Below are 113,390 nucleotides of genomic sequence, written 5' to 3' on the forward strand. Positions count from 1 at the left end.
CGCGTGCGGTAGACGTGGCCGCTCACGGTCTGCGGCCACAGGCAGAACGTGCAGCGCGACTTGCAGCCCCGGCCCGTGTAGATCGACACGTACGGGTAGTTCAGGTAGCCGATGAAGTAATTCTCGATCTTCAGGTCGCGCTTGTAGATCGGCGCGACGAACGGCAGCGAGTCCATGTCCTCGAGCACCGGACGGCCTGGGTTGTGCTCGATCGAGCCGTCCTTCGCGCGCCACGAAATGCCCTTGACCTCGGCCAGCGGCATGCCTTCGGCGATTTCCTTGCAGGTGAAGTCGAATTCCTCGCGGCAGACGAAATCGACCGCCTCGGTGGCCGTGAGCGAATTATGCGGATCGACCTGCACCTTCGCGCCCACCAGACCGATGACGATCGACGGCTTGCGCTTCTTGAGGTCTTCGCAGAACAGCGCGTCGGTCGGGAACGACGGCGTGCTCGTGTGGATGATGACGAGGTCGTATGCGGCTGCAATCTTCAGCGTCTCTTCGACGGAGAGGCCGTCGGCCGGCGCGTCGAGCACGCGGCTGTCGGGCACGAGGGCCGCGGGCTGCGCGAGCCAGGTGGGATACCAGAACGAGCGGATCTCGCGCTTTGCCTGGTAGCGCGAGCCCGCGCCACCGTCGAAGCCGTCATACGACGGGGCCTGCAGAAACAGCGTTTTCATATTCCTCGATTGTCCGCGCAGTGTGGTGAAACCCGGTTAGCGATCGTGTGCGCCTCGTGGCTTGCACGGTCGGCGTCCAACGCCGCGCAATTCCTTCGAAACGCATTACGAAAAACATTCGATCGGCATTCCGGTTCGCATGTTTGTTATCGAATTGAAGGCATAAGCGCCACGGGTGAACCCTGAGATATTAAGCCGAAAATCTGATGCTGACCTTAAGCGCTTTCCCTTCTTCCGACGTATTGAAACATGCCAAACCTCCAGTGTGACGAATTGATATGACAGTTTTCATCGCACCGCGCCAATTGATGTCCGTTGTGATGACAATCGGTTACAAGCGAGGCACAACCCGCCCTCCGGCACCCAGAAATCGCGTCAATCGACCCAAGCGATGCAAGTCATGTGCCACTACGTGCGTGCGCCTTGCGTATTCCCCGGAAGAACTGACCGGCAGGTTTTCATCTGCTTTGCATCGTCTCCGCCATATCGGACAAGTTTTCGCTGATCGCCGACATCGCGTAAAAACGTCTCACAATCGGGTTACGATGCAGCAAACGGCGTGACTGCGGGTCCCCGCCGCGAATGTGCGAGCGGTGTGGCGCGGCCAACGCTGCCCGGCAGGTCAGGACGACTGGCCGGGATTTCATGCAGGCCAGGCACCCGTGGTGCGCTGCCTGCCCAACCAAGCGCCACCGTGAGCCGTCATTGTCCATGCGCATCCTCTTCGTCATCGGCAACCTGGGCGACTATCACGTCCCTCGCTATGAGGCTCTCGTCAGCGCGGCCTCCGGTCGCGGCCATCAGGTGGCGCTGCTCGAGGTCTTCGCGCGCTCGGGCGTCTACGGCTTCCCTCAGGAACGCCGCGCGGCATTCTTCGCGAACCGGCCGCGCATGGCGGAAACGCTGGTCGAGAACGGCGCCGACAGCGACGGCCTCGGCGCGCGCGACACCGCGCGCCTGATTGCGAAGGTGCGCAACTTCGAGCCCGACGTGGTCATCACGCTCGGCTATAACACCGGCTATTCGGCGGTGCTCTGTTTCCTCAGACATCTCACGCGGCGCTTCAAGCTCATCTACATGTCGGACTCGAAGGCCGACGACGGACTGCGCCAGCGCACCAAGGAGCGGCTCAAGCGTTTCATCGTGAGCCGCTTCGACGGCGCGCTCGTCGCGGGCGAGAAGCATCGCCGTTACGCGCAATCGCTTGGCATACCGAAGGAGAGATCCCGCATCGGTTTCGATGTGATCGACGTCGACTATTTCTCGGATCTCGCGCAGGCCGCGAGCGATAACCCCGAGGCCGTGCGATCCCGCTTCGGCCTGCCGCAGCGCTACGTGTTGTGCGTGAGCCGCTTCGTCGCGCGCAAGAACGTCGACGTGCTGATCGACGCCTACCGTAAATCCGGCGTGTACAACGAAAATATCGGCCTCGTTCTGGTAGGTCAGGGTCCGCTCGAAGCGCAATTGCGCGCGCGCATCGCGTCGCTCGGCCTCACGCCGCACGTGACGATACTCAACTCGCTCGCCAACCAGGAAATGCCGAATCTCTATGCGCTCGCGGAATTCGTCGTACTCGCGAGTGAATTCGATCAATGGGGCCTGTGCGTGAACGAAGCGTTCGCGGCCGGGTGTCCTGCCATCGTCACGCGCACCTGCGGCGTGGCTGGCGAAGTGGTGATCGACGGCGTGAACGGTTTCGTGGTCGAACCGCGCGACGTCTCGACCCTCGCGCAGCGTATCGGCGAGCTGGGCGGCGAGCCCGCGCTGCGCGAACGCTTCGCCGCCGGCGCGCAAAGCACGATCCGGCGCTGGACGCCCTTGCTCTTCGCCTCGAGCGCGCTGGAGCTTGCCGAGGTCACGACCCGCCGCGCAAGCGACCCCGCGCGGCACGAACTCGTTTAGCGCGCCATATAGCTCGCTACGCGACGCCCCGCCGCTCAGAGATGGGGGGCGAACACACGCCCGGGCGCGACCTTCCGCTTGAGCGTACGCATCAGCAAATAGACCGTGCCGTGGCGCTCGACGCCCAGCCGCTGCGTGAGCGTCGCGCCGAATCCGTTGAGGAAGCTGAATGTCGACGGGCTCGAAAAGCCGTCGAAGTCGAAGGTGAGCTTGCGCTCGAGCGAGCGGCCAATGCCGGTCCACAGCAGCAGGCTGATCGAGCCGCTGTGCGCGTCCTGCGCGCGCGACGAAAGCAGGTAATACATTGCCTGATGGTCCCAGACGAGGCCGACCGCCGCCACGAGCTTCCCGCCTTGCCCATAGGCGCCGAGCAGCATGCCGGCCTTGCGCTCGACGAACGCGTTGACGAGGTCGCGCATGACCGCATCCCCGTAAGCGTTGGTACGCGAACGCGCCGCGAGATTCGAGTCGTAGAACGCGATGAACTCGTCGGGCGCGATGTCCGGCACGACGGTCAGTTCACGGGAGGCGCTGCGGATCACGTTGCGCGTCTTGCTGTTCAGACACTTCCACGCTTCATCGGCCGTAGTATTCCGGTCGATGCGGAACGTATAGCGCGCCGACACCGTAAAGCCGTGCAGTGCGAACGCCAGGGCGTCGTCGATGCGCGGGTCGAGTACCTGAAAAAAGCTGTCGCAGTCGGGCAACTGTTCGATCAGCTTGCCGGTGACGTCGAGTTCATGATGCAGTTGGCGGGCCTCGCTGCCCGTCACGGACTTGATGACCGGCCCGAGCGTGCGCGTGAGCGGCGGCAGGTGCGAGACACGCCACAGCCGCGTACGCTGCATCGCGTACGGCATCTCGCCGATGACCTCGTCGTTCTGCGTCACCACCGCAAGCTTCCAGTCGCCTTGCGTGGCGATGTCGAGCCACCAGCGTTCATGAAAGATCGAAGGCGCCGCGCGTACCGGCACCGGCGTAGCAGAAGCAGCCGGTGCCTCGAGAACGGGCAACGTCCGGTCGTTTATGGTCGTCATCGATCACCGGTATATTCTGACTGCAAGCGCCGCGGGATCACACATGCGCTCCACCTCCCCCAGCACTCATGCTCCTCAATGACTTCTCGTCGATATGGCAACGGCATGTACTCAATATGACAGTGCACGCGGCGGGTCGTTTTGTCCCTCCTGGGTCTTGCAAGACTACGCGCAAGACGGCGCTTCGGGCGCTTCTGTTTTCGTTTCCGGGGTCACCTGCTCGCGCCGCGATGGCTTGCAAAGCCCCATGGCGGCGAACTGCCATTTCGTACATCGCCTTCAGTCTACGAATAGCCAACTGCCCGTTTACGCCAAAACCAAGACGCATGCGGATAGGTTATCTCCCTGGTCGATTTTCGTCCGCTCATACTGCTCGATTTCGCAATGCAGCAATGCACACACCTGCTGAACGTTTGCACACCGATCACCTAATGAGAACGATTCGCGATCAGGTAATTTAGTTAGGAATGCATTCGACCGGATCAATCCTGCCCTTCATCGCTCAAGCCAATGGTTGTGTCGTCATCGCTCGCGTGAGCCCATGCATGGGACGGCGCACCGCCACGTCGAACGGGTTCGTTTGCGGCCCGATGGTCTCGGCCTGCCGCTTGAGCAGTTCCACTATCGTCGGCAACCGGTCCTCCGTGAGACGCGCAGCCAGCGTGCCCACGCTCAATGCGCCCACGGCACAACCGTTCTGGTCCAGAATCGGCACGGCCACGCCCGCCATGCCTTCGAGCACGCCGGTATTGCGCCCCGCGTAGCCGAGCTTGCGCACGCGCTCGATCTCCGTGCGCAAATACACCTCGTCCAGCACGCCGTAGCTGCGCAAACGCGGCACGTTGAAACGAATGATTTCCTCACGCTCGGCCTCGGGCTGGAACGCGAGGATGGCAAGACTGCCCTGACCCACGCCCAGCGCGACGCGCCCGCCGATATCTCCCGTGAACGAGCGGATCGGAAACGGACCTTCGCACATGTCGAGACAAACCGCGTCGAAGCTGCTCTTCACGAGCAGGAAAATAGTATCGCCAAGGCTTGCGCACAGGCGCAGCAACGCGGGCCGGCATAGCGTGCGCATGCCGCTCGGATTGCCCGCCTGCGCCGCGAGCGCAAAAAAATCGACGCTTAGCCGATAGCGCTTCGTGCCTTCGTCCTGCTCGACCACGCCTTCGGCGATCAGCCCCTGCAGCAGCCGATGCACAGTGGCCTGGGTCAGGCCCACGGCCTTGGCGAGCGCGGTCACGCGGCTGCCTTCCGCCTGACTTGCCCCCAGTGCGCGGATCACCGCGAATGCGCGCTGCAATACGCCCGCGCCGCGGGCATCGTCGGCCGGCGTTCCACTTTTCTCTTCCCCTGCCGTCATATCGACCTCGATTTATTCCATTCAGCGGAATAGTTGCCGAAAACTCGTACGAATTGGCGTGCTGCCCGAAAGGTTCGACCGCCACACGTCGCCGTGCCTGTTGCCGGCTCATTCAGGGATTTCCCGCAGTTCACGGGATGAAATATCCCCTGCACTGGGCCGCTCACGTATTCCATTAAATGGAATATAAATCATATTTCTATCGTTTGATGGAATTTTAAATTGACGACCAAAAATTTGGCTAGCTACAGTCGACTCAACGCCCTGCACCGCAATTCGCTCAACGGGTGCCGACGCAACCCAAGCACTGGAAGGCCACACCATGTCGTTCCTCACCCTGACCGATGTATCGAAATCGTTTGGCGACCTGCAGGCGGTCGCTGGCGTCAATTTGTCGGTGGAAAAAGGCGAGTTCGTCTCACTGCTCGGCCCCTCGGGCTGCGGGAAAACCACGACGCTGCAGATGATCGCCGGCTTCGTGGAAACCACGCGCGGACGCATCACGCTCGACGGGCGCGACATCACGCACATGGCGCCGAACAAGCGCGGCCTCGGCATCGTGTTCCAGAGCTATGCGCTCTTTCCGCACATGAGCGTGGAGCAGAACGTAAGCTTCGGCCTCGAGATGCGCGGCGTGGACAAAGCCGAGCGCCGCGATCGCATTCGCGAGGCGCTCGCGCTCGTGCGCCTCGACGCCTACACGCAGCGCTTTCCGCGCGAGCTGTCGGGCGGCCAGCGCCAGCGCGTGGCGATTGCGCGCGCCATTGTGATCGCGCCGCCCGTGCTGCTGCTCGACGAGCCGATGTCCAATCTCGACGCCAAGCTGCGCGAAGACATGCAGTTCGAACTGCGCGCCATTCAGCGCAAGATCGGCACGACCACGCTGATGGTCACGCACGACCAGTCCGAAGCGCTGTCGATCAGCGACCGCGTGGTCGTGATGGAAAGCGGCCGCATCACCCAGGTCGACACGCCTTATCGCGCGTATGAGCGGCCCGAGAACGACTTCGTCTCGAAGTTCATCGGCAAGGCCAACATGCTCGCTGGCCGCATCGTCGCGCGCGAGGGCGACACGATCCGCGTGGATCTCGGCCACGATCTCGCGGAAACGGGCTCGACGGCACAACTGCCCGAACGCGGCCGCGCGGTGGGGGTGGGCGACGCGATCACGCTATGCATCCGCCCCGAAAAGCTCAAGCTGTGCGCGAGCGGCTCGGGCCGGCTTGCCGGGCGCGTGACGAGCCGCTTCTTCCTCGGCAGCCAGTGGCTCTACCGGCTCGACAGCCGCGCGGGCGAAATGCTCGTGTGCTGCCAGAACGAGGGCAATGAGCCGCTTGCCGAAGGCGACCAGGTGGGCATCGACTGGCATAGCGACGCGATCCGCTTCATCCACCAGGAGGGCGCCCGTGTCTAGCACGCTCCGCGCTTCGCAGCCTGCCCCGCGCGCCACGGTGCGCGCCGGCTGGCAGGCTTACGTGCCGCTCTGGTTCATGAGCGCGCCCGCGCTGCTGCTGTTCGCCGCGCTCGTGCTCGTGCCGCTCGCCATGACCTTCGCGCTCACGTTCTACCGCTTCGATCCGATGAGCGGCCCCATCGCCGCATTCGATCTGCACAACTACGTAGAAGTGCTGGGCTCGTCGTACTTTCACACGATCTTCCTGCGCACCTTCGGCATTGCCGCGCTCACCACGCTGCTGTGCGTCGTGATCGGCACGCCCGAGGCTTACATCCTCTCGCGCATGCGCGACCCGTGGCGCTCGCTCTTCCTGCTCGCGATCCTCGCGCCGCTGCTGGTTTCCGTGGTAGTGCGCGCGTTCGGCTGGAGCATGCTGCTCAACATGAACGGTCTCGTGAACCAGTTCTTCGGCCTGTTCGGCGCGGGGCCCTTCAAGCTCGAATACACGACCTTCGCGATCGTCATCGCGCTCGTGCATGTGATGCTGCCGTTCATGGTGATTCCGGTGTGGACCGCGCTGCAAAGGCTCGATCCGCAAACCGAGAACGCGGCGCTGTCGCTCATGGCGTCGCCGTTCACCACCCTGCGCCGTATCGTGCTGCCGCAGCTCGTGCCGGGCATTCTCTCGGGCAGCCTCATGGTGTTCGGCCTGTCGGCGAGCGCCTTCGCGATTCCGGGCCTGCTGGGCGGCCGGCGCCTGAAGGTGGCGGCCACCGCCGTGTACGACCAGTTCCTCAGCTCGATGAACTGGCCGCTCGGCGCGACCATCGCCGTGCTGCTGCTGGTCGCCAATCTCGTGGTGATGCTCACCTACTACCGCGTGCTCGAACGGCGCTACGCGCGCAGCATGGGCTAAGGACACAACATCATGCGCAAAAACGGACCGCTCGCCCTCACGTTCCATAGCTTCGTCATTCTGTTCGTGCTGGCGCCGCTCGTCATCGTCATCCTCGTGGCCTTCACGCCCGACGAAACCTTGACGCTCCCCACGCACGGCCTCTCGCTGCGCTGGTTCCGCGCCATTCTCGACTACCCGGACTTCATCACCGCGTTCTTCAACAGCCTCAAGCTCGCGTTCGCCTCGGCCACGCTCTCGCTCGTCATCGCGTTGCCCGCGGGACTCGCTATCGGCCGTGCGCGTTTTCCGGGCCGCGGCTTTCTCAACGCGCTGCTGCTTTCGCCGCTCGTGATCCCGGGGCTCGTGCTGGGCATCGCGCTGCTGCGCTTCTTCGCGCTGATCGGCGCGACCGGCTCGTTCGCGTGGCTGATCCTCGCACACATGATCATCATCACGCCGTTCGTCATGCGGCTCGTGCTCGCCTCAGTGAGCGGCCTCGACCGCAGCATCGAGCATGCCGCCGCGTCGCTCGGCGCGAACGCGTGGACCACCTTTCGCCGCATCACGCTGCCAATGATCGTGCCCGGCATCACGGGCGGCTGGCTGCTCGCGTTCATCAACAGCTTCGATGAACTGACGATGTCGATCTTCGTGACCTCGCCGCAAACCGTCACGCTGCCCGTGCGCATGTACATGTACGCGACCGAGTCGATCGACCCGATGATGGCTTCCGTTTCCGCACTCGTCATTTTCATCACGGCGGGCGCGATGCTCCTGCTCGACCGCGTGTACGGGCTCAACCGCATTCTGATCGGGCAGCACTGAACGCCGCCCGCCTCTTTCGATTCCTGCTGCCGCGCCACCGACCTTCCATGAGCACCGTCACGCCGCTTCCCCTTGCCCAGTTCGTCCGCGTTGCCGAGACCGCGCGCGCGAGCGTTTCCTTCGTTTTAGACGGCGTCGAAGTCAAGGCGCTCGCGGGCGATACGCTGCTCACCGCGATCCTCACGCACCAGCGGCACGTGCGCCGCAGCGAGTTCAGCACGGAACCGCGCGCGGGCTTCTGCCTGATCGGCGCTTGCCAGGACTGCTGGGTGCGCAGCGAAGACGGCACGCGCCTGCGCGCCTGCTCCACGCCGCTGCGCGAAGGCATGCGTGTGCTGACGCGAATCGCTTCGGATACCGAATCTTATGACGGAGATGCGCGATGAGCGCGGCCAGGCCTGATCGCATCGTCATCGTCGGCGCGGGACCGGCCGGCGTGCGCGCCGCGCAAACACTCGTGGCCGCCGGACTGCGCCCCACTGTGATCGACGAAAACGCGCGCTGGGGCGGCCAGATCTATCGCCAGCCTGCTGACGGTTCGGGCTTCTCGCGCACGAAAACCGCGCTCTACGGCTTCGAGGCGAAGAAAGCCGATGCGATCCATCGCGCCATGGCCGAACTGCTCCCGAAGATCGACTATCGACCCGACACGCTGGCCTGGTCGTGCGAGCCGGGCCGCCTCGACACCTTGCGCGAGGGCCGCGAAGCGAGCGTGCCCTGGTCGCATCTGATCATCGCGAGCGGTGCGACCGACCGCATCGTGCCGCTGCCCGGCTGGACGCTGCCAGGCGCTTATACACTCGGCGGCGCGCAGGTCGCGCTGAAGGCGCAGGGCTGCGCAATTGGCCGGCGCACCGTGTTCGCCGGCACCGGGCCGCTGCTCTATCTCGTCGCTTACCAGTATGCAAAAGCGGGCGCGCAAGTGGCCGCCGTGCTCGATACGAGCCCGTTTGCGCGCCAGGCCGCCGCCGCGCCGAAACTGCTCAACCAGCCGGCCACCTTCGCCAAGGGCGTGTATTACGTCGCGTGGCTCAAGGCGCATGGCGTGCGCATGGTGCATGGCGTCTCGCTCGAAGCCATCGAAGGCGACGCGGGGGTGCAATACGTCCGCTGGCGCGCGGCCGACGCTAAGGAGCACGCCATTGCCTGCGATGCGGTCGGCCTCGGCTACGGCTTGCGGCCCGAAACCCAGCTCGCCGATCTCGCGGGCTGCCGCTTCGCCTTCGACGCCCTCAACCGCTGCTGGCTGCCCGAACGCGATGCGGCGGGCCGCAGCTCCGCGCGGGGCGTCTATCTGGCCGGCGACGGCGCGGGTATCGCGGGCGCCGATGCCGCCGAACTCGCGGGTCGCCGCGCCGCACTCGCGGTGCTCGAAGACGTGGGCATCGACGCGCCACAGCACGATGCCCATTTGCCTGATGCGGCAACGATCGAGAAGCGTCTCGCGCGCATTACGCGCTTTCGCGTGGGCATCGAGCAGGCGTTCGCACCGCCTGCCAACTGCGCCGCCAGCTGGCCCGACGACCTGACCATCTGCCGCTGCGAGGAAGTCGACGCGGGCACGCTGCGTAGCTGCATTCGCAACGGTTTCGCCACCGAGGTCAACCGCCTGAAGGCGCTCACGCGTATCGGCATGGGGCGCTGCCAGGGGCGCATGTGCGGCGAATCCGCGATGGCGCTGCTGAGCGCGGAGACCGGCAAGCCGCTGCACGAGGTGGGCCGCTTGCGTAGCCAGGCGCCCATCAAGCCGATACCCATTTCACCGATGCTGTTCGACGACGGCGTGGAGGTCATCGAAGAGGAAGCCCACGATGAGTGACACGCGCCATTTCCAGGTCGTGATAGCGGGCGGCGGGCTCGTCGGCGCATCGGCGGCGCTCGCGCTCGCGCGCAAGGGCGTGAGCGTCGGCTTGTTCGAGCGGCGCTTTTGCGGCGCGCAGGCAAGCGGCGTGAACTACGGCGGCGTGCGCACCCACGGCCGCAGCGCCGAGCAACTGCCGCTTGCGGTGCGCGCCCGGCGCGTGTGGAACCGCTTGCCCGAGCTGATCGGCAGCGACGGCGAATTCGTCGTGTCGGGGCACTTGCGCCTCGCGCGCCGCGACAGCGATCTCGAGGCGCTCCACGCATGGTCCGCCATGGCGCGCGATTTCGGCGTGGAGTCGCTGGTCATGAGCGGCGAAGCGTTTCGCCGCCGCTACCCGTGGCTCGGCAAGGCCGCGATTGGCGGGGCGCTCTGCGCGAGCGACGGCCAGGCGAATCCGCGTCTCGTCTCGCCCGGTTTCGCGGCGGCGGCGCGGCGCGCGGGCGCGCACGTGCAGGAGCAGACCGCGCTCGGCGACCTGAGCTTCGACGGCCGGCGTTTCCAGATGCGCGCGGGCAACGAGCGCATCAGCGCCGACTGGCTCATCAACTCGTCGGGCGCCTGGGCCAATACGGTGGCGGGCGCGTTCGGCGAAACCGTGCCGATGAAGCCGATCTACCCGAACATGTGGGTGACCGAGCCGCTGCCGCGCTTTATCCAGCACAACCTGGGCGTGTATGGCGGCGGCGTCTACGCGCGCCAGGTCGAGCGCGGCAACTGCGTGATCGGCGGCGGACGCGGGCACGGCGACGGCGAATACGCGCAGCCTTCCACCGCCACCACGCGCGCCGTCATGCGCGACGCCTGCGCGCTGGTGCCCGGCCTGCGCGACGCACTGCTCATCCGCACGTGGAGCGGCGTGGAAGGCGAAACGCCGGACAGCAACCCGATCATCGGTTTCAGCAATACCACGCCGCGCCTGCTCCATGCGTTCGGCTTTTCCGGCGGCGGCTTCTTGCTGGCGCCGGGCGTGGGCGAAGTCCTCGCCGAACTCGTCACAGAAGGCGCGACGAGCACGCCCATCGAAGCGTTTGCTATCGGCCGCTTCACGCAGTCTTCCGTTCATGCCGCTCTCCCAATCAAATAAGGAGTCCCCACGATGAAACTCACACGCACCCTGGCCTCGCTAGCCGCACTCGTCGCCTTCGGCATCTCGCCTGGCGCCTGGTCGCAAACGAAGACGATCTACATCGGCATGAACGGCGGCCCGATGGAGAAGGCCTACACGAGCCAGGTCCTGCCCGACTTCGAGAAGGCCAACAACGTGAAGGTGGTGGTCGTACCGGGCACGTCCTCCGACGTGCTCGCGAAGCTCCTCGCCAACCGCAACAGCCCGCAGATGCATGTCGCCTTTCTCGACGACGGCGTGATGGCGCGCGCCGTGAGCATGGGCGTGTGCGAGAAGCTCGACGATGCGCCGGTGCTCAAGGAACTGTATCCGTTCGCGCGCATGAAAGGCGACGTCGGCGCGGGCGTCCAGCTCGGCATGACGGGCATCGGCTACAACACGAAGGTGTTCGCGGATAAAGGCTGGGCGCCGCCCACTTCGTGGCTCGATTTCGCCAATCCGAAATACAAGGGCAAGGTGGTGTTCCAGTCGGCTTCGAGCAGCACCTTCGGTCTGCATGGCTTTCTCGCCATCAACCGCCTGATGGGCGGCAGCGAGAACAATGTCGAGCCGGGCTTCACGAAATGGGCGAGCACGGTGGGGCCGAACGTCGTCGAATATATTCCGAATTCGGCCAAGCTCTCGGAGATGATCCAGACCGGCGAGGCCGGCATCTTCCCGCTCACGCCCACCGCAGTGGGCGACCTGAAGGACAAGGGCTTGCCCGTGGCGTACGCCAACCCGAAGGAAGGCGCGGTGCTGCTGCTCGTGGACCTGTGCGTGGTGAAGAACAATCCCGACCCGCAACTCGCGCAAAAGCTCGCGCAGTTCCTGCTTTCGGCGCCTGCGCAAAGCAAGGCGGCCGCCGCCGGCAAGCAGATTCCGACCAACCAGAACGCCACCATGCCGCCCGACATGCAAAAGAGCCTGGGCAATCTCGACCAGCTCGTGAAGAAGGTGACAGTGGTGGACTGGGACGTGATCAACGAGCACCGTGCGCAGTGGGATTCGCGCTGGAACCGGCAGATCGAGCAGTGATGGTTTGACACGGGCCTGTTCACGCCGAAAACAGGCCCCGGCGGGCAACAGCGAGGGCGGCGGGCGCGGCGCGTCCTGTATCATCCACGGGTTGTCGAACCGCCCGCTCGCCCATGCGCTCCACCCTCGATTCTTCGTTTCGCCTTGCCGTTTTCGCCCGGGCGCCGCGCGCCCGCTTCCTCGCCCTGGCGCTAGCCGCCGTGTGCGTGCTGCCGGGATGTGCAACCGGGCCGGCCTCGCAAAGTCAGGCCGCGCAAGCGCTCCCGCCCGATACGGTCACGCTCTTCCCGATCGGGCACTACGACCAGAACGTCGACCATTGGATCGATCCGGCCAGCGCCGATTACGACAAGCCCTTCCTCTCGCCCGACGTCCAGCGCGCGCAATTCGATGCGCTCATCGCGCGCTATTTCGGTGCGGGTCCGAACGATCCCTCGCCGTGGAATCGCGCGTTTGTCGAGCAGCGCGTGTATCGCGATGGCGGCAGCGACATTGCCGCGCTGCAGACGCGCCGCCTCGCCGACTTCGACAACACCGGCAAGGCGCCGCGCCGCGTTGGCTACGGCATGAATTTCCGGCCGCACACGAAGGCGTGGATCGACGCCATCGAGCGCAACGCCAACGTCAACCAGTTCGAACAGGCCAGCGGCTTCGACGCCACGCGTCGCGCCATCGCCACAACGGCGCTGTACGTGCGCGAACTGCCCACCATCGATCCGTCGTTCTATTCACATCGCATCGCGGGCGAAGGCTATCCCTTCGACAACCTGCAGGTGAGCGCCGTGCGGCCCGGCACGCCGCTTTACGTGCTCGGCACGAGTGCCGACGGCGCCTGGCGCTACGTGCAGACGCCGGACGTGCAGGGCTGGGTGCGCAGCGACGGCGTGGCGAGCGTCGACGACACCTTCGTTTCGACGTGGCGCGCGGCGGCGCACCAGTCGCTCGGCGTCGTGGTCGTGGCCTCCGCGGCGCTGCGCGACAGCGGCGGCGTGTTCCGCTTCGACGCGCCCGCCGGCACGCTGCTGCCGCTTCGGCCCGCTTCGGGCGCCAACCCGGGCGTAGTGCTCGTGCCCGCCCGCGACGTAGACGGCCGCGCGGCGATCCGCTCGGCGGCGCTCGATGCGAACGCCATCGTGCCCGCGCCGCTCGCGGCCACGCCGCGCCATCTCGCGCAGTTGATGAAGGCGCTGATCGGGCGCCCCTACGGCTGGGGCAACACGAACTTCGACAACGACTGCTCGGCCGAACTGCAGAGCATTTTCGCGGCGTTCGGCGTGTGGCTGCCGCGCCATTCGTCCACCCAAATGAACGCCGGGGCGATGACCGATCTTTCGGCGTCCACGCCCGCGCAACGCCTCGACTGGCTCGTGCAGCACGGCGCGCCCATGCGCACGCTCATCTATATAGGCGGCCATGTGATGCTCTACCTCGGCAACACGGAGCGCGACGGCAAGACGGTGCCGCTCGTCTATCAGGACGTGTGGGGCCTGCGGCCCGCCGACAACAGCCGCCGCGCCGTGATCGGCGGCTCGGTCGTCTTCCCCTTGCTGCTCGCCTACCCCGAAGACCCGAACCTCGAATCGCTCGCAGGCACGCAGGTGTTCCAGGTCAGCATTCTGGGCGCGCCCGCGGGGAGTGCGCCGCCGGCGCAGGATGAGGAGAATCCGGCGGGGTGACTTATGCACCGGATGCAACAAACTGATGCGCAAATGTGATCGTTTCTCCCAGGGTGACAAATTCCGCACGGTCGTACAAAAATAGCCTCCATCGAACGTAGCATTCCGTCAACGTTGCACACCTCTCGTCAGGGGAGAAGCGATCGGTGAACGCGCATTCAATCCGGCTCATGCCTTGCCGCAGGCCCACGATGACCACGCGCTCGTCCACGCTGCTCCTGCGCACGCGAGAGGACCCCGGCCGCCGCGCCAGACCGCAGGACTACACACAGTACTCCGCGTAGGACTCCGAGCAGTACTCCCAGCATTCCGTTTCGTGCGGTTCCGCGAGGAACCCCGGCCCCCTTTTGCCCGAAGCTTTTTCTGCGGCTTTGCCTGGAGCATTGCCTGAAGCGTGTGCAATACCCTGTCACATCGATCTCAATCCATAAATAACACTAAGGATGACGAAATGTTACAACGCGACAACCTCGGCATGAAATGGCTGGTCCGCTGCCTCGCGGCGGCCGGTTTGATGGGCACAGCGGGTGTCGCGAGCGCACAGAGCAGCGTCACCCTGTATGGCATCGTCGACGGGTCGATTCTCTACACGAGCCATACGATGAATACGCAGACGGGCCAGAACGCCGGTCACCAGTTCTCCTTCACGGACAGCGGCATGTCCGGCTCGAACTTCGGCATGCGCGGCGCCGAGGACCTGGGCGGCGGGATGCGCGCCGTATTCGCACTCGAAAGCGGCATTAGCATCGCGAACGGCCAGTTCGGCAATTCCAACGGCAACTTCTTCGGGCGTCAGGCGTGGGTCGGCATGGAAAGCCCCTACGGCACGGTCAAGGCCGGTCTGCAGTACTCACCGTTTTTCCTCTCGCTCTACCAGACGGACCCGCGCGGCATGTCGTATTTCGGCAGCGGCCTCGTGAGCTACGTGAACAACGTGTACGTGACCGGCCTCTTCAACAGCAACGCGCTTACGTATACGTCGCCGGAAATCGCCGGCATCCAGGCGATGGGTATGTTCGCCATGGGCGGCGCAGCGGGCAACTTCCAGGCGGGACGCCAGTATTCGGCGAGCCTGCGCTACCACATCGCAGGCTTCACGCTCACAGGCGCGCTGTATAGCGGCAACGCCGGAGGCAGCGCTGCCGCCACGCCGGTGCCGAGCACCGTGGAGTTCGTGGGCCGCACGATCGGCGCGAGCTATCGCTTCCCGAACTCGCTCACGATCTCCGCTTCCTATGCGCTGTACAAGGTTTCGCAGTCGTTCAACAACAGCGTCTACTCCGGCGGACTCAGCTATATGATCACGCCCTACCTCGACGTCGACGCGGGCGTCTGGTACACGCGCGACGGCAACGACGGCAGCAACCACTCGCTGCTGGCGTCGAGCGGTTTGCAGTTTTTCCTCTCCAAGCGCACGACGCTCTATGGCCAGGTCGGCTACGTGAACAACCATGGGCGCATGGACACGGGCTTGTCGATCAACAACGCGCTCTTCGAAGTCTCCGGCTCGACGGTAGGCGCGAGCGTCGGCATCCGGCATCTGTTCTGATACGCGCAGGTGTTCCGCGGCGCTCGCATAACGCGACGCGGAACACGCGCTCGGGCTAGCTGCGGCTCAGCGAGTTTCGCGCCATGCGCACACGTCGCCTCGCGCAAGCTCGCGCACGCCCAGCACGAACTGCGCCCCTTCGGGGGCCGGCGCCTGCGCACGTTGCTCGCCAAAGTTGAAGGCAAAGCACAGTCCACCACGTCGGCTCACGCGCAAGCCTTCCGGCAAGCGCTGTGTTGCGAGGCCCGCGCCGCGCGCGGCTTCGTCGAGCATGGCGAGATGCAGCTCGCGCGTGAACCACGCAGCGGCGTAGCGCACGCGGCCATGTGAGAGCAATGCAGGCCAGCCGTCTTCGAATTGCGCCTGAACGCACGTGGCGCCGTTGGCGCGCACGTGATCGCGCCAATGCAATGCCTCGCCCTGTACGCCGGCTATCGTGACCGCTGGCGCGAGCGTGGGCCGCAGCGATTCGGCCTCGAGCACCTGCAGGGGCAGCACGCGCTGCAACGCGTCGGGCGGCAGATCGCCGGGAATGGCGAAGTGCGCGGTCTTCGAGCCGCTGCGCGGCCCGAACACCCACAGGCCGTCGCTGCGCTCGATCTGAGCGACGAAGGCGTCGTCGATCACGGCCAGCGACGGCACCACTACGAGCCGGTACGCCGAAAGATCCGCGTGCCGCGAAACGATTTCGACATCGAGGCCGAGTTCGCGCAGCGCGCTGTAGTAGTCGAACGCGAGCGTTTGATAGTCGAAGCTCGCGCCGTGGCGCTGGATCTCAAACATCCACTGCGTTTCGTAATCGAACACGAGCGCCACCTGGGCACGCCCCGCCGGCGCGAGCGTGCGCAACACGTCGCTCGCCGCGATCTCGCGCGCGGCCTGCTCCACCTCGCGGCCGCCCGGAGACAGCTCGTTATTCGGCAGATTGAGGCCCGAATGCATCTGCTCCTGCGCATACGGGCACTGCCGCCAGCGGAAGTACGAAACGAGTTCGGCGCCGTGCGCGAACGCTTCGTAGGCCCACAGGCGCACCATGCCCGGCGCGGGCACCGGGTTCCACGGCGCCCAGTTCACCGGCCCCGCCTGCTGCTCCATCACCCAGAAGCGTCCGCCGCCGATCGTGCGGTAACGGTCGTGGTCGAACGACGAGACGTCGGGGTGCGCGGTGCGTGCGTAGCGAGCCTTTTGCGCTTCCGGCAACCCGATCACTTCGGTGCGCGCGATCGGATAGCTGTCCCACGTCGCCACGTCGATGGCCTTGTCCGCTGCGAACCGGTAGTGGTCGAAGGTCGTGAAAAAGCCCATGAAGTTGTGCAACACGTCGGCGTTCGGCGCATGGCGGCGCAGCACGTCCGCCTGCTCGCGGTGAAAGCTCGCGACTTCGTCCGACATGTAGCGGCGAAAGTCCAGATGATGTGCCGGGTTGGCGTCGGTCGGCGTGCGCACGGGCAGCCCCACCGCTTCGAACGACGGGTACTCCATGCTCCAGAACACGTTGCCCCAGGCCTCGTTGAGCGCTTCGATCGTGTCGTAGCGCTTCGCGAGCCACGCCTGGAAGCGGCGCTGCGCGGCGCTCGACCAGCTCGGCACGGTGTCGTGGCAGCCCAGCTCGTTGTCGGTCTGCCAGGCGACCACGGCTGGATGCGCGCCGTAGCGCTGCGCCATCGCCTCCGTGATGCGTACGCAATGCGCGCGATAGGCCTCGCTCGCAATGTCGTAGTGGCGGCGCGAGCCGTAGTTCCAGGGCGTGCCGTCGGCGCGCACGGGCAGCATATCGGGCGTCGCGTCGACGAGCCACTTCGGCGGCGAGGCCGTGGGCGTGCCGAGCACGATCTTCAGGCCGCGGGCCGCGAGCGTTTCGATCGCGTCGTCGAGCCATGCCCACTCATAAACGCCCGCGCGCGGCTCCATGCGGCTCCAGGCGAATTCGCCAATGCGCACGTGCGTAATGCCGAGTTCGGCCATGCGGCGCGCGTCGTCGGCCCACATCGCGGGCGGCCATTGTTCGGGGTAGTAGCAGACACCGATTTGCATGAGTGACAATCCGCCTCGGAATAACGTCAGTAATACGAATGAGATAAAAAAGGGCCTTCGGCTGCGGCCGGGCTCGATCAGCCCTTGCTCGCGCCGAAGGTAAGCCCCGCGACAAAGTGTTTCTGCATGGCGAAGAACATCAGCACCGAAGGCAGCGCCGCAAGCACCGAGCCCGCCGCCACGAGGTTCCACGCCGTGGTCCACTGCCCCTTGAGCGCGGCCACGCCCACCGTGATCGGCGCGGCGTCGTCGCCCTGGGTGAGACACAGCGCCCAGAAGTAGTCGTTCCAGACGAACGTGAACACGAGAATGCCGAGCGCGGCGAGCGCCGGCCGCACGAGCGGCATGACGATGCGCCAGTAAACGGCCCATTCGCTCGCGCCTTCCACGCGCGCGGCCTCGATCAGCTCGAACGGCAGTTGCTTGATGAAATTGCGCAGGAACAGCGTGCAGAATCCGGTCTGGAACGACACGTGAAAGATGATGAGCGCCCACACGGTGTTGTAGAGCCCCACGCGCAGCGCCATGTCGCGCACCGGGATCATGAGGATCTGGATCGGCACGAAGTTGCCTGCGACGAAGGCGAACAACACCGCCGTGTTGCCGCGAAACCGATACGTAGAGAGCGCGAAGCCCGCCATCGAAGCCAGCGCGATAGCGCCGATCACCGAAGGCACCGTGATCAGCACGCTGTTCGCGAAGTAATGGAGCATGGGCGTTTGCGTGAGCGCCGCGCCGTAGTTTTCCAGCAGGGCGAAGTGCTTCGGCCAGCCCCAGTAGTCGCCCTGCTGCAATTCCTCGGTAGACCGGATCGACGTGACGAGCACGGCGAGCATGGGCAGCAGCCAGATGACGAGCGCAATGGGCAACGAGATCTTGTAGAGCGCGCGATTCGCGGGTTTCCAGCGATCGACGGGAACCGGATACATGGGCAGCGACTCCGAGGGCATCGACGAAAAATCGACAGGTAATTCAGCGTTCTTCGCGCAGCATGCGGCGCAAGTGGAACACGATATAGACGAGCATGATGGCGAACAGCACGACGGCGATCGCCGCCGAATAGCCTTCGCGGTAATACTTGATCGCCTGGTCGTACATGAAGTACGCGAGCACGGTGGAGCTGTCGAACGGGCCGCCGCCGCTCATCACGGCGATCAGGTCGAAGCTGCGCAGCGCGCCGATCACCGTGAGCACGATGGCCATGAACGTGGCCGGGCGAAGCTGCGGGAGCACCACGTGCCAGAACAGCCGCCAGCCCTTCGCACCTTCCATGCGCGCGGCTTCCACGATCTCCGGGTTGATGCCCGTGAGGCCCGTGAGATACAGGATCATGCAGAACGGCGTTTGCGGCCAGAGCGCGGCGAAGATGATGCCGAACGTCACGAGCTTCGGGTCGCCCAGCACGGGTATGCCATGCCCGACGATCATCTTGAGCAGCCCGAAGGTCGGATCGTAGAACCACGAGAACACGAGACCGACCACCACGCCAGAGAGCACGAACGGCGCGAAGAACAGCGACTTTACGGCACGTATGCCGCGCACGTGCTGGTTCAGATACAGCGCGAACAGGAGGCCGACCGGCGGCGCCAGCAGGAACAGCACGAGCCACAGCAGATTGTTCTTGAGCGCGGTATAGAACGTGTCGGAATGGAACAGCTCGACATAGTTGGCGAGACCGACGAACGTCTTCGCGCTCATGCCGTCCCAGTCGTAAAAACTGAGCGTGATACTGCTGATAATCGGGTAAATCACGCAGAGCGTGAAGAGCACGCAGCCCGGCAGCAGGAAATACAACGCGGCGCGATTCTGCTGCCGCCGCACGGTAGAGACGCGACGCTGCCGCGCGGCCCCAATGGGGCGCGCCAGGGTATCGGACATGGTGAAGCCTCGTCGGGGTTCGAGGAATGCGCGGCCGGCAGCGCGAAGCGCGCCGGCCACGCGGCGGCGTTACTTCTTGTAGATGCGTTGACGCGTCGTTTCGAGGCGCGCGAGCAGCATGTCGATCTGCGACGGATCGCTGTAGAACTGCTGCATGGCCTTCATGCCTTCGTCGGCCATTTCCTTCTGCATGTCGCGGTCGTAGAACTGTGCGATGCCGCCACTCGTGTTCGCGAGCGTCTGAAAGCCCACCTTGGAGATGGGATCGTCAGGCTCGGCCGCCTTGTTGTTCGACGGCAGCTGGCCCCAGCCGCGCGCCAGTTGGGCATTGATCTCCGGCGTTTCCATGAAGGCCAGCAGGCGGCGTGCGTCGGCCTTGTTCTTCGCCTTCGCCGGAATCAGCAAGACGTTGACGGGGCCATCTTCCGCCATAGGCACGTTCGCGTCGATCACCGGGAAGCGGAAAAATCCCACGTTTTGCTTCATGTTCGCCGGGAAGCTGGCCGAGAAGAACGTGCCCATCAGCATCATCGCCGCCTTGCCGCTCACGAGCACCGGCGCGATCGAATCCACGTCGTAGGACAGCGCGTTTTCCATGAAGCAGTGGTTGTCCATCAACGACTTCCACGTCGTGAACACCTTCTTCACACGCGGGTCCGTATAGGGAACCTTGCCGGCCATCAGCTGCTGGTGGAACTCGTTGCCGTTGATGCGCAGGTCCAGATAGTCGAACCAGGCGGCCAGCGTCCAGCTGTCGCGCGCGGCAACCGCAATGGGCTGCACGCCGATGGCATTGAGCTTCTTGCAGGCGGCGACCAGGTCGTCCAGCGTCTTCGGTTCGGACTTGATGCCCGCCTTCTCGAACAGGTCCTTGCGGTAGAAGAAACCATAGGCGTCATAGCCGAGCGGCGCGGCATACTGCTTGCCGTTCCACGTCGACGCGCCCTTGACCGAAGCGTACTGGTCGTTCCAGCCGTCCTTCGCCCAGTCCGCCGAGAGGTCTTCGAGCAGGCCGCGCTGCGCGTAGTAGGCCATGCGCTCGCCGTCGTGCCACGAGACCACATCGGGCGGATCCGTCGCGAGCCAGCCGCCGATCTGCACCTTATAGGCTTCCTCATCGATATAGGAGACCTTCAGGTCCACGTCGGGATTCGCCTTCTTGAACTTGTCGAACGCGTCCTGCCAGGTCGAGCGCTGGTTGGCGCGCGCCGAAACGTTGACGTTGAGTGTGCCGGCGTCGGCGGCCGCGCTTGCAAACGTTGTAGCCGCAACGACTGCGATGGCCGCCGATGCGCGAGCCAGCGTACCGAATACCGTTGAACGATAAGCGAACATCTGTTGTCTCCTGCTTTGCCTTTGTAAGCTGACGACGCTCCCGCCGCCAGGCCCGGTGACCCGCTCTACCGGCGGGGTATAACGAAATCAGGCCAGCGCCGGCGCACGCGCCACCGCAAGCCGCTGCAACGCGACACCTTCGGCGTCGAACAGGTGACAGGCCTGCGGCGGCACATGCAAGCGTATGCGCTCGCCCACGCCAATGGGCGAATCGGCGGGCGCTTTCGCGACGAGCGTGCCCGCCGCGTGATCCGCGTGCAGATAACTATGCTCGCCCAGACGTTCGGCCAGTACCGTTGCGCACGCAATCGACTGATCGTCGCCGTCGAGACGCAAATGCTCGGGCCGCACGCCCAACGTAACCGGTTGACCCCGTTGCAAGCCACTGCCGTTCACACAGGCAAGCAGCGTCTGCCCGCCTTCGAGCGTGACGCGCACGCCCTCTTCATCCACCGAGTTGACAGTCGCGTCGATGAAGTTCATGCGCGGCGAGCCGATGAACCCGGCCACGAAGCGCGACTTCGGGTGGTGATAGAGATCGAGCGGCGCGCCGCTTTGCGCCACGCTGCCGTAACGCTCCATGTCGGCGCCTGCGTGCAGCAGCACGATGCGGTCGGCGAGCGTCATCGCCTCGACCTGGTCGTGCGTGACATACACGACGCTGGCATCCGTGAAACGCTGGTGCAGGCGCGCGATCTCGATGCGCGTATGGCTGCGCAACGCGGCGTCGAGATTGGACAGCGGCTCGTCGAACAGGAACACGCCGGGCTCGCGCACGATGGCGCGGCCGATGGCGACGCGCTGCCGCTGCCCGCCCGACAACGCCTTGGGATGCCGGTCGAGCAGCGCCTCCAGTTGCAGGCTGCCCGCCGCGTCGCGCACGCGCCGCTCGATCTCGGCTTTCGGCACCTTCGCGATCTTCAGGCCGAACGCGATGTTGTCGAACACCGTCATGTGCGGAAAGAGCGCGTAGCTCTGGAACACCATCGCCACGCCGCGCTCGGCGGCGGGCACGTCCGTCACCACGCGCGAACCGATGCGCAGTTCGCCTTCGCTTAACTCCTCGAGGCCCGCGATCATGCGCAGCAGCGTGGACTTGCCGCAGCCGGAAGGCCCGAGGAACACGCAAAACTCGTGATGCCCGATGTCGAGATCGACGCGCCGCACCACCGGCGGGTGATCGCCGTAGCGTTTGCCGACGCCCGAGAGCTGTATCGTCGCCATGTTCTCGCCTCGAAATTTAAGCGCTTAAATTTTTACGCAGAAAACTTCCCGCAGCCCTTGCGCAGCGTGCATTTAACCGCTTAAATTCGAATCCGGCATAATCGCGCATTCGTTGTCTCCGTTGATGTTGTGGGAGAAAAGTAGCAAACCCGGCCGCAGCATTGCAACATCTGAATCATCTTCCCTGAATGTGGGAAAGGTCCGACATGGTCACCTTGTCAGAAGTCGCGCGGCGTGCACGCGTCACGGCGGCTACCGTTTCGAACGTGCTGCGCAACCGCGAGAAGGTTCGCCCCGAGACGGCCGAGCGCGTGCTGCAGGCCATCGCCGAGCTGGGCTACCGGCCCAACCTCAATGCGCGCGCGCTCGCGCAGGGGCGCTCGTCCACGCTCGCGCTCATGCTCTCGAACATCTCCAACCCGTTCTATCCCGAGTTCGTGCTCGCGGCCGAGCGTGCCGCGCGCAAGGCGGGCCACTTCCTCATGGTCTGCAACACCGACGACGACGCGCAAATCGGCCGCGCCTACCTGAACCAGATCGCGGGCACCTTCGCGGACGGCGTGCTCGTGATGAACACCGACATCGCCATGAACGAACTGTGCATCTCGGCCATGCACAACGGCCCGATTCTGCTGGCGATGTGGGAGCACCCCGAGAATCCGCCCGTGCTGCCATGCGTGGCCGTGGACTTCGCGCGTGCGGGCGCGCTCGCGGCGCAGCATCTGCTTGAATTGGGACACCGAAATATCGCCATGCTGATCGGCGACGGCTGCGGCGGCCTCCAGGATGCCCGTTCGGAAGGATTCCGAACGGCCTTGCGCGAAGGCGGCGTGGACCCGGCGAACGTGGCGCAGATGCAGGTGCGCGACTCGATCGACTCCGGCTACGCGGCCTGCCAGCAATTGCTCGCGCAACACCCGCGCGTGAGCGCGATCTTCGCGACCAACGACCTGCTCGCGATCGGCGCGATCCAGGCGCTGGTCAGCATGGGCCGCGCCGTGCCCGGCGATGTATCCGTGATCGGCATCACCGACATTCAGCTCGCCCATCAGATGCGCCCCGCCCTCACCACGGTCGCGATCCAGACCGAGGCCGTGGCCGAGCTATCGATCCGCAGCCTGATCCGGCTGATCGACGAACCGGACCAGCAGCCGCCCATGGTGCTCGGGCCGCCGCCCGAGCTCGTCACACGCATGTCCACGGGGCCGCGCAAGCGGCGCGCTCGGGCCTGACCCTGCGCGCGCCGGGCCTCGCTCGACAGGTGCGGGCGAAGCGCCGACAATGAATGCCCTTTACGGCGCCCCGTCCCGATCGGCGGGACCGGGCGCGCACACGTTCGCGCGCCGCGGCGCGCACGGGGCACTACATGCAGGACACAAACGCAAGCCATCGACATTTCGACACGCTCATCGTCGGTGCCGGTTCGATGGGCATGGCGGCCGGCTACTATCTGAGCCGCCTCGGCAACAAGGTGCTGCTGCTCGACGCCGGCGATCCGCCTCACGATCAGGGTGCGCATCACGGCGCGACCCGCCTCATTCGCCACGCCTATGGCGAAGGCGCCGCCTACGTGCCGCTCGCCTTGCGCGCCCGGCAGCTTTGGGAAGACCTCGAGCAGCAAACGCAGACTGCCCTTTTCGTGCGCACGGGCGTCGTCAATATCGGCTCGCCCGACGACGCCTACATGCGCGAGGTGCAGGCGAGCGCCGCCAGCCACGGCATCCCACTGGAAACGCTCGATGCCGCCACTGCCGGCAAGCGCTGGCCCGCGTGGCGGCTGCGGCCGGAGCAAATCGCAAACTTCGAACCCGGCGCGGGCGTGCTCTATTGCGAGCGAGCGATCAGCACCTACCGCCAGTTCGCGACCGCGCTCGGCGCAACGCTGGGCACGAATACGCGCGTCACGCGCATCGAGTGCCATGGGCGGGAGAGCGTCAACGTCTGGACCGACAGGAACGAAAAGTTCACCGCGCGCGACCTGATCGTGTGCGCCGGTAAATCGACTCGCGATCTGCTCGCGCCGCTGGGCCTCGAGATTCCGGTCACGCGCGTGCGCAAGAGTTTCGCGTGGTTCGTGGGCGAGCCCGGCCTCTTTGCGCCGGAGCGCTTCCCGGGCTTTTTCGTCGCCTCGGAAGTGGGCGGCTATTACGGGTTTCCCGATCTCGACGGCAGCGGCCTGAAGCTGGGCCGCCACGACACCGGCGAGCCCCTCGCGGCGGACGCACCACTGGCGCCATTCGGCGCCGAGCCGAGCGATCTCGGCGATCTGCAAGCCTTCCTGGAACGCTACTTGCCGGGCGCGGGCAAGCTGCGCGTGGGCCGCGCCTGCGAATACGACATGACGCCGGACGAGCATTTCATCATCGACCGCGTGCCCACCTGCCCGAATGTGCACATCGCGACCGGCTTTTCCGGGCATGGTTTCAAGTTCGCCAGCGCGATCGGCGAGGCACTGGCCGAGCGGATCACCCAGGGCGAAAGCCGTATCGACCTCGCGATGTTCGCGCGCAAGCGTTTTGCATGACGCGACGGCTTAAGCCTAGTTCGCGGGAATCGTCACGACCGGCGCCTTGCTGCTCGTATCGGCCTCCGCGAGCGCCATGAGGTTTTGCAGGACCGTGAACGCGTATTTCGAGTCGAAGTCGGCGCGTTCGACCCAATACGCCGTGCCTTCGTAGTCGATCGCGACATAGGCGTCCGCCGGCGCTTTCGGCCCCTGGTGCACGATGATGATCGGCCGCGTTTCGCCCCCAATCAGCCCGACGGTCGGTTTCGTCGCGCCGCTCTGCACCTGGGCGTCCGGCACCTGCACCTGCGCGCCGATATTCGTGAGGATGCCGAGCACCGAGCGCGTCACCATGGGAATACGATTGCCGCCCTGAGCCGAGGGCCCGTAGACGATCTCGTAAGTACGCGTGTCCGCCGCGAGATGGAGCAGTTCGCGCACGCGCGCCAGGTCCGCCGAAACTTGCGGCGACTGCGCGCTGTTCGTCGCGCCGAGCGCGAGATACACCGTGTTCTTGCCGTTCTCGCTGCGCGACTCCACGTTCAGCTCGCCGGCCAGTTGCAGGCGCCGCAGCGCCTGCAACAACTGGAAGAAACCCGCCGAGCCCGCGCTGCCCTCTCCGCCCAGCGCGCTGCCGTTCTGCAGCCCGCCGATCGATTGCGCGCCGATACGCAGCAGCAGATCGACCGGCATGCCGCCTTCGGCGAGCGGCATCATGAGTTCCGGCGCGAGCGGACGGATGTACGCGGAGGCGAAGGCTTCGCCCGTGGTCGGCGAGAACGTGAAGGTCGGGCGATTCGACCAGGATACGCTGCCGGTCGCGAGCGCATAGTTCGGCTGCGAGCCCGAACCGACATTGCCGGTCGCGCCCGCCGTCGAATCGAATTGATACGCGGCGATGATCGAACTCACCGAGAGAAAGGCGGGCGCGTCGCCGTAACGCAACCCGATCACCGCCGCGAGTATTCCGCGCTTTTTTGCATCGCCGAGCGCTCTTGCGTAATCGACCTGATCGGCGCGCAAGCGCGTCGGGCCGAGATGCACACACGCCGTGCCCAGCAAGGCCGAGCATGAAACCGCCAGAATCGTCGCTTTTGAAATCATCGGAAGCCTGCGCGCCGGGCCGCGCAAAGAGAGTGGGTCCGCGCGCACAGGTAGCAAGCGTTGTGCCCCGATATTTCAGAAGCGCAAGCGTGACCCTTCCGGCGATGACACCCTCAACTGCGCGGCACGCACGATTGCGCCCGCGCCAGCAGCACTTCGCGGTCGCGCGCGTTTTGCGTGAGCGCGGCCGCGCGCTCGAATTCCGCGCGCGCTTCGGCATGGCGCGCCAGCTTTTCCAGCAGATCGCCGCGCGCGGCCGGCAGCCACGGATAGTGGCGCAGCGAGGGTTCCGCGCACAGCGCATCGACGAGATCGAGCGCCGCTTGCGGCCCCTGCGCCATGCCCACCGCCACGGCACGATTCAGGCGCACGACGGGCGAGTCGTCGAGTTTGAGCAGCGCGTCATAGATCGAGACGATCTGCGCCCAGTCGGTCGCCACCGCGCTCGGTGCGCGCGCATGGCAAGCCGCCAGCGCCGCCTGCAACGCGTACGGCCCTGGCGCACCGGCGCAGGCCGCGCCGCGCGCGATCGCGGCAAGCCCGCGCCGAATCAGGAGCGCGTCCCAGCGGCTACGGTCCTGGTCGGCGAGCAGCACGGCGCGCCCGGCCCGGTCCACGCGCGCGGGCAGGCGCGAAGCCTGCAGTTCCATCAACGCAACGAGGCCGTGCGCCTCGCCCTCGAGCGGAACGAGTTCCGCCAGCATGCGGCCAAGCCGCAGCGCTTCTTCGCACAGCGCGGGCCGTGTCCAGTCCGGGCCCGCCGTGGCTGCATAGCCCTCGTTGAAGATCAGATAAATCACTTCGAACACCGAAGCAAGTCGCGGCTCGAGGTCGGCCAGGCGCGGCACTTCGAACGGGACCTTCGCGGCCGCGAGCGTGCGCTTGGCCCGCACGATGCGCTGCGCGACGGTTGCCTCGGGCACGAGAAACGCGCGCGCGATCTCCGCCGTGGTGAGGCCGCCGAGCAGACGCAGCGTGAGCGCGGCGCGTCCTTCCTTCGGCAGCACGGGGTGGCACGCCACGAACACGAGCCGCAGCAAATCGTCGCCGATCTCGTCCTCGCGCGCGGCGTCGAGCGCCTCCACGAAGTCGGGCGCGAAGTGCGCCTCGAGCGCTTCGAGGTCGGCGCCCATCGCCTCGTGCGCGCGGGCATGCGAGGCCGCGCGACGCAGCCGGTCGAGCGCGCGATGTTTCGCGGCGGTCATGAGCCACGCTCCGGGGTTCTCGGGAATGCCGCTCGCGGGCCAGCTTTCCAGCGCGGCGACGAACGCGTCCTGCGCGATTTCCTCGGCCACGCCCACGTCGCGCACGATGCGCGCGGCGTGGGCGATCACCTTCGCCGACTCGATGCGCCACACGGCCTCGACCGCGCGGCGCGTCGCCGTGAATGGGTCGTGAGGGTCGCGCGCTTGCGTCACGAACCGTGCGCGCCCTTTTCGACCGCCGCCGGCGACATGTACATCAGCTCCCAGATGTGGCCGTCGGGGTCTTCGAAGCTGCGTCCGTACATCTCGGTGCCGCACTCCATCGGCGGGCGCTTCGAGGTGCCGCCCGCCGCGAGCGCCTTTTCGACGAGCCCGTCGACTTCCTCGCGCGACACGCACGAGAGGCAGGTCAGCACCTCGGTGCTTTCGCGGGCGTCCACGAGCGCCTTGTCGGTGAAGCCGCGCATGAAATCCGTGGTGAGCAGCATGGCGTACATGTTCTCGCCCAGCACCATGCAGGCGGCCTTGTCATTGGTGAATTTCGGGTCGAACTTGAAGCCGAGCTGGCCGAAGAAGTCCATCGAGCCCTTGAGATCGCGCACGCCCAGATTGACGAAGATGTGCTTATGCATGATTGGAGCCTCACTGTGATCGGGTAAATGTTCAGGATGCCTTACGCTCTTCCTGGAGCTGTCGAAAACTCTCGACGCCCTCGCACTGCGGAAGTTCGTCGAGTTCATAGAGCTGCCGCACTTCGACCTCGCCTTCGGCGTGCTTGCCGAACGGCGATGGGAACCGGCGCGCCCATTCGAGCGCTTCGTCGCGCGAGCGGACCTGGATCAGCGTATAGCCGGCAATCAGCTCCTTCGTTTCGGCGAACGGGCCGTCGACGATCGTGGGCTTGCCGTTGGTGTAGTGCACGCGAAAGCCGCGCGAGCTGGGCTGCAGGCCCGAGGCGTCGAGCAGCACGCCGGCCTTCGCCAGTTCCTCGTGATAGCGGGCCATCTCGGCGAATATTTCCACGTCGTCGGGCGGCTCGCCCGCTTCGGTCAACGCGTTGGCGCGCACCATGATCATGAATCGCATTGTCTTCTCCTGAATGTGACGTTCGGGTGTTCGAAGCAAGCGGCACCCGTGGGTGCGCTCATGAACACGACGCGCGGGGCGCACGGAAATCGACAACGGCCAGCGATATTTTTTACGGGCCTGGGGAAACTACCTGGAGAGGCGCCGCCTCAACGGAAACACGGACCGGTTTCGCGCACTTCGACGCTCGCCCATTGCGCCGCGGGACAGCGCTGCGCGATGGCGAGCGCTTCGTCGCGCGTAGCGCAATCGACGAGGAAAAAGCCGCCGATCATCTCCTTCGCCTCGGCGAACGGGCCGTCGACGATGCTCGTGCGCCCTTCGCGCACCTGCACGCGTGCGCCGCTGGTGTCGGCGGTGAGCGCGTGCGCGTCGATCAGCTTGCCCTCGGCGGCGAGTTCGTCGGCGAACTCGACCATGCGCGCGTAGAGCGCCTCGCCTTCGGATGGCGCGCGCGTGTCGCGCTGGCCGCGCGGCTCGGCGATGAGCAGCATGAATGGCATGAGCGTGTCCTCTCAGTCAGCCTGCGATCCTGAAAGGCAAGAGTCTATTCCAGAAAAACCGTGGCGCGTCGGGGCCGCGCGCGCTTGCGGGCGCTCAGGCGTAGCGCGCGAGGAAGAGATCGGCGGACGACTCGGCGACCTGGCGCTGCTGCGCGTCGTCGAGCGGGGACTGGCCCATCGCGACCTGCGGCCAGAAGGCGAACGCCTTCACGATGCCGTGCAGTTGCTGCGAGGCAAATGCCGGGTCGGTCGTTTTCAGACGGCCATCGGCGGCGGCGGCGCGCACCCAGACTGTGACGTCCTCTTCGCGCTCGCCGATGCGGGCCACCATGTCGCGCGCGCGTTCGGGCGAGTGGATGCCCGCCGAGATCGCCACGCGCGCGAGCTTGAAAAACGCTTCGTCGCTCAGGAGCCGCAACTTGCGCATTAGCAGCTCGACGAGTTGCGCGCGCAGCGGCTCGCCGGCGCGGTAGGACGGCGCGTCGGCGGTCGCGCTCGCGTCCCAGAGCTGGCACAGGATCGACGCGAACAGCGCCTCCTTGCTCGGGAAATGGTTGTAGACCGTGCGCTTCGAGACGCTCGCGCGCGCCGCAATACGGTCCATGCTCGTGGCGTCGAAGCCGGAAGCCAGAAATTCGTCGATGGCCGCCGCGACGATGGCGGCGCGCTTGCGGTCGGTCAGGCGCTGAGGGGTGGCTGGGGTGCAATCCATTTCAGAATCTTACACCAGACAGTTTACTTTTCGCCAGAATAAACTACACTGTGCAGTCTACTTCCTGTTTCCAAAGGCAGCCGCCGACATGACCTCGCCTTTCGCATCGCTGAGCCGTACCTTGGGCCTGAGCGCCGCACAACGCGGCCGCGAGCTATCGCATACCTCGCCGCAACACGACGGCGAGCGCTTTCGCAACGTGCGTTCGCGCCCGGCCGAGGGCCTCGGCAAGACGCTGAAGATCATGTGGAACATGATCTTCCACAAGCCGGGCGGCACCATACCCGCGGGCGCGCTGCCCGTTCAGGCGCTCACGCGCGAACAGCTCGAGGCCGCGCCCGACCGCAGCGTGTACCGGCTCGGCCATTCCACGCTGCTCTTCAAGCTGCGCGGCCAGTTCTGGCTCACCGACCCGGTGTTCGCCGAGCGCGCTTCGCCGTTCCAGAACCTCGGGCCGAGGCGCTTTCACGCGCCGCCCATCGCGCTTGCCGATCTGCCGCCGTTGCGCGGCGTGATCCTCTCGCACGACCATTACGACCACCTCGACCGCGAAACCGTGCTCGCGCTCGCCGCCACGACAGGTGTGTTCCTCACGCCGCTTGGCGTGGGCGACCGCTTGATCGAATGGGGCATCGACGGTGCGAAGGTGCGCCAGTTCGACTGGTGGCAAGGCGCGAACGTCGAGGGCGTCGAGTTCACCGCCACCCCCGCGCAGCATTTCTCGGGGCGCAGCCTGTTCGACGGCAACAGCACGCTGTGGGCTTCGTGGGTGATCGCCGACGCCGACCTGCGCGTGTTCTTCAGCGGCGACACCGGCTACTTCGACGGCTTTCGCACGATCGGCGAGCGGCTTGGCCCGTTCGACGCGACTTTCATCGAGACCGGCGCTTACGACCCGCAATGGCCCTACGTCCACATGCAGCCCGAGGAAACGGTGCAGGCGCACGTGGATTTGCGCGGCGAGTGGCTCGTGCCGATTCACAACGGCACGTTCGATCTCGCGATGCATCGCTGGCAGGACCCGTTCGAGCGCGTGACCGGCCTCGCGCTCGCACGCGGCGTGACGCTCGCCACGCCGCGCATGGGCGAGCGGCTCGATCTGGTCGAGCCGCATCGCGGGGAGCGCTGGTGGCGCGAGGTAGCGGAAAGCGCGGAAAGCACCAGGCGGCCACGCGCGGCGCGCCGATGGTTCGCTTGCCGCGATGCGAGCGAAGCGCAGTCGTAATACCCAGTCCCACGCCGTCTCCCTCTACGCCCCGCGCGCCACATCAGCGCGCGCGGGCACGCCAACTGCTCGCTCCCCGCTTCTTCCCCTTCGCGGTAAAAGTCTCCTAAGCTTTTGCATCAGGGCCCGCATCGTGCCGGGATCCTTCGTCGCGCCCCATTACCCTTAACGGGATTTCCCCAGGCTGACAGCCTCCGATTTCTGGCATTAAATAAATCAACTTGATTTATTTAGTCGGCCACGCAGTTCATCCCGCGCCGACCTCTTCAGTTTTGCAATGGACCGGAGGAGACACGTGAGAAGTCCGCATGTCGGTCAGGGCAGCAATTCCGCCAACGTCCGCCGCTTCAACGAACGCCTGCTGCTGCAGGCGCTGCGTCGCGCGGGCGAGGCGTCGAAGGCCGATCTCGCGCGTCTCGCGAATCTCACGAGCACCGCGGTGGGCACCATCATCACCTCGCTCACGGCCAATGGCCTGATCGAGGTGAGCGGGCGGCGCGACGGCCAGCGCGGCCAGCCCGCCTCGCTCCTGCGCCTCTCGCCGCGCGGCGCGTTCGCCATCGGCGTGCGGCTCGACCGGACCAACATCGAAACCGTGCTCGTGGATTTCGCGGGCCAGATGATCGGGCGCCGCTCGCGCGACATGCTGCTGCCGCAACCCTCGGTCGCGCAGGAGATCGTGCAGCGCGACATCGCCGAGCTATTAGGCCTCCTCACGACCGAGGAACGCAGCCGCCTCGCCGGCATCGGCGTGGCGCAGCCGTACAACCTCGGCAGCTGGCTGCGCGAACTGGGCCTGCCGGCCGACACCTTCCGCGTGTGGAACGACGTGGATTTCGCGGGCGAACTCGCGCGCGCCACGGCGCTGCCTGTGTTCAGCGAGAACGACGGCAATGCCGCCGCCATCGCCGAGATCTTCTACGGCTGCGGGCGCCAGCGCGACGACTTCCTCTACCTGTTTCTCGGCCCGGCGATCGGCGGCGGCATCGCCATCGACGGCGACTGCGTGCGCGGCCTCACCGGCAACGCGGGCGATTTCGCGGTGATGCCCGTGCCGCCCAGCCGCCTGCCCTCGGCGCACAAGCCGCCCGGCCAGTGGGACATCCTGCTGTCGCGCGCGTCGCTCATCGCGCTGCGCCGCCATCTGCAGTATTGCGGCGAGACGATCGACAGCCGCGCCGATCTGGAAGCGTGCATCGCGCGCGGCCACCCCGGCGTGCAGGAATGGCTCGACGACTGCATCGATGCGCTCGCCCCCGCGCTGCGCTCGGCGTTCTGCGTGCTCGATGTGCCCGCCGTGGTGCTCGACGCCGACGTGGACGCCGGCCTCATCGACACGCTCATGCAGCGCCTGCGCCTCGCGGTTGCAGCCACCGCGCCCGAGGCGCGCGGCACGCCCGCCCTGGTGCGCGGCACCTTCGGTCCCGATGCGGGGGCGCTCGGCGCGGCCACGCTCCCCATGTTCTTCAACTTTTCGCCACGCGCGGGCATCCTCATGGGTGCTGGCGCACAAACTTACGCTCAAGCGCAGGAGGAGAGCCATGTCGCCCTCTGAGTCCACGCCGCCGCTGCTGGAAATGCGGGGCATCACCAAGACCTTCCCCGGCGTGCGCGCACTCGACAACGTGCGCCTCACCGTCTACCCCGGCGAGGTCCACTCGCTCATGGGCGAGAACGGCGCGGGCAAGTCCACGCTGATGAAGATTCTCTCGGGCGCCTACCAGGCCGACCCCGGCGGCGAGATTCTCATCGAGGGCAAGCCGGTCGTGATCGACGGGCCACATGCGTCGCGCGAGCTGGGCGTGGCCGTGATCTATCAGGAACTGAGCCTCGCGCCCAATCTCTCCGTTGCGGAGAACATTCATGCGGGCCGCGAACTGCGCAAGGGCGGCCGCCGCTTCGGCACGGTCGACCGCCGCGCCATGGAGCGCGGCTGCGAAGACGTGCTCAAGCGCCTCGGCGCAAGCTTCGGGCCCACTACGCTGGTCGGCTCGCTTTCCATCGCCGAGCGCCAGCTCGTGGAAATCGCACGCGCCGTGCATAGCGACGCGCGCATCATCGTGATGGACGAACCGACCACGCCGCTCTCGTCGCGCGAAACGGAGCGTCTTTTCAAGCTCATCAACCAGCTGCGCGACGAAGGGCTTGCGATCATCTACATCAGCCACCGCATGGCCGAGGTGTACGAGCTTTCGGACCGCGTGTCCGTGCTGCGCGACGGCAGCTACGTGGGCACGCTCATGCGCGACGCGCTCAACGCGGAAAGCCTCGTGAGCATGATGGTGGGCCGCGACATTTCGGGCTTCTACAAAAAGGCGCACGCACCGTACGATCCGGGCAAGGTCGTGCTCACCGTGCGCGATGTGGCTGACGACAAGCGCGTACGCGGCTGCAGCCTCGACCTGCACGCGGGCGAAGTGCTCGGCATTGCCGGCCTCGTGGGCGCGGGCCGCACCGAGCTTGCGCGCCTCATCTTCGGCGCGGAGCCGCGCGTGCGCGGCGAGATCGCCATCGACGGCAAGACGCTCAACGTGCACACGCCGCGCGACGCGATCAACGCGGGCCTCGTCTACCTGACCGAAGACCGCAAGCATCAGGGCCTCTTTCTCGACATGAGCGTGCGCGACAACATCAACGTCGCCGTGGCCGGGCGCGACGCGCGCATGGGCGTGCTCGACCTCGCGCGCGGCGGCGAGCGTGCGAAGGAAGCCATCCGCTCGCTCTCCATTCGCGTGCCGAACGCGCGCGTGAACGTGGGCGCGCTCTCGGGCGGCAATCAGCAGAAGGTGCTGCTCTCGCGTCTGCTCGAAACGAAGCCGCGCGTGCTGATTCTCGACGAGCCCACGCGCGGCGTCGATATCGGCGCGAAGTCGGAGATCTACCGCATCATCAACGACCTCGCCAAAACCGGCGTGGGCATCATCGTGATTTCGAGCGAGTTGCCCGAGATCATCGGCGTGGCCGACCGCGTGCTCGTCATGCGCGAAGGCATGTTCGCCGGCGAGCTTGGCGGCTATACGGCCAAACCCATCGGCCAGGAGGCGATCATCGAACTCGCCACCGGCTCGCAGCAACCGCTCGACGAAGCCGCTTGACCTTCACCGCATACGCAAGAAACGTCCCTCAGGAGTACGACATGAAAAGCATTCTTCCCCGGCACGGTGTCGCGGCCTCGCCCACACAGCCCGCGCAAGGCGCTCAACCCGCACGCAGCGTCGCGGTCGACGGTCATCGCCAGCGCATGAAGTCGCTCGTGCGCACTGCCGGCATGCTGCCGGTGCTGGTGCTGCTGTGTATCGGCTTCGGTCTGCTCACCGATGGCTTCTTCACGCTGGAGAATCTTTCGATCGTCACGCAGCAGGCGTCGATCAACATCGTGCTCGCCGCCGGGATGACCTTCGTGATTCTCACGGGCGGCATCGACCTCTCGGTGGGCTCGGTGCTGGCCGCCGCCGCCATGGCCGCCATGATCGGCTCGAACATCGTGGGCTGGGGCTGGCTCGGCGTGCCCATGGCGCTCGCGGTGGGCCTCGGCTTCGGCCTCATCAACGGCGCGCTCATCGCGCTCCTGCGCCTGCCGCCGTTCATCGTCACGCTCGGCTCGCTCACGGCGGTGCGCGGCATTGCGCGCCTCATGGGCCACGACACGACGATCTTCAACCCGCAGCTGTCGTTTGCGTTCATCGGCAACGGCACGGTGCTCGGCGTGCCCTGGCTCGTGATCATCGCGCTCGTGGTGGTGGCCGGCTCGTGGTTCGTGCTGCGCCGTACCGTGCTCGGCCTGCGCATCTACTCGGTGGGCGGCAACCCGGAAGCGGCGCGCCTCTCGGGCATCAAGGTGTGGGGCATCGAGATGTTCGTCTATGCCGTGTCGGGCCTGCTCGCGGGTCTCGGCGCGGTGATGTCGGCGGCCCGTCTCTACGCAGCCAACGGCCTGCAGCTAGGCCAGTCCTACGAACTCGACGCGATCGCCGCGGTGATTCTGGGCGGCACGAGCTTCGTGGGCGGCGTGGGCTCGATCATCGGCACGCTGATCGGTGCGCTCATCATCGCCGTCCTGACCAATGGCCTCGTGCTGCTCGGCGTCTCGGACATCTGGCAGTACATCATCAAGGGCCTCGTGATCGTCGGCGCCGTGGCGCTCGACCGCTACCGCCAGCGCGGCTCGGCCCGCACGTAAGCGGCACCGGATACAGCATCAGCCAGAAACAGGCGCGAGCGCAGGCGGTCCTGCTGCGCTCGCCCGGAAAGCACCCAATCAGGACCCCTCAGGAGACAACCTCATGTTCAAGAAGAAAGCCGTTCTCGCCGCTGCCGCCCTCACGTTCGGCTTCGCACTGCAAGGCGCGCATGCCGCCGACAAGCAGCTCAAGTCGATCGGCATTACCGTGGGTTCGCTCGGCAATCCGTACTTCGTGACGATCGTGCAGGGTGCGGAAGCGAAGGCCAAACAAATCAACCCGAACGCGAAGGTCACGGCCGTTTCCGCCGACTACGACCTCAACAAGCAGTTCACGCAGATCGACAACTTCATTTCGGCGCACGTGGACATGATCCTCCTGAACGCGACCGATCCGAAGGCGATCTTGCCGGCGGTGAAGAAGGCGCAGGCGGCCGGTATCGTGGTGATGGCCGTGGACGTGGCCGCCGCGGGCGCCGACGCCACCGTGCAGACCGACAACGTGAAAGCCGGCGCGATTTCGTGCGAGTACCTCGCGAAGAAGATCAACAACACCGGCAACGTGATCATCCAGAACGGGCCGCAGGTCTCGGCCGTGATCGACCGCGTGAACGGCTGCAAGCAGGTGCTCGCCAAGACGCCCGGCATCAAGATCCTCTCCGACGATCAGGACGCCAAGGGCTCGCGCGAAGGCGGCATGAACGTGATGCAGGGCTACCTCACGCGCTTCCCGAAGATTGCCGGCGTGTTCGCCATCAACGATCCGCAGGCCATCGGCAGCGACCTTGCCGCGAAGCAGCTGCATCGCAGCAACATCGTGATTACGTCGGTGGACGGCGCGCCCGATATCGAAACGGCGCTCAAGAGCGATACGCTGGTGCAGGCCTCGGCAAGCCAGGACCCGTGGAAGATGGCGCAAACGGCCGTGCAGGTGGGCTACGAGATCATGAACGGCAAGAAGCCCGCCAACCCGATGATCGAAATGACGCCGCAACTCGTCACGCGCGACAACGTGGCCAGCTACAAGGGCTGGTCGTCGCAGCACTGAGCGTCTGGCGTTGCATGAGCATGGGGCGTCCCTGCTCGCGCAATTATGCGAGCACGGCGTCCTTCGTCACCACGCGGCGCGGAATGATTTTCAGGTCGTAGAACGTGTCCGCGATCTTCTGCTGCTGCGCGATCACGGCGGCGTCGATAGGCCGGTATTCATGCGCGTAGTGCGTGAGGCCGGTCTGGATCGTCGCCGCGTCGAGGCCCTGGATCGGTGAGAGTTTCGCGGCCGCGGCCGCCGTGTTGGCGCGCACCCATTGCCCCGTCTTGCCGAGTTCGTCCAGCGCGATCGCCAACGCGTCCTTGCGGTTTTGCGCGAATTCGCGCTGGCTCAGGAAGAACTGATGATGGCTCGCCACGCCGCTGGCGTCGGCAAGCAGGCGTGCGCCGTCCTGCGATTCGACGGCCGCCAGGAACGGGTCCCAGATCGCCCACGCGTCGATGGCGCCGCTTTGCAGCGCCGCGCGCGCGTCGGCGGGCGCCAGATACACCGGCTGCACGTCGCCGATCGAAAGGCCCTGCTTTTGCAGTAGCGCGACCAGAAACCAGTGCACGTCCGAGCCGCGATTCAGGCCGATCTTCTTGCCCTTCAGTCCTGCCACGTCATGGATCGGCGAGGTTTTCGCCACTACCACGCCTTCCGCGTGCGGCGTGGGCAACTCATACGCCGTATAGACGAAATCGGCGCCCGCGGCCTGGGCAAACACGGGCGGCGCCTCGCCCACATAGCCGAAGTCGATCGCGCCCACGTTCAGGCCTTCGAGCAATTGCGGGCCGGCCGGGAACTCGGTCCACGACACCTTGATGCCGAGCGGCGCGAGGCGCGTTTCGAGCGTGCCGTTGGCCTTGAGAAGCACGAGCGTACTCGCGGCCTTCTGATAGCCGATGCGGAACTGGTCGGGTTGATACTTCGCGAACGCGGTGGCGGGCAGCGCCGCGCCGGCGAGCGTCGCGCCCAGCGTGGCGAGGAAGTGGCGGCGGATATAGGGCCGGGGCGGCGTGGGGCGAGTCATCTTCAGCGCTTCCGTGTTGGCATGGGGCTGCACCCACACGGCGCAGCCATCGAAGCGTTGATGCTACCGGGCCGCACGCGTTCGCAGAACCGATGTTTCGCGCTAAGCAAATCACGCCGGCAGGAATAAGCGGGCGGGCTTCGCGTGTGCCCTATGTGCCTGCCGTCATGTGCGGATTGGGCGACATACGCGCCCCGTTCACGCGATACCAGCGCACGAATGCCTCCGACGGCATGGGCCTCGCGTAGAAAAAGCCCTGGATATAGGTGACGCCGCGCGCGCACAGATAGTCGCGCTGCACCTGCGTTTCCACCCCCTCCGCCACGAGCCGCGCGCCAAGGCTATGCGCGAGATCGATAATGGCGTCGAGCACGGCCGCCTTGCTGCCTTGCGCGTCGATGGTCAGCACGAAGCCGCGATCGATCTTCAGGATATCGAACGGAAATTTCTCGAGATACGAGAGCGAGCAATATCCCATGCCAAAGTCGTCGATGGCGACCTTCACGCCCTCGCGCCGCAAGGTCACCAGATTGCTGCGCGCCTGCTCGGTATTGCGCACCAGCGTGCGCTCGGTGATCTCCAGCGCGATCGTCGCGCCGTGCGGCGCCACGGCCGCGCGCAGCGCCTGCACGTCGCTCACGAGCTGTACGCCCGACAGATGCTCGGGCGCGAAGTTGACGCCGAGGTGAAAGCCCGGTGCGACGTCCCACGTGGCGACGTCGCGCTCGATGAGCTTCAGCAGGTGCTGCGTGAGCGGCACGATCACGTGCTCTTCTTCGGCCACCTGAATGAACTCGTCCGGACGGATCGCGCCGGTGCCTGGCCGCACCCAGCGCAGCAACGCCTCCACGCCTTCGCAGCGCCCCGTCTCGACGCCGTAGAGCGGCTGGTATTCGACATGGAATTCGTTCGCGCGGATGGCCCGCAGCAGTTGTTCGCGGCGCGACTGCCCGCTTTGCTGCAAGCGGCGCACGAGCCAGACGAGCCACGCGGAGAAGGCCACCGCCCACGGCATATAGCGCAGCAGCAGGCCACGCCAGGTTTCCAGAATGTGCTCGGGCCGCCCGTAGATCTTCAGATCGATCGTGGCGCCCGACATGCGCTTTTGCACATCGACCAGCAACGGCGCGCCGCGCACGTTCACGAGCGCCATGGCTTCGCGCAATACGGTGCCCTCGCCCACCCTCAGCTCGGCCTGGCGAAACACCGTGAGCGGCGCCGCGCCATGCAGCAGGTCCAGCAGATACTGCACGTCCACCACGGCCACGACCGCGCGCCCCGCTTCGCCCGCGACGCCAACCAGCAGCGAGGGACGGTTGCGCACCATCGGCGTGTCGTTGACGATCAGGAGCCATTCGTTCTCCGAGGCCGGCACGCTACCTTTGAGCCAGCCGCCATTGGGAACCGCCTGTTGCCGGTACGCGGACGAACAGTCGATGCGGCCGTCGTAGAGGATGTTGAGCGTACGCACATAGGGCACGGTGGCGGCCTTGCGCGTGAGAGACGGCGAGAGCGTCTCGCACGCTTCGTTCGCACGCGGCGCGAACGAGCGCGCCGCGCTCTGCGCCGTCTCGACGATCGAAACGACCTGCCCGACGATGAACGCGGAAGCGAGGCTCGCCTCGCGCTGCGCGATGCGCTCGGCCTCGTAACGCCCGAGCACCAAACACAGCAGGATCGGAATCAGCGCCACGACCAGCAGCACGAGCAAACGCGAGGCTCGCGAGCGGACCGCGCCGGGGATGGGCGAGACTTCGAGCAAGGCGTCCTCCGCACCAGGGCCGTCAGGGAGGGCGGCTACGGTATGACGCCAACATACACCAACGCGCCAGCAGCGGGCGCGCGCGGTGCCCGGCGCACGAAAACGTCAGCTAACGTACGCGCCCATCATGCGCATTCGATGCGGTTGCGGCCGCCCTTTTTCGCGCGGTAGAGCGCGAAGTCGCTGCGCGTGAGCGCGGCTTCGGCGCTCACGTCGGCGGCACTCATGAGCGTGATGCCGATACTCACGGTCAGCGCCACCACATCGCCCTCCACGCCGAGCGGATGCGCCGCGAAGCGCTCCTGAATGCGCTGCGCGACGCTTTGCGCGCCTTCGAGGTCGGCGGCTGCCAGCAGAATCGCAAACTCCTCGCCGCCGATGCGCCCGGCCATGTCGCCCGCGCGCAGCTGCGTGCGCAGGATCTCGGCGAAATGGCGCAGCACCTCGTCGCCGATCGCGTGGCCCCAGCGGTCGTTGATCGACTTGAAGTGGTCGAGGTCGCACATCATAACGGCCGCGCCGGTGCCGCCATGGCGCACATGCGCGAGTTGCGCCTCGACACGCGCCATGAAATGACGGCGGTTGGCCAGGCGCGTGAGGCCGTCGGTGCTCGCGAATTCCTGCAGCTCCGCTTCGATGCGCTTGCGCTCGGTGACGTCCGTGATGAAGCCATGCCAGACCGTCGTGCCGTCGGCGAGCCGCTGCGGCCTCGCATCGCCCTGGCGCCAGCGCAGGCCCTGCTGCGGCAACTGCACGCGAAACTCCAGATGCCACGGCGTGAGATTCGCGGCGGAGTGCTCGAACGAGGCGCGCCACGCGTCGAGATCGTCGGGATGAATCAGCGCGTCGATGCACGCCGTGTCGTGCGCGGCCTGCTCGGGCGTGAGTTCGTAGATTTCCGCAATGCCCGCGCTCGCATAGGAGAAAAACGCGCGCCCGCCCGCCAACTGGCGGCGCTGGAACACGAGGCCCGGCACCTCGTTCGTGAGGTTCGTGATGAGCGCCGCGCTCTCGCGCAAACGCTCGGCCATCTCGCGCATCGAGGAGATGTCCGTGGTCGTGCCGATCATGCGCAGCGCGCGCCCGTGCGCGTCGCGGCTCATGACCTTGCCGCGGCTGCAGATCCACTTGTAGCGGCCGTCCTTGCAGCGAATGCGATGCTCGACCTCGTAGGTGGGCGTGCGGCCTTCGAAATGCGCCTGCATCGCGGCCTTCACGTAGTCGCGGTCCTCAGGATGCAACCGCAGGTAGCTGTCTTCGATGCGGCTCGTCAGCTCGTGATCCGCGTAGCCGAGTATCGCCTTCCAGCCCACCGAATAGCGGATCTCGCCTGTCGCTACGTCGCGGTCCCAGATGCCCGTGCCGCTGCCCGCGATCGCGTGCGCGAGCAGGCGTTCGCGCTCGCGCAGCGCTTCGAGTTCGGCATGCAGCGTGGGTTCGTCAGCGGTGGAAACCGCGCGGTCGCGGTGCGTGGCCAGCGCCGCCACCACCCGCGCAAAGTCGCCGAGGCTCGCGCGCCCGGCGGCATCCAGCTCGCGCGGCGAGGGGTCGATCAGGCAGAGGCTGCCCACGTGCTCGCCCTGCGCGCCGTACAAGGGCCACGCAGCCACGAAACGAAGCGGCTTGCTTGCGTGTGCAAGCACGTTACGCCAGGCGGGATCTGCAGAGATATCGGGCACGATGAGCGGCTCACGCGCCGCGCCGGCGCCGCAACCATGCGCCAGCGCGCGCAGCGCCTCGTGGAGCGTTTCGTCCACGCCGGCACCCAGCCCGCGCTCGGCGGGCGCCTCGCCGGGCACCACGCAGGCCGCCGCCACGCCGAAATGCGCCGCGACGAGCCGCAACAGGCCGTCGAGCAACGGCGCCGCCGTGGCGTGCCCGGCGGCGAGCGAAAACGCATGATCGTGCGAGCGCAACGGTCCGCCCGGCTCCCGCACCCCGGCGCACCCGGCTTCGGTGGCGGGCGGCACGGCCTCGGGCATCGACGAGGGGACGGTCATGGCATGCGCTCAAACAGGAATTTCAAGCGCCTAGTATATAGCGCGCGCCGGGCAGTCCGGCGGCTGCCCCGCAAGCCTCAGGTGTCGCCGCGCCGGCGGAACACCCACCAGCCCAGCAGCGCCGTGAAGGTCGCGACCAGCACCACCATGAGCCAGAAGCCGTGGTGGTTTTCCGCGAGCGGAATGCCGCCCACGTTCATGCCGAAGAAGCCCGCGACGATGTTGATCGGCAGCGCGAGCACGGTGACGAGCGTGAGCGTGAAGAGCGTGCGGTTGTTCTGCTCTTCGAGCCGCGCGGCAATTTCTTCCTGCAGGAGCTTGATGCGCTCGACGAGTCCGGCCATGTCGCCCAGCACGAGCGAGAACTCTTCGGTCGCCTCGCGCAGGTCCTGCATGTCGGGTGTCTGGAGCCAGCGCGGCGGCCGCGCGAGCAGACGGAAAATCGAGCCCGGCTCCGGCGCGAGCATGCGTTGCAGGCGCACCAGGATGCGCCGCATGGCCGCGAGTTCATGGCGGCTCGCATTGCGGCGCGAGGCGAGAAACTGGTCCTCGGCGCGATCGACGTCGACGCTCGTGCGGCGCACGATCTCCACCATCAGGTCGGCCTGGTCGCGCATCAAGTGGATGAGCAGCTCGGCCGGCGAGCGGAACGTCTCGCCGTTGCGCACGTAGCCGCGCAGACGGTCGATCGAGCGCAGCGGCTTCAGGCGCGCCGTGACGAGAATGCGCTCGTGCGTGTACGACCAGAGTGTCGCGATCTGCGAGGGCGTGAGTTCGAAATCGAACATCACGTCGTTGACCACGGCGAACAGGCCGTTGTCCACGTGTTCGATACGCGTGGAGTGCGAGCCTTCCACGAGCATTTCGAAGAAGGCGTCGGGCACGTCGAGATGCGCGCGCATCCACGGTTGCGCCGCGGCGTGGGCGAGATTGAAGTGCAGCCAGTAAAACGTGTCGTCGCGCGCGGCCTGCGGCTCGCCGCTCTCGTGCGTACGGCGCAGCGCCTCGAGGACGTCGTCGCACGTGACGGGCTGCCCAGGCTGGCCGGGCGTGAAGCGAAAACCGCAAATGAGGCCCGACAGGTCGGCGCCATACGTTGCGACGGACGAAGCGAAATCCATGGTCGTCATGGCCGGTTGATCGGCGCACAGCATGCCATACGCGTGCTTTTACAGGCAAGCACGCGAATCGATGCGCCGACACGCGCGGGTCATGTGCCCATGTTAGGCAACGCCGGGCAAGCCGAGCTGGGTGCGGCCGAGCGGCGTGAGATCGGCCACACCGGCCCGGTCCGCCAGATCGGCTTCGATATGCTCGGCGGGAAAGTCGGGAGGACTGCGGCCTTCGAGAAAGCTCGGCAGCTGGCGCTGCAAATAGGCGTCGTTCTTCGCGCAACCCGGCGTGGCCGGGATGTACATCACGTTGCTGTAGCCGCTGCCGCGGTGCTCGTCTTCCACGGAGTGAATCACGTCGCAGTGCCAGAATACGGTGTCGCCGGCTTGCATCTGAGGAATCGATATCAACGCATCGATCAGCGGCGCATGCCACTCGGCACTGATCGGCAGCCCGCGGCCCGGCTGGGCGCCGCACAGGTCGTCCTCGGCCACGTCGTCCTGCAGCGCGCGCAAGAGGACGTACGCCATGGCGTTGGCGATGGGCACGATCTGCAGCGTGCCGTCGCCGGGGCCCTGCGGCGTAAGCGCGGTCCAGCCCTGGAAGGTGCGGAACATCGAAGAGGCGATGCGCGAGGGAATCTCGCTCGCGTGCGTGCGGTACGCGCCGTCGAACGGGTCGTAGCGCCGCCAGTCGCCCGAGAACACGTGGCGATAGACCTGGCGGAAATTCTCGTCGACCCAGCGCTCGACCGCGCCGCCGTCGCAATGCGCGGCGAGGCCGGGCGCGGCCGTTCCCGGCGGCCGGCGCCGCAGACGGTCGGCGTAGACGGGTACGACATCAGGATCGAAATGCACGCGCCCCTCGCTTTCGTGGCGCCACAGGCGGTTGAGGAAGACCCGCGCCGCCGTCAGTTCGGCGGACTCGCGCGCCTGCACCTGCGGGCGGGACCAGTAGAGGCCATAGATCAACGGGCGGCTCGCCTGCGGCGGGAGGGCATTGCGCTGCGCCGCGCGTTGGGCGGCACGCGCGTCGAGATCGTTGCGCGCCACGTAATCGGCAATTTCGGCGTCCCAGCGCGCGGCCTGCTCCGGCTCGAACACGCGGCGGATCACGCAGGCGCCGCGCGCTTTCACGAGTGCGATCGCCTCGGGGCTCACGCGCTGCGCCTGAATGTCGGCGAACGCGATCTCCGGAATCACGGCCTCGCCCGCCTCGCGCAGCCGGGCGATGTGCCGCGCTTCTTCGCCAATGGCCTGCGCGACCTCCTCGAACACTTCGCGATAGTTCGGCAGTTGCGCGCGCAACATGCGCTTGGCCTGCCGGATCGCGGCCGGGACATCGTCGATTTGAAGTGCCGCCATGCGTGTCTCCATCGGGGTTGAATGCCGTCGTTTGATGGCAAGCATACGCCTCAATGGTGCTCGTCTGGCGTTAGCCGTTTGGCATCTCTCTCCTCGGGCCTTCAAATTTTCAACAGGTAAACTTGCAAGTTTAGCTGTTTATCTTCATGATGCGATGACGTACCCCAGCCGAATCCGCGTGGATCGCCATGTCTGCCAAAACCCCTGAACCCGCCGTCATCGACCTCATGCAGGCGATCGGCATGCTCGTGCGGCGCACGCGCAACGAGTCTGATGCGGGCGCCCTCTCGATGACCGAGTCCGTCGTCATGTCGCGGCTCGCCAACGACGGCCCCGCCACGATTGCCGCGCTCGCGCGCGCCGAAGGCATGCGGCCCCAGTCGATGGGCGCCACCGTCGCGGCGCTCGAGCAAATGGCCCTCGTCACGCGTACGCCGCATGCGACCGACGGCCGTCAGTTGCTCATCGAACTGACGCAAAAGGGCAGGCAACTGCGCAAGCAGACCCGCGACGCGAAACAACTGTGGCTCTCGCAGGCCATCGCGGAGCTCGACGAAGACGAGCGCGCCACGCTTTTCAAGGCGGGCGACATCATGAGAAGGCTGGCTGAACGATGAGCGGCACGCGTGAACGCAGCGCTCCCGACAACCGGATTCCCCGGTCCGTCTGGAAGGTCGCCGTGGTCGTCTCCATCGGCTCGTTCATGGCGCAGATGGACTCGACGCTCGTGAACGTTTCCCTCTCCGCCATCGGCCATGCGCTCCGCTCGCCCGTTGCCACGACGCAGTGGATCATGAGCGGCTACCTGCTGGCCATGGCACTCATGCTTCCGCTCAACGGCTGGCTGGTGGATCGCGTCGGTGCGAAGCGGCTCTATCTCTTCGCCTTCTCGACCTTCACGCTCGCCTCCGTGCTGTGCGGCGCGGCGCAAACCATGGAGGAACTGATCGGCGCGCGCATTGTTCAGGGCCTGGTGGCCGGGCTGCTCGCGCCCATGGCGCAGATGATGATCGGGCGCGTCGCCGGCAAGAACATGGAGCGCGTGATGGGCTACGCCACGCTGCCCATCCTGCTCGGGCCGATCCTCGGCCCGGTGCTTGCCGGCGCCGTGCTGGCGCGGGCGGCGTGGCCCTGGCTCTTCTTGATCAACGTGCCGGTCGGCATTCTCGGCGTCACGCTCGCCGCGCTCCTGCTCGCGCCCGACGCCGCCCAACCGCAAAAGCGCCGCTTCGATTTCGCGGGCTTCGCCTTGATCTCACCCGGGCTCGCCGCGCTCGTCTTCGGATTCCAGAGTGCCATGCACGCCGAAGGCGCGGAGTTTCTGCTCGCCGGCGCCGCGCTGCTCGCGGGATTCGTGTGGCATTCGGTGCGCCGGCCAACGACAGCGCTGATCGACGTGCGCCTCTTTGCGGACCGGATGTTCGCGGTTCCCGCCGTCACGCAATTCTTCGCCAACGGCATCATGTACGGACGGCAGCTGGCCGTTCCGCTCTACCTAATAGCGGGCTGCGGCCTGAGCGCCGCGCACGCGGGCTGGCTGCTCGCGGCGACGGGCGCGGGCATGATGGCTTCGTTCGCCTGCATGGGCTTTCTCACCGAGCGGCTGGGCTGCCGCGCGCTCGCGGCAGGCGGCGCGTTGCTGGCGCTCGTCTCCACGCTGCCGTTCCTGTGGATGACCGGCCATGCGTTCTCCACGGGCCTCGCGTTGGCCAGCCTCTTTATCGCGGGCGTGGGTCAGGGAACCATTAGCATTCCTTCGATTTCCGCCGCGTATGCCCGCATGCCGAAGGCACGGCTTCCGGTGGCGAACACCGCGTTGAATATCGCGCAGCGAATTGGCGGCCCGGTCGCAACCACGCTCATCTCCATCGCCGTTTCCCTGGCAGTGCCGAGTTCTTCCGCTGCCGAACCGCGGCAATTCCTGCTGGCGTTCGCGGCGCTCTGCGGGCTGCATCTCCTGTGCTTCGCGGCGGCCATGCTGCTCCCGGCGAGAGTGCGCCGCGCAAACGAGCGCTGACGCCCCGCTCACACCATGTCATCTGCCGCGCTTCGGCGCTGCCGCCGGAAGAACTGCCACATCATCGCCATCGCGTCGGGGCCCCGGTCCGAATGAAACGCTTCGCGCGGATCGCCGCCGCTCCATGCATGCCCGATCCCGCGAACGACACACACCCGCACGACGAGTCTGCCCGACTTGACATAGTCGGTGTACGCCACCGCGTCGCGGCTATAGGTCCGGATCTCGCCGACGCGCAATTCGCCCTGCGCGTCGAGCAGCCGGTTGACGCGCGCGAACTGCATGCCGAGCTGCACGCCGTTGCGCTGCGCCACGACCGCGTCGATCTCGCCTTGCACGATGAAGGCCGGCACACCGGGATGGGCGGCGACGTCGAGAGCGGCATCGACCAGATGCACCGGGTCTTCGCGGCTGCCGTGGCGCATGACGCTCATCGCGCTCATCGTCGAACTGGCCGCACCGAAAACCGGCCCGGAGTGCAGGCCCACGGCCGCGAAGCGCCACGGATGGCGCATCGCGAGCACGGACGCGAGACCCGCTCCCGCCGAGATGCCCGCGAGGTACACGCGCTCGCGATCGAATCCGTGCTCGCGCACGATGGCATCGACGAGCGAGGTGACCGCTGGCGCCTCCGACTGCGCATGATCGCCGTGCCAGTGCCAGCATCGCTGTGCGTGCGCCGTTTTCGCCTGCTCGGGAAGCAGCACGGCGAAGCCTGCGCGATCCGCCAGCCGGCAAACCCGCGTGCCCGCGGCGAACGACTCCGCCGTCTGCTTGCAGCCGTGCAGCATGACCACGAGCGGCAGGCCCGTGGCCATGGCCGCGCCGGTGGGCAAATAGAGCGCATACGCGAGATGGTTGACGAGATGCCCGGCCCTGGGAGGCGCGGAATGATAGGAGCGGACCCACCTGCCGGCCGTGCCCGCCGGCTGCGCACGCCCTACGTGCGCCTTCGCGGCGCGCCTCGCCGGTTTGGCTACCGGCCTCGCGACCTGCGTGGCCTTGGCGGGCGCCGTTTTGCGTGCGGCGGCCTTTTTCTTCGGTCGCGGTGCGCTCATGCGGGTGAGCAGTTCGAGACCTTTGAGCCAGACGCTGGTCTTTTTCCTGGGCATGAGCAATGGCAACAAGGCGTTTTGTTCACGTCACGCCAGGCGGCACACGGCGGACAGCGCGAATACAGCGATCACAACGATCGAGCCGCTGCGAGTTCGACCATCATAACGGTCCTGACCTCGCGCTGAATTTTGCGTGACCGCACGCCCTCCGCGTCACACGGGTTGCGGCGCTATAATTTCGGCGACCGTTGCCGCGGTAACCATTCGAACACCGGTAAAAGATCGACTCAATCGCGCTGAAACCGGAAAGAAAGGCCGCACGAGACGATAGCCGAACTGTTCGGCATTACCCGCTTTCCGTCATCCCCGTGACCGCTTCCACGCCAAACGCCTCACCGCGCCCCACGCTGTTCGGACTCTTTCTGATCTTCAGCCGCATCGGCATGACGAGCTTCGGCGGCGGTTTGAGCGGCTGGCTGTTGCGCGAATTCGTCCAGGATCGCAACTGGATCAGCGAAGAGGACTTTCTCAACGGACTCGCCATCTCGCAGGCGCTGCCCGGCATCAACGTGAAGAACATGGCGATCTGGATCGGGCACCGGCTGCTGGGCTGGCGTGGCGCCGCCGTGGCCGTAACGGGCATCGTCGTGCCGCCCGCGTGCCTGATCGTCGTGATTGGCAGCGTCGTTGGCGCGCTCCTCTTCCATCCGCTCACGCAGATTCTGATCGCCGGCGCCGCCGCGGCGGCCACGGGATTGTCGCTGTCGATGGGCGTCGTCACCGCACGGCGCGTGCGGCGGCAAGTGCTGCCGCTGCTGCTCATGGCGGCGACCTTTCTTGCGATCGGCATTCTGCGTTTGTCGCTGGTGTGGGTCGTTGTGACAGGCGGCGCCGTGAGCGTGCTCTACGAATACGTGGCGATCCGCCGGGGTGCACGATGAATGCACGCCTGCTCGGTCAGCTAGCCGCCATTTTCGCGCCACTTTCACTCGTGACGATCGGCGGCGGCCAGGCGATCGTCGCCGAGATTCAGCGCCAGGTCGTGGAAGTGCATCCGTGGATGACGCATTCGCAATTCGCCGCCGACTTCGCGATTTCGCGCATGGCGCCGGGCCCGGGTTCGCTGCTCGTCACGTTGATCGGCTGGCAGGTTGCCGGGTTCTGGGGCGCACTCGTGGCGACCGCCGCGCTCTTGCTGCCAACCGCTATCCTCATCTATGGCATCACGCATATCTGGGGCCGCTATCAGGGCGCGGCGTGGCAGTTGGCGCTCGAGCGCGGCCTGCGCCCCATCGCGGCCGGCATGATGCTCGCGGCGGGCTGGGTGCTGCTCAAGTCGCTCAATGGCGGCCTGCCCGCGAAGGCCATTGCCGTCGTGTCGCTTTGCGTGCTGCTCAGAACGCGGGTCAGTCCGCTCGCTCTTCTGCTGGCCGGCGCGCTCGCGCTCTTTGGCGTCAGCCTGATCGGCACGGGCCTGCCGCATTGGCTCCAGGTGCAGCTCTCGTACAAAAAACTCCCCGCGGCGACAACTCCACGGGAATAACAGCCCACCCGCGGCGGTATACCCATTGCAGTCTCCGTTGATTCGACCGTGCTCCAGCCGGTCGCCGAACCATGCTATTTAATCAGGAGTTCGAAATGATCATCCGCCGCCCGCTTTTCGCCTTGCTCGTCGTGACGGCTTGCATCGGCGCCGTATCCACCGCGTCCGCGCAGGGACTCACGCGTGCCCAGGTGCGCGAACAGTTGATCGAAGCGCAGGCCAACGGTTCGCAATTCGTGACCGATAGCTCGTATCCCGACGTGAGCCCCATCTCCGCGCAGCAGGTCGCGCGTGCGAAGGCACAGCATCAACAGCAGGAACCCAGCGGCATGGGCGCGCCCATGCAGGGCACGAGCGACGCCGGCGCGCCGCACACGACGTGTGTCGGGCCGGTGAGCTTCTGCAACCTGTATTCGGGTAGCTGAAAGCGATCGCCGGATCCCGCTAGCCACCCTCGCCACCGCCGAACGCCCCGCTCGCGACGAGCGGGGCATCTCGCGCGCCTTGTCGGCGCCGCCCCTTCCTTCCGTGAGCGTCCTGGCCAGCCGCAAAGTCAGCCATGCGTCATCTTCGATGCGCCGCGCATTCACCGTGACGCCTGCGTGCGGAATTGCGTGCGCTACAGGACAAACCCTGCCCCCCAATTGTCTTGTGGCGTGACTACACTATGGTCGTCGGCACTCGTTTGCTATCCGCGTTCGCATGCCGCCCGCCAGCACGATGACCACTGGGAGGTGTGCTGTGCTCCGCCTGATCTTCGCCCGCACTTCGCGCCCTGCGGCGGCGCTTGCCCTCGCGCTTGCCAGCGCTTTCTGTTACGAGGCGAACGCCGCAACGCCGCCTCCGGCCTCCACCAAGCCGCCCGCCAACAAAAGCGCCGCCAACAAAGCCGCCGTCGACAAGGCCGCTAGCGACAAGGCGGCTGGCGACAAAGCCGCCGCGCCGAAGGCCACCGCCGAAGCAACCGCGCCGGCGGCCGTGGCCACACCCGACTTCTTCTCGCTCGCCGAGCGCTACGGCCCAGCCGTCGTGCACGTGATCGCGCGCAGCGCCGACGACCCGTCCGCGCCGCCCGAGCAGGAGGCCATCGACGACGCCGATCCTTTCTTCGCATTCTTCCGCCGCGCGCCGAAGCCGGCGTCCGACGCCGAAGCCAGCGGGCCGCGCGTGATGACGGGCGCGGGCTCCGGCTTCATCGTCAGTCCCGATGGCGTCGTGCTCACCACGGCGCATATCGTCGACAACGCCGAGCAGGTGACCGTGCGGCTCACGGACAAGCGAGAGTTCAAGGCGGAGGTCGTCGCTGTCGATCCGCAAAGCGACGTTGCCGTGCTGCAGATCGACGGCCACGATCTGCCGTTCGTGAAGCTCGCCGACACGGCGAAGGTGCAGGCCGGCGAACCTGTGCTGTCGATCGGGTCGCCGGACAGCTACCAGAACACCGTGACGACGGGCATCCTCAGCGCGACGTCGCGCATGCTGCCCGACGGCAAGCCGTTCCCGTTCCTGCAGACCGACGTCGCGGTCAACCCCGACAACTCCGGTGGCCCGATCTTCAATCGCGCGGGCGAGGTGATCGGCATCGGCGTGCAGATTTACGCGGACGGCGGCCGCTACCAGGGCCTGACCTTCGCGATTCCGATCGACGCCGCCAACCAGTTCCGCGCCCAGTTGCAGGCGCGCAAGACGGCGCCCGCCGGCAGCGCCAATGCGGCGAATGCAGCAAGCGCGGGCAGTGGCGGCACGATCCGCACGTTCGGCATGCAGGTCGAGGACGTGAGCCCCGGGCTTGCGGCGGCGCTCGGCTTGCCGCATGCGGGCGGCGCGCTCGTGGACGCCGTCGATCCTGGCTCGCCCATCGGCAAAGCGGGCATCCGGACCGGCGACGTGATCGTGCAGGTCGGCACCAAACCCGTCGACCGGGCCGCGACGCTCGCCGCCGCGCTCGCGGCCGTGCCGCCGGCCACGCCCGCGTCGCTGAAGGTGATCCGCAATCGCCAGCCCGCGGTGGCCGGCTTCTCGAACACGGCGTTCGAGGCGAAGGCGGCGGATGCGCCTGCGGCGGCGACGGGAGCGGCAGGCGCCGCAGGGGCGACTGCGGCACAGGCAACCGAAGCCGCGCAGGCGGCGGAGAAGACCGACGCGCCAGTCGCGCCCGCCGTAGCGGATGCGGTGGGCAAGGCGCCACCGTCTGACGTGCACGCCGTCAAAACGGTGATGACGGACCCGAACGCGCAGCCCGCCGCCGCGGCAGCACAGGGCCCGCGCCATGCCGCCGACCGCCTCGGTCTGATCGCACATGCGCTGAGCGCCGAGGAAAAGCGCTCGACCGGGTTGCCGCTTGGTTTGATGGTGGAAGCCTCGACGGGACCCGCTGCGAGCGCGGGCGTGCGGGCTGGCGATGTCGTGCTGTCGCTCGACGACACGCTGGTCGAATCGCAGGAGGAAGCCGTCGCGCTAGAAGCGAAGGCGACGAAGAGTATGTCGCTGCTGATTCAGCGGAATAGTGCGCGGAGCTTTGTTGCGGTGAAGATCAGGTGATGGGCGCTGCGCGCGGTTCCTGGTGCTTTGGCTTTTTCTTGTTTTCGCGTCGGTACGCGGGCGTTGCCCCTGTGCGGGGCGGCACCCCCTTTCTTTGCCGCGGCAAAGAAAGGAGGCAAAGAAAGCCGCTCAAACCGCTAGCGCCTGCCACGGTCCACATCGCGCCGTTGATGGTGAATGGCTCCGGAGCGTCTGTCACCTCGCACCACCATAGTTAGTGACAAGGCGCTCATTCATCCCGCTGCTCGCTTCGCGCGCTGCGGTTGGGGCTGCAAGGGAAACCAGGCGGCACGCCTGAGCATCCGCGAGATCTCATGTGCCCGCCGGTTTTTGGCTATGCCCTTCGGCGGGCGGAGCGCCGCCGGAAGGATGACTGCCTTGTCACTAACTTTGAAGGTGCGGGGTGACAGACGCTCCGGAGCCATTCACCGTTAGCGGCGCGATGTGAACCGTGGCAGGCGCTAGCGGTTTGAGCGGCTTTCTTTGCCTCCTTTCTTTGCCGCGGCAAAGAAAGGAGGTGCCGCCCCGCACAGGGGCAACGCCCGCGTACCGACGCGAACACAAGGAAAGCCCAAACCGGCCAGGAACAACGAAAAAACCCAACCCCTCACCGCGGCGTCAGCTGCGCATAAACATCATGCGCAAGCTGCAGCAGCGCCTTGCGATCGATCCCACCCGAAAGCGCATACCCAAAGTCGCCATCCACCCAGTAAAACACATTCACAGGCCCATCCTGATAAAGCTTGAACGCGGTAGTGTTGGCGCTCGTCTTGCGGTGCGAGATACACAGCGTCACGCGCTCGCCGCGCGCGTTGTGATACATGAACTGCGCGACTTCGCCGCCGTCGTCGGCCGGCAACAACCGCCCACCCGAAAGCTCGAACCCACTCTTCGAGAGCATCGGCGCGCGCACGTTGGTGCCGAGCCGGTTGGCGAGCCACTTCACGAAGTCCTGCTCCTGGCTGTCGTCCATCGTGTCGGGCCGCCCCACCGTCGGCATGTAGACCACATGCGCGAGCGCCGCTTGCTGCGCGAAGCGCATGGTGCTGTCCACGCTCACCGCACGCAGCTCGCCGCCGCCGGCCACACCTGCGGGCGCACCCGTGCCGCCCATGCCGTAGTGCATGCCCCACCCGATTCCCACGCCCAGCACCAGCGCCGCCGCGAGACCCGCGAAGCGCGGCCAGTTCGCCGCCGGGCGCGTGTTCCGCACAGCTTGCGCCTCGGGGTCACGGGCGGCCACGCGCAGGCGCGCGGGCAGCGGCTCGTTGAGCACGCGGTCGTAACGTTCGTGCAGCAGGTTGTTGAGCGAGAAGAAGTCGCTCGCGCGCGCGGCAAGCTCGGGGTTGCGCTCGAGCTCCCGCTCCACATCGGCGCGGCGCGCCTCGGAAAGCGTGCCGTCCACGTAGGCGTGAATCTCGTCTTGCGTGACTGGATTTTGTTGTTCGCTCATCGCACCACCTTGAGATTCGCACGCGGGACGGAACCGGCCATGAGCGCCCGCAAGCGCTCACGCCCCCTCGACAGACGCGACATGACCGTGCCGATCGGTATGTCGAGCGCCAATGCGACATCGGCGTAACTCATCTCCTCCAGTCCTACCAGAAGCACCACCTCGCGCTGCTCCACGGGCAGGCGCTGCAGCGCAAAGTCCAGATCGCGTACTTCGAGCGCGCCCGTCTGCGTGGCGGGCACGGCGTAGTCGGTCTCGGGCACGCTGTCGTCGTCGACGGAAACGTGCGCGCCACGTGCCGCCGACTTGCGCACCTGGTTCACGAACAGGTTGTGCATGATCGTGAAAAGCCAGGCGCGCAGGTCGGTGCCCGAACGAAACAACTCCGTGCGCGCGATGGCGCGCTCGAGCGTGTCCTGCACGAGGTCGTCGGCGAGCTCGCGGTTGTTGATCAGCGCGCGCGCGTAGCGTCGCAGGCGCGGCACGTGTTCTATCAGCTCGTCACGGATGTCCATGTTTCATCCTGAATTGCCGCAAGGGTCATTGCGCGGTTTGCCTCGTCGGGCGGGTTCACGATCCTTCGCCTTCGCGCGCCGGCTGCGTGGCGAGCGTCGCGAGGTCCGCCGCGCGCATCAAGCCGCGCGTTTGGGCGTTGCCCGCGAGCACCCAGCGCGTGCCGCTCTCGCGCCACATCAGGAGCCGCAGCGGACCCGCGCGGTGTGCGCTCCACTGCGGCGCCGCGCCGGCGAGCCAGGCGCGGCTCGCGAGCAGCACCACGCGCTCGCCCTGGTTGTTTTCGTAGACATAGCGCTGCGCGCTCGCGAACGGGCCAACCCGCACCTCGCCGCCGCCGAGAAAATGCAGGCCCGCCGCGCCGAAATCGAACGGCGCACGCGCCGCGCCCGCTTCCAGCGCCTCCGGCTGCGCGTTTTCGGCTTCCATCAGCGCCATCACCGCGGCGTTGTTCAGCACTTGCTGCGACGGCTCGGTCACGCCGACCCACGCCACTGCGGCGCCCGCCATCGCCACCGCAGCCGCGAGAGCGATAGCGTAGCGCACCACCCGGCCGCTTCGGGCTGGAGCGGTGCGCGAGTGCGCCGTCTGCGTGGCCGGCGCCGGGTAAGCGTCGCGGATCTGGGCGTTCAGGCGCCGGTAGAACAGGATGCGATGCCATTCGCCGGGCTTGCCCGCGAGGTAGTGCCGCACGTGCGCCGCCCGCGCGCCGGCGAGCGTGCCGTCGCTGTAGGCCTGGATATCGGCTTCGGAAATCGGCGGCTCGTCGAGCGGCCCGCGAAACTTCATGATTGTGGATCGATGCTGATTGGGTGGCGATGCGGGGGCTAACACGCCGCGGGCGCGGATTATTCCGCCTGGCGGCGAAATTCCCCTTTTGCGCGGCGCTCGAGCGATTTTGCGCCATGCGGGCGGCCAATTCATCGCATCCGCATAAAAAAACGCCACATTACCCGCACTGAATAATATTTGAATTATTTCCTTAAAAGCGCATGCGAGCATCACGCCCAACTGCCGCGCACCCTGCTGCAGGTTCGTGATTGATGGGAATTCAAGTGAAAAATGCTGCTCGCCTCATTGCCTTGTCGGTAGCGCTGCAAGGTCTCGCCATTCAACCCTGCGTCGCGCAAAGCACGCTCAACTACACCACGTCCTGGATCGGCAACAGCTTCGGTTTCGGCGACGGCAAGTGGATGCAGCAAGACGTACAGGCCATCGCCGTCGCGCCCGACGGCACCGTCTACGCGAACGCGCCCTGGGACGAAAGCGGCAGCGAGATCGGCGTCTACCGCGGCGGCGACAAGCTCGCCGTGGCCGGCAACACGCACGGCTGGGGCAACGCGGGCGGCGACGCCATCGCGGCGAACAGCACCTACGTGTACGCCGCGATGTCGATTGGCAACCAGAGCAACGGGCTCGTGGGCGCGGACTATCCGCCCGCCAACCAGACCTGGTTCGGCGTGACGCGCCGGCTGCGCTCGAACGTGGCGCAGGGCGCGCCGTTCGCGAGCGGCATCGGCAACAGCGCGAACGCGACGAAAAACAGCTTCCTGCGCGTGCTCGCCGCGCCGGGCAGCAGCGACGGCGCCGTGCGCGGCCTCGCCGCCACCGAAGCCGAGTTGTACGTTGCCGATACCGCGGACAATCGTATCGTGGTCTACGACGCACAAACCATGCGTCAACTGCGTTCTTTCACCGTGCCCACGCCGGGCCGCATTGCGCTAGCCACTGACAGTACGCTCTGGGTGATCCAGGGCACGCAGGACGCGAACGGCCCGAGCATCGGTCACTACCGCAAGGACGGCACCGCGCTCAACGATGCGCCCGTGCTGCCCGCGGGCACCGTGCCCACCGACCTCGCCTTCGCGCCTTCGGGCCAGCTCTCGATTGCCGACAACGGCCCCTCGCAGCAGATTCTGCTCTACGCCCGCACGTCGAGCGGCCAGATGGCGGCGGCAGGCACACTGGGCACGCGCCAGGGCATCTTCCACGTCGTGGAGGGCACGCCCGGCGACTGGCGCTTCAACGGCATCACCAGCATCGGCTACGACCAGGCGGGCAACCTGTACGTCGCGCAGAACGGCCAGGGGCCGCGGCCGTACGGCACCGCGCTAGTAGGCCAGGGAGCGGTGCTCGAAAGCTACGCGATGGGCACGCGCACGCTGGGCTGGCGCCTCGATGGCCTGACCTTCGTCGATGCCGCCGCCTTCGACCCCGCCAACACCGCCAACGTCTTCACCGGCTCGAAGCGCTTCACGCTCGACTACCGCCAGGCGCCCGGCAAGCAATGGACCTATGCGGGCTTCACGCTCAACCGCTTCGCCTATCCCGACGATCCCGCGCTGCACTCCACGCGCGGCGTGCGCGGCTCGCCCATGGTGCGCCGCTTCAATGGCCAGCTATTCCTCTATACGCTCGACCAGTACGCGCACTACCTGAACATCTACCGCTTCTCACCCGCAACGGATGGCGAAGTCGCGATTCCCTCGGGCCTGCTCGCCCAGAATCCGATGCCGGGCACCTGGCCCGCCGGCCAGCCGACCTACGGCGAGTGGATGTGGCGCGACGCGAACGGCGACGGCCACGTGGACGCGAGCGAGATCGCCTCGAACCCCTCGACGGGCGCGACCGTCGGCAACGGCTACTGGTGGGTGGACACGCCCGGCAACGTGTGGCTCGCCACGCCCCTTTCGGGGATTCGCGAGATGCCGATGCAAGGGCTCGACGCGCAGGGCAATCCGCAGTACACCTATGCATCGTCGAAGATGTTCCCGATGCCGGCGCCGTTCAACCGCATCGCGCGGATCGTCTACGTGGCCGAAACCGACACGATGTACATCACCGGCTTCACCGCGAACATTCCGTGGGATGCGTCGCACTGGAAGGAAGCCGGGCCCGTGCTCGCGCGTTACGACAACTGGTCGAGCGGTTCGCCCACGCTCACGTGGCAGGCGTCGTTGCCCTGGAACACGGGCAGCAGCCCGCAGGTGACGACAGTGGGGATCGCCGTGGCCGGCAACTATGTGTTCATCGCGGAGCTATACACGCAGAAGATCGACGTGTACGACGCGCGCAGCGGCCAGATCGTCGGTTCGATGACACCCGGTGCGGACGTGGGCAATACGAGCGGTTGGGTGGACATCTATATGGGCATGAGCGCCGCGCAGCGCGATAACGGCGACTACGTGGTGCTCGTGGAGGACGACGCGCGCGCCAAGATCCTGATGTACGACTGGACGCCGGGCTGAGGCGCTTCGCGCCTTTACGACCGCCCCGACACGTGCGTGGAAAACGCCACGCGATTGCGGCCGTCGCGCTTCGCGCGGTAGAGCGCGGCGTCGGCTTCCTCGATCAGCGCCGTTTCCGCGAGCCCCGGCGCGGGCGTGAGCGTCGCCACACCAATGCTGATCGTGAGGTGCTCGCTCACGGCGGAGCCCACGTGCGGCAACGCGAGCCCCACCACGTCGCGGCGCATTTTCTCGGCGAGCAGCCGCGCGCCCGCGCTGCCCGTGCCCGGCAGCACGACGGCGAACTCTTCGCCGCCGAAGCGCGCCACGAGGTCGCGCGGCTGACGTATCTCGCGGCGGATCGTCGTCGCCACCGAGCGCAGCACGTTGTCGCCTGCCACGTGGCCGTAGGTGTCGTTGTAGGGCTTGAAGTAGTCCACGTCGATCATCAGCAGCGACACTTCGGTGCGCTCGCGCTCCGCCCGCTTCCACTCGGCGTTCAGGAACTCGTCCAGATAGCGCCGGTTCGAGAGGCCGGTCAGGCCGTCCGAATGCGTGAGGCGGCGCAGTTCGAGGTTCGCGCGGAGCAGTTCCTGCTGCGAGCGGCGCAGCGCGCGATAGGCCTCGTCGCGCTGAAGCATGTTTACGTAGGATCGCGAATGATATTTCACGCGCGCGATCAGCTCGACGCTGTCCGGCAGCTTGACGAGGTAATCGTTGGCCCCCGAGGCGAACGCCGCGCTCTTGATAGCGGGCTCTTCCTTGGTGGAGAGCACGATGATCGGCACGTCGCGCGTCGCTTCGCTCGCGCGGTAGGCGCGCACGAGCGTGAGGCCGTCGGTGCCCGGCATCACGAGGTCCTGCAGGATCACGGTCGGGCGCACTTCCTCGGCCGTGCGCACGGCCTGGTCGGGATGCGCGCAATAGTGGAAGTCGATCTCGCGCTCGCTCGCGAGCGCCCGGCGCACGGCCTCCGCCACGATCGCCTGGTCGTCCACCAGTAGCACCATCATCGGCATGTCGGCGGCGGGCAGCGTTTGCTCCAGCGCGCTGCGCACGGCCTCCAGCGCGACGTCGAGCGAAGCATCGTCGGCGCTGGTGGGGTCGAGACCCGCGTCGAGGCCGACGTCTGGCCCGATGCCGTCGGCAACGTTTGCGCTGGTTGGAAGAGTGGACTTCTCGGTCATGATATCGGTCGCGTCTCGTGATGGCTGGCGTCTAGCCGCCAGGTTGATGCGGTAGTTTCACCCGGCTCGCAAGCTCGGGGGCGATGGCGCCAAGCGGCAGGATCGTGCGCGCGGCGAAGAGCGCCGCCGCCGCCTTGGGCATGCCGTATACGGCGCTAGTCGCCTCGTCCTGGGCGATGGTGTGCCAGCCCTTGGCGCGCATCGCCTTCAGGCCGATGGCGCCGTCGCGCCCCATGCCCGTGAGCAGCACGCCGATCGCCTCGCCCGTCCAGCGCTCGACGAGGCTGTGAAAGAACGTATCGACGGAGGGACGGTAGGGTGTGTCGGCCGGCTCGCGAGTGTAAGCCAGCTTGCCGCCCGCTGTCATGCGCAGATGATCGTTGGTCGCGGCGAGCAGCACGCAGCCCGGCTCGGGCTGCTCGCCTTCGAGCGCGATGCGCACCGTGAGCGGCGTCTGGCCGTCGAGCCAGGCGGCCATGCCCGCGGCGAACGACTGGTCCACGTGCTGCACGATCACGATGCCCGCGCCGAAACCGGCGGGCAGCGCACCGAGCACGGTGGCAAGCGCGCTGGGTCCGCCCGCCGAGGCGCCGATCGCGATGAGCGGCGCTTTCGCCATGCCGGAAGCGGTGAACGCCGGCGCGCGCGCGGCGAGATCGAGCGCGCCCGAAACGCGCCCGATCTGCTCGATCTTCGCGAGCAACAGGTCCATGGTGCGGCGCGTATCGGGCCCCGCGAGCGTGGGCGTATCGACGGCATCGAGCGCGCCCGCGCCCATCGCCTCGTACACGCGCCAGGCGTTCGCGCCCACGCTGCTCGTGACGATCAGGATCGGGCACGGCGAGCGCGCCATGATCTGCCGCGTGGCCTCCACGCCGTCGACCTTCGGCATCACGAGATCCATGAGGATCACGTCGGGCACCTGCGCCGCGCAGAACTGCACCGCATCCTCGCCGTTCGCGGCGACCCACACCACGCGATGGCCGGGCCGCGTCGCAATGGCCTGACGCAGCGCCTCGACTGCTAGCGGCATGTCGTTGGCGATACCGATTTTCATCCCGCCGCCTCTCCGATCAGGTCGTTCACCGCGTCAAGCAGCGCTTCGTCGTGGAAGCTGCCCTTGGTCAGATAGTAGTCGGCGCCCGCGTCGAGGCCGCGCCGCCGGTCATCTTCGCGATCCTTGTACGAGACGATCATCACCGGCACGTTGCGATGCATCGCGTCGCCCTTGATCATCGTGACGAGTTCGATGCCGTCCATGCGCGGCATGTCGACGTCGGTGATGACGAGGTCGAAGTGCGCGTTGCGCAAGGTGCTCCAGCCGTCCATGCCGTCCACCGCCACCGTGACGTCGTAGCCGCGTTTTTCGAGCAGCTTGCGCTCCAGCTCCCGCACCGTCAAGGAGTCCTCGACAACGAGAATGCGCTTGCGTGCGCGCGCCCCATCGTGCGCGCCGCCGCGCGCCACGCCCGCGAGCTGCCCGTCGCGCACGAGACGCGCAACCGACGTCACGATGTCCTCCACGTCGACGATCAGCGCGACCTCGCCGTCGTCGAGCAGCGCCGCCGCGGAAACGTTGCGCACCTTGCCCAGACGCGCGTCGAGCGGCTGCACGGCGAGCGTGCGCTCGCCCGCGAAGCGGTCCACGGCCACGCCATAGAGGCCCGCCTCGCTGCCCACCAGCACGACGTTCAGATCTTCCGTGGTCGCGGCTTCGGCACCGGCGCCGAGCAGTTGGCGCGCCGTCACGAGCCCCACGGGCCGCCCTTCGAAGGCAATGTGCTGCTGGCCTTCGAGCATCTCGATCGTGCTGCGCGGCACGCTGAGCGCGCGGCGCACGTGCGCGAGCGGGAACGCATAGGCTTCGCCCGCGACCTCGACGATCAGGCTGCGCACCACCGAGAGCGTGAGCGGCAACTGCAGCACGAAGCGCGTGCCCTGCCCCGTCGCGCTCTCGATGCGCACCGTGCCGCGCACGGCCTTCGCGAAGTTCTGCACGGCGTCGAGGCCGACGCCGCGGCCCGACACGTCGGTGACAGTATCGCGCAGCGAGAAGCCCGGCAGCAGCAGGAAGTCGAACAGCTCGGCGTCGGACATCGCGGCAACGGCCTGGGGCTGCGCGAGCGAGCGCGCGACGATGTTCGCGCGCAGTGCGTCCAGATCGATGCCCGCGCCGTCGTCGGCCACGGCGATGAGCAGTTTGCCGGCGCTATGACGCGCTTCGAGCGTGAGGCTTGCCTCTTCCGCCTTGCCCGCGCGCCGTCTTGTTTCGGGGTCCTCGATACCGTGGTCGAGCGCGTTGCGCAGCAGGTGGCCGAGCGGCGCGTCGAGCATTTCGAGGATGTCGCGGTCCACTTGCGTCGACTCGCCGGCAATCGCGAAGCGCACGCGCTTGCCGAGCGAGCGCGCAAGGTCGCGCACCACGCGCGGATAAGTGTGCGCCGTGTCGCCGAATGGCCGCATGCGGCATTGCAGGGCCTCCTCGTAGAGGCGCTGCGCGAGTTGCGTGCCGCGCCGGTCGATGCGATCGACGTCGTCGAATCGTTCGGATAGCTGACGATCGAGCGACGCAACCGCATTGCGGATATCGGCGAGCGCGGCGCGAGCGTCGACGTCGAGTGCAGCTCCGTGGCGTTCCTGGAACTGGCCCAGCGCCGCGAGCACGTTGCCCTGCGCGCGGCGCGTGCGCAAGAGCCCCTCCGCGAACGGCCGCATGCGGCGCGACTCCACCAGCGATTCGCCCGCGAAGCCGAGCAGGCGGTCGAGCGTGCCGGCGCGCACGCGCAGCATGCGCCCGGCGTCGGCTGAACGGGATGGCGAGGGTTGCGCCAGCGGCGCGGGTTCGACGTCGTCGGTCGCCGCCGCCTCGCGCTCCGGCTCGGGCAGACGCAATGACGCCGCCAGCGCGGCGAGGTCGTCGGTTTCGGGTGTGGTCCCGGGCGCGCTCGCGGCGGCGTTGTCCGCGCCGGGCGGCGCTCCGCCCTGCAGGCGCGCCACGAACGCCTCGACCGCCTCGTGCGCAAGCGGCGCCGCCGCGGCATCGCCTGCCGCGCTCAGCAAGTCGATGCCGACGAGCAGTGCATCGATGCGCGCCGCGTCGATGCGCAGCTCGCCGCGCTGCGCGGCCACGAAGCAGTCCTCCATCGCGCTCGCCACCTCGACCGCCTCCGGCAGTCCGACGATACGCGCCGCGCCCTTGAGCGAGTGCGTCGCGCGCATGCAGGCTTCGAGCGTGGCGGCATCCGCGGGCGCGGACTCCAGCGCGAGCAGGCCCGCGGAAAGCGTGCGCGTCTGCGCCGCCGCCTCCTCATGGAAGAGGTCGAGCAGCGAGCGGCGGCTCAGTTCGTCGTCGCTCATCGCAAACTCCTTGCAAGCGCATCGAATAGCACCTCGGCGTCGAGCACGCCCACCGAACGCCCGCGCCAGTGCGTCACGCCGCGCACGTGCCGCCCGGCCGACTGCGCGAGCGTGGCGGGCGCAGGCAGGAGCGCGTCGGCGCCGAAGCTCGCCACGCCCTCCACGGCATCGACGGGAAACGCCGTCGTCGCGCCTGCCCATTCGGTCACGAGCAGGCGCGGCGTGGCGGCGCGCGACGGTGCGCCGAGCGCCGCGGCATCGATGCGCAGCAGCGCGGCCAGCGATACCGCGAGCGTGAGCACGCCGCGCACGTTCACGACGCCCAGCACGGCGACGCTGCGCCGGTGCGGCAGCGTGTGGATGGCGCGCGCCTCGTGCACCTGGCGCAGCGCGGTAGCGGGCAGCGCGAGCCACTCGCCGCCTACGCGAAACACGAGCGAGCCTTCGTGGCGCGTCTGCGTGCCCGCAGACTCAGGCGCGCGTTCGAGCGCAAGCGCAGCTGGCGCAAGCGGCGCGGGACGGTCGAGCATGCGCGCCGCCGCTTCTTCGAACACCGGGCAATTGAGGCAGCGCACGCACGTTTCGAGGCGCGGGCACGAGTTGTCACCCAGCGTGCCGATGACTTTCCAGCAGTGCTCGGGCAGCGGCGCCGCCGGCGCGAGGTCCTGCGCACGGTCTTGCTCAAGTTCGCGCTCAGGCATGCGGGCCTCCTGCGTCCGGTTCGCCGCGCTGCGCTGCGCGCTGCGCACGGCGCATCAGCCGGCGCGCGCCTTCGGCATCGCCCTGCACTTCGAGCAGGGCCGCCAGATGCGTGAGCGCTTCGTAGTGCGTGGGCTCCAGATAGATGGCCTTGCGATAGTGCGCGAGTGCCTCGACGGCGCGGCCCTGCGCATCGGCGATCAGGCCTAGCAGGTACCAGGTCCCCGCGTTCTGCGCCAACGCCTGCGCCGCTTGCGCGGCGAGGCGTTCGGCCTCGTCGAGCGCGCCGGCGTCGGCGAGGCGCCGCGCGTCGGCGAGCGCGGCTTCGGGCGTGGCACCGGTGGGCTGCCCGTGCGCCGCACGGGCGCTCACCACGGCGGCCGCGCGCGGAGCCGGCGCGCCGTGCAAGGGCCGCAGCGAGAGCCGCGGCGGCGCTGGCCCGCGTGCCGCCGCGGCCACGGGCGCGTCCAGCGGCGCGAACACCGGCGCGCTGCCGAATGCGGGCGCCGCTGCCGTGGCGGCCATCACCGGTAGCGGCGTGAGCGCAGGCGGCACGGCGGCCGCCGGGCTCGCCGGATGTTGATGATCCGCCGTCGCCCCGGGTTCCGGCGCGCGAAAACCGAACGCGAGCGGAATATAGGCGGACACCATCTCATGACGCATCATCAGCCCGGTTTCCGCCGGTCCGACGAAGATCATGCCGCCCGCCGTGAGGCGCGCACGCAGCAAGTCGATGGCGCGGTCCTGCGAGGCGCGGTCGAAATAGATCAGCACGTTGCGGCAGAAAATGAAGTCGTAGCGCACCGGGTGCGGTGCGAGCCATTCGAACAGGTTCGCGCGCTCGAAGGTCACGGCGCGGCGCACCGTCGCGGCGATACGCCATCCGTCCGGCGCCGCCTCGAAATAGCGCTCGCGAAACGCGAGGCCGTCGCCGCGAAACGCATTGCGGCCGTACACGCCGCGCGCGGCCGCCGCAATCGACTGGCCGCTGATGTCGATCGCGTCGATGGCGAACTGCCCGTGCGCGAGGCCCGCGTCGAGCAGCGCCATGGCCGCCGAGTACGGCTCCTCGCCGCTCGAGCACGGCGCGCTCAGCACGCGCAGCACGTCGCCCGGCTGCGCGGCCAGCCGCTTCGCGCCGAGGCGCGCGAGCGCGGCGAAGGCCTCGCGCTCGCGAAAGAACCAGGTCTCGGGCACGACGAGCGCGTCGATCAGCGCCTGGCGCTCGGCAGCCGTGGTCGTGAGACGCTGCCAGTAGGCTTCGCGCGCCCATTCGGGCAGCGCGGCGCCGCTCATCCACGCCTTGCGCGTGACGGCCGGATGCAGATCGGCGTGGACCTCGAGCGTCACCGCGGCCCGTGCGCCCACCGCGCGAGCGAGCGCGTTGGCGCCCAGCGATTCGGCGTCGATGCCGGTTTCGTCGACCAGCCAGGCGGCGAAGCGCGGGTCGGCCTGTCTCATGGCGCGCCTTGCCACGAAGGCGGATCGGGAAAGAGCCGCGCGCGCACGCGCGCGTCGAGCAGCTGGGCGACTTTCACCCACTGCACGAAACCGCGCTCGTCGCGCGCGACGGGGCCGAGCCAGCGTGCCTCGGGCGTGGCGATGCCGCCTTCGGCAAAGCGCTCGGGGGCAATCGACTGCGTGCGCGTCGCGCTTTCGAGCAGCAGCGCGAGGCGGCGCGGCTTCGCATGAGCGGCAACCGCGCCGGCGTCATCGTCACGGTCATACACGAGCACGAGCCGCGTGGACATGAGCGTGCGTGCGGGCCGCCCTAGCGCGAGCATCGGCAGATCGACCACGGGCACGGGCGCGCCCTCGTAGTCGATCACGCCGGCGATATACGCGGGCGTGCCCGGAAACGCGCGCACGGGCGCGAGCGGCAGCACGTGCGCGATCTCGCGGGCATCAAGCGCGTAACGCTCGCCGTCCAGTTCGAACACCAGGAAGAGCATCGCCGTTCCCGCGTCACGCCTCGATCCTGAACCGCGACACGCCGGTGCGCAGTTCGTTGGCGACGAGCGTGAGATTGTCGATGGCCTGCGACGACTGGCGCAGCGACTCCGCCGTCTGCTGGGCGGCCTCGGAAAGCTGCGTGAGCGCCTGGGTGATCTGCTCGGCGCTGGTGGCCTGCGCCTGCATGCCGTCGTTCACGACCTGGAAGCGCGGCGCGAGCGTCTGCACCGCGCCGATGATCTGCGAAAGCTGCGCGCCCACTGCCTGCACGTCGTGCATGCCGCGCCGCACTTCTTCCGCGAACTTGTCCATGCCCATCACGCCGGCTGACACCGCCGACTGGATCTCTTTCACGGTCTGCTCGATGTCGTAGGTCGCCACGGCCGTCTGGTCGGCGAGGCGGCGGATTTCGGTCGCGACCACGGAGAAGCCGCGCCCGTACTCGCCCGCCTTCTCCGCTTCGATCGCCGCGTTCAGCGAAAGCAGATTGGTCTGGTCGGCCACCTTCGTGATCGTCGCCACGACCTGATTGATGCTCACGGCCTTCTCGTTGAGGATGGCGAGCTTGGCGTTCACCGAACCCGCCGCTTCCATCACGCTGCGCATCGTGTCTTCCATGTGCGTGAGGCCGCTCTGGCTCGTGCTGGCGAGCCCGGCCGACTGCTCGGCCACCGTCGCCACCTCGCTCATGGTGCGCACGAGGTCGCGCGCCGTGGCGAAAATCTCGCGCGAGGTCGCGCCGATCTCGGTCGTGGTGGCCGCCGTCTCGCTCGCGGTGGCCTGCTGCTCCTTCGACGTCGCGGCCACTTCGGCCACCGAGGTCGTGACCTGCAGCGACGACTTCTGCGCCTGGGCGACGAGGCTGGCCAGTTCGTCGCTCATGCGGTTGAAGCCGTCTTCGAGCACACCGAATTCGTCGCTGCGGTTCAGCGCGAGGCGCTGCGACAGGTTACCGGTGCGCATGGAGTCGTGCACCTCCACGAGGCGCGCCATCGGCACCGTGATCGCGCGATAGAGCGCGTAACCCGTGGCGAGCGCGGCGAGCAGCACGACGCCCAGCGCCGTGGCGAGCGTGATCTCCGTGCCCGTGACCGAGTTGCGGATGGTCTGCGCGGACTCGTCGGCCTGCTGACGGTTTTCGTCGACGAGCGCGTTGGCCGTGGCGAGCACCTCCTGCCAGGCCGGGCCGATCTGCGCGAACGCGGCCTGCGCGGCCGGGCGCGAGGCGGGCAACTGGCTCGCTACCACCTTGGCCAGCGGCAGATAGCGCGCGTAGGCGTCGCGAAAGCGCTGGAAGCGCTCGCGGTCGTCGCTGCGGAAAAGCGTGCGTTCGTACTGCCGTGTGGTCTCCTCGACCTGCGCCACGGCCGCGGGCAGGCCCGACAGGTCGCGGGCCGCGCTGTCCGCATCGGCATCGACGAAGGCCGCGCGCTCGACGAGGCTATAGGTCTGGTTGGCCGCCGCGCGCAGCGACGTCGCGTAGAACAGGCCCGGCACCGAATCGCTCGTGAGGCTCATCGCCTCGCTGTCGATCGCGCGCAGGCGGTCCCACGAGACCGCAGCCATCGCGAGCATCAGTACGAAAAGCAAGCCAAAGCTGAGGACGATGCGTGTGCCGAGGGTATAGCGACCCTGAGTCTGTCGAGGCAGGCCGGCTTGGCCGGAACGGGGCATGGCGGTGCTCATTGCGCTAAAGACTCTCCGGTGGCGTGGACCGGCGCGCCCGCCCTGCCGGCGAGGCGGGGCGCGGCTGCGCAGGGCGAGGCCGCGCGCGGCGGCCTTGACCGCCGTAGTGTAATGCGTTTGCGCACTTTTATGGGACAAGCGATGCTAGCTGACAGCCACGCAGGACGGGGCTCACCGGACTTTTGGAGATAAATCTGCGGAGTTCGCCGGGGCCTTTTGGCAGCCCTGCGCGGCGCCGTGCGGGGAGGCGAGCCCGCCGCGGCCAATGCGTCCCGCATCGGCGGGCGCCCTGGAAAAACCCGGGGCGGCCGCGGTGCCGGGGCCGCCTTACTTCTTGACGAAGCGCAGCGTGGCGTCGACGACCATCTCGCGATGGCGCGCGCGCAGGCGCGGATGCGAGGGGTCGCGCCCGAACGCGGCGCCGAAGGTGTGCCGGTTGCCCACGCGGTGAAAGCACATCGAGCTGATGAGCAGGTGCAGGTCGATGGGATCGATGTCGTCGCGGAACGCGCCGCTTGCCACGCCGCGCGCGAGCAGGTCTTCGATCGTGCGGATCGCGCTGGCGTTGCGGCTGCGGAAGGTTTTCAGGCGCTCGATGTACTTCGCGCCGTGAATGTTCTCGATCGTCACGAGGCGCACGAAGTCGCGGTGGCGGTCGTGATAGTCGAAGGTGAATTCGACGAGCCGCCGCAGGCCTTCGGTGGGATCCAGTTCGCCGATGTGCAGGTCCAGTTCGAGCGCGCGGATGTCGCCGTAGACCTTGTCGAGCACCGCTTCGTACAGCCCTTCCTTGCTGCCGAAGTAGTAATACAGCATGCGCTTGGTGGTGTTCGTACGCTCGGCGATCGCGTCTACACGCGCGCCTGCGAGACCCATGGCCGAGAATTCGGCCGTCGCCACTTCGAGGATATTGCGCTTGGTCTGCTCGGGATCGTACTTGCGCCGGCTTTCGGATTGAGCATCGTTGCGTTCGGCCGAAGCCGCCGGTCTTGCCATGTTTTTTGTGGCCCGCAGCAGGGATGGGATGCGGGGGATTCTAGCATGGGGGATGGGGCGCTAAAGCGCCGGGGCTTGGGGTTGCTTTGGCCTTTCCTTTGGGTTTGCTTTGGCCTTTCCTTGTGTTCGCGTCGGTACGCGGGCGTTGCCCCTGTGCGGGGCGGCACCTACTTTTCTTTGCCAGCGGCAAAGAAAAGTAGGCAAAAGAAAGCCGCTCAAACCGCTAGCGCCTGCCACGGTTCACCTCTGGCCGTCCCTGCCAGTGGCTCCGGAGCGTCTGTCACCTCGCACCTTCAACGTTAGTGACAAGGCGCTCATTCATCCCGCTGCTCGCTACGCGCGCTGCGGTTGGGTCTTCAGGGGAAACCGGGTGGCATGCCTGAGCATTCGCGAGAACTCATGTGCCCCGCCGGTTTTTGGTTATGCCCTTCGGTGCGCGGAGCGCCGCCGGAAGTATGAGCGCCTTGTCACTCCGTTTGTGGGCGAGAGGTGACAGACGCTCCGGAGCCATTCACCATCAACGGCGCGATGTGAACCGTGGCAGGCGCTAGCGGTTTAAGCGGCTTTCTTTTGCCTACTTTTCTTTGCCGCTGGCAAAGAAAAGTAGGTGCCGCCCCGCACAGGGGCAACGCCTGCATACCGCCGCGAAAACAAGGAACCGCCAAAGACCCGGAACCAGCGACTCAAAGCTCGATGCGCTTGATATCACCCACGATGAAGATGTACGACGCCGCGCCGATCAGCGCGATCACGCCGATGAACACGAGCGCCCAGACGAACGACCCCGTTGCCCCGACGATCAACCCCACGACCAGCGGCGTGATGATGCCCGCGAGATTGGCCGCCAGGTTGAAGATGCCGCCCGTGAGACCGAGCATGCCGGCCGGCGCGATATCCGACACGAGCGTCCAGCCGAGCGCGGCCATCCCTTGCGCGAAGAACGCCACCGAAAGGATCGCGATCACGGCCACGTTGCTATCTACGAAGTTCGCGAGAATGATCGTCGAGGCGAGCAGCAGACCGGCGATGATCGGCAGCTTGCGCGCCACGTTGGCCGAGATGCCGCGGCGCAGCATCCAGTCGGAGAACGTACCGCCGAACATCACGCCGATCGACGCAGCAATGAACGGCATGATCGCGAAGAAGCCGATCTTGAGCCAGCCCATGTGGCGCTCGGTGGCGAGGTAGGTCGGGAACCATGTGAGGAAGAACACGAGCGTGGAGTTGCCAGCAAACTGCCCGAGGCAGATGCCCGCGAGCTGACGGCGGCGCACCAGCTTGCCGGCCATGCGCCAGTCGAAGCCCTGTTTTTTCGGTTGCCCGGCAGCGGCTTGCGTGTCGGCCTTGCGCTCGTGGCGCGCCAGACCACCGCCTGCCTCGATGTAGTCGAGTTCGGCGCGGTTGGCCGCGGGGTGCTCGTGCGGCTCGCGATACAGGAACCACCACACGAGGCCGAACACGATGCCCACGCCGCCCACCACGTAGAACAGCGAGCGCCAGCCGTAGGCGCCCATCAGCGCGAAGAGGAACGGGCTGAAGAACGCGAGGCCGATGTACTCGCCCACCGTATAGGTGCCCGTGGCGAACGCGCGCTCGCTTTGCGGGAACCACGTGGCGACCACGCGGCTATTGGTCGGGAAGCAAGGCGACTCCGCGGCGCCCAGACCCAGGCGGCAAGCGAACAGCGCGCCCACGCCGCTGATGAAGCCCTGTGCGAGCGTACACATCGACCAGAGCGTCATCGAAAGCCAGTAGGTGAACTTGCTGCCGAAGCGGTCGAGGAACACGCCGCCCGGAATCTGCGCGACGACGTAGCTCCACGAGAACGCCGAGAACACGAGGCCCATGAGCGCCGCGTTGATGCCCAGTTCCTTGGTGAGCTGCGGCGCTGCGATGCCGAGCACGGTGCGATCGAGGTAATTGATCATCGTGCCGACGGCCAGCAGGCCGAGGATGCGATAGCGCGCTTTCGAGCGGCGCATCGCGCCCTCGGCGGGCGCGGCTGCGGAAAGGTTCGGCGCGTCGCCGCGCCCCGTGGATACGGGTGGTGCCATGTCTTCGTCTCCGATTTGTCGACGGGAGTTGGCGCTTCAGCGCTTACTCCCGCCGCGCGCTGTCGTTGTTATTCGCCGGCGCTGGCAACATTCGCCGCCAGCATGGATTGCAGATGCGCATACATGCGTTCCGCGTCGGGCTCGACACCCGTGAACAGCCGGAACGCATCCACTGCCTGGTACACCGCCATGCCGCCGCCGCTCAGCGTGCGGCAGCCGCGCGCCTCGGCCGCTTCGAGCAGCGCGGTACGGATCGGGAAATACACGATGTCCGCCACCCACAGCCGCTCGTGCAGATACTCCGCAGGGAGCGGCATGCCGGGCAACTTCGCCATGCCGGTGGGCGTGGCGTGGATGAGGCCGGTGGCGTGCTGGAGCACGTCGCGCAGATCGCCGCCCGCGCTCACGCGCGCCGCCGGGAACCGCGCCTGCAATTCGCCGGCGAGCGACTCGGCGCGTGAGGCGTCCACGTCGAACAGCGTGAGCGCCTGGGCGCCCATCTGCAGCGCCGCGTGTGCGACCGCCGCGCCCGCGCCGCCCGCGCCCAGCTGCACCACCGCTTGGAGCGAGACGTCGGGCAGGCCGCGCTGGAACGCGCGCGCGAAACCCGACCAGTCGGTGTTGTGGCCGATGCGCTTGCCGTCGCGGAACAACACCGTGTTCACGGCGCCGAGCGCGCGAGCGTCGTCGGACAGTTCGTCGAGCAGTTCGATCACGGCCTGCTTGCACGGATAGGTGATGTTCAAACCGTCGAAACCCATGCGCTCGGCTGCCAGCAACAGATCGGGCAGCGCGGCGGGCGTGAGCTTCAGCGCTTCGAGGTCGATGCGCCGGTACACATAATTGAAGCCGAGTTCGCGGCCTTCCTGCTCCTGCATCGCGGGCGTGAGCGAGCCGCCGATGCCCGAGCCGATCAGGCCGCAGAGAAACGAGTTGGCGGTTGCGCGCGCGCCCAGCGCATTCGTTTTGGCGTTGGTCTGACCGCTCATTTCGTCACCTTCCTGGCGAGCAGCGTGGCCATGCGCTCCAGCGCGAGCACATACCCTTGCGTGCCGCAGCCGACGATGATGGCCTCTGCAATGGGCGAAACGAAGGAATGGTGCCGGAACGCCTCGCGCTTGTGCACGTTCGAGATATGGACCTCGATCACGGGCTTCGCGATGGCGGAAAGCGCATCGGCGATCGCCACCGACGTATGGGTATACGCAGCCGGATTGATGACGACGCCGTCCACGCGCGTACGCGCCTCATGCAGCCAGTCGATCAGCTGATGCTCGGCGTTCGACTGGCGAAAATCGATCTCGAGCCCAAGACGCCCCGCCGCTTCGCGGCACAGGTTGGCAACGTCATCTAACGTTTCAGCGCCGTAGATCGCGGGCTCCCGCGTTCCCAGCAGATTCAGGTTCGGCCCGTTCAGGACCAGCACCGAAGGCATTCCCATTACACACACTCCAGAACAGCTTGACGACCGGCACGGCGCATGCTCAAGAATCGTTGCATGTTCACCGCATGACCGCCAGTGTGCCGCGAAGCGGTGCACCGGTCACCTGGGGTTTGCCAGAATTTGTACTAACTAGTTAGTTTGGCGTATCCTTCGGACACTCCAGCGGCAAGTGTGTCTGCGGTGCGCCAGTTAGTTAAACGCCCGCCCCATGCCGCCGCACCGGACCCTTGTTCAACACCGAAGTCGCCGTCTGCACGCTCGCCATGCCCATGTCCAAGCCGCTCCACACCCCCTCTCGCGCGCTGCGCCGCTCGATCGCCACGGTGTCGATCAGCGGCACGCTCGCCGAAAAGCTCGCCGCGATCCGCGCCGCGGGCTTCGACGCCGTCGAGATCTTCGAGAACGATCTGCTCTATTTCGAAGGCTCGCCCGCCGACGTGCGCCGCATGGCTGGCGATCTCGGCCTCGATATCGTGCTGTACCAGCCGTTCCGCGATTTCGAGGGCGTCGCGCCCGAGCGCCTCGCGCGCAACATCGAACGCGTGAAGCGCAAGTTCGACGTGATGCATCAACTGGGCACGGACCGTTTGCTGGTGTGCAGCAATGTCTCGCCCGACACGATCTGCGACGACGGCCTCGCCGCCGAACAGCTTGGCGCGCTCGCGCAAGCCGCCGGAGAAGCGGGCGTGACGATCTGTTATGAGGCGCTTGCATGGGGGCGCCACGTACGCACCTACGGCCACGCGTGGCGGCTCGTCAACACCGTCGATCACGCGAACCTGACGCTCGCGCTGGACAGCTTCCACACGCTCTCGCTCGACGACACGCCCGACGGCATTGCCGCGATTCCGGGTGCGCGCATCGGTTTCGTACAGATCGCGGATGCACCGAGAATGCAGATGGACGTGCTCGAATGGAGCCGGCACTATCGTTGCTTCCCGGGCCAGGGCGACTTCGCGCTCGCGGATTTCACGGCGCAGGTGGTGAAAAGCGGCTACACGGGCCCGCTCTCGCTCGAAATCTTCAACGACGGCTTTCGCGGCGCGCCGCCCGCCGCCACCGCCGCCGACGGCCACCGCTCGCTCTTGCTGCTGGAATCGCTCACGCGCGAAACCCTGCAGGCGGAGCATGTCGATGCGAGCGCGCTCTACCACCCGAGCGCCGCGCCCGCGAACGCGCAGTGGCAATTCCTCGAGTTCGCCGTGGACGACACCGCGCGCGCGCATGTGGCGAACTGGCTCGAAAAGCTGCATTTCCGCCGCGCGGGCCAGCATCGTTCGAAGGACGTCACGCTCTATCAGCACGGCTCGGCCGCCATCGTGCTCAACGCCGAGCCCGACTCGTTCGCCGGCGCGTTTTTCCAGCGCCATGGGCTCTCGCTCTGCGCCTCGGCGTTTCGCGTGGACGATGCGCGCCTTGCACTCGAACGCGCGGCGGGCTTTGGCTACCAGCCGTTCTCGGGCCGCGTGGGTCCAAACGAGCGCGTGGTACCCGCCGTCCAGGGGCCGGACGGCAGTCTTAACTATTTCGTTAACGAGGAGCCGGGCCAGCCCACCCTCTTCGAAGCCGATTTCGCGCTCACGGATATCGACGGCCCGGTCGAAGTGGGACCGATCGCGGGCATCGATCACGTGAGCCTTTCACTGCCCGCCGGCTCGTTCGATTCGTGGGTGCTGTTCCTGAAGTCGGCGTTCGGGCTCGAAGCGACGCCCGCCGTGCTGCTGCCCGACCCGTACGGCCTCGTGCGCAGCCGCGCGCTCATGAGCCGCGACCGGGGGTTGCGCGTCGTGCTCAACGCCTCGGTGGACCAGCACACGGCCGCGGCAGAGACCGTGCGCGCCTACCACGGCACGGGCCTGAACCACGTGGCGTTCAACACCGGTGACATCTTCCGCGCCGTGACCGAATTCGAGGCGGCGGGCGTGCCGCTCCTGCGCGTACCCGTGAACTATTACGACGATCTCGACGCGCGCCATGCCCTCGACCCCGAGTTTCTCGACGCGCTGCGCAACCACAACCTGCTCTACGACCGCGACGAGCGCGGCGGCGAGTTCCTGCACGCCTACACGGAGACGCTCGACCAGCGCTTCTTCCTGGAGATCGTGGAGCGGCGCGGCGGCTACGACGGCTACGGCGCGCCCAACGCCGCCGTGCGCCTCGCGGCCCAGGCGCGCCAGCGCGCACTTGCCACACAAGACGCGCGCAACCCGCAGGATTGATTCAAACGCAGTCACCGTAGTCACTTCGCGCAGCAGTACGCACGCCGCATCGACCTGAAAATCAGGCGGCGTAGCAAAGAAAAATATAAGCAGTCCAAATCTCACCCGGAGACACACAACGATGAAGAAAGCAGGCCTTGGTTTTGGCACGTTCCTCGCCACCAGCGCGGCCCTCGTGGCCAGCCCCGCGTTCGCGCAAAGCAGCGTCACGCTTTACGGCGCCGTCGACGACGCCATTACCTACGTCAACAACCAGAACGGCCACTCGAACGTCTATCTGCGCCAGGGCAACCTGTATGCGTCCAAGTTCGGCTTGCAGGGCAAGGAAGATCTCGGCGGCGGCACGTTCGCGATCTTCGACCTGCAGAACGGCTTCGACCTCAACTCGGGCGCGCTGTCGTCGAGCGGACTGATCTTCAATCGCCAGGCCTACGTGGGCCTGCAGAACCAGAACCTGGGCACGTTCACGGCGGGCCGCCAGTACACGCCGTATTACCTGTTCGTCGGGCCGCTCACGGGAAGCTCGTGGCTCACGGGCGCAACCGGCGCGCACCCCGGCGATATCGACGGTCTCGACACGACCGTACGCATCAACAATTCAGCCACCTACACCTCGCCGATCTTTTACGGCGTGCAGGCCAGCGCCATGTACGCGCTCGGCGGCATTGCGGGCAGCACCGGCAAGGGCCAGACGTGGAGCGCCGCGCTGCGCTATTCCGCCGGCCCGGTGAGCCTCGCCGCGGCCATCCTGCGCATGGACAACGCGCAGTTGACGAGCGGATTCGACAGCTCCTCCACCGGCAGCTTCGGCAAGTCCTCGCTGAACACGGGCTATGTCTCGGCGAACGCGGTCCAGCACATCGCGGCTGGCGGCAACTACACGATCGGCAACCTGGTCCTCGGCGCGTCGTATTCGAACGTTCAGTACATTGCGGGCGGCAAGTCGATCTTCCACGACACGGCCATCTTCAACACCTGGGCGGCGCTCGCCGTGTACCGCTTCACGCCGGCCTTCGACGTGGGCGGCGGCTTCGCCTATACGCTGGCCTCGAAGGCCAACGGCATCACGAGCGCAGCGCGTTATCAGCAGTACTCGCTCAAGGAGTCGTACCACCTCTCGAAGCGCACCACGCTTTATGCGCTGCAGGCCTACCAGCACGCGGGCGGCCAGACGCTCGGCGCGAACGGCGCGGGCAACATCGTCAACGCGAGCCCGGCCGTGGGCGACTCGCAGAACTCGACGCCCTCGTCCACGCGCTCGCAGTTCGTCGGCATGGCCGGTATCGCGCTGTTGTTCTGATCGTTGTGCCGATGCACCGCCGGGGGTCGCCTGCACGGCCCCCGGTTTCGCCTGCAGCCCCTCGACGCAGCGGCACGGCGCTGAGTACACTCGCGGGTATCGCCTAAACGAACCCGCGCGACTCCGCGAACTCACCGTGCCGCCCCCCGTTCCCGCCATCAGCCCACGCCTGCGCAGCAGGCTTCGCACGCTCGCCAAGACCCAGCCCAAGGCGGTCCAGCGCACCTACGACACGCTGCTCTCGCTCGAAGGCTATAGCGCGCTCTCGGCGGCGGCGCGCAAGGACATCTTCTCGTCGATCGCGTTTTCCGCGAACCTGTGGTTCCAGTGCCTGCTCGACGGCACGCCGCCTACCGCCGAAGTCATGGACCAGACCGCGGCGTTCGCGCGCCGCCGCGTGCACCAGAACGTGCCGCTGCGCTCGCTGTTGCGCGCCTTTCGCCTCGGCGCGCGCGAGTTGTGGCGCACCTGCACGGAGCTTGCCGAGGCCGACCCGGCGCTCGCGCACGAACTGCTATTCGATATTTCGCCTTATCTGCTCGATTACTTCGATGCGATGGCCGAGCACATCGCAGAGGCCTATCTCGACGAGCAGCACCAGCAGGCGCGCTGGCGCGGCTCGCTGCTGCAGCAGCTCTACGACCTCGTGTTCCATGCCCCCGACGACGCCGCACGTTTTCGCGAGACCGTCGAGGCGCTCGGCCTCGACGCCACGCTGCCGCGCATTGCGCTCGCCGTCGATCTGGACTTGCGCGACCACGCGCCTTCGGTGCGCGAGGACGCGCTCGACCGATTCGCACTCAGCGCCGCGCGGCACTTCGAACTGAAGCCCGACGCGCTCGTGCGTGCGTGGCACCGCGAGCGGCTGGTGTTCTGGCTGCCGTGCGTGCGGGGCGATTCGATGACGCGCAACGATCAGCGCGTGGCCGAGCATGCGGCCGCGCTCGCGCGCGCCGAGCCGCGTGTGCGCAGCATCGGCATCGGGCTCATGAACGAAGGGGCGCGCGGCTGGGCGGCCTCGGTGGAAGAGGCGCTCAAGGCGGTGGACTTTGCGCCGCGTGGCAGCCGCGCGGATGAAGGTGAAGAGAACAGCAACGCCGGGCGCGTGCACCGCTTTTCATCGATCGCCATCGAGGAGAGTGTACGCAGCAGCGCCAACGTGCTGCGCTATCTCGTCTCGCTCGCCGAGCAACTGGCGACAGAGGCGGACCTGCTCGCCACGCTCGAAGCGTGGTTCGCCAGTGGGCAGCGCCGGCGCCAGACGGCTGAAACGTTAGGGGTGCATCCGAATACGCTCGACTACCGGCTCGAGCGCATCGAGACGCTGCTGGGCGCGAAGCTCACCGACGCGCACTGGATCGCGCGGCTCGATATCGCGCTCAAGCTGCGTGGGGCGACGCAGGGTGCCCAGAGCGATGGCAAGAAGATGGAGAAGAAGGGACGCCTCGGGGTGAAGAAGGCGAAGAGCGCGTCGCCGCGCTGAATGCCGCGGTGCGCGCCCCCTCCCGCGCTTCACCCCGCGTCGCGCAATTCACGCCGCAAGATCTTGCCCACCGTCGACTTCGGCAGCGCCTCGACGAAGCTCACCACGCGCGGCACCTTGTACGCCGCGAGTTGCGCCCGGCAATGTGCGATCACGGCTTCCTCGCTCAGCGCCGCCTCACGCGCGGGCACCACGAACACGCGCACGGCCTCGCCGCTTCGTTCGTCGGCCACGCCCACGCACGCGCATTCGGCCACGCCCGGCAGCGCGGTCACGACCGCCTCGATTTCATTCGGATACACGTTGAAGCCCGAAACGAGGATCATGTCCTTCGAGCGATCGACAATGCGCAGGAAGCCGCGCGCGTCGAACACGCCCACGTCGCCGGTGCGAAAGTAACCATCGTCGGTAAACGCGGCGCGCGTGGCCTCGGGCTGGTTCCAGTAGCCCTGCATCACCTGCGGGCCCTTCGCGCAGATCTCGCCCGGCTCGCCTGGCGCGGCCTCGACGCCGTCGTTCATCAGCTTGACGTCGGTGGAGGGCACCGGCAGCCCCGTCGTGCCGGTGAAGCGATCGACGCTCCCCGGATTGAACGACAGCACCGGGCTCGTCTCCGAAAGCCCGTAGCCTTCGCGGATGAAGCCGCCCGTAATGGCCTGCCAGCGCTCGGACACCGTGGGGATGATCGCCGCGCCGCCGCCGCCCGCGAGCCGCAGCCGCGAAAAATCGACCTCGCCGATGCGCGGATGCGCAACGAGACCCGCATAGAGCGTATTCACGCCCATGAAGCTCGTGGGCCGCGCGGCCTTGAACACGTCGATCATGCCGCCCAGATCGCGCGCATTCGCAACGAGCCAGTTGTCGGCGCCGATCGAGAAGTAGGTGATCAGATTCACCGTCAGCGCGAAGATGTGATAGAGCGGCAGCGCGGTGACGACGACTTCCTCGCCCGGGTTCATGAAGCCCGGCATGAAGGTCTTGAACTGCTCGACGTTGGCAACGAGGTTGCGGTGCGTGAGCAGCGCGCCCTTGGAAAGCCCGGTCGTGCCGCCCGTGTATTGCAGGAAGAGCGGATCGTCGCCGCACAACGCGGGGGCTTCGAACGGCAAGCCGGCGCCCTGTGCGAGGGCCGCCGCAAACGAGCCGGGCTGCGCATCGCGCTCGCCGCCCGCGCTTGCGCAATCGCTTGCAGCAACGCTCAGCACGGTCTTCACGGCCGTATGCGCCTTGATCGCATCGAAAGTGGGCAGCGCACCCTCGAACACCACGAGCGTTTGTGCGCCGGAATCCACCAGCTGGTGCTGAAGCTCGCGCGGCGTATAGAGCGGATTCACGTTCACCTGCACCGCCCCTGCGCGCACGATGCCGATCAACGCGATGGGAAACGCGAGCAGGTTCGGCAACATCACGGCGACGCGGTCGCCCTTCTTCACGCCGACGTGCTGCAGATACGCCGCGAAGTCGCGCGAGAGACGATCGACATCGGCGTAGCTGAGCGAAGCGTCGCCCGGCGTGGCGTCGCCCGCGCGCAATGCCGGCCGGTGCGCATGTTCGCGCATCGCCTCAATGAACATATGCGCGAGCGACGGATGCCGATCGGGATTGATGGTAGCGGGAATCTCGCCATAGCTGGCGAGCCAGGGGGCTTTCGACACGTTCGTCTCCATGAATTCAATTCGCGGCTTGTATGCGAGGTGCCGCGTTTCACGCCCATGCTACGGGCTTGGCCGCGCCGGGAGAACTGGGAAAGCGGATAAGGTGATTGTGAAAAGTCACAAAAGCGCGCCCGTGCGCAGACCCATTGCGACGTCACGTCCGTGTCTGATTTTTGTCAATTGTGCGACACTGCGTCGTCTCGTCCGCAGCGCTTTTCCAGCGTGCCGACGCGGCACCGCGCCACGCACGTTTGCTAACCCGCATACGCTGCGCCGAGGCGTTTCCCCAAGCGGATTGACCAGAGCCACCACGCTTTCATGCCGGACATACCCTTGTCCCCCTACCGCGCGCCGAGCGCACGCCGCCGCGGTATTGGCATCGCCCTATTTCTCGCGGTCATTGCGGCCGGGGCGATTTACGTCATCGATCATCTCGTCGTTGATTTGCGCGCCGTGCGCGAAAGCTCGGCGCTGGCCTTCATCCTGCTCGGGCTTGCGCTCCTCATCGCGCTCGGCTTCGAGTTCGTGAACGGCTTTCACGACACCGCCAACGCCGTCGCTACCGTCATCTACACGAACTCACTCGATCCGCATCTCGCGGTGGCATGGTCGGGCGCGTGGAATTTCATCGGCGTGCTCGTCTCCAGCGGCGCGGTCGCGTTCGGCATCCTGCAACTGCTGCCGGTGGAACTCATCCTTCAGGTCGGCAGCGGTGCAGGCTTCGCCATGGTGTTCGCACTCCTGATCGCCGCCATCGTCTGGAACCTCGGCACCTGGTATTTCGGGCTGCCTTCATCCAGTTCGCATACGCTCGTGGGCTCGATCATCGGCGTGGGGATCATGAACCAGTTCATCAGCGGGCCTTCGGGCACGAGCGGCGTGGACTGGGACCAGGCGGCGGGCGTGGGCAAGGCGCTGCTGTTCTCGCCCGTGGTCGGCTTCGTGATGGCCGGGCTGCTGCTGCTCGTGCTCAAGCTGCTCGTGCGCGTGCCCGCGCTCTATGCCGAACCCAAAGCCAACCAGGCGCCGCCGCTCTGGATCCGCACGCTGCTCATCCTCACCTGCACCGGCGTTTCGTTCGCCCACGGCTCGAACGACGGCCAGAAAGGCATGGGCCTCATCATGCTGATCCTGATCGGCGTCGTGCCGACCGCCTACGCGCTCAACAAGGCCGTCACGCCCGAGCAAACCGCGGCGTTCGTGGTCGTGGCGCGCGAGGCGTCCGCAACGCTAGGCCGATACGCGCACGGCGCGCCGCCCGACAACGCGCGCGCCGAGGTCGAGGCGTTCGTGCGCACACGCCAGCTCACGCCCGCCACGCTGCCCGCGCTGCGCCAGCTCACCGATACCATCGCCGACCAGGTCGCCCTTTCCGGCTCGATGGCGACCGTGCCCGACGCGATCGTCGACAACGTGCGCAACAACATGTACGTGGCGAGCGAAGCGATCCGCCTGATGCAAAAGGCGAAGGCGCCCGAGATGTCACCCGGGGACGCCAAAGTGCTCGACACCTTCCGCAAGCAGATGGACCACTCGACCAAGTTCATTCCGACCTGGGTGAAGGTGGCCGTGGCTCTCGCGCTCGGTCTCGGCACGATGGTGGGCTGGAAGCGCATCGTCGTGACGGTAGGCGAAAAGATCGGCAAGCAACATCTCACCTATGGTCAGGGCGCTTCGGCCGAAGCGGTGGCCATGATCACGATCGGCATGGCCGATGTCTACGGCTTGCCGGTGTCGACCACGCACGTGCTCGCTTCGGGCGTGGCGGGCACGATGGCCGCGAACGGCTCGGGCCTGCAGTGGGGGACCGTGCGCAACCTCGTGCTCGCGTGGGTGCTCACGTTGCCTGCTTCGATTGCGCTGGCTGCTGGTCTTTACTGGATGTTCCGGCAGGTTTTCTGACATCGGCTTCACGCAGCATGTCGCGCAAACGGAATTTCTGCACCTTGCCTGCGGGCGTGGTCGGCATGGCGTCGAGCAGCCATAGCCGTTCGGGCAAGTACTGCGCGGCCACCTTGTGCGACTTGAGAAAGCCAACGAGCGAAGGCAGATCGACAACTGCGCCGGGCCTGGCCACCACCACGGCGCAGGCGCGCTCGCCCAGCCGCTCGTCCGCGTACGAGACGATCGCCACCTGCGCAACCGCGGGATGACGATAGAGCAGCGACTCGATCTCGACCACGGGAATATTCTCGCCGCCGCGAATGATCACGTCCTTGCTGCGGCCGCTGATGCGGATGTAGCCGCGCTCGTCGACAATCGCGAGATCGCCGGTGTCGAACCAGCCTTGCGCATCTGTCGCGTTGAGGTGCGCGCGCTTGAGATAGCCGCCGAAACCCGAGCATGCGCGCACGAAAAGCCGGCCCGCTACGTTCGGCGGCAACGCGTGATCGTTCTCGTCCACCACCTTCACTTCCACGCCCGGCAGCGGCGCGCCATCGGTCGTGGACGCGCGTTCGTCATCGTCGTCCAGACGCGTGAGCGTCACCGCGCCCAGCTCCGTCATGCCCCACGCGGAGACGATCTTCGCCCCCAGCGCCGTGCGTGCGCGTTCGACCAGTGCGCCGGGAATCGGCGCGCCCGCGCACAAGAACGTCCGCAGCGTCGGCACGCGCGTGCCCGTCTCGATGGCCGCGTGGGCGAGATCGCCGAGAAACGCCGTGGACGCCATCGTGAACGTCGCACGCTCCTGTGCGACGAGCGCGAGCGCTGTCTCGGGCTGCCATACGTCCTGCAGAACAGCGCTCGCCCGCAGCGCGATCGGCATCATGAGGCCATACATGAAGCCGGTTTGATGCGCCATGGGCGAAGCCATCAGCACGACGTCGTCACGGCCGAGACGCATGGCCTGCGCATAAGGGAGGATGTTCGAAAACAGCGTGTTCGCCGTGTGCATCACGCCCTTGGGTTCGCCCGTCGTGCCGGAGGTGTAGAGCAGTTGCGTCACGTCGTCGGGGCCTGGGCGATTGCGCATGAGGATGGCTTCGGCGTCACTCGCCTCTTCCCAGCGCGGACCGCTCAGGAGCGCTTCGAAACTGTTGCGCGCCGGCTCGCCTTCGTCGGTTGCGCCCACGACCACCACGTGCTGCAAGGCGGGTAGCTCAGGCCGCAGCGCGCTCATCATGGCCTCGTAGTCGAAGCCTCGATAGCGCTGCGGCACGATCATCACCTTGCTGCCGCCATGGTTGAGCATGAACGACAACTCGCGCTCGCGAAAGATCGGCATGAGTGGATTGAGCACCGCACCGATGCGCGAGCACGCGAGATAAAGCAGCGTGAACTGCCAGCAGTTCGGCAGCTGCATCGAGACCACGTCGCCCTTCGCGACACCGAGCCTGGCCAGGCCCACGGCAATGCGGTCCGCCATGCGCGCCATCTGCGCGTAGGTGAAGCGCGTGTTCTCTCCTTCTTCGATTCGTACCGCCGTGAGCGCGATCTTCGCCGGACATTCGGCCACGCAGGCGTCCAGTTCGTCGTTGATGGTGCGCCCGGGCCACCAGCGCCGTGCCTCCTCCCGCGCGCGGCGCGGCCCGATCAGTACCGCGTCGAACTCCATATGCAGCCTCCCGTGGCGTTGCAGGAAACGTCGCAGGCGGCGCGCATCATGCCGGCACCGCGTCGCGGCCCGCGTTCGAGCGCGCGATGATGGTCTTCATGATCTGAGCCGTGCCGTCGCCGATCTGGAAGCCGAGCACGTCGCGCAGGCGCTGTTCGAGCGGCCCGCGATCGTAGCCGCCGTGCCCGAACGAAAGCAGGCATTGATGCACCACGTCGTAGGCGAGCTTCGGCCCCCACCACTTGCACATGGCCGCTTCGGCCGTATGCGGCAGTCCACGGTCCTTGAGCCAGAGCGTTTGCAGGCACAGCAGGCGCGCCGCCTCCACCTGGGTTGCGTATTCGGCGAGCGGATGCGACACGCCCTGGAACGCCGCAAGCGGCTTGCCAAAGGCTTCGCGCTGGGCGACGTACTCCCACGTTTCTTCGAGGCTCACGCTCGCCACGGCGAGCACCTGCAGGCCGATCAGCGCGCGCGAAAAGTCGAAGCCCTGCATCACCTGAACGAAGCCCTTGCCCTCGTCGCCCAGCAGGTGGTCCACCGGCACGCGCACATTCTCGAAGAAGATCGAACCGCGTCCGATCGCGCGCTGCCCGTGGCAGTCGAAGCGGTTGCGCGTGACGCCCGGCAGATCCATCGGCACGAGAATGGCCGAGACGCCGCGCGCGCCGTCTGCCACGCTGCCGGTGCGTGCGAACACCACCGCGGCGTCGGCCTGATCGGCGGCCGAAATCGAGGTCTTCTCGCCGTTGAGGACGTAGTGATCACCTACGCGCTCCATTTTCAGGCGCAGGTTCGCGGCATCCGAGCCGCCGCGCGGCTCCGTGAGCGCGATGGCGAGCAGCGCGCGGCCCTGCGTGAGGCGCTCGAGCCACGGGCGCGCAATCTCGGGCGCGGCGTGCTTGGCGAGGATCTGTCCGTTGAGCGAGGCAAGCAGGTTGATGTACGAGAGGCTCAGGTCCGCGCGCGCAATCTCCTCGTGGATCACCCCCGCGGCGAGGCAGCCCAGGCCCTGGCCGCCATACTGCTCAGGCAATTCCGGCGCGATGAAGCCCATCTCGCCCATTTCGAGCATGAGGCCGCGATCGAGCACGCGTGTGGTGTCGCGCTCGATAAAGCCAGGCGCGACGCGCCCTTGTGCGAAGCGCCGCGCGTGCTCGCCGAGCGCGGCGAGGTCGTCGTCGATATACGGATTCATGGTGTCTCCTTGAAGCGGCCCGCTCTATTCATTCGTCATCCTGATCGTCATGGAGACGCCTTTATTTGGCGTACTTGCGGAACTCGGGTTTGCGCTTTTCCTGGAAAGCGCGCACGCCCTCGCGCGATTCTTCCGTGTCGTAGTAGAGCTTGAGCGCATACATGCCCATGCCAGCAATGCCGGCCTGATGCGCGGTGTCCATATTGAACGAGCGCTTGGCGATCGCAATGGCCGTGGGGCTCTTTTCCATGATCTCGTCGCACCACTTCTGCACTTCCGCGTCGAGTTGATCGTGCGGCACGACGGCGTTCACGAGGCCCATGGCCAGCGCCTCGGCGGCCGGATAGCGTCTGCACAGATACCAGATTTCACGCGCCTTCTTTTCGCCCACCACGCGCGCGAGAAACGCCGTGCCGTAACCCGGATCGACCGAGCCGACCTTCGGGCCCGCCTGCGCGAACACGGCCTTTTCCGAAGCGATGGTGAAATCGCAGATCGTGCACAGCACGTTGCCGCCGCCTACCGCATAGCCCTGCACACGTGCGATCACGGGTTTGGGCACGTCGCGAATCGCCGTGTGCAGCTCTTCCATCGGCAGGCCGATCGTGCCGCGCCCGTCGTACTGTCCCGCGTGCGCGGACTGGTCGCCGCCCGTGCAGAACGCCTTGTCGCCCGCACCCGCAAGGACGATCACGCCGATCTCGCGGTCGTAGCCCGCCTTGTTGATCGCGTGAATGAGTTCATCGCAGGTGCGCCCGCGAAACGCGTTCATCTTGTCGGGCCGGTTGATGGTGATCCATGCCGCGCCGTTGCGCACTTCGTAGAGAATGTCTTCGTAGTTCATGATCGATGCCTTTGATGTTTCGTAGTCGATAGAGCGCGCGTTCGTCGGCGTTAGCCCGCCATGGTCAGGCCGCCCGATACGCTCAGCACCTGGCCCGTGATGTAGTTCGCGTCGTCGCTCGCGAAGAACACGATCGCGCCGGGCAGATCGTCGGGCTGCCCGATGCGGCCGAGCGGAATGGAGCGCTGGAACGCTTCGAGAAGCTTTTCGGGGTTGCCCGCGCCTTCCTTGTATTCGGCGAAGAGCGCAGTGTCGGTCGGGCCCGGGCACACCACGTTCACGGTGATGCCGTGGCGCGCATGCTCACGCGCGATGGTCTTCGAAAACGCCACGAGGCCGCCCTTGCACGCCGCATAGACCGCTTCGCCCGACGAGCCCACGCGCGCGGCGTCCGAGGCGATGTTGATGATGCGTCCGCGCTTGCGCTCGACCATGCCGGGCAGGACCGCGTGATGCATGTGCAGCGCGCCCGTGAGATTGATGGCGATGAGCTTGTCCCACTGCGCCGGTTCGGTCTTCGTGAACGGGCGGAATACGTCCCAGCCCGCATTGTTCACGAGCACATCCACGGGACCGAGCTGTGCTTGCGCTTGCTCGAGCGCCGTTTCCACCTCCGCGCGGTTCGTGATGTCGCAACGCAGCGCCAGCGCCTGGCCGCCCTTTTCGTGAATCTCCCCTGCCACCTTCAGCGCCGCTTCGAGCGACAGATCCAGCACCGCTACACGCGCGCCCTCGGCCGCGAAGCGCCGGCAGGTCGCCCCGCCGATGCCGCCGCCACCGCCCGTCACCACGACCGTCTTGCCTTCGAGTTTTCGCACCGCGATCCTCCATTCGGTTGAGCAGTACCATAGACGCCTTCGACGCCGGGCCCGCCTTTTGGCCCGTCGCGAATTACGTCAATATGTTGACGTATACTAGGTAACACCCAAGTCGAAGACAAGCGCGGAATCACCAGGAGAAACCCTTGCCTAAAACACCAAAAATTCAGGATTCAAGCCGCTTCGATCTCGCCAACCGGCTCTTCTTCCGGCTCTATCAATGCGCAAACATGTTGCATAAAACCGGCACGCGCGCCGTGGAAGCCGAGGGTTTGACCACGCAGCAATGGGCGGTGCTCGGCGCGCTCTCGCGCCCGGAAGCCCAGCCGGGGATGAGCGTGGGCGATCTCGCGCGCTATCTGATGGTGAGCCGCCAGAATCTCTCGGGTCTGATCAGCCGGATGGAACGCGACGGCCACGTGAGTACCCAGGCGGATGCGCGCGATCGCCGCTCGCGCCTCGTTTGCATGACCGGGCCGGGCCGCAAGCTATGGGTTGCGCAGGCCACGCCGAAAATCGAGGCGTACTACGAAGCCGTGCTGGACAATTTTTCGTCGGACGACATGACGCACACGCTGCACTATCTGCTGAAGCTGCTCGATAACATGAAGCGCGTGGACGAACGGGAACGCGTGGCGGACGACGACGATGCGTGAGCCTGCTCCGCTACACTGTGACGTAACGCACAAGGAGAAAACCGCATGAAGATGGACGCATTTCGCTTCGGCACCACCGACTGGTCCAGCGTCGAACCCACCCAACACAACGGGGAAACGGGCATGGCCACCTGGCGCACGCGTTTCTTCGGCGACGAAGCCAACCCGATCCGCGTGCGCATGGTCGAGTATTCGCCCGGCTACCTCGCGGATCACTGGTGCAAGAAGGGGCACATTCTGTTCTGCCTCGAAGGCGAACTCGAAACTACGCTCGACGACGGGCGCAAGTTCGTCCTCACGCCCGGCATGAGCTATCAGGTGGGCGATAACGCCGAGGCGCACCAGTCGTACACGCGCACGGGTGCGAAGCTTTTCGTCGTCGATTGAAAGCGATGCCGCTTCAGCGCGGCGCGCCGAGATCGGCGTCGAGCCGCTTGCGCAGGTCGCGCACCACGCGCGCGGCCGGAACGAGCCACCACGTGGGCGCCGCCACGGAGAAGTCGTACGCGAGCGCCGTCTGCGCGGCGCCGGTCGTGTGCGCCCGGCAGCGGAACGCCACCATGTGGCGTCGCGTGGCGGTTTGCGAACCAGGCGAGAAGCGCATGACCGCACGCAGCGCGAATTGCGTATCGTCGGGTGCGGCCTCGTACGATTCGATACTCCACTCCGCTCCGTAGTGCGCCTCGTGACGCAACGCCGCGCTCACGCGCCGGCGCGTTTCATCGGCGGGCAAGGCCACGGGGTGCTCGCGCCCGGCGCGCCCGGCGCGAAACAGCGTGCGCTGCGACCAGCCCCAGCCGAACGTGAGCACCACGCCGCCCGCCACGAGCGCCCACTGCAGAATATGCGTAAGCCAGCGGCCAACCTCGAAGCGCGCAATGGGCGCGAGCAGCAAGCCCGCGATCCAGTGCGCGGCAACGAAGATCACGATGCACGCGAACACGCTCGCGGAGAGTGTGAGCAGCCAGCCCCGCGACGGGTCGTCGAATTTCGCAAACAGGAAATCGCGCACGCCGCCTGAACGCGCGTGCACGTCATCGGTTTCGGGCGCGGTTGCGCCTTGCGGCTCGCCTGGCTGCGCGCCATCCGCTTCGTCGCGCAGCCCCGTGAGTTCGCCGTGCAACGAGTCGCGCTCGGTCCGCATGCGCTGGATCTCGTCGAGGGTACGCGTGCGCTCGGCGCGCAGCCCGTCCAGCTCGGCGCGCACGCGTTCACGCTGCGCCAGCAGCGCCTGCATCTGCGCGTGCAGTTCGTCGGCCTGCGCCACGCTCAGCGCGGAGCGGCTCACCGGCGGCGCATGATGCACGGACCAGTACGCCTCGAGCAGCTCGCGCGCTTCCTTGACGCGTTTGAACTGGTCGTCGGCCCAGCGCATCGAGGCGGCCGTGGGGTGCCGCCATTTGTCGGGATGCAGGATCTGCGCGAGATGGCGATAGTGATGCTTGATGTCCGCCTCGCTCGCCCCCGGCTCCAGATCGAGCCGGTAGTAGAGGCGGTCGTAATCCACGGGTCGGTAATCGCGGCCTGGCATGACCTGTATCTATTCGTCAGTGGATGGGTTGGCAGGCGGCGCAACGCCTGCCCTGCTCAAGTTAGCGCAATGCGCCCAGTCCGGCAAGGAAAGCGCCGCTGCCATTGCCCTCCCGGTTTCAGTACGGCCGCCCCGCGAGCAGGCGGCTCAACGTCGCGAACGCGGTGGCCGGCAGCTCGTGCAGCTTGCGCACGACCACGGCATGCGGATAGAACGCCTCGACTGCGTCGTCCAGTATGCCGATGCCGACCAGCTCGATGCCCTGCTCCTTGACCGCCTGCACGCGTGCGAGCAGGTCGCTGCGCAACACAGTCGGGTCGCCGTCGCTCGTCGAAGGATAGCCGTCCGAGAGGACGAACAGCAGCCGCCGGCGCGCCTTGCGCTGCGCGAGCCGGGACGCCGCCCAGGCGAGCGCTTCGCCATCGGGGTTCTCGTGGCCGCACTCGATGGCCGCGAGTCCGCTCAGGTCGCGCGAGTCGAAGCGCTTGAACACGCGCAGATCCAGCCGCTCGACAAAGCGGTTATAGGCCCGCAGATCGGCGCCGGCGGCGCGTTCGTGCTCGTAGCGCGCGCGCATTTCCGGCGCTTCGATCGAGCTGTAGCCGAGCACTTCCGAATCGAAGGCGAGTTGCGTGAGCGCGTCGGCGAGCGCCGCCGCGCACAGGCGCGCCAGCTCGATCTTGCGACCCGCCATCGAGCCGCTCAGGTCGAGCAGCAGCGTGACGACCGTGTCGCGCCCGCTCGCATGACGCGCCACGCGAAACGGCGTGCGGTAGCCGCGCGAGGCGGCGAGACGCGCGAGCGCCGCGCGGTCGATCTCGCCGCGCTCCTGCTCGCGCTTCCAGTGCGTGAGTTCGTCGGCCTTGAGCACGCGCTCGAGCTGGGCCTTGAGCGCGCCGGTCTCCGCGCGCGCCAAGGCGCGCAGCTTGCGCCAGGCGGCGTCGTCGCCGCGGCCCGTGAGATCGGTGACGGCGTCGTAGGCCGTGGTCAGCGGGAGCGACAAACGTGACCGCCCTGGCGCGGGGCTGCGATTCATGGCGGCGTGAGGCGCATCCGCTTCGGAAAGCGCTGCGCCGGAGGCGGAATCGGACTCGGCGCTCGCGCGTGCCGAAGCGCCGTCGTCACCCTGGCGGACGTCATCGGGCTGCGCGGCGCCGCCCGGCGGTTCGACCTCGTCTTCCTCGCCGAATGCGTCCATCGCACGCGCGAGCCGCGCCGATTCGTCGTCGAGCCCTTCGGACGGCCCCGCCGTCTGCATCATGTTGTTCGCGCCGCGCGACGCGAGCGAGCGCACGCCCGCCACGATCGCCGCGGCGGCGCTCAGGCTGGCGCGCGTCGACTGGCTTGCGCGGGCCGCGCCGAGCGGAGCGTCGATCGCGCGCAGCGCGGCGGCAAGCGCCGCGGCATCGCGCTCCAGCACGCCCGGCGCTTCGTCCCACAGCGTACGTTCGATTGCCCAGGCAAGGCGCTCGCGCCACGCCAGTTTCGACCAGTGCCGCGCGACGGCCTCGCCGCGCTGCGTACGCCAGCTGTGGGCGTAGCGTTGCGCACCAGGAAACGCCCGCGCGAGCTGCGCGAGCACGCGACGGTCCTCGATCGCCTGCGCAATGCGCCCCGTCACGCCGGCTTGCGGCGTGTCGAGACGCGCCACTTCGCTGTAGCGATGGCGCGCCGCAAGCAAATCGAGCGCGCCGAGCAGTGCGGCTTCATTCGCGCCTTCACTCGCGAGGCGCGCCGGCAGCACGAAGCGCTCGCCTTCCACGCGCGGCTCGCCCGCGCCGAACGTCACGTTCACGCGCGAGTCGCCGGTCAGCACCCGCGCCAGGCGGCCGAGCGCGCCCGCGGGATCGGCGCTCGCCGTCAAACTCTGTGTGTCGTCCTGCAAGCTGGACACAGGCGCCTCCGCACTCACGCGTCGAAGATCACGTGATGCCGGATGACGCTGCGGATGAGCGCCGCATCGTCCGCGCTCACCTTCGCGTAGATCGCCGGCCCCGCCGCGCGTTCGACATCGCCGGTGCGCAGCATGAGTTCGGCCCAGTCGATCAGGCGCCGCGTGGAGAACGTGCTCGCGAGGTCCTCGCGGGCGAACGCGGCCCGGCAGTCGGCGGCGATGGCAGCGAGCGTGTGCGCGAGCGGCCGCGTGAGCGCCGGCAGCGTGCGCAGCAATACTTCGGTTTCCTCTTCAAGTGAGAGATAGTCGAACAGGTAGACGCGCCAGCGATCGAGAAACGCCTCGTTGAGCAGGTTCGCGCCCTGGTACAGATGGCGGTACGCGCTCATCGCGCCCGCGGCGTTCGCGGTGGCGAAGAGGCGGAACGACGGATGCGGCTCGACGATTTCGTTGCCGCGCTCCTTGAGCAGCAGGCGGCCGTTCGGTTCCAGCACGGCGGTGAGGACGGCGAGAATGGACGGCTCGGCAAAGTCGAGTTCGTCGATGACGAGCCAGTGGCCCTCGCGCATCGCCACGGGCAGCACGCCGTCCACCCAGATCGTCTCGCCGCCCTTCACGGTCCAGAAACCCACGAAGTCGCCAATGGTGGTCTGGCCGTTCATGTTCGCGCGCAGCACGCCATAGTCCGCGCGCGCCGCCACCTGCTCGATGAAGCTCGTCTTGCCGGAGCCCGTATGGCCGATCAGCATGACGCGGCGATTTTCTACGATGTCCTGAACGATGTCGTCGCCGCGTCCGGTGAAGAGGTAGGCCGCATTCACGCGCGGCACCAGCGCGTTCGGCTCGCCGCGCGGCAGGTCTATAGGGCCGATGCGGACGGTGGGCGTGTGGGTTTTCGGCCTGGCTTGAGCCGCTTTGGCCTCTCGCGCCATTTCGACGGCCCGCTGTAAGGCTGCGGAAAATGTGCTGCCCGCTTGTGTGGCTCGCGCCTCATCGGCGCGCTGCGCTTCGGAAACGAAGCCCTCGCGACGCCACTTGAGCAGCTTCGCTTCGAGATTGTCCAGATCGATTTCGGTGTCGATGTCGACTTCACCGTCGTCGCCCTGGCCGTGCTCGATGCGATACATGTGCGCGCGTTCGGAAGGCGTGACGCGCCACCATTCGCGCGCCTGGCCGGCGCCGCGGGTGTAGAGGCCAAGCGGAGCTTCGTCTTGTAGTGCGGGATCGGATGCGTTCATGGGTGGGAATTGCAGAGTGCGAGCGCGCGTTCCGCCAATCGTCTCATATTACGGGTGCGTATCGCAGCGGGGCCGTGCGGCAGCACCACGGCCGTGCTTCCGGCACACGTCCAACCATGCTAGCGTGATGATCGCCATACGAGGCAAGCACTCCTCACCTGTCATCCGGAGCCCCCCATGCCCCAAGCCGCGCCGCCCGAACTCGACGACGAGCCCGGGCGCGGCCGTTCGCTCGCACGCCACTACCCGCGCGGCCTCCAGATCGAGCCGCACACGCATACGTGGGCGCAGGTGCTCTACGCCGTCTCCGGGGTGATGTGGGTCGAGGTGGAGCGCGAGGCGCTCGTCGTGCCGCCGCAGCGCGCCGTGTGGCTGCCTCCCGGCACGCAGCACGCCATCCACATGCTGAGCGCCGTCGAAATGCGCAACCTCTATCTGCACGAGCGCGACAGCCGGCACCTGAGCGAGCGGTGCGAAGTGTTCGAGATCAACGGCCTGCTGCGCGAACTCATCACGCGCCTCGCGGAACGCGCGCGCGAAGACGAAGGCTGGCTCGACGCAGCCTATCGCCTCGCGTCGATCGAACTCGCCCATGCGCCGCGCTCCACGCTGCGCATTCCGCTGCCCGATGCGTCTGACCGCCGCCTCGCCACGCTGTGCCGCGCGGTGATCGACAACCCGTCGGCCGATATCGGCTTCGAACAGCACGCGGCACGGGTGGGCGCGAGCGTGCGCACGCTCTCGCGGCTCTTCACGCGCGAGCTTGGCATGGGGTTTGCGGAATGGCGCCGCCAGGTGCAGCTCGCACTCGCGGTGTCGCGCCTCGCGGAAGGCGAGCCCGTGAGTGCCGTGGCGCGCATGCTGGGCTATCTCCCCAGCAGCTTCAGCGACATGTTCCGCCGCGAACTGGGCGTTGCTCCCAGCGAGTTCCGGCCCGCCGGCACACTTGGCGGCACAGCGGGTTTCTCGGAAGAAAGCGCGGCGCAGTAATGCGCGCGTAGACGCGTGGCGCGGTTCAATGCGGCGGCAGATCGCCCACTAGCGGAAACATGTCGGGCGTGTAGCCCATATTGAAGTAACCGGCCCGTGCATAGGTGGCGATTCGTTCGAGCTGCTCGGTTGCGCGCGACGCGTCGCGCAGTTCGGGCTCTTCGGCTTGCGGCGTGGGCGGCGGCCGGTTCGCCCGGCCGCGCCGCGCGAACCACGCCGGCACGGACAGCATCGACAGCTTCGACATTGCGGACTCCTTGCAAGGCGTTGATCCCTTCCAATCTAGACAGTCGGAGGCGCGCACGCAAACAAGCATTTCTGCGTTGCATTGCACACCCTGGCCGATGCTCATCGTTCATCCGGCCCGCACGCTGTAAACGCCCGAAAACCTTACAAATAACTAACGTTTCGAAATTGGCGCACGAGTTGGTTAGACTGCGAGTCTCGGCCTTCGCTGCACGGCGGGGCACGGCTTCGACGGCATAACAATCATGAGAATGCGTATGCAGCAACTCGACAGTCACCGGCAGCAATTCGCAGCGGCCAAGCCGTTGCGCGCGCCGACTTCGTTTCTCCGCACCGCCTCGCGCGGCGGTCCGACCTCCTGGAGGCAGGCATGAGCGACGTCCCGCAGACGCAACCCGCGCCCCCGCCCCCACCGCCACCGCCGCCGCCCGCACCGCCCCCGCAGGCGCCGAAGCGCCGCCGGCTCGGCCCGCTCATTCTCGCCATTGTCGTGATCGTGCTGATCGTGCTCGTGATCGTGCACATCATGCGCAACAAGAAGACGGAGCACGGCGCGGCGCCGCAGGTCGTGACCGTGGCCGCCGCCACGCTCGGGCCCATGCCCGTGACGCTCAACGCGCTCGGCACCGTCACGCCGGTCGCCACTGTCACGGTTCTGCCGCAAATCAGCGGCTACCTCACCGAGGTGGGCTACAAGGAAGGCCAGGATGTCGTGAAGGGGCAGTTCCTCGCCCAGATCGACCCGCGCCAGTACGAGATCAGCAAGGAGCAGGCGCTCGCGCAGCTCGCCAAGGACCAGGCCCTGCTGGCGCAGGCGCGCGCCGACCTCGCGCGCTATACGCAGTTGAACGCAAAGCAGTCGATCGCGGCGCAGACCTACAGCGACCAGCAGTTCCTCGTCAAGCAGTATGAAGCCGCGGTGCAGGCCGACAAGGCCAACGTCAGGCTGTTCGAGCTCGATCTGATCTATTGCCGCATCACGGCGCCGGTGTCGGGGCGCGTGGGCCTGCGGCTCGTCGATCCGGGCAACTACGTGACTTCGTCCAGCTCCACGGGCATTGCCGTCATCACGACGATCAAGCCCACCACCGTGCAGTTCGCCATCCCGCAAACCTCGCTCGGCAGCGTGCTCGAGCGCGTCAACGCCGGCGCGAAACTGCCGATCACCGTCTTCAGCAGCGACAACACCCGCCAGATTGCCACCGGCACGCTGTTCGCGCTCAGCAACCAGATGGCCACGGCCACCGGCACGGTCACGCTGCGCGCGAGCGTGCCCAACGACAACGAGGCGCTCTTTCCCAACGAGTTCGTCAACGTGAGGCTGCTCGTCGACACGCTGCAGAGCGCCGTACTCGTGCCGACGCCCGCCGTGCAGACCGGCGCGCCCGGCGACTACGTGTACCTCGTGAACGCCGACAACACCGTGTCGGTTCACAAGGTCACGCTCGGCCCGAGCGATGGCCGCTACACGGTGATCTCCGCGGGCTTGCAGCAGGGTCAGCATGTCGTGACCGACGGCCTCGACCGCCTCAACGACGGCGCGAAGATCCAGCCCGCGGGGCCGAGGCCCGCCACGCACGCGGGCGCGGCCAGTGGTGCGGGCGGCGCAAGCGCACCGCATCCCGGCCACGCGAGCGGCGCGGCCAGCGCGGCCAGCGAACCCGGCGCCACGGCGCCGAACGCCTCCGACGCGAGCGCTGCGGCCTCGCAAGCGGGTTAAGCCCCGGACCCAGCGCCGATGAATATTTCGCGTCTCTTCATCCTGCGGCCGGTCGCGACTTCACTCCTGATGATCGCGATGGTGCTGATCGGCCTCGTCGCGATGAAGTTCCTGCCAGTTTCCTCGCTGCCCGCGGTGGACTATCCCACCATCCAGGTGCAGACCTTCTATCCGGGCGCGAGCCCGAACGTGATGGCGACCACCGTCACGGCGCCGCTCGAGGTGCAGCTCGGCGAAATCCCGGGCCTGCAGCAGATGATCTCGTACAGCTCCGAGGGCGCCTCGGTCATCACGCTGCAGTTCGACCTCTCGCTGAGCCTCGACGTGGCCGAGCAGAACGTGCAGCAGGCCATCAACGCGGCCAACAGCTTCCTGCCAAGCGGCCTGCCCGCGCCGCCGACCTATGCCAAGGTGAACCCGGCCGACCAGCCTATCCTCACGCTCGCGGTCACGTCGAAGTCGATGTCGCTCACGCAGTTGCAGGACGCGGCCAACAACCGTCTCGCCACGAAGATTTCCGAAGTGCCGGGCGTGGGCCTCGTCACCACGGCGGGCGGCAACGTGCCCGCCGTGCGCGTGGAGGCCGACCCGCAGAAGCTCGCCGCCTACGGCCTGAATCTCGACGACCTGCGCACGCTGCTCGCCAACGTCAACGTGAGCAACCCGAAGGGCAACTTCGACGGCCCCGAGCTGAACTACACGATCAATTCGAACGACCAGATCTCGGACCCGAGGGACTACGAGGACACCGTCATCGCCTATCAGAACGGCTCGCCGGTGTTCATGCGCGACGTGGCGCGCGTGTCCACGGCCGCGCAGGACGTGGAGCGCGGCGCCTGGTACAACAAGGCGCCCGCCATCGTGCTGAACGTGCAGCGTCAGCCGGGTGCGAACGTGATCGCCACCGTCAACCAGATCATGCGGGAGTTGCCGCAGCTCGAAGCGGCGCTGCCCGCCGGTATGCAGGTCACCGTGGTGTCGAACAGCGTGGGCGTGATCCGCGCTTCGGTGAGCGACGCGGCCTTCGAACTCGTGCTCGCCGTGGCGCTCGTGGTGGCCGTGATCTTCGTGTTCCTGCGCAATCTGCCCGCGACCATCATTCCGAGCATCTCGGTGCCGGTCTCGCTGATCGGCACACTCGCGATCATGTACGAGCTGGGCTACTCGATCGACAACCTCTCGCTGATGGCGCTCATCATCGCCACGGGCTTCGTGGTGGACGACTCGATCGTGATGATCGAAAACATCGTGCGCTACCTCGAGGAAGGCGACAAACCCTTGCAGGCGGCGTTAAAAGGCGCAGGCCAGATCGGTTTCACGATTCTTTCGCTGACGATCTCGCTCATCGCCGTGCTGATTCCGCTGCTCTTCATGGGCGGCGTGATCGGACGCCTCTTCAGCGAATTCGCCGTCACGCTCGCGGTGACCATCGTGCTGTCGGCCGTGGTCTCGCTCACCGTCGTGCCGATGATGTGCGCGCGCATCCTGCGCGCCCAGGCCGAGCGCCACCCCAGCCGCTTCGAGCGCATCAGCGAAGGGCTTTTCAACAAGACGCTCAACGCCTACGAGCGCGGCCTGCGCTGGGTGCTCGACCACCAGACGCTCACGCTCGTCGTGTTCGTGGTGACGGTGGTGCTCACCGGGCTGCTGTACGTCGTGATTCCGAAGGGCCTGTTCCCGGTGCAGGACGTGGGCGTGCTGCAAGGCATCAGCGTGGCCGACAACTCCATCTCCTACCAGGCGATGGTGCGGCGCCAGTCCGCTCTGGCCGAGGAAATTCTCAAGGACCCCGATGTCGTTTCGCTCACCTCGTACGTGGGCATCGACGGCATCAACAACACGCTCAACAACGGGCGCTTCCTCATCAACCTGAAACCGCACGACGACCGCTCCGAAACCGCCGACGAAATCGGGCGGCGCATTCAGCAGTCGGTGGCGAAGGTGGCGGGCGTGCGCCTTTACATTCAGCCCGAGCAGGACCTCACGCTCGACACCACGGTCTCGCGCAACCAGTACAACTTCGTGCTGCGCGGGCCGAGCCAGGAGGCGTTCGACCAGTACGTGCCCGCGCTCATCGCGCGCATGAAGCAGATCTCGTCGATCCGCGACGTCACGAGCGACCTCAACACGGATGGCCTTTCCGTGAACGTCGAAGTGAACCGCCAGCTCGCGGCGCGCTACGGCATCACGGCCGCGACCATCGACAACGCGCTCTACGATGCGCTGGGCCAGCGCATCGTTTCGACCATCTTCCAGCAGTCGGACCAGTACCGCGTGATTCTGGTGGCGAAACCCGAGGCGCTGCCCACGGTCGAATCGCTCGGCGACCTCTATCTGCCGAGCCAGACGAGCAGCGAAGGCCAGGTGCCGCTCAAGGGCATTGCGAAGATCAGCATCACGCGCTCGCCGCTCATGATCAGCCACCTCGCGCAGTTCCCTTCGGTCACGATCTCGTTCAATCTCGCCGATGGCGCGTCGCTCTCCGCCGCCGTGCGCGACGTGCGTAAGGCCGAGGCCGCCGTGAGCCTGCCGCCCTCGATCACCTCGTCGTTCCAGGGCGCGGCGCAGGCGTTCGAGGATTCGCTTTCCAGCGAGGTATATCTGTTGGTCGCGGCGCTCGTGGCCGTGTATATCGTGCTGGGCGTGCTGTACGAGAGCTACGTGCACCCGGTCACGATTCTTTCGACGCTGCCTTCGGCTGGCATTGGCGCGCTGCTCGCGCTGATGATCGCGGGCAAGGACCTGGACGTGATCGGCATTATCGGTATCGTGCTGCTGATCGGCATCGTCAAGAAGAACGCCATCATGATGGTGGACTTCGCGCTCGAAGCCGAACGCGTGCACGGCAAGCCGCCGCGCGAGGCGATTTTCGAAGCGTCGCTGCTGCGTTTCCGGCCGATTCTCATGACCACGCTCGCGGCCATGCTCGGCGCGCTGCCCATGCTGCTCGGCAGCGGCACGGGCTCGGAGCTGCGCCGCCCGCTGGGTCTTGCGATCATCGGCGGGCTCACGCTTTCGCAGATGCTCACGCTCTTCACGACGCCCGTGATCTATCTGTTCTTCGACCGGCTGGCCGAACGCTTCGGCCGCAAGCGCAAGCCTGAAAGCCATGCGGGCGGCGACGCGGACGGCGGTTCCGGCAACGGCGCGCCGCCGGCGCCCGAGGGCACGCCGTGAACCTCTCGGCGCTCTTCATCCGGCGGCCGGTCGCGACGTCACTCCTCGCGATCGCGATCCTCATTTCGGGGACGCTCGCCTTTTTCCGGCTGCCGGTCGCGCCGCTGCCCAACATCGCCTACCCGGTGATCGTGGTGCAGGCCAACATGGCGGGCGCGAGCCCGGACATCATGGCGTCCACCGTGGCCGAGCCGCTGGAGCGCCGCCTCGGCACCATCGCCGATGTCAGCCAGCTCACCTCGATCAGCAACACGGGCACGGCGCTCATCGTGGTGGTGTTCGGCCTGAACCGCGACATCAACGGCGCGGCGCGCGACGTGGAAGCGGCCATTCAGGCCGCGCGCGCCGACTTGCCCACCACGCTGCGCAGCAACCCGACCTATCGACAGTACAACCCCGCGAGCGCGCCGATCATGGTGCTCGCGCTCACCTCGGACACGCTCACCAAGGCGCAGCTCTACGATTCCGCCGATTCGGTCATCCAGCAGCAGCTCTCACAGGTGGACGGCGTGGGCCAGATCACGCTGGGCGGCGGCGCGCTGCCCTCGGTGCGCGTGGAGCTGGAGCCGGGCAAGCTGAACAGCTACGGGATCGGCCTCGAAGACGTGCGCGCGTCGATAGGGGCGGCCAACGCGAACAGCGCGAAAGGCCATATCGACCAGGGCAACCAGCGCTACACGGTGACGTCGAATGACCAGATCAGCAAGGCCGCGCCGTTTCGCGACGTGGTGATCGCCTATCGCAACGGCTCGCCCGTGTTCCTGCGCGACGTGGCTTCCGTCATCGACTCCAACGAAAACATCCGCAACGCGGGCCTCTACAACGGCAAGTCGTCCGTGCTCGTGATCGTCTACCCGATGCCCGGCAGCAATGTCGTGAAGACGGTGCAGCAGATCCGCGCGCGCCTGCCCTCCATCGAGGCCGCGCTGCCCGCCACGATCAAGGTGGACGTGGCGATCGACCGCTCCGAGTCCGTGCGCGCCTCCGTGGCCGACACCGAGCGCACGCTCTTCATCGCCGTGCTGCTCGTGATCGGCGTGGTGTTCGTGTTCCTGCTCTCGCCGCGCGCCACGCTGATCCCCGCCGTGGCGCTGCCGCTTTCCATCGTGGGCACGTTCGGACCCATGTACCTGCTCGGCTACAGCATCGACAATCTCTCGCTCATGGCGCTCACCATCGGCACGGGCTTCGTGGTGGACGACGCCGTGGTGGTGCTGGAGAACATCGTGCGCCACATCGAGGCCGGCATGGAGCCGAAGGAAGCGGCGCTCAAGGGCGCGGGCGAAGTGGGCTTCACGGTGCTTTCCATGAGCCTTTCGCTCATCGCCGTGTTCCTGCCCATTCTGCTTATGCCCGGCATCGTGGGCCTGCTCTTTCACGAGTTCGCGATGACGCTCTCCATCGCGATCCTCATCTCGCTCGTGATCTCGCTCACCGTCACGCCCACCATGTGCGCCTACGTGCTCAAGCGCGAAGCGCTGCACCACAAGCCCTCGCGCGCGGCCGTGTGGATCGACGCGCAGTTCGAGCGCTTCAAGCAGTTCTACTCGCGCACGCTCGACGTCGCACTCAATCACGCGCGGCTCACGATCTTCATCCTGTTCGCGCTGCTGGTCGGCAATGTGTTTCTCGCGCGGCTGCTTTCCGGCACCTTCTTCCCCGAGCAGGACACCGGCATTCTGATCGGCCAGATCATCGCGGACCAGAGCATTTCGTTCACGGCGATGGAGAAGAAGCTCGCGCAGTTGCAGGCCATCGTGAAGGCCGATCCGGCCGTGCAGTCGGTGGCGGGCTTCACGGGCGGGCGCGCGCTCAATTCGGCCACCGTGTTCGTCGAATTGAAACCGCTCAACGAACGCCGTCTTTCGGCCACCGAGGTCGTGAACCGCCTGCGTCCCAAGCTCAATGCCGTGTCGGGCGCGCGCCTTTTCATGCAGGCCCAGCAGGACCTGCAGATCGGCGGGCGGCAGTCGGCGGCCGAGTATCAGTACACGCTCACGAGCGACGACGCCGACGCCCTCTTCACCTGGGTGCCGCGCCTCGTGGACGAGCTGAACAAGCACCGCGGCCAGATGTCGGATGTGAACTCGGACCTGCAGCAAAATGGTCTGGAGGCCTACATGACGGTGCAGCGCACGACCGCCAAGCGCTACGGGTTCGACCCGAACCAGGTGGACAACGTGCTCTACGACGCCTTCGGCCAGCGTACCGTTTCGACCATCTACAACGCGATCAACCAGTACTTCGTCGTGATGGAAGTGGCGCCGCAGTACTGGCAGTTTCCGCAGTCGTTCCAGGACATCTGGCTGAGCACGGCGGCCGGCAACGCGAGCGGCGCCGCGCAAACGCAGATGCCGTCGAGCGTCATCTCGGGCGTCACGCCCTTCACGGCCGTGACCACGACCACCACGGCGGGCGGCAACACCAACGAGCGCAACGCCAACGCGGTGGCCAACCAGCAGAACAACGCGATCGCCAACAGCAAGGGCGGCAGCTCCAGCGGCAGCGCGGACAGCACGGCCGCCGAAACCATGGTGCCGCTCATGGCGCTCATGGACTGGAAGACGCGCCATACGGCCACCCAGGTCAATCACCAGGGCACGGAAGTGGCGGGCACGATTTCGTTCAATCTGCCCAAGGGCGGCTCGCTTTCCGAAGCCGGCACGATCATCGAGCAGGCCGAGCGCGACATCGGCATGCCCGCCTCCATCCACGGCGCGTTCGCGGGCGCGGCGCAGGCCTACGCGCAGTCCATGGGCGTCGTGCCGCTGCTCATTCTCGCCGCGCTCGCCGTGGTCTATATCGTGCTGGGCGTGCTGTACGAAAACACCATCCACCCGCTCACGATTCTCTCCACGCTGCCTTCGGCCGGCATCGGCGCGATTCTCGCCATGCTGATCTTCGGCACGCCGTTCTCGGTGATCGCGATGATCGGCATCATCCTGCTCATCGGTATCGTGAAGAAGAACGGCATCATGATGGTCGACGTCGCCATCCAGTTGCAGCGCAACGAGGGCATGGAGGCGCGCCGCGCGATTCACGAAGCCGCCGTGGTGCGCCTGCGCCCGATCATGATGACGACCTTCGCGGCCGTGCTCGGCGCGCTGCCGCTCGCCATCGGCATTGGCCAGGGCGCTTCGCTGCGCCAGCCGCTCGGCGTGACGGTGATGGGCGGCCTGCTCCTGAGCCAGGTCTTTACCCTGTACACCACGCCGGTGATTTACCTGTTCCTCGACCGCCTGCGGGCACGCCTCGCGCGCTGGGCCGCGCGCCTGCCGTGGAATCGCCAGGCCGATGAGAGCGCATCATGATGAAGACTCGCCTTAATCCAACGCTCATGCGAATGCTGATCTCCGTCCCCGCAAGCGCCGCCACGCGCGCGCTGCCGCTCGCGCCCCTCACCGCCGCGCTGCTGCTCGCGGGCTGCATGGTCGGACCGGACTACCACCGGCCGCAGGTCGCCGTGCCCGCCACGTGGAAAGAACTGCCCGGGTGGACCCAGGCCGAGCCGGAAGCCGCTCAGGGCCCGAAGGGCGAATGGTGGACCGCCTTCCAGGACCCGCTGCTCGACGAACTGGAACCGCTCGTCCAGGTCTCGAACCAGACCGTGCGGCAGAGCTACGCGAACTACCAGCAAGCGCTCGCCGAAGTGCGCGTGGCGCGTGCGAGCCTGTTCCCGACCATCGGCATCACCGGTTCGCTCGCGCGCGAGCGCTCCTCCACCGGCACGCTCAGCAGCGTGAGCAGCATCACGTCCACGCCGAGCGGCGCGCGCATCGTCAACGGCGGCACGCTCGAAGGGAACGCGAGCTGGGACATCGACCTCTGGGGCCAGGTGCGCCGCCAGATCGAGGAGCAGTCGGCCACGGCGCAGGCGAGCGAGGCGACGCTGGCGAACGCTACGTTATCCGAACAAATCGCACTGGCGAACGCCGTGATCGATCTGCGCATCACCGATGCCGATATCGACCTGCTCACGCATACCGTGCAGGCGTACACGGACTTCCTGCGCGTGGTGGCCAACCAGGACCAGGCCGGCACCGTGCCGCCGTCCGACCTGATATCCGCGCGCACGCAGCTCGAGTCCGCGCGCGCGAGCCTGATCGCCCTGGGCGTGGCGCGCGCGCAAAACGAGCACGCCATTGCGGTGCTAGTGGGCCGCAACCCCGAAGATGTCGATATCCCGCACAGCGCGCAGCTTCCCGCGATGCCCGCGATTCCCGCCGGCGTGCCCTCCACGCTGCTGCAGCGGCGGCCCGACATTGCGACCGCCGAACGGCAGATGGCGTCGGCCAATGCGGCGATCGGCGTGGCGGTGGCCGCGTACTATCCGTCGATCTCGCTCACCGCGCTCGACGGCTTCACGCAGTCGCCGCTTTCGGGCCTGCTGCACATGAGCAACTATGTGTGGTCGCTCGGCGCAAGCGCGACCCAGACGATCTTCGACGGCGGCCTGCGCAGCGGCCAGGTGGCCGCCGCGCGCGCGAGCTATGACGCGGCGGTGGCGAACTATCGCGGCACGGTGCTGACGGCGTTCCAGGGGGTGGAGAACGATCTCTCGGGGCTGCGCATCCTCGCGCAGCAGGCCGACGTGCTCGACACCGCCGTGCGCGACGCCATCCGTGGCGCGCAGATCGCGCAAAACGAATATGAGGCAGGCACCGTGGACTACACGACGGTCGCCACGGCGCTGGCCACGCAGGTGACCAATCAGCAGAGCGCGCTCAATGTGCATCAGCAGCGGCTGCTCGATACGGCTTCGCTGATCGGCGACCTGGGCGGCGGCTGGTCCGGGCAGCTGCACGATGCGCAGCATCCGGCGCGTGCGGTGACGCCGGCTTCCGACGCCGCGGCGGCGGGCGCGGGCGCGAGCGCGAGCAGTCCGGCGAACGTGGAAGCGAGCGGGACGCAGGGCGCCGCTGCGAGCCCCTGATCGAGAGAACCCGCGCTACGCGCGCGGCCGCGTTTCCGAAGCGCTCGTCACCGGCATGGCGGAGGCCGGCAGGCCGAACACGGCGTCGAAGATCAGGTTGTAGACGTAGTTGTAGACGAGAAAGAACACCGAGAGGCCGATATCCATCGCGAACGCCTCGATCAACGTCACTTGCAGCGTGAGCGCGATCATCGGCACGAGGAACACCACGAGGCCGCCCTCGAAGCCGACCGCATGCGCAATACGGCGCGCGACACTGCGGCCGCGTTTCGTCTGGCGCGCTTCCCAGCGCTCGAACAGCAGGTTGTAGACGAAGTTCCAGCCCACTGCGATCAGCGATGAAAACACCGCCGCCGCGCCCGCGCGGTCCACGCCGCTGCCCGAGAGCGAGGCGAAGCTCGTGCCGGTAATCAGGATCGCGATGCCTTCGAACAGCGTGACGTACACGATCCGGCGTTTGATACCCTGCATGGACGAATGCTCCTGATGCGGTTCCCGCGTGGCTTCGGGCCGTGTCAATCGCCGCGCTTGCTGCGAGCGCGGCGAAACCCTGCGCGAATCAACCGAGATCGGTGAATACCGAAGCCGCGGACAAGCGCGACTTCGGCAGCTTCGCGTTGAAGTCGTCGGCGCTGCGGTAGCCGAGACCGACCACTACGAGCGCGGTGAGGCCCTGCTCGCGCAGGCCCAGTTCCTCGTCGAGCGCTTTCGCGTCGAAGCCTTCCATCGGGCACGCGTCGATTTCGAGCGTCGACGCGCCGATCAGCAGCGTGCCGAGCGCGAGATACGCCTGCTTCTCCAACCACGCCGGCAGGTCGTTGCGCTCGCGATGCAGGTTCACATAGAACGAGCGCGTCTTTTCCTGAACCGCCTTCGCCTCGGCGTTGGCGAAACGGCCGTCCGCTTCTTCCTGCGCGAGCACTTCGGCGAGGTGCGCTTCGTCCATCTCGGTGCGCACGCACAGCACCACCACGTGCGAGGCGCGCGTGACCTTCGGTTCGTTGTACGCGAAACCTTCCATGCCCCTGGCGATACGCGCACGCGCGGCGTCGCTTTCGGCCAGCACGAAATGCCACGGCTGCGAGTTCACCGAGGAAGGGCTGAAGCGGATCAGCTCCTTGAGTTCGTCGATGACGGCCGCGGGAATCTTGCGGGCGGGATCGAACGCCTTGGTGGCGTGGCGGGCTTTCGCGAAGCGGGTGAGGTTCAAGCGGTTTTCTCCTTCATATGCGGTCGGCCGAGGCAAGCCCCGGCAAGGCCGACATCGTACCAGCATCGTGCGCCGGCCGCGGGGCGGTCTGCGCGCCCAGCGCGCCTGCGCTATGCTTGAAGGCTGCCATCGCCGCGACGGCTCAGCAGCCACGCGCCGCCGCCCGCAAGGAGACTGATCATGCGCCAGGCCATCCATCATCTGCCGGTGAGCACGCGCACGCGCGGGCTCGTCGAAATCAGCCATGAGGTGCGCGCGTTCGTGCGCGAACAGCGCATCGCCACCGGCTTGCTCACCCTCTTTTGCCGCCACACGTCGGCGTCTCTCGTCATCCAGGAAAACGCCGATCCTTCGGTGCGCCGCGATCTCGAACGTTACTTCGAGCAGCTCGCGCCCGAAGATCCGCAGCGCTACGAGCACGACACCGAAGGCCCCGACGACATGCCCGCGCATTTGCGCACGGCGCTCACGCACACGCAGCTCTGCATCCCGGTCGAGCACGGCACTCCCGTGCTGGGTACGTGGCAGGGCATCTACGTGTTCGAACATCGGCGCGCGGCGCACACGCGCGATATCGTGCTGCATCTGATCGGCGAATGAGCAGATCGGGCGCACACACGCAAATCCCGTACGCAAGCGCTATGCTTGCGTCTTTCGTTCAACCGACTCACCGAGGGTTGCCCCAAATGAAACAGTCCGCCGGATCCATGATTTCCTTCACCCGCCCTGACGGCCAGTCGCTCCAGGGTTATCTCGCCAAACCGGAAAAGACCGAAGGCGCGCCCGCCATCGTCGTGATCCAGGAATGGTGGGGCTTGAACGACCAGATCCGCGGCGTGGCCGACCGGCTCGCGCAGGCGGGCTACCTCGCGCTCGTGCCCGATCTCTATCGCGGCAAGAGCACCGTCGAACAGGAAGAGGCCCACCATCTGATGACGGGCCTCGACTTCGCGGACGCGGCCTCGCAGGACGTGTACGGCGCGGTCAACTACCTGAAGACGCTCACGGACCGCGTGGGCGTGACGGGCTACTGCATGGGCGGCGCGCTCACGCTGCTCGCGGCCACCATGGTGCCGGGCCTTTCGAGCGCCGTGGTGTGGTACGGCTTCCCGCCGCTCGAATACATCGACGCGAGCAAGATCACCGCGCCCATCCTCGGCCACTTCGCGACCCAGGACCAGGCGTTCAGCATCGAGACCGTGGCGGAACTCGAAACGAAGCTCAAGGGCGCCAGCGTCGACGTCGAGTTCCATCGCTATCTGGCCCACCACGCGTTTGCGAACGAGACCGCCGTGGGCCCGACCCGCATCCCCATCACGCAGTACGACCCGGTCTGGGCGCAGCTCGCGTGGGACCGCTCGCTGACGTTCTGGGGCCGTACGATGTGGCCGCAACGCTCGGCGCGCTGAAGCGCTGGCAGCGGCCCGCGCCACCGCGCGGATCTGTCGTAGAATCGGCGTCGCCCCGTCTCGCACGGGCGACGCCGATTTGCATTGCAGCGCCTTCGTCCCTCTCACGCTTTTCGCGGAGACTCCATGACGCCGCTCATCCTCCAGCGCCCCGCGCTTCTGTTCATCGTGCTGATCGTGGCGCTGCCGCTTGCCGCCGCGCTCGGCGCAAACGTGCTGCATAAATACTTTCCGCTCGCCGAGGAGGCGCGCGAGAACTACAAGATCGTGCAGGGCGCGACGCTCACGCTGCTCGCGCTGTTGATCGGCTTCACGCTCTCGATGGCCGTGAGCCGGTACGACCAGCGCAAGAACCTCGAGGAAGAGGAAGCCAACGCGATCGGCACGGAGTATCTGCGCGCCGAGCTTCTTGGCGGCGAAGTGGCGGCCCAGACCCAGGCGCTGCTCGCGCGCTACCTTCAGGCGCGCATCCATTTCTACGTCGCGCGAGACGCCAGCGCGCTCGAGCAGATCAACCGCGATACTGGCGAGCTCCAGACACAGCTCTGGGCGAGCGTGCGCGACGCCGCGAAGGCGCAGCCGAATCCGGTGATGGCGCTCGTGGTCGCCGGCATGAACGACGTCATCAACACCCAGGGCTACACCCAGGCCGCGTGGATCAACCGCATTCCCGTCGCCGCGTGGGCGCTGATGTTCGTCATCGCCATCTTCAGCAACCTGATGCAGGGCTATGGCGCGCAAGGCCAGGTCGGCCGGCGCGTGCTGCTGCTCGTCCTGCCCATTACGGTGACGCTTTCGCTCACGCTCATCGCCGATATCGACAGCCCGCGCGGCGGCCTCATTCGCGTCGCGCCGCTCAATCTGATGAGCCTTGCGCAATCCATGCCTGCCAATCCCTGAGCCCCGTCCCGCGATGCCGCGCGATCACACCCAAGCCCGTACAGCCATGAAAGTCATCCGTTCGAAAACCTTCACCGCCGCCCGTCCCTGGGGCGCGCTCGACATCGCCAACATGAACGGCACCACCGTGCGCCTGCACTGGACCGACCAGCCATACCAATGGCACGTCAACGACGGCGAGGAGGTGTTCGCCGTGCTCGACGGCGTGGTCGACATGCATTACCGCGAAGACGGCGCGGAGCAGGTCGCGGTGCTCGAAGCCGGCGACGTGTTCTTCGCGGGCGTGGGCTGCGAGCATGTCGCGCACCCGCGCGGCGAGGCGCGCATTCTCGTGGTCGAGCGCGAAGGCAGCGTGTAGCAGCGTGTAATCCGCGCTTCGCGGCGAAAAGACGGCGCGCGCCATTTCCACTAAACTTGGCGGCCTGACTCCACTACCGCCTTTCGATCAGACCGCGGCGCGCCAGGCACGGCCCGCGCCCCGCCGTTGAAGGACTTCAAGGACCCCGCATGAACGACCTTTCCGCCTTTCCCATCACCCGCAAGTGGCCAGCGCTTCACCCCGAGCGCATCCAGCTCTATTCGCTGCCCACGCCCAATGGCGTCAAGGTCTCGATCATGCTGGAGGAAAGCGGCCTGCCGTATGAGCCGCATCTGGTGCGCTTCGACGCGAACGACCAGATGTCGCCGGAATTCCTCTCGCTGAACCCCAACAACAAGATTCCCGCGATCCTCGATCCGAACGGCCCGGGCGGCGAGCCGCTCGCGCTGTTCGAATCGGGCGCGATCCTCATCTATCTCGCCGACAAGAGCGGCCGCTTCCTCGCCCGTGAAGGCGCGGCGCGCTACGAGACGATCCAGTGGGTCATGTTCCAGATGGGCGGCATTGGACCGATGTTCGGCCAGGTGGGCTTCTTCCACAAGTTCGCAGGCAAGGAGTACGAGGACAAGCGTCCGCGCGACCGCTACGTCGCCGAGTCGCGGCGCCTGCTCGCCGTGCTCGACCAGCGCCTCGAGGGACGCAAGTGGATCATGGGCGACGAATACACCATCGCCGACATCGCCACGTTTGGTTGGGTGCGCAACCTTGTTGGCTTCTACGAGGCCGGCGACCTCGTGGGTTACGCCGATTTCAAGAACGTCGCGCGCGTGCTCGAAGCCTTCGTCGCTCGGCCGGCGGTCGCACGCGGGCTCAACATTCCGCCGCGCGGCTAAGGCTCCCGGCGCGTCATTGCGGCGCCGCTTTCACGCGCGCCGCGACCGAGTCGGCCACTTCGGCCGCCGCGCGGTCCACGTTCTTGCGGTCGTCGGCGCGCGCAAGCACGAATTTGGCCGCCGCCACATACGGATTGAGCGCGATGGCCGCGCCGGCGCCCGGCTTCGCGTGGCTCGACTGGCTGTCGATCACCTGATAAAGCGGCTGCGGCGCCTGGGTGGCCAGGTTGTCCACGGCCACCGCCAGCTCGATCTGGCTCGCGCCCGAGCCGAAACCCACCACCGCGCGCCGCATGCTGTTGCCTTCGTCCACGCTCAGGAATACGCCGCGCACCAGCCAGCCCTGCGCAGGTAGCGGCGTGCCGCTGGGCAGGCGGCGCGCGTCGAGGCCTTTCTCGCGCAGGTCGTTGACCAGCGCATCGGCCATTTTCGTGACGACCTGATCGGCCTGCTGCTGCGGGTCACGGTGGCGCAACAGCGGTCGTGGCAGCAAGCCGCCCATGTGCTCGCGCGCACTCTCCACAGGATTCGAATCCTGCTTGACGTTGGCCGCGTCGAGTTCGAAGTCCGTCACGTAGACGAGCGGCGCGCCCGGCTGTTGAGCCGCGGCGAGCGACGCGAACGCGCACAGGCAGAGTGTCGCGACCCGCTTCCAGTTCCATTGCATTTTCATCCACGCTCCCCTAAGTTCACCTTCCGTTCATTCATGCCGTGGCCGCATGTGCGGCACGGCTATCAACCGTCGATCAGCCCGAGCCGCGCCAGGTCGCTCGCGAGCGCATCGGCTTCGACGAAGTGGCACGCCTGCAACCCCGCGTCGAGCGCGCCCGTGACGTTCGCTTCGCTGTCGTCGATGAAGAGCGTTTCCTGGGGCTGCGCGCCGAGCTGGGCAACGCAGCCAAGGTAGGTCTGCGCGGCCGGCTTGACCGCGCCGAACGTCGCCGACGCATAGACCTGCGAACCGAAAAGCCGCGCTACGGGCGGATTCAGATAGTCGAGGTGATGCGTGACGAGCGAGCAGTTGTTGGTCAGCACGGCGATGCGGCATCGCGCGGCCACGCGCTGCGCCAGCGCGAGGGCCGCCTCGTTCGGCGTGATCGACGCGCGCCGCGCCGCCAGCCACATATCGCGACCCACCTCGCATCCGAGCATCGCGCCGAGTGCGCGCAGATAAGCGTCGGGATCGAGCTCGCCCGCGTCGGCGCGCGCTTCGAGACCCGAGCCCCAGATCGCGTGACGCACCGTTGCGGGCGGCGCGCCGGTGGCGGCCGCAAGGCTCATCACGCGCGCGTCGCGATCGTAGTGGGACAGCACGCCTTCCATGTCGAACAGGACTACGCCGATCGCCGCCATCTGCCGCTCCCGCCACGAAATAATCCACTGCGATCCCACCGCGGCCCCGCCACGTCCGCAGCCGATCATACCGCCGGCCCGCGCCAGGCGGCGCACGAGTGGCACAAGCGCGGTGCGCGCCGATCGCGCCCCTAAACCGTCAATCGATTTTGGGTAAACTGGAACGCATGGACACCTGCCGTTATTGCGGAAAACTGCGCGACGAATGGGATTGCCACGGGGCAGCGTGCCGCCAGGCGATCGCGCAGGCGCTGCACCGCCAGCGCAAGGGGCTGCCGATGGTCGCGAACGTGATCCGCAACGAAATCCCCGCCGACGCCACCACCGGCCAGATCATCACCGTGCTTTCGCGCCAGCGCCAGCGTGCGCGGCGCGGCAACGAGGAACGACGCGAGCGCAAGGCGCTCGATCTCCCCGAAAGCGAGTAAGGGACCCGCCGAACCCGGTCAGCGCCCGCTCTCGTCCTCGTTCGCAGGCGCGGCAATGCCGATGCGCGCGAACGTTTCCTCCAGATGATTCACGCACACGCGCACTTTCGCGGACTGCGCGAGGCGCGCCGGGTACACGGCCCAGACATTGGCCGGCTGCGTCACGCCGGGCAGCACACGCTGCAGGCGCCCGCTCTCCAGCAATGGCGCGACATCCCACATCGAGCGCAGCACGATGCCACGGCCCGCCAGCGCCCACTGCACGGCCACCTCGCCATGATTGGTCGAGAGCGGCCCCGCCACTTTCACCGAAACCGTTTCGCCATGCGCGTCCAGGCGCCATACGCCGAACGGATGGTCGCGCTCCTTGATCGCGAGACACGCGTGTTCGGCGAGATCGGCGATCTCCTGTGGCGCGCCGCGCCGAGCGAGATACGCGGGCGCGGCGCAGAGTACGCGATAGTTCGCGGCGAGACGCCGCGCGATCAGATGGCCGGCGATCTCGTCGCCGATACGCACGTCGAGGTCGAAGCCCTCGCCCGCCACATCGACGAGCCGGTCGAACAGTTCGAGGCGCACGCTCAGTTGCGGATAACGCTCGGAAAGCCCGGCGAGCGCGGGCGCGACGAAGTTGCGGCCAAAGCCGAAGCTGCTCGACACGCGCAGCGTGCCGCGCGGAATGCGCCGCGTGGTGGAGACGTCGTCCACGAGCCGCTCGACGTCGTCGAGGATCTTGCCCGCCGACGCATAGACGCGCTCGCCCGCCTCCGTCATCGCGACGCGCCGCGTCGAGCGGTGCAACAGGCGCGTGCCGAGGCGCGCCTCGAGCACGCCCACGCGCTTGCTGACATAGGCCGGCGACGCCGCAAGCGCTTCGGCCGCCGCGGTGAAGCTCGCCTTGCGCGCGACCATGCAGAACACGCGCAAGTCGTCGAGCTCCGGCGACGCGACGGATTTCGGCGCTTTCGGTGCGTCCGGCATATGCGTCACAGCGGCGTCACAGCGCGGCGGCTACCGCTTCGCCCAGCTCGGTCGTGTTCGCCGTGCCGCCCATGTCGGGCGTGCGCGGGCCTTCCACCAGCACCTTCTCGATGGCCTGCATGATCGCGTCGTGCGCGGCCTTGTATTGCGTGTCGCCGTTGCCGAGGAAGTTCAGCATCATCGCGCCCGACCAGATCATCGCGATAGGGTTGGCGATCTTCTTGCCGAAGATGTCGGGCGCGGAGCCGTGCACCGGCTCGAACAGCGACGGAAACTTGCGCTCGGGATTCAGGTTCGCCGAAGCCGCCAGACCGATCGTGCCCGTGCATGCGGGGCCGAGGTCCGAAAGAATGTCGCCGAACAGGTTCGACGCGACGACCACATCGAAGCGGTCCGGCTGCAGCACGAAACGCGCGCACAGAATATCGATGTGCTGCTTGTCCCACTTCACGCCGGGATACGCCTCGGCCATCGCGGCCACGCGCTCGTCCCAGTACGGCATGCTGATCGAAATGCCGTTGGACTTCGTGGCCGCCGTGAGTGTCTTGCGGCCGCGCTGGTTCGCGAGTTCGAACGCGTACTTGAGAATGCGGTCGACGCCGTGGCGCGTGAACACCGATTCCTGCAACACGAACTCGCGCTCGGTGCCTTCGAACATCTTGCCGCCCACCGAGCTGTACTCGCCCTCGGTGTTCTCGCGCACCACGAGAAAGTCGATGTCACCGGGCTTGCGGTTGGCGAGCGGACACGGGACGCCGGGCAGCAGACGCACCGGACGCAGGTTCACGTACTGGTCGAACTCGCGGCGGAACTTCAGGAGCGAGCCCCACAGCGAAATGTGATCGGGCACCTTGTCGGGCCAGCCGACCGCGCCGAAATAGATTGCGTCGAAACCCTTGAGCGTGGCGAACCAGTCGTCGGGCATCATCTTGCCGTGCTGCAGGTAGTAGTCGCAGCTTGCCCAGTCGAAATGCGTGATTTCGAGGTTCAGGCCGAACTTCGCGGCCGCCGCCTCGACGACGCGCACGCCCTCGGGCATCACTTCCTGGCCGATACCGTCGCCGGCAATGGCGGCGATTTTTAATGTCTTGCTCATGTTGCGTTCTCCGTTTCTGTGCTGAATCTGTCCTGATGCGCCAGCATGCCTGAAAACCCGCCGGCGACCAGCCCCGCAGGCGTGGATAGATTCAACACGAAACGTGAATAATCGCACGAGGGCGCGCTACGGTCCATGGATGCGCCATATTCAGCACCCGGTGATTTCCTGCCGATGCCCGATCTCGCCTACACTCTCGGTTGGCTCCACCGCGCCTTTCGCTGAAACGGCGTATATCCTGATCGACCGACTTATGTTCTCGCTTTCCGACACCCTTCCCTCCGACAAACCCGCCCTCTACGAATCGCTGGCCGCGCAGGCGCGCTCGCTGATCGAAGGCGAAACCGACGTCATCGCGAACGCGGCGAACTTCGCTTCACTCGTGTTTCATTCGCTCGAAGGCCTGAACTGGGCGGGCTTTTATTCGTTCGACGGCACCGAGCTCGTGGTCGGTCCGTTCCAGGGCAAACCGGCGTGCGTGCGCATTCCCCTGGGCAAGGGCGTATGCGGCACGGCGGCGGCCACGCGGCAAACGCAGCTGGTGCCCGATGTGCACGCGTTCGCGGGCCACATTGCATGCGATTCGGCTTCGCAGTCGGAAATCGTCGTGCCCCTCGTCACGCCGGACGGCGAGCTGATCGGCGTATGGGACGTGGACAGCCCGCATCTCGCGCGCTTCGACGAAGAGGACGCGAAAGGCATGGAATTGCTGTGCCGCACGTTCGTCGAGTACGGCATGAAGCGTCGCTAAGCGTTGTCAGGCGCACGACGTGCCGTGGCTCACCGACGAAGGAGAAACTCCGCATCATGCCGAGTGGGCGACGTAAATCGCTCGACACCTACTCAGGATGCCGAATCGTCTGACGCATTCGCCTTGACGAAGTCGACGAACGCGCGCAGCGGCGCCGGCAGGTGCCGCCGCCCAGGGTAGTAGAGAAACGGCCCCGGAAACGACACGTCCCAGTCGTCGAGCAGGCGCATGAGCGCGCCGCTGCGGATATGCGGCAGCAACATCTCTTCGAACAGATACACGATGCCGACGCCATCGAGCGCCATGTTGATCAGCAGGTCGAGCGCCGCGCCGGGACGCACGACGAGCGGCGTGGGCGGGTCGAGGCGCAGCACCTCGCCGTCGCGTTCGAAATGCCAGAGCGGCATCGCCCCGCCCGCGAACTGCACGCGCAGGCACGCGTGGTCGAGCAGCTCGCGTGGGTGGTCAGGCCGCCCGCGCGCCGCGAGATACGCGGGCGAAGCGACCGTCGCGAAGCGCTCGACGCGCGGACCGATGGGAATCGCGATCATGTCCTGCTCCAGCCGCTCGTCGTAGCGGATTCCGGCGTCGCAGCCGATCTGCAGCACGTCGACGAAGCCGTCCTCCACCACCACCTCGACGCGGATCTCGGGATACGCGCGATGAAACGGCGCGAGCACGCGAGGCAGGATGGTGCGCGCCGCGCTCGCGGGCACGTTGAGCTTGAGCGTGCCCGCCGGCTTTTCGCGGTAGCCGTTGAGCACGTCGAGCGCCGCTTCCATCTCGCTGAAAAGCGGTGTGATCGATTCGAGCAGACGCTGCCCCGCCTCGGTCGGCGCGACGCTGCGCGTGGTGCGGTTCAACAGTCGCAGCCCGAGCTTCGCCTCCAGTCTGCGCACCGCGGCACTCAGGCTCGACGCCGAAACGCCGCCCACGCGCGCCGCATCGCGAAAGCCGCCCGCGCGCGCCACCGAAACGAAAGCGGCCAGATCGTTCATTTCCATCGGCATGGTTCACCCCACATTGTTCGATTTTCCGCACAGCCTGTACTGATCAGATGGGATTATCGGACAATTCGAAGGCGTCCATACTGCGGACATTCGTCAACCGAGGAGTACGCAATGCCGAACCGCAAACCCACAAGCACCTATGAACTGGCCGGCCGCCAGGTAAGCCGCATGGGCTACGGCGCCATGCAACTGGCAGGTCCCGGCGTGTTCGGGCCCCCGAAGGACCGCGCGCAGGCCGTCGCGGTTTTGCGCGAGGCGCTGGAGCTGGGCATCGATCACATCGACACGAGCGACTTCTACGGCCCGCACGTGACGAACCAGATCATCCGCGAGGCGCTGCATCCGTATGCGCCGAACCTCACGATCGTCACCAAGGTGGGCGCCGTGCGCGACGACAAGGGCGCCTGGCTGCCGGCACTGGAACCCGCCGACATCGAGCGCGCCGTGCACGACAACCTGCGCAACCTGGGTCTCGACGCGCTCGATGTGGTCAACCTGCGCATCATGGGCGACGTCCACAAGCCGTCCGAAGGCCCCGTGGAAAAACAGGTCGAGGCGCTTGCCCGTCTGCGCGAGCGCGGCCTCGTGCGCAACGTCGGCATGTCCAACGCCACGGCCGCGCAAATCGCGGCGGCGCAGCGCCTCGTGCCGATCGCGTGCGTGCAGAACCACTACAACCTCGTGCACCGCGACGACGACGCCCTGATCGACGCCCTGGCCGCGCAAGGCATTGCCTACGTGCCGTTCTTTCCGCTCGGCGGCTTTACGCCGATTCAGTCGTCGGCGCTTTCGTCGGTTGCCGCACGCCTCGAAGTCACGCCGATGGCGCTCGCGCTGGCGTGGCTCCTGCGGCGCTCGCCCAACATCCTGCTGATTCCGGGCACGTCCACGCTTTCGCATCTGCGCGAGAACGTGGCGGCCGCACAGCTCGAACTGGAAGACGACGTGCTCGCTGGACTTGACGCCATCGGCAGCAACGGCAACGGCGGCGGCGCCCACGCCTGAGCGCGAGGCACCGCGCCGTCATGCCACTTCGGCCATCTCCAGCTTGTTCGCCAGCGCGTCGCGGATCAGCGCGACCGGCCGCACGAGGCGCCCAGGCAGCGCCCCGTGTACGAGCCACACATTCAGGCCCGAGCGGAAGTCGGTCGCGTCGATGATCTGCAGCTGGTCGCGCAGCGGGCTGCGTGCGAGCGCCTGCGGCGCGGCGAGCCCGACGCCCATGCCGCGCGCGACCAGCGAAAGCTGCAGTTCCGAGCCGAAGGCCTCGACCGCGACGTTGAACGGCAGACCCGCCATGCCCATGGCACGGCTCAACGCCGAGCGCATCCCGCAGCCGTCCTGGTTCAGCACCCACGGATGGTGCGCGAGCGCGGCGAGCGTGGTGGGCTCGTCGGGCAAACCAAACGAGCGCGCCGCGACCACGAGGGTCGGCGTGTAGCCGAGCTGGGTCGCGACCACGCCCTCCGGCGGCGACACCGCGGCGGGCAGCAGGATCACGGCCGCATCGAGTCGTGCGCGCTCGACCTCGTCGAGGAGGCCTGGCGACCAGCCCGCCCTCACGCGCAGCGTCAGCTTGGGAAACTCACCGCGCAATTGATCCACGGGCTGTTCGAGCGCCAGTTCCGAGAGAAACGGCGGCACGCCGAGCTTGAGTTCGCCGACCGGCTCGCTCTCCGGCGAGGCGACCGACATCAAGTCGTCGACGGCGCGCAGGACCGAGCGCGCGAGGCCATACACCTCGTTGCCCGCGGCCGTGGGCTTGAGGGGCTTGCTCTGGCGGTCCAGAAGCTCGATGCCGAGCGTCGTCTCCAGGTTCTGCACGCGGCGCGTGAGGCCCGGCTGCGTCAGGAACAGCCGCTCCGACGCCCGCACGAGCGAGCCGCTTTCCACCACCGCCACGAAGGCTTCCAGATCTCGGGTGTTCACAATAACTCCGCATAAAGATTATCGCGATAATTCAATTGTCGCATAACGTGCCGCTCCCTACGATACGTGAACTTGCCACGTTGCGGAGCCAATCGATGGAGCACCCTGCTGAAACCTGTACGCGCGTGATGGCGCGCGAAGCCACCCCCGCGAGCCACGCTAGTCACGCCACTCTCACGCTGCCGATGACGCTGTTCTTCGCCGCCGCAGTCGGCGTGATCGTCGTCAATCTGTCTGCGGCCCAGCCGCTCGCCGGGCTCGTGAGCCATTCACTGCAGTTGCGCCCGGAATTCGTCGGCGCGGTCGCCATGCTGCCGCAGCTCGGCTACGCAGCCGGCCTGTTGCTGCTCGTGCCGCTCTGCGATCTGCTCGAAAACCGCCGCCTGATTTTCCGCACGCTGCTGGCGTGTTCTGTCTTTCTGGCCCTCGCGGCGCTGGCGCGCTCGGGCCCGCTCTTTCTCGCCGCGGCGTTCCTCGCGGGTGCGACCTCCAGCGTGATCCAGATGCTCGTGCCGATGGCCGCCTCGATGGCGCCCGAAAGCCAGCGCGGGCGGGCCGTGGGCAACGTGATGAGCGGCCTGATGCTGGGCATTCTGCTGTCGCGGCCGCTCGCGAGCCTGATTGCGGGAACGCTGGGCTGGCGCGCGTTCTACGGTATCGAAGCGGTGGCGGATGCCCTGCTCGCGGTGGTCCTCTTTCTGCGCACGCCGCACCGCATGCCGAGCGTGACTGCGCGCTACGCCGGTCTGCTCTATTCGCTCTGGACGTTGCTGCGCACCGAGCGCGTTCTGCGGCGCAGCGCCTTCCTTGCGGCGCTTGCACTGGGCGCCTTCTCGGCGTTCTGGACCGCGGTCGCCTTGCTGCTTTCGCAGCCGCCGTTTTCGCTAGGCATGAACGGCATTGCCGCGTTCGCGCTGGCGGGCGCGAGCGGCGCGATCGTCACGCCGCTCGCGGGCCGGCTGGGCGATCATGGCGCGGGGCGCGCGGTGCAATACGCCGCGCACGCGACGATGCTCGGCGCGGTCATGCTGCTGGGCGTGGCGGGCGCGGGCTGGGGCGGCTTTTCGCCCGCCGCGCATCCCGCGCTAGCGCTCGGCATGCTCGTCGTGGGCGCGGCTGCGCTCGATGCGGGCGTCATCGCCGACCAGACGCTCGGACGGCGCGCGATCAACCTGCTCAACCCCGCCGCGCGCGGCCGGCTCAACGCGATTTTCGTGGGGATGTTCTTCATCGGCGGCGCGGCCGGCGCGCTCATGGCGGGCGCGGCGTGGGCCACCGCGCGCTGGAACGGCGTGTGCCTCGTCGCCCTCGGCTTCACGGTTGCGGTCATCGCGCTCGGCTTCGTTTATCGCGCGTCGCCGGCTTCTGGCCGCTAGCGCCCCGCCCGGCGAACCAATGAAAAAGCCGCGGCTGATCCAGCCGCGGCTTTCCTGTATTTGTACTGCCACTCGCGTATCGAACACTACGAAGCGAAGCGCGCCCGACTCCCCGGTCAGCCCGTCATGCGCGCGGCGATGCGCTCACGTCTGCTGATCCGACCCATCCGCGGGCTGCGCGGTGTTGTCGTCGGCGGGCTTTTCGTCTTCCTTCTTCTCGACTAGCTGCTCGACTTCCTTGGCGCCCTCGAAACCGGCAACCGCGGCGGCTGCCTTGGTCAGGAAGCCTGCGTTCGGATCGAGCTTCTCGGCGCCTTCCACAGCAGCGACCGCACCGGCAATTTCACCCACCTTGTCCAGAATGCCCATTTCACCCCTCCAGTTGAAACCCGCTCCGGGCTGACGAGGCGATGTCTCGCCCCCCGTGCGCCGCACCTTCCATCCAGCGAGCGCGCCGCTTCATTGTGTGCCTGCTCGATGGCCGCATCAATCACTAACTCATTAATCTGACAATGATTAACGATGTTATATACGAACGTATATTGCGACGCGTCAATTGTTTAACTATAGTGAGGTTGTCTCCTCCATGTCTCCCTTGGCATGGTTCAAGCCCGCATCCGCTGCGGGCTTTTCTTTTTGCTGCCTCGCGTTTTCACCGGGCGCTGGCTCAACGCTTGCCTGCGGGCCGCGGCCTGGCTCGCGCCGTCCGCTGGCATAATCGTCCCTTCGCCGTCTTCCAGCCCTCTTTGATCTCACTTTTGCAATGAATCTGCATACCTGGTGGCTATTCCTCGTCACCGTCTTTGTCGTCTGCGCCATCCCCGGTCCCAACATGCTGCTCATCATGTCGCACGGCGCGCAGTACGGACTGCGCCGCACGAGCGCGACCATGGCCGGCTGCCTTTCCGCGCTGGTTCTGATGCTGGCCGTTTCGGCAGCCGGGCTCGGCGTGTTCCTGCAAGCGTGGCCGACCATGTTCAACGCGCTGCGCTTCATTGGCGCTGCGTACCTCGTGTACCTGGGCATCAAGGCGTGGGGCGCACCCGTGCCCGAGGCTGCCGCGGACGTTGCCGAACGTATGGCCGCGCGCCCCGTGCGCTCGCCGCTCGCGCTCTATCGCAACGGCTTCTTCGTCGGTGGCAGCAACCCGAAGGCGATCCTTTTCGCGGCGGCGCTCCTGCCGCAGTTCATCGACGCGACCCGACCGGTGCTGCCGCAGTTCGGAGTGCTCGTTGCGACCTTCGCCGTGTGCGAAGTGAGCTGGTATCTCGTCTACGCGGGTTTCGGCACGCGCATCGGCGCGACGCTCAAGAGCCGCCGCGTGGCAAAAGCGTTCAACCGCGTGACGGGCGGGGTGTTCGTCGGGTTTGGCGCGATGATGGCTTTGATTCGGCAGTAAGGCTTGCCGGGCGGCGCGATGGCCGTGACACGGGAACCATAAGACTCTAACTTCAGAGCTAACTGCTTCCCTGTTTGCAGCCCAAGCGCCTGCCTGGGCCGGAATCGCAACATATCGGTGCGTAACGCCTTACCGATAGATTCCATTTCGCTTTCCCGGACGCACGCGCCAGGTCGGCCGGCCGGTAGTCGCCGGTCTGATCTGTGGAGATGAGAAACGCTTCCACCCATGCGCAAATTAGTCTGGACTGCTACGGATATATCGTATCTGTGGCTACCCTGCTCCAGACCGAAGAGACTGGCATCGCACGTCGGCGAGGCCAGGGTTTTCCCATGTTATGCGAGTCTCGCATAGGGACATGCCACCCCCGCATCGTCCTTTTTTTGACCGCTTCTACCATCCGGTCTGACTCTGGTGTGAGGTGTGAGGCGTGATCCATCCCGCTACCAATCGAATTCTGAGTCGTGGGATCGCCCGCTTTGTTCAGTTCATCAACGAGCCGGCGAGTTCGCCGTTCCTTCCG

Annotated in this window: 97 protein-coding genes and 1 pseudogene; 45 read left to right on the forward strand and 53 right to left on the reverse strand. The window is 66.9% G+C overall.

Annotated elements, in window-relative coordinates; genetic code table 11:
• A pseudogene (locus A3CW_RS0121070) lies at positions 1–680 on the reverse strand (hopanoid biosynthesis associated radical SAM protein HpnJ); the annotation flags it as partial.
• Between the two features lie 711 nt (positions 681–1,391).
• On the opposite strand from A3CW_RS0121070, the gene A3CW_RS0121075 reads away from it, so the two are divergent.
• Positions 1,392–2,582: a glycosyltransferase family 4 protein gene (locus tag A3CW_RS0121075; protein WP_028205334.1), complete on the forward strand. Its 1,191-nt coding sequence runs from the start codon at positions 1,392–1,394 to the stop codon at positions 2,580–2,582.
• A gap of 35 nt (positions 2,583–2,617) precedes the next feature.
• Here the strand turns inward: A3CW_RS0121075 and A3CW_RS0121080 are convergent, their stop codons facing one another.
• From A3CW_RS0121080 to A3CW_RS52450, 3 genes are all read right to left on the reverse strand, one after another.
• Positions 2,618–3,619, reverse strand: coding sequence for a GNAT family N-acetyltransferase (locus A3CW_RS0121080; protein WP_028205335.1), 1,002 nt, complete (start codon positions 3,617–3,619; stop codon positions 2,618–2,620).
• 502 nt (positions 3,620–4,121) lie between these two features.
• The gene (locus A3CW_RS0121085; RefSeq protein WP_028205336.1) at positions 4,122–4,985 is read right to left on the reverse strand and encodes an IclR family transcriptional regulator; all 864 of its coding nucleotides are present in this window, start codon (positions 4,983–4,985) and stop codon (positions 4,122–4,124) included.
• Positions 4,986–5,093: 108 nt separating this feature from the next.
• Positions 5,094–5,309 carry a hypothetical protein gene (locus A3CW_RS52450; protein WP_154677998.1) on the reverse strand — a complete coding sequence of 72 codons (216 nt, stop codon included), beginning with the start codon at positions 5,307–5,309 and terminating at the stop codon, positions 5,094–5,096.
• Between A3CW_RS52450 and A3CW_RS0121090 the strand changes: the two genes are divergently transcribed.
• From A3CW_RS0121090 to A3CW_RS0121135, 9 genes are all read left to right on the forward strand, one after another.
• A complete protein-coding gene (locus tag A3CW_RS0121090; RefSeq protein WP_028205337.1) occupies positions 5,308–6,399 on the forward strand; it encodes an ABC transporter ATP-binding protein in 1,092 nt (363 codons plus the stop codon). The two genes, A3CW_RS52450 and A3CW_RS0121090, sit on opposite strands and share 2 nt — an antisense overlap.
• Positions 6,392–7,297, forward strand: a complete 906-nt coding sequence (locus A3CW_RS0121095) for an ABC transporter permease (RefSeq protein WP_028205338.1) — start codon at positions 6,392–6,394, stop codon at positions 7,295–7,297. Before A3CW_RS0121090 ends, A3CW_RS0121095 begins: the two co-directional genes overlap by 8 nt.
• A 12-nt stretch (positions 7,298–7,309) precedes the next feature.
• Entirely contained in the window at positions 7,310–8,104 is a 795-nt protein-coding gene (locus A3CW_RS0121100; protein ID WP_028205339.1) for an ABC transporter permease, read from the forward strand.
• Between the two features lie 47 nt (positions 8,105–8,151).
• The gene (locus tag A3CW_RS0121105) at positions 8,152–8,490 is read left to right on the forward strand and encodes a (2Fe-2S)-binding protein (protein ID WP_028205340.1); all 339 of its coding nucleotides are present in this window, start codon (positions 8,152–8,154) and stop codon (positions 8,488–8,490) included.
• A complete protein-coding gene (locus A3CW_RS0121110; protein WP_028205341.1) occupies positions 8,487–9,923 on the forward strand; it encodes an FAD/NAD(P)-dependent oxidoreductase in 1,437 nt (478 codons plus the stop codon). Before A3CW_RS0121105 ends, A3CW_RS0121110 begins: the two co-directional genes overlap by 4 nt.
• Entirely contained in the window at positions 9,916–11,052 is a 1,137-nt protein-coding gene (locus A3CW_RS0121115; RefSeq protein ID WP_028205342.1) for an NAD(P)/FAD-dependent oxidoreductase, read from the forward strand. The genes A3CW_RS0121110 and A3CW_RS0121115 overlap by 8 nt, the downstream gene beginning before the upstream one ends.
• Before the next feature lie 12 nt (positions 11,053–11,064).
• Positions 11,065–12,111 (forward strand): ABC transporter substrate-binding protein, encoded by a 1,047-nt coding sequence (locus A3CW_RS0121120; protein ID WP_028205343.1) that lies wholly within the window; start codon positions 11,065–11,067, stop codon positions 12,109–12,111.
• Between the two features lie 113 nt (positions 12,112–12,224).
• Positions 12,225–13,787, forward strand: coding sequence for an SH3 domain-containing C40 family peptidase (locus A3CW_RS47060; protein ID WP_035513471.1), 1,563 nt, complete (start codon positions 12,225–12,227; stop codon positions 13,785–13,787).
• 475 nt (positions 13,788–14,262) lie between these two features.
• Positions 14,263–15,336 carry a porin gene (locus tag A3CW_RS0121135; RefSeq protein WP_028205345.1) on the forward strand — a complete coding sequence of 358 codons (1,074 nt, stop codon included), beginning with the start codon at positions 14,263–14,265 and terminating at the stop codon, positions 15,334–15,336.
• Between the two features lie 66 nt (positions 15,337–15,402).
• Here A3CW_RS0121135 and A3CW_RS0121140 read toward each other — a convergent pair whose 3' ends face one another.
• From A3CW_RS0121140 to A3CW_RS0121160, 5 genes are all read right to left on the reverse strand, one after another.
• Positions 15,403–17,370, reverse strand: a complete 1,968-nt coding sequence (locus tag A3CW_RS0121140) for a beta-galactosidase (RefSeq protein ID WP_028205346.1) — start codon at positions 17,368–17,370, stop codon at positions 15,403–15,405.
• A gap of 77 nt (positions 17,371–17,447) precedes the next feature.
• Complete coding sequence (locus A3CW_RS0121145; protein ID WP_028205347.1) at positions 17,448–18,299, reverse strand: carbohydrate ABC transporter permease; 852 nt, start codon at positions 18,297–18,299, stop codon at positions 17,448–17,450.
• A 43-nt stretch (positions 18,300–18,342) separates the two neighbouring features.
• On the reverse strand, positions 18,343–19,248 hold the full coding sequence (locus A3CW_RS0121150) for a carbohydrate ABC transporter permease (RefSeq protein WP_028205348.1): 906 nt from the start codon (positions 19,246–19,248) through the stop codon (positions 18,343–18,345).
• Positions 19,249–19,317: 69 nt separating this feature from the next.
• A complete protein-coding gene (locus A3CW_RS0121155) occupies positions 19,318–20,583 on the reverse strand; it encodes an ABC transporter substrate-binding protein (protein WP_051481614.1) in 1,266 nt (421 codons plus the stop codon).
• Between the two features lie 87 nt (positions 20,584–20,670).
• Positions 20,671–21,807, reverse strand: a complete 1,137-nt coding sequence (locus tag A3CW_RS0121160) for an ABC transporter ATP-binding protein (protein ID WP_028205350.1) — start codon at positions 21,805–21,807, stop codon at positions 20,671–20,673.
• A gap of 206 nt (positions 21,808–22,013) precedes the next feature.
• Between A3CW_RS0121160 and A3CW_RS0121165 the strand changes: the two genes are divergently transcribed.
• Positions 22,014–23,039, forward strand: a complete 1,026-nt coding sequence (locus A3CW_RS0121165; RefSeq protein ID WP_028205351.1) for a LacI family DNA-binding transcriptional regulator — start codon at positions 22,014–22,016, stop codon at positions 23,037–23,039.
• A gap of 134 nt (positions 23,040–23,173) precedes the next feature.
• The gene (solA, locus tag A3CW_RS0121170; RefSeq protein WP_028205352.1) at positions 23,174–24,331 is read left to right on the forward strand and encodes an N-methyl-L-tryptophan oxidase; all 1,158 of its coding nucleotides are present in this window, start codon (positions 23,174–23,176) and stop codon (positions 24,329–24,331) included.
• A 15-nt stretch (positions 24,332–24,346) separates the two neighbouring features.
• On the opposite strand, the gene A3CW_RS0121175 is transcribed toward solA, so the two are convergent.
• The 6 genes from A3CW_RS0121175 to A3CW_RS0121200 form a co-directional block, all read right to left on the reverse strand.
• The gene (locus A3CW_RS0121175) at positions 24,347–25,417 is read right to left on the reverse strand and encodes a hypothetical protein (RefSeq protein WP_028205353.1); all 1,071 of its coding nucleotides are present in this window, start codon (positions 25,415–25,417) and stop codon (positions 24,347–24,349) included.
• Positions 25,418–25,530: 113 nt separating this feature from the next.
• Complete coding sequence (locus tag A3CW_RS0121180; RefSeq protein WP_028205354.1) at positions 25,531–26,835, reverse strand: RNA polymerase sigma factor; 1,305 nt, start codon at positions 26,833–26,835, stop codon at positions 25,531–25,533.
• A complete protein-coding gene (locus tag A3CW_RS0121185) occupies positions 26,832–27,254 on the reverse strand; it encodes a VOC family protein (RefSeq protein WP_028205355.1) in 423 nt (140 codons plus the stop codon). The genes A3CW_RS0121180 and A3CW_RS0121185 overlap by 4 nt, the downstream gene beginning before the upstream one ends.
• Before the next feature lie 31 nt (positions 27,255–27,285).
• Positions 27,286–27,708, reverse strand: a complete 423-nt coding sequence (locus A3CW_RS0121190; protein WP_028205356.1) for a YciI family protein — start codon at positions 27,706–27,708, stop codon at positions 27,286–27,288.
• Positions 27,709–27,857: 149 nt separating this feature from the next.
• Positions 27,858–28,211 carry a YciI family protein gene (locus A3CW_RS0121195; RefSeq protein ID WP_028205357.1) on the reverse strand — a complete coding sequence of 118 codons (354 nt, stop codon included), beginning with the start codon at positions 28,209–28,211 and terminating at the stop codon, positions 27,858–27,860.
• A 94-nt stretch (positions 28,212–28,305) separates the two neighbouring features.
• Positions 28,306–28,923 (reverse strand): TetR/AcrR family transcriptional regulator, encoded by a 618-nt coding sequence (locus tag A3CW_RS0121200; protein WP_028205358.1) that lies wholly within the window; start codon positions 28,921–28,923, stop codon positions 28,306–28,308.
• An 88-nt stretch (positions 28,924–29,011) separates the two neighbouring features.
• Between A3CW_RS0121200 and A3CW_RS0121205 the strand changes: the two genes are divergently transcribed.
• The 5 genes from A3CW_RS0121205 to A3CW_RS0121225 all read left to right on the forward strand — a co-directional run bounded on the left by A3CW_RS0121205 (position 29,012) and on the right by A3CW_RS0121225 (position 35,376).
• Positions 29,012–30,148 carry an MBL fold metallo-hydrolase gene (locus A3CW_RS0121205; RefSeq protein WP_028205359.1) on the forward strand — a complete coding sequence of 379 codons (1,137 nt, stop codon included), beginning with the start codon at positions 29,012–29,014 and terminating at the stop codon, positions 30,146–30,148.
• A 295-nt stretch (positions 30,149–30,443) separates the two neighbouring features.
• Positions 30,444–31,703, forward strand: a complete 1,260-nt coding sequence (locus tag A3CW_RS0121210; RefSeq protein ID WP_028205360.1) for an ROK family transcriptional regulator — start codon at positions 30,444–30,446, stop codon at positions 31,701–31,703.
• Positions 31,690–33,243, forward strand: coding sequence for a sugar ABC transporter ATP-binding protein (locus tag A3CW_RS0121215; protein WP_028205361.1), 1,554 nt, complete (start codon positions 31,690–31,692; stop codon positions 33,241–33,243). Before A3CW_RS0121210 ends, A3CW_RS0121215 begins: the two co-directional genes overlap by 14 nt.
• A 41-nt stretch (positions 33,244–33,284) precedes the next feature.
• The gene (locus A3CW_RS0121220) at positions 33,285–34,328 is read left to right on the forward strand and encodes an ABC transporter permease subunit (RefSeq protein ID WP_028205362.1); all 1,044 of its coding nucleotides are present in this window, start codon (positions 33,285–33,287) and stop codon (positions 34,326–34,328) included.
• A 103-nt stretch (positions 34,329–34,431) separates the two neighbouring features.
• Positions 34,432–35,376 carry an ABC transporter substrate-binding protein gene (locus tag A3CW_RS0121225; RefSeq protein ID WP_028205363.1) on the forward strand — a complete coding sequence of 315 codons (945 nt, stop codon included), beginning with the start codon at positions 34,432–34,434 and terminating at the stop codon, positions 35,374–35,376.
• 43 nt (positions 35,377–35,419) lie between these two features.
• Here A3CW_RS0121225 and A3CW_RS0121230 read toward each other — a convergent pair whose 3' ends face one another.
• The 5 genes from A3CW_RS0121230 to A3CW_RS0121250 all read right to left on the reverse strand — a co-directional run bounded on the left by A3CW_RS0121230 (position 35,420) and on the right by A3CW_RS0121250 (position 42,630).
• Positions 35,420–36,391: a sulfonate ABC transporter substrate-binding protein gene (locus tag A3CW_RS0121230; RefSeq protein ID WP_028205364.1), complete on the reverse strand. Its 972-nt coding sequence runs from the start codon at positions 36,389–36,391 to the stop codon at positions 35,420–35,422.
• 151 nt (positions 36,392–36,542) lie between these two features.
• Positions 36,543–38,153: an EAL domain-containing protein gene (locus tag A3CW_RS0121235; protein ID WP_051481615.1), complete on the reverse strand. Its 1,611-nt coding sequence runs from the start codon at positions 38,151–38,153 to the stop codon at positions 36,543–36,545.
• Between the two features lie 125 nt (positions 38,154–38,278).
• Positions 38,279–40,153: a sensor domain-containing diguanylate cyclase gene (locus tag A3CW_RS47065; RefSeq protein WP_245623708.1), complete on the reverse strand. Its 1,875-nt coding sequence runs from the start codon at positions 40,151–40,153 to the stop codon at positions 38,279–38,281.
• A gap of 77 nt (positions 40,154–40,230) precedes the next feature.
• A complete protein-coding gene (locus A3CW_RS0121245; protein ID WP_028205366.1) occupies positions 40,231–41,274 on the reverse strand; it encodes a transporter in 1,044 nt (347 codons plus the stop codon).
• Positions 41,275–41,376: 102 nt separating this feature from the next.
• Positions 41,377–42,630, reverse strand: a complete 1,254-nt coding sequence (locus A3CW_RS0121250; protein WP_028205367.1) for a DUF1479 domain-containing protein — start codon at positions 42,628–42,630, stop codon at positions 41,377–41,379.
• Between the two features lie 188 nt (positions 42,631–42,818).
• On the opposite strand from A3CW_RS0121250, the gene A3CW_RS0121255 reads away from it, so the two are divergent.
• Together A3CW_RS0121255 and A3CW_RS0121260 are read left to right on the forward strand one after the other, a co-directional pair.
• Positions 42,819–43,247 (forward strand): MarR family winged helix-turn-helix transcriptional regulator, encoded by a 429-nt coding sequence (locus tag A3CW_RS0121255; protein ID WP_028205368.1) that lies wholly within the window; start codon positions 42,819–42,821, stop codon positions 43,245–43,247.
• Positions 43,244–44,647 (forward strand): DHA2 family efflux MFS transporter permease subunit, encoded by a 1,404-nt coding sequence (locus A3CW_RS0121260; RefSeq protein WP_028205369.1) that lies wholly within the window; start codon positions 43,244–43,246, stop codon positions 44,645–44,647. The genes A3CW_RS0121255 and A3CW_RS0121260 overlap by 4 nt, the downstream gene beginning before the upstream one ends.
• A gap of 8 nt (positions 44,648–44,655) precedes the next feature.
• On the opposite strand, the gene A3CW_RS0121265 is transcribed toward A3CW_RS0121260, so the two are convergent.
• Positions 44,656–45,759 (reverse strand): extracellular catalytic domain type 1 short-chain-length polyhydroxyalkanoate depolymerase, encoded by a 1,104-nt coding sequence (locus tag A3CW_RS0121265; protein WP_028205370.1) that lies wholly within the window; start codon positions 45,757–45,759, stop codon positions 44,656–44,658.
• Between the two features lie 311 nt (positions 45,760–46,070).
• On the opposite strand from A3CW_RS0121265, the gene A3CW_RS0121270 reads away from it, so the two are divergent.
• From A3CW_RS0121270 to A3CW_RS0121285, 4 genes are all read left to right on the forward strand, one after another.
• Positions 46,071–46,643: a chromate transporter gene (locus tag A3CW_RS0121270; RefSeq protein ID WP_028205371.1), complete on the forward strand. Its 573-nt coding sequence runs from the start codon at positions 46,071–46,073 to the stop codon at positions 46,641–46,643.
• Positions 46,640–47,245 (forward strand): chromate transporter, encoded by a 606-nt coding sequence (locus A3CW_RS47070; RefSeq protein WP_063750852.1) that lies wholly within the window; start codon positions 46,640–46,642, stop codon positions 47,243–47,245. Before A3CW_RS0121270 ends, A3CW_RS47070 begins: the two co-directional genes overlap by 4 nt.
• A 95-nt stretch (positions 47,246–47,340) precedes the next feature.
• Positions 47,341–47,670 (forward strand): DUF4148 domain-containing protein, encoded by a 330-nt coding sequence (locus A3CW_RS0121280; RefSeq protein ID WP_035513474.1) that lies wholly within the window; start codon positions 47,341–47,343, stop codon positions 47,668–47,670.
• Positions 47,671–47,986: 316 nt separating this feature from the next.
• Positions 47,987–49,786, forward strand: a complete 1,800-nt coding sequence (locus A3CW_RS0121285; protein ID WP_051481616.1) for a trypsin-like peptidase domain-containing protein — start codon at positions 47,987–47,989, stop codon at positions 49,784–49,786.
• Between the two features lie 607 nt (positions 49,787–50,393).
• Here A3CW_RS0121285 and A3CW_RS0121290 read toward each other — a convergent pair.
• Genes A3CW_RS0121290 through A3CW_RS0121300 form a run of 3 tightly spaced genes read right to left on the reverse strand, consistent with a single transcriptional unit; the run spans position 50,394 to position 52,541 of the window.
• On the reverse strand, positions 50,394–51,239 hold the full coding sequence (locus A3CW_RS0121290; RefSeq protein ID WP_028205374.1) for an anti-sigma factor family protein: 846 nt from the start codon (positions 51,237–51,239) through the stop codon (positions 50,394–50,396).
• Positions 51,236–51,754 (reverse strand): sigma-70 family RNA polymerase sigma factor, encoded by a 519-nt coding sequence (locus A3CW_RS0121295; protein WP_028205375.1) that lies wholly within the window; start codon positions 51,752–51,754, stop codon positions 51,236–51,238. Before A3CW_RS0121295 ends, A3CW_RS0121290 begins: the two co-directional genes overlap by 4 nt.
• A gap of 55 nt (positions 51,755–51,809) precedes the next feature.
• Positions 51,810–52,541 carry an anti-sigma factor gene (locus A3CW_RS0121300; RefSeq protein WP_028205376.1) on the reverse strand — a complete coding sequence of 244 codons (732 nt, stop codon included), beginning with the start codon at positions 52,539–52,541 and terminating at the stop codon, positions 51,810–51,812.
• Positions 52,542–52,807: 266 nt separating this feature from the next.
• Here A3CW_RS0121300 and A3CW_RS0121305 point away from each other — a divergent pair, with 266 nt between their 5' ends.
• Entirely contained in the window at positions 52,808–55,000 is a 2,193-nt protein-coding gene (locus tag A3CW_RS0121305; RefSeq protein WP_028205377.1) for an NHL repeat-containing protein, read from the forward strand.
• Between the two features lie 14 nt (positions 55,001–55,014).
• Here A3CW_RS0121305 and A3CW_RS0121310 read toward each other — a convergent pair whose 3' ends face one another.
• The 11 genes from A3CW_RS0121310 to aroQ form a co-directional block, all read right to left on the reverse strand.
• A complete protein-coding gene (locus A3CW_RS0121310) occupies positions 55,015–55,998 on the reverse strand; it encodes a diguanylate cyclase (protein ID WP_211254077.1) in 984 nt (327 codons plus the stop codon).
• 199 nt (positions 55,999–56,197) lie between these two features.
• Entirely contained in the window at positions 56,198–57,223 is a 1,026-nt protein-coding gene (gene cheB, locus A3CW_RS0121315; RefSeq protein WP_028205379.1) for a chemotaxis response regulator protein-glutamate methylesterase, read from the reverse strand.
• Positions 57,220–59,523, reverse strand: coding sequence for a hybrid sensor histidine kinase/response regulator (locus tag A3CW_RS0121320; protein WP_028205380.1), 2,304 nt, complete (start codon positions 59,521–59,523; stop codon positions 57,220–57,222). Before A3CW_RS0121320 ends, cheB begins: the two co-directional genes overlap by 4 nt.
• Positions 59,520–60,224 (reverse strand): chemotaxis protein CheW, encoded by a 705-nt coding sequence (locus A3CW_RS0121325; protein WP_028205381.1) that lies wholly within the window; start codon positions 60,222–60,224, stop codon positions 59,520–59,522. The genes A3CW_RS0121320 and A3CW_RS0121325 overlap by 4 nt, the downstream gene beginning before the upstream one ends.
• Positions 60,217–61,683 carry a CheR family methyltransferase gene (locus A3CW_RS0121330; protein ID WP_028205382.1) on the reverse strand — a complete coding sequence of 489 codons (1,467 nt, stop codon included), beginning with the start codon at positions 61,681–61,683 and terminating at the stop codon, positions 60,217–60,219. Before A3CW_RS0121330 ends, A3CW_RS0121325 begins: the two co-directional genes overlap by 8 nt.
• A complete protein-coding gene (locus A3CW_RS0121335; RefSeq protein ID WP_028205383.1) occupies positions 61,680–62,174 on the reverse strand; it encodes a chemotaxis protein CheW in 495 nt (164 codons plus the stop codon). Before A3CW_RS0121335 ends, A3CW_RS0121330 begins: the two co-directional genes overlap by 4 nt.
• A gap of 13 nt (positions 62,175–62,187) precedes the next feature.
• Positions 62,188–63,861 carry a methyl-accepting chemotaxis protein gene (locus A3CW_RS0121340; RefSeq protein WP_028205384.1) on the reverse strand — a complete coding sequence of 558 codons (1,674 nt, stop codon included), beginning with the start codon at positions 63,859–63,861 and terminating at the stop codon, positions 62,188–62,190.
• 327 nt (positions 63,862–64,188) lie between these two features.
• Entirely contained in the window at positions 64,189–64,857 is a 669-nt protein-coding gene (locus A3CW_RS0121345) for a TetR/AcrR family transcriptional regulator (protein ID WP_028205385.1), read from the reverse strand.
• A gap of 683 nt (positions 64,858–65,540) precedes the next feature.
• Positions 65,541–66,839 (reverse strand): MFS transporter, encoded by a 1,299-nt coding sequence (locus A3CW_RS0121350; RefSeq protein ID WP_245623715.1) that lies wholly within the window; start codon positions 66,837–66,839, stop codon positions 65,541–65,543.
• A gap of 140 nt (positions 66,840–66,979) precedes the next feature.
• The gene (locus A3CW_RS47075; RefSeq protein WP_035513480.1) at positions 66,980–67,900 is read right to left on the reverse strand and encodes a shikimate dehydrogenase; all 921 of its coding nucleotides are present in this window, start codon (positions 67,898–67,900) and stop codon (positions 66,980–66,982) included.
• Positions 67,897–68,352, reverse strand: coding sequence for a type II 3-dehydroquinate dehydratase (aroQ, locus tag A3CW_RS0121360; protein WP_028205387.1), 456 nt, complete (start codon positions 68,350–68,352; stop codon positions 67,897–67,899). The genes A3CW_RS47075 and aroQ overlap by 4 nt, the downstream gene beginning before the upstream one ends.
• Positions 68,353–68,657: 305 nt before the next feature.
• Between aroQ and A3CW_RS47080 the strand changes: the two genes are divergently transcribed.
• The 3 genes from A3CW_RS47080 (at position 68,658) to A3CW_RS47085 (ending at position 73,357) form a co-directional block, all read left to right on the forward strand.
• Positions 68,658–70,574: a bifunctional sugar phosphate isomerase/epimerase/4-hydroxyphenylpyruvate dioxygenase family protein gene (locus A3CW_RS47080; RefSeq protein ID WP_051481630.1), complete on the forward strand. Its 1,917-nt coding sequence runs from the start codon at positions 68,658–68,660 to the stop codon at positions 70,572–70,574.
• Positions 70,575–70,695: 121 nt separating this feature from the next.
• Positions 70,696–71,874, forward strand: coding sequence for a porin (locus tag A3CW_RS0121370; RefSeq protein WP_028205388.1), 1,179 nt, complete (start codon positions 70,696–70,698; stop codon positions 71,872–71,874).
• A 136-nt stretch (positions 71,875–72,010) separates the two neighbouring features.
• Complete coding sequence (locus tag A3CW_RS47085; protein ID WP_063750853.1) at positions 72,011–73,357, forward strand: PucR family transcriptional regulator; 1,347 nt, start codon at positions 72,011–72,013, stop codon at positions 73,355–73,357.
• A gap of 29 nt (positions 73,358–73,386) precedes the next feature.
• Here the strand turns inward: A3CW_RS47085 and A3CW_RS0121380 are convergent, their stop codons facing one another.
• Positions 73,387–75,012, reverse strand: coding sequence for an AMP-binding protein (locus tag A3CW_RS0121380; RefSeq protein ID WP_028205389.1), 1,626 nt, complete (start codon positions 75,010–75,012; stop codon positions 73,387–73,389).
• A 318-nt stretch (positions 75,013–75,330) separates the two neighbouring features.
• Here A3CW_RS0121380 and A3CW_RS0121385 point away from each other — a divergent pair, with 318 nt between their 5' ends.
• Positions 75,331–76,914, forward strand: a complete 1,584-nt coding sequence (locus tag A3CW_RS0121385) for an inorganic phosphate transporter (RefSeq protein ID WP_028205390.1) — start codon at positions 75,331–75,333, stop codon at positions 76,912–76,914.
• Here the strand turns inward: A3CW_RS0121385 and aliA are convergent.
• From aliA to badH, 4 genes are all read right to left on the reverse strand, one after another.
• Positions 76,850–78,568 carry a cyclohexanecarboxylate-CoA ligase gene (gene aliA / locus A3CW_RS47090; RefSeq protein WP_051481617.1) on the reverse strand — a complete coding sequence of 573 codons (1,719 nt, stop codon included), beginning with the start codon at positions 78,566–78,568 and terminating at the stop codon, positions 76,850–76,852. The genes A3CW_RS0121385 and aliA overlap by 65 nt on opposite strands.
• A 46-nt stretch (positions 78,569–78,614) precedes the next feature.
• Complete coding sequence (gene aliB / locus A3CW_RS0121395) at positions 78,615–79,766, reverse strand: cyclohexanecarboxyl-CoA dehydrogenase (RefSeq protein ID WP_028205391.1); 1,152 nt, start codon at positions 79,764–79,766, stop codon at positions 78,615–78,617.
• Between the two features lie 61 nt (positions 79,767–79,827).
• A complete protein-coding gene (badI, locus tag A3CW_RS0121400; RefSeq protein ID WP_028205392.1) occupies positions 79,828–80,610 on the reverse strand; it encodes a 2-ketocyclohexanecarboxyl-CoA hydrolase in 783 nt (260 codons plus the stop codon).
• Positions 80,611–80,660: 50 nt separating this feature from the next.
• The gene (badH, locus tag A3CW_RS0121405) at positions 80,661–81,428 is read right to left on the reverse strand and encodes a 2-hydroxycyclohexanecarboxyl-CoA dehydrogenase (RefSeq protein WP_028205393.1); all 768 of its coding nucleotides are present in this window, start codon (positions 81,426–81,428) and stop codon (positions 80,661–80,663) included.
• Between the two features lie 230 nt (positions 81,429–81,658).
• Between badH and A3CW_RS47095 the strand changes: the two genes are divergently transcribed.
• Both A3CW_RS47095 and A3CW_RS0121415 read left to right on the forward strand, forming a co-directional pair.
• Positions 81,659–82,084, forward strand: coding sequence for a MarR family transcriptional regulator (locus A3CW_RS47095; protein WP_081771745.1), 426 nt, complete (start codon positions 81,659–81,661; stop codon positions 82,082–82,084).
• 45 nt (positions 82,085–82,129) lie between these two features.
• A complete protein-coding gene (locus A3CW_RS0121415) occupies positions 82,130–82,471 on the forward strand; it encodes a DHCW motif cupin fold protein (RefSeq protein WP_028205394.1) in 342 nt (113 codons plus the stop codon).
• A gap of 13 nt (positions 82,472–82,484) precedes the next feature.
• Here the strand turns inward: A3CW_RS0121415 and A3CW_RS0121420 are convergent, their stop codons facing one another.
• The 3 genes from A3CW_RS0121420 to A3CW_RS0121430 all read right to left on the reverse strand — a co-directional run bounded on the left by A3CW_RS0121420 (position 82,485) and on the right by A3CW_RS0121430 (position 86,747).
• Positions 82,485–83,615 carry a DnaJ domain-containing protein gene (locus tag A3CW_RS0121420; RefSeq protein ID WP_028205395.1) on the reverse strand — a complete coding sequence of 377 codons (1,131 nt, stop codon included), beginning with the start codon at positions 83,613–83,615 and terminating at the stop codon, positions 82,485–82,487.
• Between the two features lie 118 nt (positions 83,616–83,733).
• Complete coding sequence (locus tag A3CW_RS0121425; protein ID WP_028205396.1) at positions 83,734–85,509, reverse strand: cobaltochelatase CobT-related protein; 1,776 nt, start codon at positions 85,507–85,509, stop codon at positions 83,734–83,736.
• A 14-nt stretch (positions 85,510–85,523) separates the two neighbouring features.
• Positions 85,524–86,747, reverse strand: a complete 1,224-nt coding sequence (locus A3CW_RS0121430) for an AAA family ATPase (RefSeq protein WP_028205397.1) — start codon at positions 86,745–86,747, stop codon at positions 85,524–85,526.
• 177 nt (positions 86,748–86,924) lie between these two features.
• On the opposite strand from A3CW_RS0121430, the gene A3CW_RS0121435 reads away from it, so the two are divergent.
• Positions 86,925–87,737: an AraC family transcriptional regulator gene (locus A3CW_RS0121435; protein WP_028205398.1), complete on the forward strand. Its 813-nt coding sequence runs from the start codon at positions 86,925–86,927 to the stop codon at positions 87,735–87,737.
• A gap of 25 nt (positions 87,738–87,762) precedes the next feature.
• Here the strand turns inward: A3CW_RS0121435 and A3CW_RS53365 are convergent, their stop codons facing one another.
• The gene (locus A3CW_RS53365) at positions 87,763–87,984 is read right to left on the reverse strand and encodes a hypothetical protein (protein WP_035513484.1); all 222 of its coding nucleotides are present in this window, start codon (positions 87,982–87,984) and stop codon (positions 87,763–87,765) included.
• A 369-nt stretch (positions 87,985–88,353) separates the two neighbouring features.
• On the opposite strand from A3CW_RS53365, the gene A3CW_RS47105 reads away from it, so the two are divergent.
• From A3CW_RS47105 to A3CW_RS0121465, 4 genes are all read left to right on the forward strand, one after another.
• A complete protein-coding gene (locus tag A3CW_RS47105) occupies positions 88,354–89,703 on the forward strand; it encodes an efflux RND transporter periplasmic adaptor subunit (RefSeq protein WP_081771747.1) in 1,350 nt (449 codons plus the stop codon).
• A gap of 18 nt (positions 89,704–89,721) precedes the next feature.
• Positions 89,722–92,880 (forward strand): efflux RND transporter permease subunit, encoded by a 3,159-nt coding sequence (locus A3CW_RS0121455; RefSeq protein ID WP_028205399.1) that lies wholly within the window; start codon positions 89,722–89,724, stop codon positions 92,878–92,880.
• Positions 92,877–96,191, forward strand: coding sequence for an efflux RND transporter permease subunit (locus A3CW_RS0121460; protein WP_028205400.1), 3,315 nt, complete (start codon positions 92,877–92,879; stop codon positions 96,189–96,191). Before A3CW_RS0121455 ends, A3CW_RS0121460 begins: the two co-directional genes overlap by 4 nt.
• A gap of 116 nt (positions 96,192–96,307) precedes the next feature.
• On the forward strand, positions 96,308–97,813 hold the full coding sequence (locus A3CW_RS0121465; protein WP_407669761.1) for an efflux transporter outer membrane subunit: 1,506 nt from the start codon (positions 96,308–96,310) through the stop codon (positions 97,811–97,813).
• A 15-nt stretch (positions 97,814–97,828) separates the two neighbouring features.
• Here A3CW_RS0121465 and A3CW_RS0121470 read toward each other — a convergent pair whose 3' ends face one another.
• Positions 97,829–98,284, reverse strand: coding sequence for a PACE efflux transporter (locus A3CW_RS0121470; RefSeq protein ID WP_028205402.1), 456 nt, complete (start codon positions 98,282–98,284; stop codon positions 97,829–97,831).
• Positions 98,285–98,372: 88 nt separating this feature from the next.
• Positions 98,373–99,023 (reverse strand): oxygen-insensitive NAD(P)H-dependent nitroreductase NfsB, encoded by a 651-nt coding sequence (locus A3CW_RS0121475; protein ID WP_028205403.1) that lies wholly within the window; start codon positions 99,021–99,023, stop codon positions 98,373–98,375.
• 180 nt (positions 99,024–99,203) lie between these two features.
• On the opposite strand from A3CW_RS0121475, the gene A3CW_RS0121480 reads away from it, so the two are divergent.
• From A3CW_RS0121480 to A3CW_RS0121500, 5 genes are all read left to right on the forward strand, one after another.
• On the forward strand, positions 99,204–99,623 hold the full coding sequence (locus tag A3CW_RS0121480) for a secondary thiamine-phosphate synthase enzyme YjbQ (protein WP_028205404.1): 420 nt from the start codon (positions 99,204–99,206) through the stop codon (positions 99,621–99,623).
• Between the two features lie 86 nt (positions 99,624–99,709).
• A complete protein-coding gene (locus tag A3CW_RS0121485) occupies positions 99,710–100,432 on the forward strand; it encodes a dienelactone hydrolase family protein (protein ID WP_028205405.1) in 723 nt (240 codons plus the stop codon).
• A gap of 126 nt (positions 100,433–100,558) precedes the next feature.
• Positions 100,559–101,332: a bestrophin-like domain gene (locus A3CW_RS0121490; protein ID WP_028205406.1), complete on the forward strand. Its 774-nt coding sequence runs from the start codon at positions 100,559–100,561 to the stop codon at positions 101,330–101,332.
• Positions 101,333–101,378: 46 nt separating this feature from the next.
• On the forward strand, positions 101,379–101,690 hold the full coding sequence (locus tag A3CW_RS0121495) for a cupin domain-containing protein (RefSeq protein WP_028205407.1): 312 nt from the start codon (positions 101,379–101,381) through the stop codon (positions 101,688–101,690).
• A 149-nt stretch (positions 101,691–101,839) separates the two neighbouring features.
• Positions 101,840–102,544 (forward strand): glutathione S-transferase N-terminal domain-containing protein, encoded by a 705-nt coding sequence (locus A3CW_RS0121500; RefSeq protein ID WP_028205408.1) that lies wholly within the window; start codon positions 101,840–101,842, stop codon positions 102,542–102,544.
• A 13-nt stretch (positions 102,545–102,557) separates the two neighbouring features.
• Here A3CW_RS0121500 and A3CW_RS0121505 read toward each other — a convergent pair whose 3' ends face one another.
• Positions 102,558–103,217, reverse strand: a complete 660-nt coding sequence (locus A3CW_RS0121505) for a DUF4410 domain-containing protein (protein ID WP_028205409.1) — start codon at positions 103,215–103,217, stop codon at positions 102,558–102,560.
• A gap of 62 nt (positions 103,218–103,279) precedes the next feature.
• On the reverse strand, positions 103,280–103,897 hold the full coding sequence (locus A3CW_RS0121510; RefSeq protein ID WP_028205410.1) for an HAD family hydrolase: 618 nt from the start codon (positions 103,895–103,897) through the stop codon (positions 103,280–103,282).
• A 167-nt stretch (positions 103,898–104,064) separates the two neighbouring features.
• Between A3CW_RS0121510 and A3CW_RS0121515 the strand changes: the two genes are divergently transcribed.
• Positions 104,065–104,325, forward strand: coding sequence for a hypothetical protein (locus A3CW_RS0121515; RefSeq protein WP_028205411.1), 261 nt, complete (start codon positions 104,065–104,067; stop codon positions 104,323–104,325).
• A gap of 18 nt (positions 104,326–104,343) precedes the next feature.
• On the opposite strand, the gene A3CW_RS0121520 is transcribed toward A3CW_RS0121515, so the two are convergent.
• Both A3CW_RS0121520 and A3CW_RS0121525 read right to left on the reverse strand, forming a co-directional pair.
• The gene (locus A3CW_RS0121520; protein WP_028205412.1) at positions 104,344–105,306 is read right to left on the reverse strand and encodes a LysR substrate-binding domain-containing protein; all 963 of its coding nucleotides are present in this window, start codon (positions 105,304–105,306) and stop codon (positions 104,344–104,346) included.
• Between the two features lie 16 nt (positions 105,307–105,322).
• Positions 105,323–106,402, reverse strand: coding sequence for a tartrate dehydrogenase (locus A3CW_RS0121525; protein WP_028205413.1), 1,080 nt, complete (start codon positions 106,400–106,402; stop codon positions 105,323–105,325).
• Between the two features lie 253 nt (positions 106,403–106,655).
• Here A3CW_RS0121525 and A3CW_RS0121530 point away from each other — a divergent pair, with 253 nt between their 5' ends.
• Complete coding sequence (locus A3CW_RS0121530; RefSeq protein ID WP_028205414.1) at positions 106,656–107,153, forward strand: GAF domain-containing protein; 498 nt, start codon at positions 106,656–106,658, stop codon at positions 107,151–107,153.
• A 92-nt stretch (positions 107,154–107,245) separates the two neighbouring features.
• On the opposite strand, the gene A3CW_RS0121535 is transcribed toward A3CW_RS0121530, so the two are convergent.
• Positions 107,246–108,157, reverse strand: coding sequence for a LysR family transcriptional regulator (locus A3CW_RS0121535; RefSeq protein WP_028205415.1), 912 nt, complete (start codon positions 108,155–108,157; stop codon positions 107,246–107,248).
• A gap of 117 nt (positions 108,158–108,274) precedes the next feature.
• On the opposite strand from A3CW_RS0121535, the gene A3CW_RS0121540 reads away from it, so the two are divergent.
• Positions 108,275–109,168, forward strand: a complete 894-nt coding sequence (locus A3CW_RS0121540; protein WP_028205416.1) for an aldo/keto reductase family oxidoreductase — start codon at positions 108,275–108,277, stop codon at positions 109,166–109,168.
• An 18-nt stretch (positions 109,169–109,186) separates the two neighbouring features.
• Here the strand turns inward: A3CW_RS0121540 and A3CW_RS0121545 are convergent, their stop codons facing one another.
• On the reverse strand, positions 109,187–110,092 hold the full coding sequence (locus A3CW_RS0121545; RefSeq protein ID WP_028205417.1) for a LysR family transcriptional regulator: 906 nt from the start codon (positions 110,090–110,092) through the stop codon (positions 109,187–109,189).
• Between the two features lie 95 nt (positions 110,093–110,187).
• On the opposite strand from A3CW_RS0121545, the gene A3CW_RS0121550 reads away from it, so the two are divergent.
• Positions 110,188–111,468 carry an MFS transporter gene (locus tag A3CW_RS0121550; RefSeq protein ID WP_028205418.1) on the forward strand — a complete coding sequence of 427 codons (1,281 nt, stop codon included), beginning with the start codon at positions 110,188–110,190 and terminating at the stop codon, positions 111,466–111,468.
• Positions 111,469–111,612: 144 nt separating this feature from the next.
• Here A3CW_RS0121550 and A3CW_RS0121555 read toward each other — a convergent pair whose 3' ends face one another.
• Positions 111,613–111,837 carry a hypothetical protein gene (locus A3CW_RS0121555; protein WP_028205419.1) on the reverse strand — a complete coding sequence of 75 codons (225 nt, stop codon included), beginning with the start codon at positions 111,835–111,837 and terminating at the stop codon, positions 111,613–111,615.
• A 394-nt stretch (positions 111,838–112,231) separates the two neighbouring features.
• On the opposite strand from A3CW_RS0121555, the gene A3CW_RS0121560 reads away from it, so the two are divergent.
• Positions 112,232–112,867: a LysE family translocator gene (locus tag A3CW_RS0121560; protein ID WP_028205420.1), complete on the forward strand. Its 636-nt coding sequence runs from the start codon at positions 112,232–112,234 to the stop codon at positions 112,865–112,867.
• The last annotated feature ends 523 nt before the right edge of the window (positions 112,868–113,390 follow it).

Origin of the sequence: Paraburkholderia nodosa DSM 21604, from assembly GCF_000519185.1 — a bacterium.
GTDB classification, from domain to species: domain Bacteria; phylum Pseudomonadota; class Gammaproteobacteria; order Burkholderiales; family Burkholderiaceae; genus Paraburkholderia; species Paraburkholderia nodosa.

What these genes read in the sequence shown, in the direction of transcription:
- A3CW_RS0121420 (WP_028205395.1), bottom strand. Translation starts at nt 83,615, where the DNA reads ATGCCAGGCCGCGATTACCGACCCGTGGATTACGACCGCCTCTACTAC.
- A3CW_RS0121370 (WP_028205388.1), top strand. Translation starts at nt 70,696, where the DNA reads ATGAAGAAAGCAGGCCTTGGTTTTGGCACGTTCCTCGCCACCAGCGCG.
- A3CW_RS0121335 (WP_028205383.1), bottom strand. Translation starts at nt 62,174, where the DNA reads ATGCTCTTCCTGGTGTTCGAACTGGACGGCGAGCGTTACGCGCTTGAT.
- A3CW_RS0121540 (WP_028205416.1), top strand. Translation starts at nt 108,275, where the DNA reads ATGCCGAACCGCAAACCCACAAGCACCTATGAACTGGCCGGCCGCCAG.
- A3CW_RS0121345 (WP_028205385.1), bottom strand. Translation starts at nt 64,857, where the DNA reads ATGGCAAGACCGGCGGCTTCGGCCGAACGCAACGATGCTCAATCCGAA.
- A3CW_RS0121080 (WP_028205335.1), bottom strand. Translation starts at nt 3,619, where the DNA reads ATGACGACCATAAACGACCGGACGTTGCCCGTTCTCGAGGCACCGGCT.
- A3CW_RS0121290 (WP_028205374.1), bottom strand. Translation starts at nt 51,239, where the DNA reads ATGAGCGAACAACAAAATCCAGTCACGCAAGACGAGATTCACGCCTAC.
- A3CW_RS0121530 (WP_028205414.1), top strand. Translation starts at nt 106,656, where the DNA reads ATGTTCTCGCTTTCCGACACCCTTCCCTCCGACAAACCCGCCCTCTAC.
- A3CW_RS0121515 (WP_028205411.1), top strand. Translation starts at nt 104,065, where the DNA reads ATGGACACCTGCCGTTATTGCGGAAAACTGCGCGACGAATGGGATTGC.
- A3CW_RS0121415 (WP_028205394.1), top strand. Translation starts at nt 82,130, where the DNA reads ATGAAGATGGACGCATTTCGCTTCGGCACCACCGACTGGTCCAGCGTC.
- A3CW_RS0121300 (WP_028205376.1), bottom strand. Translation starts at nt 52,541, where the DNA reads ATGAAGTTTCGCGGGCCGCTCGACGAGCCGCCGATTTCCGAAGCCGAT.
- A3CW_RS0121090 (WP_028205337.1), top strand. Translation starts at nt 5,308, where the DNA reads ATGTCGTTCCTCACCCTGACCGATGTATCGAAATCGTTTGGCGACCTG.
- A3CW_RS0121105 (WP_028205340.1), top strand. Translation starts at nt 8,152, where the DNA reads ATGAGCACCGTCACGCCGCTTCCCCTTGCCCAGTTCGTCCGCGTTGCC.
- A3CW_RS0121490 (WP_028205406.1), top strand. Translation starts at nt 100,559, where the DNA reads ATGACGCCGCTCATCCTCCAGCGCCCCGCGCTTCTGTTCATCGTGCTG.
- A3CW_RS0121320 (WP_028205380.1), bottom strand. Translation starts at nt 59,523, where the DNA reads ATGAGCGACGACGAACTGAGCCGCCGCTCGCTGCTCGACCTCTTCCAT.
- A3CW_RS0121560 (WP_028205420.1), top strand. Translation starts at nt 112,232, where the DNA reads ATGAATCTGCATACCTGGTGGCTATTCCTCGTCACCGTCTTTGTCGTC.
- A3CW_RS47105 (WP_081771747.1), top strand. Translation starts at nt 88,354, where the DNA reads ATGAGCGACGTCCCGCAGACGCAACCCGCGCCCCCGCCCCCACCGCCA.
- A3CW_RS47070 (WP_063750852.1), top strand. Translation starts at nt 46,640, where the DNA reads ATGAATGCACGCCTGCTCGGTCAGCTAGCCGCCATTTTCGCGCCACTT.
- A3CW_RS0121480 (WP_028205404.1), top strand. Translation starts at nt 99,204, where the DNA reads ATGCGCCAGGCCATCCATCATCTGCCGGTGAGCACGCGCACGCGCGGG.
- badI (WP_028205392.1), bottom strand. Translation starts at nt 80,610, where the DNA reads ATGAACTACGAAGACATTCTCTACGAAGTGCGCAACGGCGCGGCATGG.
- A3CW_RS0121310 (WP_211254077.1), bottom strand. Translation starts at nt 55,998, where the DNA reads ATGCCGATGATGGTGCTACTGGTGGACGACCAGGCGATCGTGGCGGAG.
- cheB (WP_028205379.1), bottom strand. Translation starts at nt 57,223, where the DNA reads ATGAAAATCGGTATCGCCAACGACATGCCGCTAGCAGTCGAGGCGCTG.
- A3CW_RS0121120 (WP_028205343.1), top strand. Translation starts at nt 11,065, where the DNA reads ATGAAACTCACACGCACCCTGGCCTCGCTAGCCGCACTCGTCGCCTTC.
- A3CW_RS0121430 (WP_028205397.1), bottom strand. Translation starts at nt 86,747, where the DNA reads ATGAACGCATCCGATCCCGCACTACAAGACGAAGCTCCGCTTGGCCTC.
- A3CW_RS0121495 (WP_028205407.1), top strand. Translation starts at nt 101,379, where the DNA reads ATGAAAGTCATCCGTTCGAAAACCTTCACCGCCGCCCGTCCCTGGGGC.
- A3CW_RS0121085 (WP_028205336.1), bottom strand. Translation starts at nt 4,985, where the DNA reads ATGACGGCAGGGGAAGAGAAAAGTGGAACGCCGGCCGACGATGCCCGC.
- A3CW_RS0121110 (WP_028205341.1), top strand. Translation starts at nt 8,487, where the DNA reads ATGAGCGCGGCCAGGCCTGATCGCATCGTCATCGTCGGCGCGGGACCG.
- A3CW_RS53365 (WP_035513484.1), bottom strand. Translation starts at nt 87,984, where the DNA reads ATGTCGAAGCTGTCGATGCTGTCCGTGCCGGCGTGGTTCGCGCGGCGC.
- A3CW_RS0121435 (WP_028205398.1), top strand. Translation starts at nt 86,925, where the DNA reads ATGCCCCAAGCCGCGCCGCCCGAACTCGACGACGAGCCCGGGCGCGGC.
- A3CW_RS0121115 (WP_028205342.1), top strand. Translation starts at nt 9,916, where the DNA reads ATGAGTGACACGCGCCATTTCCAGGTCGTGATAGCGGGCGGCGGGCTC.
- A3CW_RS0121245 (WP_028205366.1), bottom strand. Translation starts at nt 41,274, where the DNA reads ATGGATTTCGCTTCGTCCGTCGCAACGTATGGCGCCGACCTGTCGGGC.
- A3CW_RS0121550 (WP_028205418.1), top strand. Translation starts at nt 110,188, where the DNA reads ATGGAGCACCCTGCTGAAACCTGTACGCGCGTGATGGCGCGCGAAGCC.
- A3CW_RS0121200 (WP_028205358.1), bottom strand. Translation starts at nt 28,923, where the DNA reads ATGGATTGCACCCCAGCCACCCCTCAGCGCCTGACCGACCGCAAGCGC.
- A3CW_RS0121340 (WP_028205384.1), bottom strand. Translation starts at nt 63,861, where the DNA reads ATGAGCACCGCCATGCCCCGTTCCGGCCAAGCCGGCCTGCCTCGACAG.
- A3CW_RS0121265 (WP_028205370.1), bottom strand. Translation starts at nt 45,759, where the DNA reads ATGCCCAGGAAAAAGACCAGCGTCTGGCTCAAAGGTCTCGAACTGCTC.
- A3CW_RS0121505 (WP_028205409.1), bottom strand. Translation starts at nt 103,217, where the DNA reads ATGAAAATGCAATGGAACTGGAAGCGGGTCGCGACACTCTGCCTGTGC.
- solA (WP_028205352.1), top strand. Translation starts at nt 23,174, where the DNA reads ATGCAGGACACAAACGCAAGCCATCGACATTTCGACACGCTCATCGTC.
- A3CW_RS0121525 (WP_028205413.1), bottom strand. Translation starts at nt 106,402, where the DNA reads ATGAGCAAGACATTAAAAATCGCCGCCATTGCCGGCGACGGTATCGGC.
- A3CW_RS0121470 (WP_028205402.1), bottom strand. Translation starts at nt 98,284, where the DNA reads ATGCAGGGTATCAAACGCCGGATCGTGTACGTCACGCTGTTCGAAGGC.
- A3CW_RS0121455 (WP_028205399.1), top strand. Translation starts at nt 89,722, where the DNA reads ATGAATATTTCGCGTCTCTTCATCCTGCGGCCGGTCGCGACTTCACTC.
- A3CW_RS47075 (WP_035513480.1), bottom strand. Translation starts at nt 67,900, where the DNA reads ATGAGCGGTCAGACCAACGCCAAAACGAATGCGCTGGGCGCGCGCGCA.
- A3CW_RS0121280 (WP_035513474.1), top strand. Translation starts at nt 47,341, where the DNA reads ATGATCATCCGCCGCCCGCTTTTCGCCTTGCTCGTCGTGACGGCTTGC.
- aliB (WP_028205391.1), bottom strand. Translation starts at nt 79,766, where the DNA reads ATGAATCCGTATATCGACGACGACCTCGCCGCGCTCGGCGAGCACGCG.
- A3CW_RS0121225 (WP_028205363.1), top strand. Translation starts at nt 34,432, where the DNA reads ATGTTCAAGAAGAAAGCCGTTCTCGCCGCTGCCGCCCTCACGTTCGGC.
- A3CW_RS0121535 (WP_028205415.1), bottom strand. Translation starts at nt 108,157, where the DNA reads ATGGAAATGAACGATCTGGCCGCTTTCGTTTCGGTGGCGCGCGCGGGC.
- A3CW_RS0121295 (WP_028205375.1), bottom strand. Translation starts at nt 51,754, where the DNA reads ATGGACATCCGTGACGAGCTGATAGAACACGTGCCGCGCCTGCGACGC.
- A3CW_RS0121500 (WP_028205408.1), top strand. Translation starts at nt 101,840, where the DNA reads ATGAACGACCTTTCCGCCTTTCCCATCACCCGCAAGTGGCCAGCGCTT.
- A3CW_RS0121165 (WP_028205351.1), top strand. Translation starts at nt 22,014, where the DNA reads ATGGTCACCTTGTCAGAAGTCGCGCGGCGTGCACGCGTCACGGCGGCT.
- A3CW_RS52450 (WP_154677998.1), bottom strand. Translation starts at nt 5,309, where the DNA reads ATGGTGTGGCCTTCCAGTGCTTGGGTTGCGTCGGCACCCGTTGAGCGA.
- A3CW_RS0121190 (WP_028205356.1), bottom strand. Translation starts at nt 27,708, where the DNA reads ATGCGATTCATGATCATGGTGCGCGCCAACGCGTTGACCGAAGCGGGC.
- A3CW_RS0121555 (WP_028205419.1), bottom strand. Translation starts at nt 111,837, where the DNA reads ATGGGCATTCTGGACAAGGTGGGTGAAATTGCCGGTGCGGTCGCTGCT.
- A3CW_RS47060 (WP_035513471.1), top strand. Translation starts at nt 12,225, where the DNA reads ATGCGCTCCACCCTCGATTCTTCGTTTCGCCTTGCCGTTTTCGCCCGG.
- A3CW_RS0121215 (WP_028205361.1), top strand. Translation starts at nt 31,690, where the DNA reads ATGTCGCCCTCTGAGTCCACGCCGCCGCTGCTGGAAATGCGGGGCATC.
- A3CW_RS0121520 (WP_028205412.1), bottom strand. Translation starts at nt 105,306, where the DNA reads ATGCCGGACGCACCGAAAGCGCCGAAATCCGTCGCGTCGCCGGAGCTC.
- A3CW_RS0121075 (WP_028205334.1), top strand. Translation starts at nt 1,392, where the DNA reads ATGCGCATCCTCTTCGTCATCGGCAACCTGGGCGACTATCACGTCCCT.
- A3CW_RS0121350 (WP_245623715.1), bottom strand. Translation starts at nt 66,839, where the DNA reads ATGCGCCGCTCGAAAGCGCGCTATCGCATCCTCGGCCTGCTGGCCGTC.
- A3CW_RS0121185 (WP_028205355.1), bottom strand. Translation starts at nt 27,254, where the DNA reads ATGCATAAGCACATCTTCGTCAATCTGGGCGTGCGCGATCTCAAGGGC.
- A3CW_RS0121485 (WP_028205405.1), top strand. Translation starts at nt 99,710, where the DNA reads ATGAAACAGTCCGCCGGATCCATGATTTCCTTCACCCGCCCTGACGGC.
- A3CW_RS0121160 (WP_028205350.1), bottom strand. Translation starts at nt 21,807, where the DNA reads ATGGCGACGATACAGCTCTCGGGCGTCGGCAAACGCTACGGCGATCAC.
- A3CW_RS0121155 (WP_051481614.1), bottom strand. Translation starts at nt 20,583, where the DNA reads ATGTTCGCTTATCGTTCAACGGTATTCGGTACGCTGGCTCGCGCATCG.
- aroQ (WP_028205387.1), bottom strand. Translation starts at nt 68,352, where the DNA reads ATGGGAATGCCTTCGGTGCTGGTCCTGAACGGGCCGAACCTGAATCTG.
- A3CW_RS0121135 (WP_028205345.1), top strand. Translation starts at nt 14,263, where the DNA reads ATGAAATGGCTGGTCCGCTGCCTCGCGGCGGCCGGTTTGATGGGCACA.
- A3CW_RS0121145 (WP_028205347.1), bottom strand. Translation starts at nt 18,299, where the DNA reads ATGTATCCGGTTCCCGTCGATCGCTGGAAACCCGCGAATCGCGCGCTC.
- A3CW_RS0121250 (WP_028205367.1), bottom strand. Translation starts at nt 42,630, where the DNA reads ATGGCGGCACTTCAAATCGACGATGTCCCGGCCGCGATCCGGCAGGCC.
- A3CW_RS0121385 (WP_028205390.1), top strand. Translation starts at nt 75,331, where the DNA reads ATGCCGGACATACCCTTGTCCCCCTACCGCGCGCCGAGCGCACGCCGC.
- A3CW_RS0121465 (WP_407669761.1), top strand. Translation starts at nt 96,308, where the DNA reads ATGGTCGGACCGGACTACCACCGGCCGCAGGTCGCCGTGCCCGCCACG.
- A3CW_RS0121100 (WP_028205339.1), top strand. Translation starts at nt 7,310, where the DNA reads ATGCGCAAAAACGGACCGCTCGCCCTCACGTTCCATAGCTTCGTCATT.
- A3CW_RS0121150 (WP_028205348.1), bottom strand. Translation starts at nt 19,248, where the DNA reads ATGTCCGATACCCTGGCGCGCCCCATTGGGGCCGCGCGGCAGCGTCGC.
- A3CW_RS0121140 (WP_028205346.1), bottom strand. Translation starts at nt 17,370, where the DNA reads ATGCAAATCGGTGTCTGCTACTACCCCGAACAATGGCCGCCCGCGATG.
- A3CW_RS0121195 (WP_028205357.1), bottom strand. Translation starts at nt 28,211, where the DNA reads ATGCCATTCATGCTGCTCATCGCCGAGCCGCGCGGCCAGCGCGACACG.
- A3CW_RS0121260 (WP_028205369.1), top strand. Translation starts at nt 43,244, where the DNA reads ATGAGCGGCACGCGTGAACGCAGCGCTCCCGACAACCGGATTCCCCGG.
- A3CW_RS47065 (WP_245623708.1), bottom strand. Translation starts at nt 40,153, where the DNA reads ATGACCGTCCCCTCGTCGATGCCCGAGGCCGTGCCGCCCGCCACCGAA.
- A3CW_RS0121510 (WP_028205410.1), bottom strand. Translation starts at nt 103,897, where the DNA reads ATGGCGGCGATCGGCGTAGTCCTGTTCGACATGGAAGGCGTGCTGTCC.
- A3CW_RS0121220 (WP_028205362.1), top strand. Translation starts at nt 33,285, where the DNA reads ATGAAAAGCATTCTTCCCCGGCACGGTGTCGCGGCCTCGCCCACACAG.
- aliA (WP_051481617.1), bottom strand. Translation starts at nt 78,568, where the DNA reads ATGGAGTTCGACGCGGTACTGATCGGGCCGCGCCGCGCGCGGGAGGAG.
- A3CW_RS47095 (WP_081771745.1), top strand. Translation starts at nt 81,659, where the DNA reads ATGTTGCATAAAACCGGCACGCGCGCCGTGGAAGCCGAGGGTTTGACC.
- A3CW_RS0121205 (WP_028205359.1), top strand. Translation starts at nt 29,012, where the DNA reads ATGACCTCGCCTTTCGCATCGCTGAGCCGTACCTTGGGCCTGAGCGCC.
- A3CW_RS0121330 (WP_028205382.1), bottom strand. Translation starts at nt 61,683, where the DNA reads ATGAGACAGGCCGACCCGCGCTTCGCCGCCTGGCTGGTCGACGAAACC.
- A3CW_RS0121255 (WP_028205368.1), top strand. Translation starts at nt 42,819, where the DNA reads ATGTCTGCCAAAACCCCTGAACCCGCCGTCATCGACCTCATGCAGGCG.
- A3CW_RS0121230 (WP_028205364.1), bottom strand. Translation starts at nt 36,391, where the DNA reads ATGACTCGCCCCACGCCGCCCCGGCCCTATATCCGCCGCCACTTCCTC.
- A3CW_RS0121175 (WP_028205353.1), bottom strand. Translation starts at nt 25,417, where the DNA reads ATGATTTCAAAAGCGACGATTCTGGCGGTTTCATGCTCGGCCTTGCTG.
- A3CW_RS0121325 (WP_028205381.1), bottom strand. Translation starts at nt 60,224, where the DNA reads ATGCCTGAGCGCGAACTTGAGCAAGACCGTGCGCAGGACCTCGCGCCG.